We start from the raw sequence: 110,261 nt of genomic DNA on the forward strand, positions 1-110,261 counted from the left end.
GGCGTCCTCGAACGCCTCCATCACCTTCGCCCGCAGTGCCCGCTGCACGGCCCACTGCCGGCCGGGCCGGGTCTTGACGGTCAGGCGCATCGTGATGCCCTCCGCCGCGCTGACCCGCTCCACCCCGAGCACCTCCGGCGGCTCGAGCATGTCCTCGGAGATCTCGCTCTCGATCGCCTGGGCGACCCGGCCGAGGATCTCGGTGGCCTGCCCGACGTCGGCGCCGTAGCCGATCGGCACGTCCACCACGGCCACCGCGAAGCCCTGGCTGGAGTTGCCGACCCGCAGGATCTCCCCGTTGCGGACGTACCAGACCGTGCCGTTGACATCGCGCAGCGTGGTGATCCGCAGGCCGACCGCCTCGACCGTGCCGCTGGCCTCGCCGACGTCGACGACGTCGCCGACGCCGTACTGGTCCTCGAGCATCATGAACACGCCCGACAGGAAGTCCCGGACCAGGTTCTGCGCGCCGAACCCGATCGCCACTCCGAAGATACCCGCGGAGGCGAGCACCGGAGCCAGGTCAACACCCAGCTCGCCGAGGACCATCATGAAGGCGAGCCCGAACACGATCACCGAGACGATCGACTTGAACACCGAGCCGATCGTCTTCGCCCGCTGCGCCCGCCGCTCCGAGAGCAGTTGGCCGAGCGCCTGGGGCGCGCGCTCGCGCAGCGGCCGCAGCAGGGCCGGGATCTTGCCGCCGTCGTTGTCCCTGGTGAGCCTGTTGATCAACCGGTGGATCAGCGTCCGGATGACGAACGCGACCACCAGGATCAGCAGGATGGTCAGTGGAGTGGCGAGCAACCAGTGTGCCGAGGAGGCCAGCCACTGGTTGTCGGTGACATTGAGGACTGCTCTGCACCAGCTGTCGCCTTCCGCGCATTCCCCTGGCTGCAGGGAGAGCGGCTCGCCGTCAATCACGGGGACGACGATAGTGCTGTTGTGAGGGAGGATGTTCATCAGATCTTTGTGAGGTGAAGCCGGACACGTTATGCAACACACGTGCGTTACAGGGGTGATCTGTGGTCTGCTAAGACCGCCGAACTGGTGGAGGTGGTCGCGTGCCAGGCCGACATCCGACCCCGATCGGCGCAGCCAGAGGGCTGACGCCGCGGACCCAGGCGCGTCCGAATTCGTCCGCGTCAGCGTCGGATATCGGTGCCCACGAGCAGTCCCACGGCCCGCCGGCCTGGGGACGTCGCCGGGTGCTCCTGCTCAACGCCACCTTCGAGCCGCTCACCGCGCTCCCGTTGAGACGCGCGGTCGTGCTGGTCGTCTGCGGCAAGGCCGAGGTCGTCCACGGCGATCCGAGCGGGTTGGTGCTGCACTCGGCCGCCGACGCCGTGCTGGTGCCGTCAGTGATCCGGTTGAGCACCTTCGTCCGGGTGCCCTACCGCGCGCGCGTCCCGCTCACCAGAGCCGGCCTCATGCATCGTGACCGGTACCGGTGTGCCTACTGCGGTGCGCGGGCGGAGACGATCGACCATGTCATCCCGCGCAGCCGGGGTGGCGAGCACACCTGGCAGAACTGCGTCGCGTGCTGCGTGAAGTGCAACCACCACAAGGCGGACAAGTTGCTGGCCGAACTCGGCTGGCGGCTGCGGATGGTGCCAAGAGCCCCGCGCGGGGTGCACTGGCGCCTGTTGGCCGGCGTCGTCGACGCCGACCCGCAGTGGTTGCCCTACCTCGGCGAGCCAGCGGCCTGAAGGCTACTCAGACGGTGACGCGAGTGCCTCGGGTCACTCGGGTGCCCCTGGTCACCCTGGTTCCGGCGGTGACCCGCGTACCGCGAGTGACGCGAGTGCCCCGCGTGACCCTGGTGCCGAGGGCGTCAACCGACTCGTGCTGGTCCGAAAGGGTGAACGTGGACGCGGAAGCGCTCATGGTGCACGTGGTCATTACGGGTACTCCTCGGCTGGTGGCGCACGGAGCGTGCGGATGAGGGGTGCGCAAGGGCCGGACAGGTGAAAACTAGGAGCTGTCACTGTAACCGACAAGACCGGGACGGTGACGATGCCCGCACAATTCGGCACATAGGCCGTTCGCAACGCGGAGTTGGCCCTTCTGCCAGACGCCGGCGGCCCTCCAGTGGCCCAGACCGGTTGCCGACGCTGTCGTAACGGTCACCGAACGCGCCGGTCATTCCTGGTGAGACCTTGCCCGATGCCGGGCTGTCAGCGGAGATCGGTAGGCTGTCGCGCGTGAACGTCGTGGAGACCCTTCTCGTCTACGCGGTGATCCCGCTCGCCATTTACGGCGTGGTCGCCCTCCTGACGCTGCGCGACAAGCGCGTGCGTAACCCGAGGTACCGGCCTGGGCAGCCATGGGACTACCCACCGGTGTGGTGGACCGCGAACCCGGCAGGGGTCGACGGGCAGTCCGCCGCCGTGCCGTCGGGCGGCGGCAAGGCGAAGCGCACGGCCAAGGGAGGCGCTCGTGGCAGCTGGTGATGTGGTCCTGTCCTCCGGGGCACCCGGCGAGATCCTCGCCGAGGACCCCGAGCACGGCTATGGCGCGGTGGTCACGGCCAGCGGCCGGGTCTCGGTGGCGCGCGAGTTCGCGCCGGTGGCCTCCGAGGTGCCGTTCAACTCCATGCAGCTGGCCCGCCTCGACGAGGCGCTGACGCTCTCGGCGCGCACCACGGGCCTCGGCTTCAGTGTCTACCTCGGCGACCTCGGCGACGACTCCCGCGAGACGGCCGAGGGCCTGCACGCCCAGTCCGGCGAGAACGCCGCGGCCGCGGTGCTGCTGGCGGTGTCCCCGGCCCAGCGCCGGGTCGAGATCGTCACCGGCGCCGACTCCACCCGCAGACTGCCCGACCGCGGCTGCAACCTGGCCGTGATGAGCATGGTCGCCTCCTTCAAGGAGGGCGACCTGGTCGGCGGCCTGGTGTCCGGCCTACGCATGCTGTGCGACCAGGCAGGCCCAGCCCCCAAACGCTGACCCCAAACCGCACTCCCGAAACGCCGCGAGCCCCAGGCCCGCGGCGTTTCGCCGTCCGCGAGCCCAACACTCGAAACACGCGAGTCTGACGCTCCGAACACGCGAGTCCAACGCTCAGGACATGTCGGGAGCGTTGGACTCGCGTGTCGGGAAGGTTGGACTCGCGAGTTCAGGTGCGGTCGGTGGCGCGGGCGGCGAGGGCGCGCAGGATGCCGGCGCGGCCTTCGGAGACCAGGCGGCGTAGCGCAGGCGGGTCGGTGTGCTCGGCCAGCCAGGCGTCGGCCGCGTCGACGGTGTCCTGGGTGATCGCCCAGGACGGGAACAGGCCGGTCGCCACCGGCTGGGCGCGCTCGCTGGACCGGCGCCGCCACACGTCCGCCACGTCGGCGAAATACCTCGGCACGTACGACGTGAGCAGCGCGCGCTGCGCGGGGTGTGCGAAGCCGGCGATGATCGACTCGTTGATCGCGTTCGGCAGCTCGTCGTCGTGTACCGCCCGTCGCCAGGCCTCCGCCTTGGCCTCCTCGGTCGGCCGCAGCGCACGGGCCCGCTCCGCGTGCCGGTTGCCGGTGGCCGTGGAGTCCGCGGTCAGCGCGTCCTCGACCTCCTGCTCGGTCGCCGCGCCGTGGGCCACCAGCGCGTGCAGCAGCCGCCACCGCAGGTCCGTGTCGACGACCAGACCGGCCAGCGGCGCCGACCCGTCCAGCCAGCCGCGCACCACGGCCACCTTGGCGTCGTCGAGCACCGACCCGGCCAGCGCGTTGACCAGCGCCAGCTGGTGGTCGGACCCCGGCGGCACGGACGAGGCCAGCGACAGCAGCCGGTCGGTGAGCAGCTGCCAGCCCTGCGCCGTCCACGACGGGTCGGCGTAGGCGGCGATCGCGGTCTGGGCCTGCAGCAGCAACCGCTGCACCACGCCGACCTCGGTCTCGGCCGGCAGCCCGTGGCACACCAGGCGCACGAAGTCGCGGGCCTTCAGCTCGGCCTCGCGGGTCATCTCCCAGGCCGCCGACCAGCACAGCGTGCGCGGCAGCGGCTCGCTGATGTCGCCGATCCGCTCGACCAGCGTGGCCAGCGAGTCCGGGTCCAGCCGCATCGTGCAGTAGCTCAGGTCGTCGTCGTTGATCAGCAGCAGCTTGCCGCGCTGGACGCCGATCAGGTCGGACACCTCGGTGCGCTCCCCGGCGACGTCGATCTCCGCCCGGTGGGTGCGCACCAGCTTGCCGTCCGCGTCGTCGTACACCCCGACGGCCACCCGGTGGGTACGCAGCTCACCGGCGCCCGGCCGGGCCCCGCTCTGGGTGATCGTGAAGGAGGTGAACGCGCCGCTGTCGTCGACCTCGAACTCCGGTCGCAGCGTGTTCAGACCGGTGGTCTCCAGCCACTGCGCGCTCCACCACGACAGGTCGCGCCCGGAGGCCTCCTCCAGCGCGGCCAGCAGGTCGGCCAGCGTCGCGTTGCCCCAGGCGTGCTTGGCGAAGTACACCCGCAGACCGGACAGGAAGTTGTCCAGACCGACGTAGGCGACCAGCTGCTTGAGCACGCTGGCGCCCTTGGCGTAGGTGATGCCGTCGAAGTTGACCTCGACCGCCTGCAGGTCGGGGATGTCCGCGGCCACCGGGTGGGTCGACGGCAGCTGGTCCTGGCGGTAGGCCCAGGACTTCTCGATGTTGGCGAAGCTGGTCCACGCGTGCACGTACTCGGTGGCCCCGGCCTGGGCCAGCACGCTCGCGAAGGTGGCGAACGACTCGTTCAGCCACAGGTCGTCCCACCAGCGCATGGTCACCAGGTCGCCGAACCACATGTGCGCCATCTCGTGCAGCACGGTCTCGCAGCGCCGCTCGTAGGCGTAGCGGGTGACCCGGCTGCGGAACACGTAGTCCTCGAGGAAGGTCACGCAGCCCGCGTTCTCCATCGCCCCCGCGTTGAACTCCGGCACGAAGCACTGGTCGTACTTGCCGAACGGGTAGGGCACGCCGAAGCTGCGGTGGTAGAAGGCGAAACCCTGCTTGGTCTCGGTGAACAGCCGGTCGGCGTCCATGTGCTCGGCCAGCGAGGCACGGCAGTAGAGGCCGAGCGGGATGGTGGCCAGGTCGTCGCGGTACTCGTCGCGCCACTCCGCGTACGGGCCGGCGACCAGTGCCACCACATAGGTCGACATCCGTTTGGTGGTCTCGAACACGTGCCGCACGGCCCCGGTGGACCCGACCGGCTCGCTGGACTCGACCGGCGCGCAGGAGATCACCTTCCACGACCTGGGCGCGATCACCGTCAGCCGGTAGGTCGCCTTCAGGTCGGGCTGGTCGAAGCAGGTGAACATCCGCTTCGCGTCCGCGGTCTCGAACTGGGTGTAGAGGTACACGCTCTTGTCCACCGGGTCGACGAACCGGTGCAGGCCCTCGCCGGTGTTGGTGTACTCGCAGGTCGCCTGGACGGTCACGGTGTTGGTCTCGGCGAGGCCGGGCAGCGCGATGCCCTCCTCCTCGCGGTAGCCGGACAGGTCCAGCGGGGCGCCGTTGAGCTCGGCGGCGTGCACCGCGCCGGCGACCAGGTCGATCCAGGTGTCCGTGCCGGCCTCTCGGCTGTTGAAGGACACCGTGGTGGTCGAGGAGAAGGTGCCCTCGCCCGGTTGGCCGTGACCGTCGGTGAGGTCCAGCTCGATGTCATAGGTCTGCACATCGAGTAGCGACGCGCGCCGCTGTGCATCGTCACGGGTCAGGTTGGGCGGAGCCACAGGTCACCTCAAAGCCTCTGAATTGGTACTGGTCGGTACTGCAATCGCGTTCGTTCGCATCCAAGCACTCTCGCCAGGTGTGTCGCCCGCCAGACGGGTGAGAACGGGAAGAAAGTTGTCGGGGGCCGTGGTTGACATGGACATGACTTCACCGAGCAAGACATCGGTCGACTTCTACTTCGACCCACTCTGCCCGTTCGCGTGGATCACCTCACGGTGGATTCTGGAAGTGGAACAGCACCGGGACATCGACCTGCGGTTCCGCGTGATGAGTCTCTCAGTGCTCAACGAGGGCCGAGACCTGCCGGAGGACTACCGGCGGATGCTGGACAACGGGTGGGGCCCGGTGCGGGTGGCGATCGCCGCGGCGGCCAAGCACGGCGAGGGTGTGCTGCGCGACCTGTACACCGCGATGGGCACCCGGATCCACAACCGGGGCAACAAGGACTTCGACGTGGTCATCAAGGAGTCGCTCGCCGAGGTCGGCCTGCCCGCTGAGCTGGCGGAAGCGGCGCACTCGACCGAGTGGGACGACGCGTTGCGCACGAGCCACCACGAGGGCATGGACCCGGTCGGGATGGACGTCGGCACGCCGACCATCCACGTCGACGGCGTGGCGTTCTTCGGCCCGGTGCTGAACTCCATCCCCCGTGGACAGGACGCGGTGAAGGTGTTCGACGGGGCGGTCGCCCTGGCGAGCTTCCCGAACTTCTTCGAGATCAAGCGCACCCGGACCGGCGAGCTGTCCTTCGACTGAACCCCGCTGCTGTGACAGGCTTGGGGCCAACAACAGGCCCAAGCGTCACAGCCAGCAGCACAGCCAGCATCACAGTCGATGGAGGATCCATGGCCGCGCCAACCCAGGTCCGAACCGCGCACTACATCGGCGGGACGTTCACGGAGCCGGACGGCGTGGAGCGCATCGACGTGGTGAACCCGGCGACCGAGGAGGTCATCGCGTCGGTGCCGGCAGGCACCCCGGCCGACGCCGACGCGGCGGTGCTGGCCGCGGCCGAGGCGTTCCCGTCGTGGTCGGCGACCCCGCTGGCCGAGCGGGTCGCGGCCGTCGGCCGGATCAACGACGGTCTGCGCGCGCGGGCCGAGGAGCTGGCCGCGACGATCACCGCCGAGGTCGGCACGCCGATCGGCTTCGCCCGCAACGTGCAGGTGACCAACCCGGTCGGCATCACCGCCGGCGTCCTCGACGAGATCGCGAGCGGCGCGCTCGACCCGGTCACGGTCGACAACTCCACGATCGTGCGTGACCCGATCGGTGTGGTCGCGGCGATCACGCCGTGGAACTTCCCACTGCAGCAGATGGTCGCGAAGCTGACTCCGGCGCTGGCGGCCGGCTGCACGGTGGTGCTGAAGCCGAGCGAGGTGGCGCCGCTGACCGCGGGGTTGCTGGCGGCCATCGTCGACGAGGCGGGGTTGCCGGCCGGGGTGTTCAACCTGGTGCACGGCACCGGCCCGGTCGTCGGCGAGGCACTGGCCGCGCACCCGTTGGTGGACATGGTCTCGTTCACCGGGTCCACGCGTGCCGGCAGGCGGGTGGCCGCGGTCGGCGCGGAGACGGTGAAGCGGGTGACCCTGGAGCTGGGCGGGAAGTCGGCCTCGGTGGTGCTCGACGACGCCGACCTGGTGCGCGCGGTGAAGATCACCGTGGGGAACAGCTTCATGAACAACGGGCAGGCCTGCAGTTCGCTGACCAGGCTGCTGGTGCCGGCCGACCGGCACGACGAGGCGGTGGCGGCCGCGGTGGCCGCCGCGTCGAAGTACCAGCCGGGTGACCCGGCGCAGGAGTCCACCCGCATCGGACCGTCGGTGTCGGCGGCCCAACGCGATCGGGTGGTCGACTACATCCGCAAGGGCGTCGCCGAAGGCGCCACGTTGGCCATCGGTGGTCCCGATCCCGTTGACGGGCCGGGGTTCTACGTGCGGCCGACGGTGTTCGGCGGCGTGCGGCCGGACATGACGATCGCCCAGGAGGAGATCTTCGGGCCGGTGCTGTGCGTGCTGCCCTACACCGACGAGGCGGACGCGATCCGGATCGCCAACGACACCCAGTACGGGCTCGCGGCCGCGGTGTTCGGCGGCGACCAGGAGCGGGCGTTCGCGGTGGCCGGCAAGCTGCGGGCCGGTCAGGTGGACGTGAACGGCGGCCGGTTCAACCACAAGGCGCCCTTCGGCGGGTTCAAGCAGTCCGGCAACGGCCGGGAGTTCGGGCGCTACGGCCTGGAGGAGTTCACCGAGGTGAAGTCGATCCAGCGCTGAGGTCAGCGCTGGCAGACCGGGCACCAGTAGAGGTTGCGCCCGGCCAGCTCCCGCGTCGACACCGGCGTGCCGCACACCAGACACGGCTGGTCGGCCCGCCGGTACACGTACACCTCGCCGCCGTGCCGGTCGACCCTGGCCGCCCGGCCCATCGCGCGCGGCATGTGTTCGGGTGCCACGGTGTCGATCCGGCCGGTGCGCACTCCCCTGCGCATCAACGTCACCAGATCGGTCCACAGGTCCGTCCACAGTGCGTGGTCCAGGTCCCGGCCGGGGGTCAGCGGGTTCACCTCATGGCGGAACAGCACCTCCGCCCGGTACACGTTGCCCACACCCGCGAGCACCCGCTGGTCGAGCAGCAGCTGGGCGACCGGCTGCTTCGAGCGCGTCAGCCGGGCCCAGGCCTGCTCCGGATCGGCGTTGCGCCGCAGGGGATCCGGGCCGAGCTCGGCCAGCAGCGCGGTCATCTCCACGGCCGGGATCACCTGGCAGCGGATCGGCCCGGTCAGGTCGGCGACGTGGGTCTGCCCGACCATGCGCATCCGCACCGCGCCGCGCACCGGGGTCTCCGGTAACGGCCGCTCGTGGAAGACCCCGATCAGCCCGAGGTGCACGTGCACCACGGCGTCCCGGTCGTACACGTGGAACAGGTGCTTGCCGTAGGCCTCCGCGCGCCGCAGCACCCGACCGTCCACAAGAGACGCTCCGGCGGTGAACCTGCCCTGCGGGCTGGACACCCGCACCGCCTGCCCGCCGAACAGCTTCTGGTGCCGGCGCGCCAGCCGGTGCAGGGTGTGTCCCTCTGGCATGTCAGCTCGGCAGCGCGGGCGGCTCGCCGGTGCGCTCGTAGTCGGCCACCATGGTGATCCGCCGCGCGTGCCTGGCCTCACCGGAGAACAGCGTGCCGACGAACGTGGACACGATCTCGGCGGCCTCCGCCGGGCTGTGCATGCGCGCGCCGAGCGCGACGACCTGGGCGTCGTTGTGCTGGCGGGCCAGCGACGCGGTCTCGGTGTTGTAGGCGAGCGCGGCGCGGCAGCCGGCGACCTTGTTGGCCGCGATCTGCTCGCCGTTGCCCGAGCCGCCGAGCACCACCCCGAGGCTGCCGGGGTCGGCGACCACCCGGCGCGCGGCCTCGATGCAGAACGGCGGGTAGTCGTCCTCGGCGTCATAGGTGGCGGGGCCGACGTCGACCACCTCGTGGCCCTCGCCGGCGAGGTGCTCGGCCAGCCGGGCCTTCAGCTCGAAGCCCGCGTGGTCAGATCCCAGGTAAACACGCACGGCCTGGCATTCTGCCAGCTCTGGCAGGATCGGCCGGATGACGGTCTATGCCCAGGATGGTTACGACCTCCGGGTCGAGTGGGGTAGTGCGGGCGTGCGCGCCCTCGGCCAGGATTGCGCGGTGCTGGTCGTGGTCGACGTGCTGGTGTTCACCACCTCGGTCGACATCGTGCTCGGCCGGGGCGGGCGGGTGCTGGCGCTGCCCTGGCGCGACGAGCGCGGCGCGCGGCTGGCCGCCGAGGCGGGCGCGACCCTGGTGCCGGCGGGACTGACCGGCCTGGACGGCGCGCGCCTGGCCGCCGACCGCTCGGCCGGCTGGTCGCTGCGGCCATCGTCGCTGGACGAGGTGCCGGCCGGCACGTTCCTTGGCATCGCCTCGCCCAACGGCGCGACGCTGTGCGCGGCGGCGGCGCGGACGGGGGCGACGGTGCTCGCCGGTTGTCTGCGCAACGCGTCTGCGGTGGCCGCCGCGGCGCACACCCTGGCCGCCGGCGGGCCGGTCGGGGTGGTGGCGGCGGGGGAGCGCTGGCGCGACATCGACGACCGGCCGCTGCGGCCCTCGATCGAGGACTGGCTCGGCGCGGGGGCGATCGCGGCCGCGGTTGCGGCGGCGCGTCCGTCGCCGGAGGCCGAGTTGGCGGCGATGACCTTCCGGGCCGCGGGTGAGCGGTTGCCGGCGCTGGTGGCCGGGTCGGTGTCGGGCCGGGAGCTGATCGCGGCCGACCTGCCTGGCGATGTGGCGCTCGCGTCCGATGTGGACGTCAGCGAGGTGGTGCCGGTGTTGGCCGACGGGGTGTTGGTGCGGGCGTGAGTGGTCGCTGGCTGGAGGTCGCCGCCGGGGTGTACGCCAGGCGGTACCGGGAGTTGGACCAGACGCTCGGTCTGGTCGTCGGCGCGACGGGCTGCCTGGTGATCGACACCGGGACCGACGAGACGCACGGGGCGGAGTTCGCGGCGGCGATCCGGGAGGTGACGCCGCTGCCGTGGACGGTGGTCGTCACCCACGCGCACTTCGACCACTTCTTCGGCACCGCGGCGTTCCTGCCCTGCCCGGTGGTGGCCCACGAGCGGTGTGCCGCCGCGATGGCCGACTCGGCCGAGGACCGCCGGGCCTGGGTCGAGCGCTACCGGGCGGAGGGCCGGCCCGAGCTGGCCGGCAGGCTGGCCGCCGCGCGGCTGGTGGCGCCGACGGACCTGCTGACCGACCGGGTCACGATCGACCTGGGTGGGCGGGTGGCGGACCTGGTCCATCCCGGCCTGGCGCACACCGACCACGACGTGCTGGTGCATGTGCCGGACGCCGCGGTGGTGTTCGCCGGCGACCTGGTCGAGCAGGGCGCGCCGCCCTCGGTCGGCCCGGACGCGGTGGTGGCGCACTGGCCGGCGGCGCTGGACATGCTGCTCTCGCTCGACCCGACGGTCGTCGTCCCCGGTCACGGCGAGCCAGTGACCCCCGACTTCGTCCGCGCCCAACGCGCCGACCTGGCCGGCCGCTAGTACGCCAATGACCTGACCCCGCACCCGTTGCCGCGGGGCCAGGTCAACTGCCCTGAATGCCTCATTGGGGACGGTGAGCGTCGTCAATGCCTCATTCAGGGCATCGCACCGGTGCCACGTGGCTCTCGGGCACTAGAACCCGAAGTCGCCGCCGCCGAAATCGCCGCCACCGAAGTCCCCGCCGCCGTAGTCGCCGCCGTAGTCACCGCCCATGTCGCCGCCGGCATCTCCACCATCGCCGCCCTCACCGCCACCGTCGCCGGACTCCATGGCGTCCTGCTGGCCGGCGTCGTAGCCCTGCTCCCACGCGGCCGCGTCCGGGATGCCGGCCATGCCGGCGAACATCGTGCTGAACAGCAGCATCGACCCGAGGCCCCACGCGCCGGCGACCAGCGCCGGCTTCCACCACGGTTCGCTGTACCAGCCCTGCGGCACCGGCCGGCCGGCCACGCGGCCACCCGGGTAGTAGTGCGGGGTCTGGCGGCCCGGCTCCGGGGAGGCCTCGTAGTCGTGGCCTTCCACGCTGACCTGGCGGTTCTCGGTGACCTTGCCCGCGCGTTCCTGGTCGGGGTCGCGCGGCAGCTCCGGGCCGGGGTCGATGCCCATGGCCGTGCGCGCGGCGCGGACGTAGTAGAGGCCCTCCATCGCGGTCTTGGTCACCAGCCGGCACTGCTCGATGGTGGCGGCCTGCTCCATCTGGGAGCCGGCCGCGGTGTAGCGCTCGGCGGCGTCGGCGATGGCCTGGCTGGAGGCCACGTCGGTGCCGGTCAGGTTCATCACCTGACCGCCGAGCCGCTCGACCCAGCGCCGGGCGTCGGCCTTGGCGTCTTCCAGGCGCGCCTCCCTGGCGTTGGCCTGGTTCCTGGCGAAGGTCGTGCCGATCGCGACCACAACCAGAAGTAACGCGATGACCACGATCAGGGTGACCATGGCTCCCCTCCCGATTCACCGGCTTCGTCTGGACCGGTCTACGTGGTCAACGGGCACGCCGCGCCGGGAGTTCCGTCCGGATCCAGGACAAAATTGACTGTGTATACGCATTGACAGGTGGTAACTGACCACCCTCCGGACGTAGGGTGATCGTTCATGAGGGTCGGATCGCCGCTACTGGTGCGTGAGGCCACCGTGGCAGACGCCGAAGCCATCGGCGAGGTACATGCGGAAGCGTGGCGGGCGGGCCACCGGGATCTGTTCGAACGCGACTGGTTGGACCGGCTCGCGGAGCGACGGCGCACGGTGTGGACGTCGGTGCTCGGCGAGTGGCGGTATCGCAAGCACACGATGCTGGTGGCCGAGCGCGGGCCGAGGGTCGCCGGGTTCGTGTACTTCGGGCCGCACAGCGACCGCACGCCGGACGCGGAGGTGCTCGACTGCTACGCGCACCCGTCGGTCTGGGGCCAGCGGGTCGCGGCGACGCTGATGGACACCGCGTTCGAGCGGCTGCGCGACAGTGGGTTCGGCCGGGTGCGCCTGTGGACGATGGCGGGCGCGAACCGGGCGCGGGGCTTCTACACGTCGTTCGGCTTCGAGGAGACCGGCCGGCGGCGCGAGCACGACTTCGGTGACGGCCGGCCGGTGCTGGAGGTCGAGTACGCCGCCGGAACCGGCTAACCGGACAGCGCCGCCCGGATGTGGTCGGGCATCGGGGTCTTGCCCAGCGTGGCCGGGTCGACGAACACATGCCGCACCTCACCGTCGGCGATCAGCCGCTCGCCGACGCGGAACACCGGGTGGATGATCATGCTGGTGGTGCCGAGGTGCTCGATGGGCAGGGTGATGTCCAGCTCGTCGTCGAACTTCGCGCCCTCGACGAACCGGATCCGCGCCTCGGCCACGACGAGATCGTGCCCGCCGTCGACCATCGCCTGGTAGGGCCCGACGCGCTCGCGCCACAGCTCGGTGATGGCGACGTCGTAGAAGAACAGGTACTGCCCGTTGAAGACGACACCCTGCTGGTCGCACTCGCTGTAGCGGACCCGGAGCCGATGGGTGAACGGTGTGGCCACGCTGACCTCCTAAAGAGTGAGCCGATAGCCGAGCAGCCGGTACTGGCCGATCCGCGGGTCGTCCGGCCGGACGTGCCCGTCAGGGTGCCATCCGTGGGCACGGTAGAACGCTCGGGCGCGCTCGTTGAACTCCCACACCCACAGCCGGGCGACGGTCGCCGGCTGGGTCTGGACGGCCGCGGCGTGCAGCCGGGTGCCGATCCCGCGCCGGTGATGGTCCGGGTCGACCTGGAGCTGGTACAGCTCGGTGCCGACCGCCGGATCGGGATCGGGGTGGTAGGGCGGCCCGAACACGATGAACCCCACGAGGTGCCCGCCGATCTCCGCACACCGCACGGTGCGGTCCTGGCGGGTGACCATTCGTTCGTAGTCCGCGACCTCGCGCCGGTTGTCCTCGGCGAGCTCGGCGTCGTCGAGGTGTCCTCGGTAGACCGTCGACCGTGCGCGCACGTGCAGCCGCAGCACCGACGACGCGTCGCCGATGACCGCCGGCCGGACAGTGATGTCAACCATGGGTAGTGGACGTATGGCCCAGGTCAGGCGTTGTCCGTGATTTGCGACCATCATCGCCATGACCGGGCTCAACTCCCTGTTCCTGCACGCACTCCGCCTGCATCAGCGATCTCCGGACGCGCCCCTGCCCCGTGCCGGCGAGCCCTACCCGGACGACGAGGGCCATCGGCGGGGACCGCGGACGGACTCACGGCTGAGCGGCGTGGCGGTCGCCGACCTGCTGAACCGTTATTTCGCCAACCCCGACGCGCGGCCGAGCGAACTCGCGTTCGACGACGTCGACGTCCCGATCCACCACAACGAGCACATCGCCTCGGCGGCACTGCGCGCGGACCGGCAGCGCGTGCGGCACACGGGTCGATGGTTGGTGCGCCACGGCACGGATCGCCGCTCGGCCACCGTCGGGCTGGCACTGCTGGCCACCGACTCCGCCGAGGAGGACATCCCGCTGATCCAGACCATCGGCCTGCTGTCGAACCGGTTCGGACCGTTGGCCGCCGCGGCGTTGACCCGTCGACGCGGCGGCGAGCAGGCCCTGATGTGGCTGGCCGAACGGGTCACCGGCTGGGGCCGGGTGTACGTCATCGAGGCGCTCTGCCAGCGAGGCGCCCGAACGTCCCGCCAGTGGCTGCTGCGCCACGCCTGCGACGGCGACTTCCTCAACGGCTACTTCGCCGGCCAGGTCGCCACCGCGGCGCATCTGCACCAGGCGATCGTCGCCCCTGATATCGATTCTGACATCGATGACGACCTGGTGGACCACACCGCCCGCCTGCTCGCGGCGATGGCGGACTGCGGCGGCATGGGCATGACCCTGGCGCACTACCCGCCGGCGTCCATCGTGCTCGCCGCGCACGCCGCGCACCTGGCTCGACAGCCACCCACGGCGAGCAGGTATTTCCACGCGGCGGTCATCGCCGACCAGTTGGCGTCCGGAATCCCGGAGAAATCCGGCTGTACCGGTGAACAACGGGACCACATCGTGCGGCAGTATCTCGCCGTGCTGAACCAACAGTCGTGGTGTGCCGCGGTCCACGCCGACCTCGACCATTTCACCGACTGGTTCATCGAGAATATCGCGACCCGATTGCGGTTACGCGCGTTCAGCGGCCACTGAAAGCCCGTCGTCGCCGGAACGTAGGATCAGTTCTCCAATGATCACCAACTTCTTGCTGGACCACTCGGCACTCGTGCCGGTGGCGCTGGTCCTGATCGCCGTGGTGTGCGTCGGCGTCGGTTATCTGCTCCTGCGGGTCCGCCGGCATGGACAGCGGATCATGTGGACGCTGGTGGTGTTGTCCCTGGTGCCGGTGGTCGCGCTGACCCTCGTGCCGACCGCCGGCCGGGCCTATGCCGTCTGCACGCTCCAGTTCGCCATGCCCACACTCGGCACGGTGGAGCTGCTGGCCAACGTGGCCCTGTTCATCCCGCCGGTCTTCTTCGCCACCCTGGCCACCCGCCGCCCGCTGCTGACCCTCGCCGTCGGCACAGCGCTGTCCGCCGCGATCGAGGCGGTCCAGGCGCTGGCCCCGGCCATCGGCCGCGCCTGCGACACCAACGACTGGGCGATGAACACCGCGGGCGCGGTCATCGCGGTCCTCCTGGCCGGCGGCACCAGCAAACTCAGCCGATCCGGCGAGGTGGCCAGCAGCTAGGAGGTTCGGTGGCGGGGTGGCATGTGTCGTTCGCGTTCAGCGGCGGTGGAACGTGGCGGTTCTACGAGCTCGACGGCGTCTCGGTGCCGCTGGCCGAGATCAAGCAGGCCGCCGCGTGGGTGGCCGAGGAGGAGGGCGCCATCGCCAGGGCGCTGTTCGTCGAGGCGATCCGGGCCAAGCTGAAGGCCGCCGAGCGCGGGGCGCTGACGCCGCCGGACGACGTGAAGACGGATCTGGTCAGAGCCACCGGCCTGCACGAGCTCCGGTGGCAGATCGAGGACCGGCAGTGGCGGATGTACTACTGCGAGCCGCTGCGCCGTCATCAGCAGCGGATCATGCTCAGCCTGCTGTTCAACGAGAAAACCACCGCTGACCTGCAGGACAGGGACATCGACGGCGCGGTGACCCGGTACACGTGGTGGGCTGAGGACCACCCCAGCTAATATCGGTAATAACCGATACCGAGGAGGTGGCGTCGATGGACGAGTTCGACGCGGCACTGGGGATGACCGAGCCGGACCCCCAACAGCTCCTCGCGCGCGGCCTGACGGAGGCCGACCACCGGTGGGTGCGTCAGCTGGTGGAACTGCGCAAGCGGCATGGCCTGAGCCAGACCGACCTCGGCCGGCTCATGGGCCGCACGCAGAGCGTGGTCTCCGACATCGAGTCCATGTCCAGCGATCCCCGGCTCTCGACCCTGCGCCGGTACGCGATGGCCGTGGGCGCGCAGGTGACACACCAGGTGACCGACGCCGCCGCGGGGGCCGCGATCGAGGTACCGCGACGGGTGCACCGGGTGACCGCGACGGAAGCGTCCCGTCACCACAGGGTGCGGGCCGAGTCGTCGCCGGCGGGCTGGCGCAAGGTCAACGCCCACGCGGACGGCCGAATCCTCCGCGTACCGGCGGCGGCCGGTGGCTAAGGCGAGCCCCAGGTATGTCCGCTGCACGTATTACCAGGCGACAGTTGAACCGGTGGAACGTGCGTCGGATGACCCGTTCCGCATGGACTTCCATTTTCGCGCCGAGGACGACGCGGTCGTCTTCCTGATCACCACGCAGCTCTATGACGACAAGTTGAGCATTTCCCAAACTCACGTAGCGGGCTTCGAAAGCGGCGTCCTGGAGGTCGACGCCACCGACGACGACGTCGCCGCCTTTCTGGAGGAAAACGTGCTGCCCGCCGTGTTTCCCTATATCCAGGAGGGCGCGAGCGCGGCCGCGTCCCGCGTCCGCCCCGGCAAGCCGATCAACATCGGCTGGAACTTCCAGGAACCACTGGATCTGAAGCAGGACTGAGGTCCAGCGTGACCGTGGACAGCGGGCAGCCGACGCACGCCAGCACGTAGCCGTCGGCTTTCTGTCGCGGCGTCAGGCAGTTCGGCTCGTTCATCGCGACCTCGCCGTCGCGGAGCCGCACCATGCAGTCCCGGCAGTTGCCGACCGTGCACGAGTACGGCATCGGCAGCCCCGCCGCGAGCCCGGCGTCGAGCAGCGTCTGGCCGGGCTCGACCACCACGGACCCGACCGCGCGCGCCCCGTCCCGGACCACCATCTCCTGCGGCCCGGCGGCCGTGGTGGTGATGTCCGCCCCGCTGGTGTAGCGCTCGCGGTGCACGCGGTCGTCCGGCACCCCGAGCTCGGCCAGCACACCCTGCACGGTGTCCATCAGCGCCTCGGGTCCGCACAGGTAGTACCGGGCGTCCGCCGACCGCCGCGGCTCGGTCAGCCAGCGGCGCACGCCCTCGGCATCGAGCCGGCCGTGCACCTCGGTCAGGACGTGGGTGACCGACAACCGTTCCGGATGCTCCTGCTCCAGCCGAAGGAGCTCGTCGGCGAAGATGACCTCCTGCGCACCGCGGTTGCTGCAGAGCAACGAGATCCGACCGGCCGCCGGTGTGCCGAGCAGGGTGGCGATCACGCTCATCATCGGGGTGACCCCACTGCCGGCGGCGATCAGGACGACCTCGTGCGCCGCGGCCGGATCGACGTGGAACGCCCCGGACGGACCGCGCACCGACAGCCGGTCGCCGGCGCGCAGGCCGCGGTGGACGTGGGTGGAGAACCGGCCGCCGGTCACGTGCTTGACCGTGACCGCCAGCCGCGACGCTCCCGGAACCGACGACGCGGAGTAGGCCCGGCGCACCGGTCGGCCATCGATGTCGGTGACCAGCGTGAAGAACTGCCCTGGCCGGAAGTGGAACGGCTCGGCGTCGGCCAGCACGAGGGTGACCGCGCTGGGCGTCTCCCGCCGGATCTCGGCGATCCGTACCTCCCGCGACGGGCGCTCGACCACGGGCGCGACGGCCGAACGCCTCGGCCGCTGCACCTCGTACCCTTCCTTGCGCAGCCCGGACCGGTAGGCGCGGTTCATCACCAGCCGCAACACGCGGCCGATCCCGGGGATCCGCGCGACGACCGTGAGCACGCGCGCGAGCACGCCCTTCTCGGCGTCGGCCAGGTTCGCGGCGAGGTGATCGCCGGCCAGGACCATCAGGTCCGGCACGGTGCCGCGTTCGAGGTGTGCGGTCCAGACGCGAGAGCGGGCCACGGCGTCGTTGCCGGTCACTTCGGCGTGTTCGACATCGATGAGCAGCGCCGCGTGCGGCGGCGTCCCGCGCAACGACATCGTCTCCAGCAACGCGGGGTCGTCAGTGATCGAGCCCCGGCCGCGCACATGCAGCACCCCGGTCCGACCAGGAACGAGGGCGGCGAAGGCGAGCCGATCGTCCTGGAGCAGGTTGCGGAGACTGTCGGTGCGTTTGTTGCCCCTGCGGTCCGGGATGACGAGCGTGCGGCCGTCCAGGATCCGCGCCACGGTCGGCCAGTCCCCACGCGGGCTGGTGTCCCCACCCCCCGACCTGTCCCAAGTGGACAAAGCGAGAAACGGCGCGGCGGCAAGGAAGTTCGCGACACCAGGCCCGCACAACGGCCCATCACCGTCCACCCCGGACGCCGGCTCGGCGGGAGTGGGCGGCTGCCACAGCCGCGAGCGGATAACGGCCTGCGCGCAGTGCACATAGGCCTCCGCGACATCGACGAACGTCTCAGCGCCCCTCGTCCTCGCCACGGAACCGTTGACCCGCAACGTCTCGCCGACACCCGGCAGGAGGAAGAGGAACGACACCGGCCCGTGCGCCCGGCCATCGGGCAGGGTGAACGACAGTCGCGTCGGCGAGTGCACCCGCACGAACCCCAGCACGCCGCCGATGAACGTCGTGCGGCTGACACCGTCGGCATCGCGGTAGCCGAAACCCGCGAGGGGGCAGTGCGCCAGGAGGGTCCGGCAGCCCTCGTCAAGAGCGCTGATCTGCTTCAGCATGATCATCGGCGGCGGTTGTCCCACGGTCGCCTCGATCTCGTCGACCGTCGTCATGCGGTGAAGCCGCATCGGAATCCCCCTTCAGCCAGGTGCACGGCACCCATGTCCGCCGCGTCAGGAGTCTTGTTCTCGCAGCTCAAGACACTATTATGAGCATAAGCTCAGTTATTTGCTACTCGCTTTCGCCGCCATCGGAGAGGATCAGGATGCCATCGTCGGACCGCCGCTTAGAGCCACGTCGGATGCCCCGCCAGGTGCGCGCCGAGCTGACCCGCGACCGCATCCTCACCGCGGCTGCTCACGTTTTCGCCGAGCATGGCTACGCCGCCGGCACCACCAACCGCATCGCCGAACGCGCCCACGTCTCCATCGGCTCGCTGTACCAGTACTTCCCGAACAAGGACGCCATCCTCGCCGAACTGCTGATCCAGCACATCGACCGCGGCACCTGGACCGGCGCCGAACAACTCGATCTCTCACCAGGAACCCTGGAACAGGCGGTCCGCGCCCTGATCCGCGACGCGATCGACAACCACCGCGACGACCCCCGCCTGCTGCGAGTGATGATCGAGGAGGCACCGGTCTCCCAGGAACTGCTGGACACGATCGACCGCCACGGAAAGCTGCGCACCGCCCAGGTCCGCGACGTCATCGTCCGCCACCCCGACATCCGCGTCGGCGACCCGGATGTCGCCGCGGAGCTCATCCTGTTCACCGTGGAGATGAACACGCACAAGTTCATGGCCGCCCCGCGCACCATCCCCGTCGAGACCTTCGAGAACGAGTTGGTCGCCATGATGACCAGATATCTACGCGGCGACCAGTAGCGACGACCTGGATGACATCAGGGAGGCGCTGGGCCGTCACAGACTGACCTGACTCGGGCCATCGCCGCAGAAAACCGGGGCACCGTCCTGGTGAGTGTGCTGAGGAGTTGATCGACGGTGATGGCGGGATTTCGGCAAGCGGCGACGTGCTCGCGGACACAGCGGTTGGTCTGGGCGGGGTACAGGTCGAGTTGGTCGAGGAGAAAGTCGTCGGGGTGGACGGCGTCGATGTCGTAGGGCTTCAGCGCCGCTGGCGGGAAGTCCCTGAGGTTGGCGGTGACGATCACGGCAGCGTCAGCGCGCACAGCCGCGGCCAGTACGTGCCGGTCCTTCTGGTCGGTCAACATCGCCGGGATGAGCGCTTCGTAGCCGGTCACGAGGGCGTCCGGGAAGGTGTCGCGCATCTGCTGCACTCGTTTGCGAGCATTGGTCGAGGTAACTCCGACCTTGGGAAGGTTGCGCTCAACCTCGTCGAGCACGTCTTGGGACCACAGCGGTCGGTAGGTGTTGGCCTCGGCCAGCCTCAGCAGGATGTCGGTCAACTTGATCGGTATGAGCACGCAGGCGTCGAGGAGGGCAGCGAAGGCCATTGAGCAATTCTGGTGGAGGCGTCAGCGAGTGTGGATGAACCCATCGGCCGTGTCGTCAGTGCCATCATCGAAGGCGGTACGGGTCATCTCGTCGAGGTTGGCACGTCGCCGCGCGCGAGCCTGTTCTTGGTAGGCGACAACGTCGACGAGCATGACTCGACGATGCCGGCCGCGACGCCCGAACGGGATCTCGCCGTCTTCGAGCAGGCGAACGAGGGTCGGCCGAGATATACCCAGCAGGTCAGCGGCTTCCTGGGTGGTCAACTGTGTGTTGTGGGGCGCGATCGTGATGGCCAGCCCCTGTGACATGGCGTCGACGACGTTCCGGAGCACCAGGTAGACCTCTTCGGGCAACGGCGTCGGCGCCCCGTCCGGGCCGACAAGTGCGGCTGAGGGCATCTGCAGCGCTGTCGCCAGGCTTGCCAGCTCAGGGGCATCCTTGGTCGGCGGCAGCACGGTGTGCGATTCCAAGACCGCGGTCATCGTCGTCCTTCCCGAAGCTCCTTCGTAAGATCAGTCTATCCGAAAAAAACGAAAGCGCTAGCTGTGGATGGCGACGACGGCCGGACAGCTCTTGGGCCGTCGAAGGCTGAGTTGGCCCGTGCGGTCAGTGCGGAGCCGGCCGTGATCCGTCGTCTGCTGCCGCCTGGGCGCCGGAACCCCCACGATCGGCACGGTCGCCGAGGTCGCGGCAGTGCTCGGCCTGCGGGTGGCGCTGGTTCCGATGGCTGGTCGGCCAGCGCGAGCGGACTCGACGTGCACAAGTCGACACATGTGCACTCATGAGTGCACATGTTGACTCAGGAGGCACCTATACTTGGCTGCGTGAGCGCTGAGCGTGACGAACTGCTGCGCCTGGTCCAGGACCTGCCTGAGGATCAGGTGCCCCAAGCGTTGGCCGAGGTCCGTCGCCACCTTCGCTTGGTGAAAGACCACCCGTGGCCCCCGGCTTTCTTCGCCAGCGCCCCCGGCGACGGCACGCGAATCGCTGACCGTGCGGATGACCTGCTCCGTGATGGATTCGGTCGCTAAGGTGATGTGTGATCGTTTGCGACACGGCTCCGCTCGTAGCCGCAGCTCTCTTCCGCGATCCTGACCACCGCCGCTGCGTCGACCTGTTCACGGGCCTGCGGCTGGCCAACCGGGAGATGTTGCTCCCCGCCCCCATCATCGCCGAGGTCGGATACCTGTTGGCGCGAGAGGCCGGCGCCCATGTCGAGGCGACGTTCCTCCACTCGCTGGCCGAAGGCGACTTCATCCCGGTGGAGCTGATCGCCGCTGACTACGAGCGCATGGCGGTCCTGGTGAGGCAGTACGCCGACCTCCCGTTGGGAACCTCTGACGCGTCAGTGATCGCGCTGGCGGAACGCCTGGATATCACTGAGGTGGCGACACTCGATCTGCGCCACTTCACGGTAGTTCGCCCGCGCCATGTGCAGGCACTCACGTTGCTGCCGGAATAAGAGTCACCGACCAACTTGGATCGTCTCTCTGCTTCGCGAACTCCATGACTGCACCCTGGTCGACCTCGACGAACTGGCGGAGCCATGCCGAAGTTGAACCGTGAGGTGATCCGTGCGTGGCTGGTCGAGCACAACTGGACTGTGCGGCGACTGACTGAGGAGTGCAGTGCGCTCGGGCAGGACACCTTCAACGAAGGGACCATGCGCAACGCTGTCAATGGCATCGACCCGATGCGGCCGGGCCGGATCATGGTGATCTGCAAGGTGATGGTGATCTGCAAGGTGACTGCCAAGTATGGCGACGGCATCACCTATCGGCGCCTGGTGGTCGGTCCCGTGGACGGTGGCGGCCACTGACCCTGCCTGGCTGATCTGGCACGAATCTGGCACGGCCGGGGTTGTCCGGTCCGTGACGCAAGATGCCCAGGCTCACAGCGCACACTGTGTGACCTGGGCTTCTGTGTGGAGCGGGTGACGGGAATCGAACCCGCATGACCAGCTTGGAAGGCTGGGGCTCTGCCATTGAGCTACACCCGCGCGGACGTTGGGGGCGTCCTCGCGAAACAGCCTAGCGTGCCGCGATACGCTGTGACCGCATCCCCCGCGAGGGGCTGCGGTCGACGGGCTGTGGCGCAGCTTGGTAGCGCATCCGCTTTGGGAGCGGAGGGTCGCAGGTTCAAATCCTGTCAGCCCGACCGGTGTCATGTCGGCTCGTCAACCCCGGCGAGCCCATTACCTCACGAGTTCCATAGACTCGGGCCGACCCCGTGGCTCAGGTCGCCCCGGGTGTGTCAGGTCAAACCAGCCCGAGGAGATCACGTTGAAGAGCACCGTCGAGCACCTGAGCCCGACACGGGTCCGGATCAACGTCGAGGTGCCTTTCGACGAGCTCAAGCCGAACTTCGACCGCGCCTACCGCAAGATCGCCAACCAGGTCCGCATTCCCGGCTTCCGGCCGGGCAAGGCCCCGGCTCGCGTCATCGAGCAGCGGATCGGGCGCGCGCCGATTCTGGACGAGGTCGTCAACGAGGCGATCCCCGCCAAGTACATGGAAGCCCTCGACTCCGAGGAGGTCCGCGCGCTGGGCCGCCCCGACTTCGAGGTCACCAAGATCGAGGACGGCGACCACCTCGCCTTCACGGCCGAGGTCGACATCCGGCCCGAGATCACCGTGCCGGCTTTTGGTGAGTTGTCAGTCACCGTCGATGACATCGAGCTGTCCGATGACGAGGTCGACGAGCAGCTCAACGAGCTGCGTGCGCGGTTCGGCACCCTGGCGGGTGTCGATCGGCCCGCCGAGAGCGGGGACTTCGTCTCCATCGACCTCTCGGCCACCGTGGACGGTGAGGAGGTCGAGGAGGCCAAGACCTCCGGGCTGTCCTACGAGGTCGGCTCCGGCGAGATGATCGAGGGCATCGACGAGGCCATCATCGGCGTCGCCGCCGGCGACTCCAAGGTGTTCACCACCAAGCTCGTCGCCGGCGAGCACGCTGGGCGCGATGCCGAGGTCACCGTCACCGTCAACTCGGTGAAGGTCCGCGACCTGCCCGAGCCCGACGACGACTTCGCCTCGCTCGCCTCCGAGTTCGACACCATCGACGAGCTGCGCGGCGACCTCCGCGAGCGCCTCACCCGCGTCAAGCGCATGCAGCAGGGCGTTCAGGCCCGGGACAAGGTCCTCGAGGCCCTGCTCGAGGTCACCGAGGTCCCGCTGCCCGACGGCGTGGTCACCTCCGAGGTCGAGGTGCGCCAGCACGACGCGGTGCACACCTTCGACCACGACGAGGACCGCTTCGCCGAGTTCCTCACCGAGCAGGGCAAGTCCCGCGAGGAGTTCGACGCCGACCTGCGGGTCGAGGCCGAGAAGGCGGTCAAGACCCAGCTGGTCCTCGACCAGATCGCCGATGCCGAGAACCTCACGGTCGACGACAACGAGCTCACCGAGCGCATCATCTACCAGGCCCAGCGCTTCGGTGTCAGCCCGGACGAGTACGTCCAGCGCGCCCAGCAGTCCGGCCAGCTCGGCGCCATCTTCGCCGACGTCCGCCGGGGCAAGGCGCTGGCCTCCGTGGTGCGCCTCGCCACGGTCACCGACGCCTCCGGCGGCAGTGTCGACCTCGAGGAGCTGTTCGGCCCCCGGGAGCAGGCAACCCCCGAGGAACCGGCCACCGCGGACCAGTGACGCTCTGAGCGAACTTGAGCATTCCTGGGCATGCCACCCTGCCCAGCTTCGTTAGTGTCGGACATGAGACAGAACAAGGTCATTTCCAGCACCCGCCCGGTGCTGGCGTGAGCGGAGAAAGCAGGCAGACGTGACGCAACCACTGCGGATTCGGTCGGCGACCGTCTTCCTCGGCTCCGCGCTCACCCGCGCCAGCCAGACCCCCAACGGCAGCGGCAGCTGACCAGACCTGAGGAGACCTGAAAAGTGAGCGACCTTCACCTCCCGCAGTCCCGGTACGTGTTGCCCTCCTTCGTGGAGCGCACCAGCTACGGGGTCAAGGAGTCCAACCCGTACAACAAGCTGTTCGAAGAGCGCATCATCTTCGTCGGCGTGCAGATCGACGACGCCTCGGCCAACGACGTGATGGCCCAGCTGCTGTACCTGGAGTCCGTCGACCCCGACCGCGACATCATCATGTACATCAACTCGCCGGGTGGCTCCTTCACCTCGCTGATGGCGATCTACGACACCATGCAGTTCGCCCGTCCCGACGTGCAGACCTACTGCCTCGGCCAGGCAGCGTCGGCCGCGGCCGTGCTGCTCGCGGCCGGCACCCCCGGCAAGCGTTTCGCGCTGCCCAACGCCCGCGTGCTGATTCACCAGCCCGCTATGGAAGGCGTCTACGGGCAGGTCTCTGACCTGGAGATCCAGGCCAACGAGATCCAGCGCGTCCGGCGGCTGATGGAGTCCACGCTCTCCCGGCACACCGACCGCTCGGCGGAGCAGATCCGCAAGGACATCGAGCGCGACAAGATCCTGACCGCCGACGAGGCCAAGGACTACGGGATCGTCGACGAGGTGTTGTCCTACCGGAAGCTCTCCGCTACCAAGTCGTGAGGCACTGTGCCAACCCCGCACGTCGAGCGGCCGTCGGCCCCGCTACCAGGGCCACCTGATAGGCCGAATCCGACAACTCGGCGAGTAGGTTCTCGTATTGAGTGGGGGTTGGCAGGTACCGTCGAAGACAACAGGCACTCGACCGGGCCTGGAGCGCAGTGCGTAACACTTGCACTCGAGGCCCGGTCCAGAAGCCAAACATCCAGACGTGCTCACGGGTACGTCGGAGGGGACAGAGGTCAGCGGTCATGGCGCGTATCGGTGACGGCGGAGACCTGCTGAAGTGCTCTTTCTGCGGAAAGAGCCAGAAGCAGGTGAAGAAACTGATCGCCGGTCCTGGCGTTTACATCTGCGACGAATGTATCGACCTCTGTAACGAGATCATCGAGGAAGAGCTCGCCGAGGCGGGTGACGTCAAGCTCGACGAGCTGCCCAAGCCGGCCGAGATCGACGAGTTCCTCGACCAGTACGTGATCGGCCAGGACGAGGCCAAGCGCACCCTCGCGGTCGCGGTGTACAACCACTACAAACGCATCCAGGCAGGGGACCGTTCCCGCCCGGAGACCCGTGAGGGCCGCGAAAGCCGCGACGAGGCCGTTGAGCTGGCCAAATCCAACATCCTGCTGCTCGGCCCGACCGGCTGTGGCAAGACCTACCTCGCGCAGACCCTCGCCAAGATGCTCAACGTCCCGTTCGCGATCGCCGACGCCACGGCGCTCACCGAGGCCGGCTACGTCGGCGAGGACGTCGAGAACATCCTGCTCAAGCTGATCCAGGCCGCCGACTACGACGTCAAGCGCGCTGAGACGGGCATCATCTACATCGACGAGGTCGACAAGATCGCCCGCAAGTCGGAGAACCCCTCGATCACCCGTGACGTGTCCGGCGAGGGCGTGCAGCAGGCGTTGCTGAAGATTCTCGAGGGCACCACCGCGTCGGTGCCGCCGCAGGGCGGCCGCAAGCACCCGCACCAGGAGTTCATCCAGATCGACACGACGAACGTGCTGTTCATCGTGGCCGGCGCGTTCGCCGGGCTGGAGCGGATCATCCAGGACCGGATCGGCAAGCGCGGCCTCGGCTTCGGCGCCGAGATCCGCTCCAAGGCCGAGATCGACACCGCCGACTTCTTCGCCGACACCATGCCCGAGGACCTGATCAAGTTCGGCCTGATCCCGGAGTTCATCGGCCGCCTGCCCGTCGTGGCGAGCGTGACGAACCTGGACAAGCCGTCGCTGGTGCAGATCCTCACCGCGCCGCGCAACGCCCTGGTCAAGCAGTACCAGAAGCTCTTCGAGATGGACGGCGTCGAGCTGGAGTTCACCGAGACCGCCCTCGAAGCCGTCGCCGACCAGGCGATCCTGCGGGGCACCGGTGCCCGTGGCCTGCGGGCGATCATGGAAGAGGTCCTGCAGCCGGTGATGTACGACATCCCGAGCCGCACCGACGTCGCCAAGGTCGTCATCACCGAGCAGACCGTCCGCGAGAACGTGAACCCGACGATCGTGGCCAGGCAGCCATCGCGTCGGGAGCGTCGCGAGAAGTCCGCCTGACCTGCCGGTAACGCCGATGTCGCGCTACGTGCTGCTACTGCACGGGCACACCGGCTCCGGCCCGCAACACTGGCAGAGCTGGCTGGCCGGCGAGCTCGCCAACACCGGTGTGGCCGTGGACATCCCACAGCTCACCGATCCCGATCGGCCCGACCTGGAGGTCTGGCTCGGCGAGTTGCGCCATCATCTCGAGGTCGCACCGCCTGCCGATGAGCGGATTCTGCTCGCGCACTCCTGTGGTGCGCTGCTGTGGCTGCATCACGCCGCCCGGCTGGTCGAGAACCACACCGAGCTGCGTTTCGACCGGGTCCTGTTGGTGGCTCCGCCGGGGCCGGGCTGGACTCATCCGGACGTGTCGGGGTTCGCGCCGGCGCCGCTGGACGCGGGTGGGGTGCGCCGGGCCGCTGGCTGGACCCAACTGGTGGTCGGCGACGACGACGGGACCTGTGCGGTGGCCGACGCCGTGACGATGGCCGCCCAGCTCAAGATCGACCTCGACGTGATCCCCGGTGGGGCCCACCTGAACACCGATGCCGGCTACGGCCCGTGGCCGGCAGTACACGAGTGGGTCGCCGACAAACACGCCCGCCTGGTCACCAACCAGTGACCCCGGCCGCCAGGCCCCGCCACACCGCAGCGAAGGGTCCCTTCACTGCACCAGACGCAGCGAAGGGACCCTTCGCTGCGTTCGGAGCGGACCGGTGGCCAACTCGCGGCTGTGCGTGGCTCCTGGTCAGTGGGTGGCGAGTAGTTGGTGCCAGGCGGTGACGGGGACGGTGAGCCGGGGGCCGGTGGGGTGCTTGGAGTCGCGAACCAGGACTCCGTCACTCGTAGATGGCGGTCGACTCGACCACGCCACTTCCACGCAGCTCGATCCCGATGCGCCGCTGTAGCTGCTCTTGCGCCAGGTTGTCTGCGACACCCCGTTGACTCCCTCGGTCGTATTCGTCGGCCAGATCAGCCGCGAACTTCCGAGATTGTCCCTCATCCAGGGCGATGTCATCGAGTGTCGGCGTGAGTTCGCGGTAACTGCGCACGTGGCTGCTGTCGTCCAGGATCAGGCCACTGCCACCGAGATGGTCCAGATACACGACTGGGCGGTGGCCGTCGAACTCCATCAGGTGGAACGCCCCGCTCACCACGGACCGCTCGCCGGCCGCGCTGGGCACGATTCGCAGGGAGACGTTGTCCAGCGCGGCTGTGAGCACGATGTGCAGCAGTTGCTCATGCATGGTCTCGTCGGCGCCGACTCGCAGCCGGAGGGCGGTCTCGTGGAGGTAGAAGGTGAACCGTGCCGCATTCGGTAGGGACAGGATCCGGCGTCGCTCCATTCGGGTATGGACAGCGCCTTCCAGAACTTCGTCGGTGAAGCCCTGGTTGCCGGTGAAGATGAGCGTGCGGGCGTAGTCGGGCGTCTGCATCAGCCCATGGATCACCTGTGGCTCGTAGATGATCGAGCGTTCGGCTGACGACTCGTAGAAGATCAGTGACTGGAGTGAGCCGCCGATCCGTTCGTCGGACAGGTAGTAGCCCTGGTTCAGTTCGGCGACCTTGGTGAACTCGATGAGCCGGTCCAACTCCGGGGACGCCTTCAGGCCGCACATGACCGCGAACTGGATCACGTCGGTGATGGACGAGGTCCGGCCGCCGTTCTCCATGCGCGAGATCGTGGTCAGCGGCCAGCCCNAGTAACGCTTCTGCATGCGGACACGCTAGGCCCAGATCCCGCAGAGTTCCGCACTCGTCAACCCAACTCCACCCGATCGGCGCACGTCAACGCCAGCCTTTCCGCTCCAGAAAGCTTAACAAGAACCCTTGCTAAGGATTCCTTGCTAAAGGTATGTTGTTAAGCATGGCCGACGTCGCACCCCGGATCACCGACCCGAAGGCGCTCCGCGCGCTCGCACATCCGCTGCGCTGGCAGCTGCTGGAGATCGTGGGCCGCGAAGGCACCGCGACCGCCACCCAGTGCGCCAACGAAACCGGCGAGAGCGTCGCCAACTGCTCCTACCACCTCAACATGCTCGCGAAATACCACTACGTCGAGCAGGCAGAAGGCGGCCAGGGCCGCGAGAAACCATGGCGGGTGACCGACACCCGCATGTCCGTCGACGAGCTGGGCATGGACACCGACGGCCTGCTCGCCGCCAGGGCCGCGACCGGAGCCTTCCTCGACTACGAGCTCGGCCAGATCCGCGAACGCCATCACTCCCTGCACCTTGAGCCGGCGCGGTGGCGCACCGCGGTCGGCATCGACAACTCCCACGACTACCTCACCGCCGAGGAGGTCGAGGAGCTGCGGGCGACCCTGCGGGACCTGACCGACAAGTTCCGCGAGCGCCGAACGAACCCGGAGCTACGCCCCGACGGCGCCCGCTCGGTGACCATCTTCCTGTCCACGACGGTCGCCCCCACCACCGACTGACCCGAAAGCCAACCCCAGCCAGGCCGTCCGCCGACGGCCCGGTTCCGCCTGCCCGCAGAAAGGCCCCGCCATGGACCCGTACAGCGCCCACATCATCGCCACCAGTCGCGGCGCCGACTTCCGGCGCGACGCCGAGGAGGAAAGGATCGCCAAGCACGCCCGTGAGTCCCGCGCCGACGAGCAGCCAGCGCCGGCCATCCGACGGCCGGCACGGGCCCGCAGGCCGGGCCTGGTCCAGTAGCGTGCGGGACGTGACCCGACGCTACGACGTGGTGGTGGTCGGTGGCGGCCACAACGGCCTGGTCGCCGCCGCCTATCTGGCCAGAGCCGGCAAGTCCGTGCTGGTGCTCGAACGCCTCGACAAGGTCGGCGGCGCGGCCGTCAGCGAGACCCCGTTCCCCGGCATCGCCGCCCGGCTGTCCCGCTACTCCTACCTGGTGAGCCTGCTGCCGTCGGCGATCGTCGCCGACCTCGGGCTGCGGGTGTCGCTGCGCTCGCGCCCGGTGTCGTCCTACACACCGACCCTGCGCGCCGGCGAGCCGACCGGGCTGCTGGTGGAACGCGAACCCGGGCCGGCCACCGCGGCCTCGTTCCGCGCGCTCACCGGCGCGGACACCGAGTTCGCGAACTGGTCCGCCTGGTACACCGACCTCGCCGCGATGGCCAAGGCGGTCGCGCCGACCATGCTCGGCCCGCTGCCCACGCGCGCCGAACTGCGCGCGCTGGTGGTCGCCGCGGCCGGGGAACGCTTGTGGCAGCAGGTGTTCGAGCAGCCGATCGGCGAGGCGATCGAGGAGACCTTCGCCGACGACCTGGTGCGCGGCGTGGTCGCCACCGACGCGCTGATCGGCACGCACACCTCGACCAGGTCGACCTCCCTGCTGGCCAACCGCTGCTTCCTCTACCACCTGATCGGCGACGGCACCGGCGAGTGGCGGGTACCGGTCGGCGGCATGGGCGCGGTGACCGGGGAACTGGCCAGGGTGGCCGCCGAGTCCGGCGCGCACATCACCACCGGCGCGACCGTGACGGCCGTGGACGCTGACGGTGTGGACGCCGAAGTCCGTTACGTGTCAGGCGATGCCGAGCACACCGTGGCCGCGGCTACGGTGCTCGGCGGGGTGGCGCCCTCGGTGCTCGACCGGCTGCGCGGCCGCCAGGCGCAGTCCCCGAGCGGGGCGCAGCTGAAGATCAACGTGTTGCTGTCCCGGCTGCCGAGGCTGCGTTCGGGTGCTGACCCGAGACAGGCCTTCGCCGGCACCTTCCATCTCGACGAGTCCTATGTGGAGCTGGAGAACGCCTATCAGGCAAGCGTCTCCGGGAAGATCCCGGATCCGTTGCCGGGGGAGACGTACTGCCACACGCTCACCGACGAGTCCATCGTGGACGGCGAGCTGCACACGCTGACCCTGTTCGGCCTGCACCTGCCGGCGGACCTGTTCGTCGAGGACAACGACGGCCTGCGGGACACGCTCGTGCGCCGCTACCTCGCCGGCCTCGACCGCCACCTGCTCGACCCGATCGCCGACTGCGTGGCCACCGACGCCGATGGCCGCCCGTGCATTGAGGCGCGCACCCCGCTGGATCTGGAGCGCGAGCTGGCCATGCCGGGCGGCCACATCTTCCACGGCGACCTCGCGTGGCCCTACGCCGACACCGACGACCGGTGGGGCGTGGCGACCGACGTGCCGAACCTGCTGCTCTGCGGCAGCGGCGCGCGCCGGGGCGGCGGGGTCAGCGGCATCGGCGGGCACAACGCCGCGATGGCCGTGCTCAGGCCGCCAACTGCTTCTTGACCTGGGCCAGGGTCGGGTTGGTGAGCGCGGCGCCGCTGGGGAAGTGCACCGTCGGCACGGTCTGGTTGCCGCCGTTCACCTTCATCACGAAGCTCGCCGCGTCCGGGTCGTGCTCGATGTCGACCTCGCGGTAGGCGATGCCCTCGCGGTCCAGCTGCGCCTTCAACCGGCGGCAGTAACCACACCACGTGGTCGAGTACATCGTCAGCGTGTCGGGCGCCTGGCTCATCTCACACTCCCCTGCAAAGGAACATCAACCGGTGCAACGCGTGGCCATGCCGGAAAATGCCCTTCGAGAATGCGCTATCCGCTCGGGCAGCTCGGCGGGGGCGCCGGGCTCCTCGGGTCGAAGTAGCTCGAGCGCGTCTGCTCCGGCTGGGTGGTCACCGCGCGCTCGGCCGAGGCCGGCGCCAGGTAGCCGCGCAGGTAGGCCTCGCAGCCGATCGAGTACGCGTAGCCGGTGGCCTCGCCGTACCAGAGGCCCTTGCTGCCCTCGGCCCACCGGTCGCTGGCCCGCAGTACGTAGTCGACGTCCGCGCGCACGACCACGATCGCGTTCATCGCGTCGACCAGCCGCAGCGGCTCCTCGGGCTCGAAGGCGTACACGAAGACGTAGTTCGTGCTGATCACGAGCTCGCCGGCGTCGCCGGCGGAGACGGTCATCTCGCCCTGGACCTTGGGCTCGGCCGACAACAGCCGCGAGTCGGCCGAGGTCATGCTGACCAGCGACTGCACCAGCGGCTCGCCGCCGGAGAACAGCGGCTCGAGCTGGCGGCGGGCATCGGGCGCGAGCAGGGAGAGGAAGCGCCGCGGGTTGTGGTCGACCAGCAGGTCGCGGTCCAGCCGGCTCGCCACCAGGATCTCCCGCACCCTGGCCAGCGCCAGGGTCACCTGTTCCTGGCTGAACTCGCCGACCCGCCTGGCGGGTGGGGTGACGATGCCCGACGTGCCGCCGGCCCAGTCCGCGGCCGGGGTGGAGGTGAACGGCCGGTTCTCGTCGAACATCGGGCTGGCGACCGTCGGCGCGGGTGCGATCCGGCTCACCGACGGGGTGCCGGCGGTGTCCTCGGCGAACAACTCGGTGAAGGTGCCGGTGCGCACCAGCACGATGCCGAGCACGGCGACCACGACCACCGTCAGGCCGCCGGCCAGCCAACGCGCCTGTCGGCGGCGGCGCGCGGCGCGCGCCAGCTGACGCGCGTCGGCGTCGGCCGCCGCACGCAGACGGCCCGCCCACTCTGCGTCTTCTGCCGCGGGGTTCGCGGCCGGCTGACGAGGGTTCACCGGCTCCCCAAATGTGTGCCGTTGCTGAATGGTCAACCAACCAGGATCTGAAAATTCTCCGGTGCTGAAGTCATCGATCCGGCCGTTCGGCGTGTTAACAACCCGCGTCGGGGGAACTCGGATGCACGCCGGTCAGCGCGGTTCGTAGACTCTTCGAGCGTGACTGACACCGCATCGCAGCCGACCACCGAGCTGCCGTCGGCCTGGGAGCCGGGGACGGCGGAGGCGGAGCTGTACGAGCGGTGGATGGCCGCCGGCTACTTCACCGCCGAGGCCACCAGCGACCGGCCGCCGTTCTGCATCGTGCTACCGCCACCCAACGTCACCGGCAGCCTCCACATGGGACACGCGCTGGACCACACCCTGATGGACGCGTTGACCCGCCGGCGCCGGATGCAGGGCTACGCGGCGCTGTGGCAGCCGGGCATGGACCACGCCGGCATCGCCACCCAGAACGTGGTCGAGCGCGAGCTGGCGAACGAGGGCCTGACCAGGCACGATCTCGGCCGCGACCGGTTCGTCGAGCGGGTGTGGGAGTGGAAGGCCGAGTACGGCGGCCGGATCCTCGGCCAGATGCGCCGCCTCGGCGACAGCGTCGACTGGTCGCGCGACCGGTTCACCATGGACGAGGGGCTGTCCACAGCGGTCCAGACCATCTTCAAGAAGCTCCACGACGACGGCCTGATCTACCGGGCCGAGCGGATCATCAACTGGTGTCCCCGCTGCCTGACCGCGCTGTCGGACATCGAGGTGGAGCACGCCGACGACGACGGCGAGCTGGTCTCGATCCGCTACGGGGACGGCGACGGCGCCATCGTGGTGGCCACCACCCGCGCGGAGACCATGCTCGGGGACACCGCGGTGGCCGTGCACCCCGACGACCAGCGCTACGCCCACCTGGTCGGCACCGAGGTCGCGCTGCCGCTGACCGGCCGGCTGATCCCGATCGTGGCCGACGAGCACGTCGACCCGGAGTTCGGCACCGGTGCGGTGAAGGTCACTCCGGCACACGACCCGAACGACTTCGAGATCGGCCGGCGCGGGCGGCTGCCGACGATCACGATCATGGACGAGCGGGGCGTGATCACCGCGCACGGCCCGTTCGAGGGGCTGGACCGGTTCGAGGCGCGTCCCGCGGTGGTCGCCGCGCTGCGGGCGCAGGGCCGCATCGTCGCCGAGAAGCGGCCCTACACGCACTCGGTCGGGCACTGCTCCCGGTGTGACACGGTGGTCGAGCCCCGGCTGTCGCTGCAGTGGTTCGTCCGGGTCGCGCCGCTGGCCGAGGCCGCCGGCGACGCGGTGCGCGACGGGCGCACCACGATCCACCCGCCGGAGCTGGCCAAGCGGTACTTCGACTGGGTCGACAACATGCACGACTGGTGCATCTCGCGCCAGCTGTGGTGGGGCCACCGGATCCCGGTCTGGTACGGCCCGGACGGCGAGGTCGTGTGCGTCGGCCCGGACGAGGAAGCACCCACCGGCGATGGCTGGACCCAGGACCCGGACGTGCTGGACACCTGGTTCTCCTCGGCGCTGTGGCCCTTCTCCACGCTCGGCTGGCCGGAGAAGACCCCGCAGCTGGCCGCGTTCTATCCCAACACCGTGCTGGTCACCGGCTACGACATCCTGTTCTTCTGGGTCGTGCGGATGATGATGTTCGGGCTGTACGCGATGGACGGCGTCCAGCCGTTCGACCAGGTGTACCTGCACGGGCTGATCCGCGACGCGGCCGGCAAGAAGATGTCCAAGTCGCGTGGCAACGTGATCGACCCGCTGGACTGGCTCGACCGCTTCGGCGCGGACGCGACCAGGTTCACCCTGGCCAGGGGCGCCAACCCGGGCAGCGACATGGCGATCGCCGAGGACTGGGCGGCCGGCTCGCGCAACTTCGGCAACAAACTGTGGAACGCCACCAGGTTCGCGCTGATGAACGGCGCGACCACGGCCAGCGAGGTGCCCGCGCGGGACACGCTGACCGAGGCCGACCGGTGGATCCTCGACCTGGCCGACACCTTGGTGTCCGATGTGGATGGACTGTACGAGGACTACCAGTTCGCCAAGCTGTGCGACGCGCTCTACCACTTCACCTGGGACGAGCTGTGCGACTGGTACCTGGAGCTGGCCAAGGTCCAGCTGGCCGCCGGCGGTGAGCGTGCGGCGGCCACCAGGGCGGTCCTCGGACACGTGTTCGACGTGGTGCTGCGGCTGCTGCACCCGTTGATCCCGTTCGTCACCGAGCGGCTGTGGACCACGCTGACCGGTGGCGAGTCGGTGGTGGTCGCGCCGTGGCCGACCGCGTCGGGCAGCGCGCCGGACGAGCGCGCGGCCGAGCACGTGGTGGCCGTGCAGAAGCTGGTCACCGAGATCCGCCGGTTCCGCTCCGATCAGGGAGTCAAGCCAGGGCAACGAGTGCCGGCCCGGCTGTCCGGTGTGGACGGTGCGGGACTGTCCGCGCTGCGCCCGGCGGTCGCCGCGCTCGCCCGGCTCGACGAGCCGGGCGACGGGTTCACCGCCGGCGCGTCGATCGAGGTCGCGCTGGCCGGCGGGACGGTGTCGGTCGAGCTGGACCTGTCCGGCACGGTCGACCTGGACGCGGAACGCAAGCGGCTGGCCAAGGACCTCGCCGCGGCGGAGAAGGAGTTGGCCGGCTGTGACGGCAAGCTCGCCAACCCCGCCTTCACCGACAAGGCCCCGGCACCGGTGGTCGCCAAGATCACGGCGCGGCGCGCGGTCGCCGCGGCCGACATCGAGCGGATCACCGCCAGGCTGGCCGCGATGGCCCATGTCTGAGCCGGGTAGCCACGAGTCCACTTGGGACGATCTGCTCCAGGTCGAGGCGGAGCTGAACACCCGCTGGCCGGAGACGAAGATCGAGCCGACACTGCGGCGGATCGCCGCGCTGGTCGACCTGCTCGGCGACCCGCACACGTCCTACCCGGCGGTGCATGTCGCCGGCACCAACGGCAAGACGTCGGTGGCGCGGATGATCGACGCGCTGGTGACCAGGATCGGCCTGCGGGTCGGCCGGTTCTCCAGCCCACACCTGCAGCTGGTGACCGAGCGGATCGCCGTGGACGGCGCGCCGATCACGCCCGCGCGGTATGTCGAGGTATATCGGGACATCGAACCGTACGTGGCGATGGTCGACCGCGACGCCGAGATCGCGATGAGCAAGTTCGAGGTGCTCACCGGGATGGCCTTCGCCGCGTTCGCCGACGCCCCGGTGGACGTGGCGGTGCTCGAGGTCGGCCTCGGCGGCACCTGGGACTCGACCAACGTGGTCGACGCGCGGGTGGCCGCGATCGGCCCGATCGGCGTGGACCACGTCGAGTACCTCGGGTCGGACCTGGCCGGCATCGCGGCGGAGAAGGCCGGGGTTATCAAGGAGGGCGCGGTCGCGCTGCTGGCCGAGCAGACCCCCGAGGTGGCCCAGGTCCTGCTGACCCGGTGTGCCGAGGTCGGCGCGTCGGTGGCGCGCTCCGGCATGGAGTTCGGGGTGCTGCGCCGCGATGTCGCGGTCGGCGGGCAACTGTTGAAGCTGCAGGGGCTCGGCGGCGCCTACGAGGACATCTTCCTGCCGCTGCACGGACCTCATCAGGCGGCGAACGCGGCGATCGCGCTGGCGGCGGTCGAGGCGTTCTTCGGCGCTGGCGCTCAGCGCGGACTGGACGTCGAGGCGATCCGGGAGGGCTTCGCCTCGGTGGTGGTGCCCGGGCGGCTGGAGCGGGTCCGCTCCGCGCCGACGGTGTTCGTCGACGCCGCGCACAACCCGCACGGGGCCACCGCGCTGGCCGCGGCGCTGGAGGCGGACTTCGCCTTCACCAAGCTGGTCGGCGTGGTCGGCATGATGGCCGACAAGGACGCCCGGGGGATCCTGAGCGCGCTGGAGCCGGTGCTGCACGAGGTGGTGATCACCACCAACTCCTCGGAACGCGCGATGTCCGCCGAGGAGTTGGGCGACGTGGCGACCGACGTGTTCGGGGTTGACCGGGTGAGCGTGCGCGCCCGCCTGGACGACGCGCTGGAGGCCGCGATCGAGCTGGCCGAGTCCGACGCCGACGCGCAGCTGTCCGGCGTCGGCGTGGTGGTCACCGGCTCGGTGGTCACCGCGGGCGAGGCCCGCGCCCTGTTCGGCAAGGACCCGGCATGAGCAGGCCCACCGATCCGATGAAGTCCTTCGCCGCGGTGGCGGCCGCGACGTTGCTGCTCGAGGTCCTGGTGATGCTGCTGGCGATCCCGGTGCTGGCCAACCTCGGGTCCGAGCTGGCCGCCTGGCAGGGCGTGCTGGTCGGCGCGCTCGCGGTGGCGATGCTGGTGACGTGTGCCTTCCTGCGCCGGCCGTGGGGCCTGTGGGTCGCGGCCGTGTTGCAGGTCGGGCTGATCGCCTGCTGGACCATCTCGACCGCGCTCGGCGTGATGGGCATCGTGTTCGGTCTGGTGTGGACGATGCTGCTGTGGATGCGGTGGGACGTCGCGCGTCGCATGGCCATGGGCACGCTGCCCAGCCAGGCGTCCACAGAGGACTAAGGGCTTCTCTCGACGGCGGCGCGCACCGCGTCCAGCGCCTCGGCCGCGTCGATGCCCAGCGCCCGCGCGGTGGCCGCGTAGTCGGCCGCGGCCACCTGCAGCTCGGCTCGGCTGGTGTCGCCAAGCGCGCTGACGAACGTGCCGGACCGGCCGCGGGTCTCGACCATGCCCGCCATCTCCAGCTCCCGGTAGGCCTTGGCCACGGTGTTCGCCGCGAGGCCGAGGTCGGTGGCCAGCGCGCGGACAGTGGGCAGCCGGGTGCCGACGGCGAGCGTGCGGTCGCTGATCTGCCTGGCCAGCTGGGAACGCACCTGCTCGAACGGGGGCTGCCGGGAGTCGGCGTCGATCGTGATCAGATCCGCTGGCACGGCGTTCACCGTAGTCGTCCCCGGGTGGGACGCTAGGCTGCGGCCACAAACTTCCCGTGTTAACAAAGGAGAGTCGTGAGCGAGCGGACGTTGGTCCTGGTGAAGCCGGACGGTGTACAGCGTGGGCTGGTCGGCGAGGTCGTCTCCCGGATCGAGCGCAAGGGCCTGCGCCTGGTGGCGTTGGAGCTGAAGAACGCCGAGCGCTCGGTGGCCGAGGCGCACTACGCCGAGCACGCGAGCAAGCCGTTCTACGAGTCGCTGCTGGAGTTCATCACCGGCGGGCCGCTGGTGGCCATGGTCGTCGAGGGCGAGCGCGCGATCGACGCGTTCCGCCAACTGGCCGGCGCGACCGACCCGGTGAAGTCGGCCACCGGCAGCATCCGGGGCGACTTCGCGGTCGAGGTGCAGTTCAACATCGTGCACGGCTCGGACTCCCCGGAGTCGGCCAAGCGGGAGATCGACCTGTGGTTCCCCGGCGTGTGAGGAACGTTTTTCCCGGTTGATCCGCCGGCGGGTGCGTCCGGTTCCCGGTTCGCACCCGCGCGGATACCCGCCTCCCCGCCAGCAATGACCGCACGGACTTCGCCGACACCGGCGTGTTCACCCACGACCCGTGGACCTAGTCTGCGCACGTGGATGACAACGGATCACTGGTCCACGCCCGGGGCCTGGTCAAGCACTTCGGCGAGTTCGCCGCCGTGCGCGGGATCGACGTCGACGTGCGCCGGGGGGAGGCGTTCGGGTTCCTCGGGCCCAACGGCGCCGGCAAGTCCTCCACCATGCGGATGGTGGGCTGCGTGTCCCCGCGAACCGGCGGTGAGCTGCGGGTTCTCGGCCTGGACCCGGACCGGGACGGTCCCCGGATCCGCGCCCGGCTCGGCGTGGTGCCCCAGCAGGACAACCTCGACACCGAGCTGACCGTCCGGCAGAACCTGCACGTCTACGGCCGCTTCTTCGGCCTGTCCAAGGCACACCTGCGGGACAGGGCCACCGAGCTGCTCGACTTCGCCCAGCTCACCGAGCGCGCCGACGACGAGGTCGAGCCGCTGTCCGGCGGCATGAAACGGCGGCTGACCATCGCCCGGTCGCTGATCAACGACCCGGAGCTGCTGCTGCTCGACGAGCCGACCACCGGCCTGGACCCGCAGGCCCGCCACCTGCTGTGGGACCGGCTGTTCCGGCTCAAGCAGAACGGCGTCACGCTCATCATCACCACCCACTACATGGACGAGGCCGAGCAGCTGTGCGACCGGCTCGTGGTGATGGACGGCGGCCTGATCGTCGCCGAGGGCAGCCCGGCCGCGCTGATCGCCAAGTACGCCACCCGCGAGGTCGTCGAGCTGCGCTTTCCCCCGACCGACGACGCCGAGGGCCTCGAGGCACGGCTGGACGGCCTCGCCGAGCGGGTCGAGGTGCTGCCCGACCGGGTGCTGCTCTACGCCACCGACGGTGAGTCGGCGCTGGCCGCCGTGCACGCCAGGGGCATCGACCCGATCTCCAGCCTGGTCCGGCGCAGCTCGCTGGAGGACGTGTTCCTCCGCCTCACCGGCCGCACCCTGGTGGACTAGCGGGCCGAGTCAACTGCCCTGAATGCCTCATTCGGGACGTTGAACGTCGCCAATGCCCCATTCAGGGCGTCGCGGCCGGTGCGACGTGGGCGCTGGGCTAGCAGCAGCCTGCGGTTGGGGTGACGGGTGCGGCACGGGCGGCGGCCTCGATGTCGGCGAGCAGGCGCTGCCGGGCCGCGGGATCGAGGTACCGGCCGCCGGCGAGCACGGAGTGGATCCGCAGGGTGTTGTGGATGTCGGTGAGGGGGTTGGCGTCGAGCACCACGAGGTCGGCAAGGTGGCCGGGGCGGATGGTGCCGAGCGCGTCCGCTTGGCCGACGAACTTGGCTGGCTCGCGGGTGGCCGCTTGCAGCGCCGCCATCGGTGAGAGCCCGGCGCGTACGAGTAGGGCCAGTTCGTCATGCAGGCCGAATCCGGGGTAGCCGAACGGGATGCCGGCCGCGTCCGTGCCGGCCAGGACCGGTACGCCGGCGGCGTGTAGGTCGCCGAGCATGCGCAGCCGGTGTTCGAGGACCACGCGGTGCTGGGCGACGTCCTCCGGTGTCCGGCCGGCGGTGAAGGTCGCCGCCAGCTGTGTCCGCCAATTCTCCAGCGTGCCTGGCGGCAGGTAGCGGAGCCGGTCGGGGTCGATGTTGACCTGCTCCGGCCGGTCGGTGACGTGGTGGACGAGCAGGGTGGGGGTGATCGCGGTCCGGGTAGCACCGAGTTGGGCGTAGACGTCGGCGGCGCGGTGGGCGTCGTGGGTGGTGGTGGCCAGCCAGTCGATCGGGTGGATCGCGCGGAACCATTCCCTTGACCCGTCGCCGGTGCCGGTGAGCCGGATGTCGGCGAGCAGCCGGCGGACCATCGCCTCCTGGCTGGACGCGCCGAGCAGCGCCGGGAAGAAGTGTTCGACGCTGCGCTGGCCCGCCTGGGCGGCGTCGAGCAGCGGAACCGCGTCGGCGGCGTGTCCGGCGAAGGGTATGCCCTGCCGGTCCGCCTCGCCGGCGATGGCGAGCAGGCTGTCGCGGTCCAGCCGGCTGTAGACCTTGACGAAGTCAGCCCCTTCTCGTTTGGCCTGGCGCACCGCGGTACGAGCCTGCGCGGGAGTGGTGACCTCGAGGTGTACGCCGAGTTCGTTGCCGGTCCAGATCGACGGGCTGCCGTCGAGGATCCGGCTGCCGAGGATCCAGCGGGGACCGAGCAGCGTGCCCGCGGTCACCCGGTCGCGCCAGTCGCGCACCCACGGGAACTCGGTCATCTCGCGGACCGTGGTGATACCCATGGCGACATACAGCTGCGGCAGCACTCCCTCGGGGTGGACCGAGTGGACGTGCATGTCGCACAGCCCGGGAATGAGGTACTTCCCGGAGAGGTCCACGACTCGCGCGTGCCTCGGGACCGGCACCGAGTGGCCGAGCGCGGTGATCCGCTCACCGGCGACGAGCACGGTCTGGTCCGGGCGCGGCGGGGCACCGGTCATGTCGATGACGGTGACGTGGGTGAGCGCGAGGACCGGCTCGTCGCGCCCGGCGGCCAGGGCCGACCAGCCGAGGCCGGCTACCCCGCCAACCGCTGCCAGGCCGGCGACTCCCAGCACGCGCCGCCGTGAGTGGTGGGCCAACTTTATTGTGTCCATGGGACACAGTTTTATGCTGGACGCAGTTTTGAGTCAAGGAGCTGCGGGTGGCACGGATCGTCGAGTTGTTGTGGGGGCCGGCCGACCGGCCGACGCGCGGTCCCAAACCGGCGCTGAGCACGCGGCGGATCGCGGAGACCGCCATCGCCATCGCCGACGAGGAGGGCCTCGCGGCGGTCGCCATGCAGCGGGTCGCCACCGAGCTGGCCTTCACGAAGATGGCGCTGTACCGGTACTTCCCCGGCAAGGCAGAACTCGTCGCCGTCATGATCGACACAGCACTCGGTGACCCACCGGCCGACCTGGTGGGCGGTTGGCGGGCGCGACTGACCGAGTGGGCCCACCGGCTGTGGTCACGCTACGAGCGCCACCCGTGGCTGCTGCAGGTCACCATGGGCCCCCGCCCGCTCGGCCCGAACGAACTGGGCTGGACGGAGGCCGCGGTAGCCGCCATCGCCGGGACAGGCCTCACCGGCAGAGAGCAACTCGACGCGGTGTTCGTGGTGAGCGGGCACATACGCAACCTGGCGCAGCAAACCCTCGCCCAGGCGACGCACCCGAGCCACAGCGAGCGGCAGCTCGGCGCGACCATCGCCGATCTCCTGACCGGGCGGGAGAGTCACTACCCGGCACTCACCGCCGCCATCGCCGACAACACCATGCCGGACAACGCCATGGACAACGCCATGGACTTCGGCCTGGCCCGCATCCTTGACGGCATCGAGCCGCTCATCGCGGACCGGACACGTGAGTCCAAGCAGTTCAAGAAGTCCTGGTAGCACGCCGCGGCGATGTCAGGGTCGGGATCTAGTCTGCTGGGGTGGTCGAAGTCGCGCCGATCGGCGCAGGTCGGGTCCTCGGTCCGGTGCGTGCCGCACTGATCGTGGTCGAGGCCATGTGGACCTGGTACCGCCGCAACTGGCGGTCAACGGTCGTGTCCAGTGTCGTGCAGCCGGTGCTGTTCCTGCTGGCGCTCGGCTTCGGCCTCGGCTCCCAGGTCCAGCCGAGCGAGGCGACCGATGGCCTGCGCTACGTCGTCTACCTGGCCCCCGCGCTGCTGGTGGCCACCGCCGCGCAGATCGCCGCGTTCGAGTGCACCTACCCGATCCTGTCCGGGTTCAAGTGGCAGCGGACCTACCTGGCCATCGCGGCGTCGCCGGTCAGCCCGGCACAGATCCTCGGCGGGCACCTCACCTGGGTCGCGATCCGCCTGACCAGCTCCGGCGCGGCCTACCTCGTGGTGGCCGCCGTGCTCGGCACGCTCACCGGGCCCGGCGTGCTGGTGACGCTGCTGGTCGCGGTACTCACCGGGATGGCCATGGCCGGCCCGATCGCCGCCTTCTCGGCCACCGTCGAGTCCGAGGGCCAGCAGTTCAACGCCCTGTTCCGGTTCGTGGTGATGCCGATGACGTTGTTCGCCGGCGCGTTCTTCCCGGTCGAGCAGCTGCCGGCCTGGCTGCGGCCGATCGCCTGGATCACCCCGGTCTGGCACGGCACCGAGGTCGGCCGCGACGCCGCCTTCGGCACGCTGGAGTGGTTACCCACGCTCGGCCACGTCGCGTTCCTGGTGGCCATGTTCCTCGGCGGCGCCGCGCTCGCGGCCCGCAACTACCGACGGCGGTTGAGCGCATGACCGGCACCCTGGAGAGGCAGGCGCCCGCGCGCCCCGGCGGACTGCTGCTGCGCGTCCTGCCGCCCGGCCTGTACGCCGGCCGCGCTCGAGTCCTGGTCGAACGCGCGCTGCTGGCCAACCGGCGATCGTGGCTGGTGATCGTGTCCGGGTTCTGCGAGCCGCTGTTCTACCTGTTCGCCATGGGCGTCGGGTTCGGCAAGCTGGTCGGCGAGGTGGTCGGGCCGACCGGCGAGCCGATGAGCTACGTCGCCTACGTCGCCCCCGCGCTGCTGGCCGCCTCGGCCATGAACGGCGCGGTCTACGACGCCACGTTCAACATCTTCTTCAAGTTCAAGTACGCCAAGCTCTACGACGCGATGCTGGCCACCCCGCTCGGCCCGGTGGACATCGCGGTCGGCGAGATCGGGTGGGCGCTGCTGCGTGGCGGGCTGTACGCGCTCGGGTTCCTCGCGGTGATGCTGGGCATGGGGCTGATCGCCTCGCCGTGGGCGCTACTCGCCCTGCCGGCGGCGCTGTTCATCGCGTTCGCCTTCGCCGCGATCGGCATGGCGGCGACCACCTACATGCGGTCCTGGCAGGACTTCGACCTGGTGCAGCTCGCGCTGATGCCGATGTTCCTGTTCTCCACCACGTTCTTCCCGCTCAGCGTCTACCCGGAGCCGGTGCAGATCGGCGTGCAGTGCCTGCCGCTCTACCACGCGATCGAGATCATGCGGGCGCTGACCAGCGGGTTCGTCGACCTGTCGGTGCTGGGTCACCTGGCGTACTTCGTGGTGATGGCGGCACTGGGCGTGACCGTCGCCGCCCGCAGGCTGGGCACCCTGCTGCTGCGTTGATCGGGAGCTAGGCTTGGCGCATTATGGAGTCCGTCTTTCCTCGGCTCGAGCCGTTGCTGCCCAGGGTGTCCAAGCCGGTCCAATACGTCGGCGGGGAGCTCAACTCGACCGTCAAGGACTGGGACGCCACCACCGTCCGCTGGGCACTGATGTACCCGGACGCCTATGAGGTCGGGCTGCCCAACCAGGGCGTCATGATCCTCTACGAGGTGCTCAACGAGCAGCCCGACGTGCTGGCCGAGCGCACCTACGCGGTCTGGCCGGACCTCGAGAAGCTGATGCGCGAACACGGCGTGCCGCAGTTCACCGTCGACGCGCACCGCCCGGTCGCCGCGTTCGACCTGCTCGGCGTCAGCTTCGCCACCGAGCTCGGCTACACCAACCTGCTCTCCGCCCTCGACCTCGCCGGCATCCCGCTGCACGCCGCCGACCGCACCGACGAGCACCCGATCGTGCTCGCCGGCGGGCACGCCGCGTTCAACCCGGAGCCGATCGCCGACTTCGTCGACGCCGCCGTGCTCGGCGACGGCGAGGAGGCGGTGCTGGAGATCACCGACCTGGTGCGCACGTGGAAGAACGCGGGCTCACCCGGCGGCCGGGACGAGATCCTGACCCGTCTCGCGGAGACCGGCGCGGTGTACGTGCCGCGCTTCTACGACGTCGGCTACCTCGACGACGGCGGCCTCGCGCACGTGCGGCCCAACCGGGCGCGAGTGCCCGAGCGGGTCGCCAAGCGCACCACCATGGACCTCGACGCGTGGCCCTACCCGAAGCAGCCGCTGGTGCCGCTCGCGGAGAGCGTGCACGAGCGGATGAGCGTGGAGATCTTCCGCGGCTGCACCCGGGGCTGCCGGTTCTGCCAGGCCGGCATGATCACCCGCCCGGTGCGCGAGCGGTCCATCGAGGGCGTCGGCGAGATGGTCAAGCGCGGCCTGGACGCCACCGGCTTCGAGGAGGTCGGGCTGCTGTCGCTGTCCAGCGCGGACCACTCCGAGATCGGCGAGATCACCCGTGGCCTCGCCGACCGCTACGAGGGCACCAACACCGGCCTGTCGCTGCCATCGACCAGGGTCGACGCGTTCAACATCGACCTGGCCAACGAGCTGTCGCGCGGCGGCCGCCGCTCCGGGCTGACGTTCGCGCCGGAGGGCGGCAGCGAGCGGATCCGCCGGGTGATCAACAAGATGGTGTCCGAGGAGGACCTGATCCGGACGGTCAGCGCCGCCTTCGCCAACGGCTGGCGGCAGGTCAAGCTGTACTTCATGTGCGGGCTGCCGACCGAGACCGACGACGACGTGCTGCAGATCGCCGCGATGGCCAAGGAGGTCATCCGCGCGGGCCGGGCCGCCAGCGGCCGCAAGGACATCCGCTGCACGGTGTCGATCGGCGGGTTCGTGCCCAAGCCGCACACGCCGTTCCAGTGGGCCGCCCAGTGCGACCCGGACACCGTGGACGACCGGCTGCGCAAGCTGCGCGCCGCGGTGAACTCCGACCGCAACCTCGGGCGCAACATCGGCATGCGCTACCACGACGGCAAACCGAGCCTGATCGAAGGCCTGCTGTCCCGGGGCGACCGTCGCGTCGGGCGGGTCATCGAGCGGGTGTGGCGCAACGGCGGCCGGTTCGACGGCTGGAGCGAGCACTTCTCCTACGACCGCTGGGTCGACGCCGCCGCCGAGGAACTGCCGCCACTCGGCGTGGACCTGGCGTGGTTCACCACCCGTGAGCGCACCGAGGACGAGGTGCTGCCCTGGGACCACCTGGACTCCGGCCTGGACAAGGACTGGCTGTGGGAGGACTGGCAGGACGCACTGGACGAGCGGGAGTTGGAGGACTGCCGCTGGACCCCGTGCTTCGACTGCGGCGTCTGCCCGGCCATGGGCACCGACATCGAGGTCGGCCCGACCGGCCGCACGCTGCTGCCGTTGACCCCGGTGACCCAGGGCGGATAGCTCAGCGGCCGGGCAGCCGCAGCGCGTCGCGCAGCGCGTTGTCCGGCGCGACCGCGGCCGTCGCGTCGACCAGGCCGTGGCCGTAGAAGCCGTTGTAGGGCGCGTAGCCCTCGCAGTAGGCGTCCTGCGCGCCGGTGTCGTCCAGGTCGTAGTCGGCCGGGCAGGGGATGGCGTCGGCCTGCTCGGTCAGCAGCTGGGTCAGTTTCTGCGGCGAGGCCTCCGGATGCTCGCTGGCCAGCAGCGCGGCCACCCCCGACACGTGCGGGGTGGCCATCGACGTGCCGCAGTACCGGTCGTAGCCGCCGGGCACGGTCGACAGCACGCAGCTGTCGGCCTGCTCACCCTCGGGCTTGGTGGCGGCCGGCTTCGGCTCACCGCCGGGCGCGGCCACGTCGATCACCCCGAGCCCGTAGGAGCTGTAGCTGGACTTGACCTCGTCCGGGCCGACGGCCGACACCGCCACCACGCCACGCAGGCCGGCGGGCAGCACCTTGCAGCTCGCGTCCATCGTGCGCGCGCCCTCGGTGCGGCCGGTCGGGTCGGCGAGGTCGGTCGCCTCGTTGGTGGCCGCGGCGACGGTCAGCACGCCGTGGGTGGTCGCGTGGTCCACCGCGCGCCGGACCGCCTCGAACACCACCCGCTCACTGTCCCGGTTGCAGGTCAGCAGCCACGGGTCGACGAAGTAGCTGTTGTTGGTGACCGCCATCCCGTTGGCGCTGGCCCACATCAGCCCGCACACCGCGTACTCGGGGAAGATGAAGCCCTCGTCGTCGACCACCTTGACCGCCGCGACCCGCACGCCGGGGGCGACGCCCGTGGTGCCGCGCGCGTCGTCGGCGGCCGCGATCGTGCCGGCGACATGCGTGCCGTGCGCGGACGCGGTCGGCACCCAGGCGTCGGGCGCGGTGTCCGGCACCCCGGACAGACAACCGGCCGAAAGCGACGGTGCGAGCGCTTTGCGCAGGTCGGGGTGCCCGGGGTCCACACCGGAGTCAAGCACGCCGACCACGACGTCCTTGCTGCCCGGGTTGGTCCGCCGGGCCTCGGGGGCGCCGACGAGGTCCATGTCCCACTGTTCGTCCGAACGGTCCACCGTGGACACCGCGGCGGGGTGGGTGGTGACCAGTGCCTGGGTGCTGTCGGTGCCGTCGTCCTTGCGCGGTCCCTGCTGGGCGTCGACCACCCGCTGCGCGCTGAACGCCCGGTCGTGGCCGAGCCGCTCGTCGAACTCGGGGTCGGGCGAGGTGGCGACCGCGACCGCGATCTCGGGGTAGTAGCCGGTCAGCGTCCCGCACGCGGCGGTGATCTCGCCGGCCGCGCCCGTGCGCGCCGTGCCGCCGTCGAACAGCACGAGGTAGCGCAGGTCGGGCAGGGAGGTCGAGCACGCTGGCGGCTTGCCGAGTGGTTGCGCGCCGGCCACGACACCGGTCGTGACCAGGTACGTCGCGAGCATCACGGCGCTTACCGCTGCCACCGTAATTCGGCGCAGCAGAGGCACAGGTGACCTCCAGTGGTTGGGGCGGCCGGTCGGGGGCTCCGGCTGTCCAATGCCCGGACGGTAACCACTCGGGTGACAGCCAGACAAGCTCATCGGTCGAATTCGACCTGGGGGTACCGTGCCAGCAGGCACCGGTGGGCACCACCGGAGTAGGCAGATCCCACCAGAAGGAGTAACGCTGACCAGGCAGGATCGACCGAATCCATCGGCCGCGGCGGTGCAGCGCCTACGGCTGCGGTACGCCAAACGTGGGCGGTTGCGGTTCACGTCCCATCGTGATATCGCACGCGCGTTCGAGCGAGCGCTCCGGCGGGCGCACGTGCCCATGGCCTACTCCCAGGGGTTCAACCCGCATCCGAAGATCTCCTGGATCGGCGCCGCGCCGACCGGGGTGGCCAGCGAGGCGGAGTACGTCGAGATCCAGCTGGTCACCGAGGTCGAGCCGGCACGCCTGGTGGCCATGCTCGACGAGGCCATGCCGGCCGGCCTGGACGTGCTCGAGGTGGTCGTGGCGAACCCGGGCGCCACGGCGCTGGCCGACCGGGTCGAGGCGGGCCGGTGGCGGATCGAGCTGCCCGGGGTGCCGGCCGGGGAACTGGCGGCGGCGGTGGCCAGGATGCTGGCCGAACCGGTGGTCGAGGTCGAGCGGCTGACCAAGCAGGGAATGCGCACGATTGACGCACGTGCGGCGATTGTCACCGCCACAGTCGTATCCGACTCACCACCCCCCGACGTCACGTGTGGGATACTCGAGGTGGTCGTGCGGCAGACAAGTCCTGCCGTTCGACCGGACGACGTGTTGAGTGCGCTTCGAGTCGTCGCTGATCTGGAACCGCCGGTGCCCGCGAAGGCGACCCGGATGGCCCAGGGTCGGCTCGACGACGGCGGAGGTCTGGCGGACCCGTTGGCCCAGGACAGGGCTGTAACCCAGGGCTGACATCCAGCCCGACGCTCGGGGAGCCGGCTCGGCGTGACGTAGTGACAGACCTGCCGTGATCGGCCGGCGAGCTTGCTCGGCGGCCCCATGGCTACAGGCGAGGATTCCCGCCGCGGAGCGGCGGAACTGACCAACGCCTCACCGTTGGAGCACGGTGAGGCCGGACGACGAGGTCCCTGTGCGGCCGCGTCCAGGAGCGACGGTGCTGAGACACCGACGGCTCACGGACGCGCCCGGGGGCGAAGGAGCTACATGTCGGATACGACGACACCTGCCGGCGACGCCGGCGGGGATACGACCACATCCATCTCCGCCGCGTTGGCGGACCTGCCGGCACGGATTCGCGTGCACGCGCTGGCCAAGCTGCTCGGGCGCAGCAGCCGCGACGTGCTCGCGGCGGTCACCGACCTCGGGGGCGACGGGCGCAGCCCGCAGTCGAGCATCGACCGGGACACCGCACTGCGGGTCGCCGAGACGTTCGGGCTGATCGAGCAGCCTGTGGCGGAGGACACCTCCACCGCTGAGCCCGAGCCGGCGGAAGCGCCGGCCGAGCCGGTGCGCCGGGTGCCGCCGACCCCGGTGTTCGCCTCAGCGTCGCCGCTGTTCCTGCCACCGGAACCGCCGGCTGCCCGACCTGCGGCGGCCGCCGCCGCACCGCCGGCGCCACCGGTCCGCAAGCCGGAGCCGGTCGACGAGGTCGACGAGGACGAGACCGTCGAGGACAGCCAGGACGACGACGAGAACGACGACTCGCGGCCGCGTAGGCGGCGGGGACGCCGTGGTCGCGGCCGGGGCAAGGGCGGCCAGGATGACGGCGAGGACACCGCCGACGACGAGCCGGTGGCCCAGGAGAAGCCGGACAAGCCGGAGAAGTCGGACAAGCCGGAGAGCAAGCGCCGGAGCAAGCCCAAGGCCGAGGAGCCAGAGGCCGACAGCGCCGAGGACGACCAGCCGGACGGCGACGAGTCCGACGCCGCGAGCCGGCGCCGGCGCCGGCGCAGGAGGCGCAAGGGCGGCACGGACGACGAGGGCGGCCCGACCGAGGACGACCCGCCGAACACGGTCGTGCACGTGCGCGAGGCGCGCGACGACAAGGACAAGGGCGGCGGCGGCGACTCCGACGGCCGCGACGAGGTCCGCAGCGTGCGGGGGTCGACCCGGCTGGAGGCCAAGCGGCAGCGCAGGCGGGACGGCCGGGAGGCCGGTCGCCGGCGGGCGCCGATCCTGTCCGAGGCGGAGTTCCTGGCCCGGCGCGAGGCCGTCGACCGCGCGATGGTCGTGCGGGAGCGCGGGGACCGGATCCAGATCGGCGTGCTCGAGGACGGGGTGCTGGTCGAGCACTTCGTGACGTCATCGGGCAGCGGTTCGCTGGTCGGCAACGTCTATCTGGGCCGAGTGCAGAACGTGTTGCCGTCGATGGAGGCCGCGTTCGTCGACATCGGCCGGGGGCGCAACGCGGTCCTGTACGCCGGCGAGGTCGACTGGGACGCCGCCGGGCTCGAGGGCAAGGCGCGCAAGATCGAGCAGGCGCTCTCGACCGGTGACAGTGTGCTGGTGCAGGTCACCAAGGACCCGGTCGGGCACAAGGGCGCGCGGCTGACCACGCAGATCTCGCTGCCGGGCCGGTTCCTGGTGTACGTGCCGGGCGGCGGGGCGACGGGGATCTCCAGGAAGCTGCCGGAGAACGAGCGGCGCCGGCTGAAGGACGTGCTGAAGCGGGTCGTGCCCGAGGACGCCGGCGTGATCATCCGCACGGCGTCGGAGGGCATCAGCGAAGAGGAGCTGGCCCGGGACGTGCGGCGGCTGCAGGCGCAGTGGCAGGTGATCCAGGACAAGACCAAGGGCGCGAACGGCGCGCGGCGGGCGAACTCGCCCGCGCTCGTCTACGAGGAGCCAGACCTGCTGGTGAAGGTCGTGCGCGACCTGTTCACCGAGGACTTCTCCGCGCTGGTGATCGAGGGTGCCGGTGCGTGGGAGACGGTGGACTCGTATGTCCGGCACGTCGCGCCGGAACTGGCCGACCGGGTGCGCAAGCACGTCGGGCCGAACGACGTCTTCGCCGAGTACCGCATCGACGAGCAGTTGCTGAAGGCGCTGGACCGCAAGGTGTGGTTGCCGTCGGGCGGTTACCTGGTGATCGACCGCACCGAGGCGATGACGGTCATCGACGTCAACACAGGCAAGTTCACCGGGTCCGGTGGCAACCTCGAGGAGACGGTGACCAGGAACAACCTCGAGTCGGCCGAGGAGATCGTGCGCCAGCTGAGGCTGCGCGACATCGGCGGCATCATCGTGATCGACTTCATCGACATGGTGCTCGAGTCCAACCGCGACCTGGTGCTGAGGCGGTTGACGGAGTGTCTCGGCCGGGACCGGACCCGGCACCAGGTGGCCGAGGTGACCTCGCTCGGGCTGGTCCAGATGACCAGGAAGCGGGTGGGCACCGGCCTGCTGGAGGCGTTCGGCACGACCTGTGAGCACTGCAAGGGCCGTGGGGTGTTGATCTCCATCGACCCGGTCGGCAAGTCCGGCGGTGGCGGTGGCAACGGTCACGGCGGCGGTTCGGCCGGCGGCGGTCGCCGCAACCGGGGCAACCGGGGCGACGACGGCCATAAGGATGGCCAGAAGGACGGCCAGAAGGACACGGCCGCCAAGGAGACCAAGGACTCGGCCGCGAAGGAGGCCGCCAAGGCCGTCCGCGACATCGCCGCCGCGACGACGAAGACCAACGGCGTCGATGGAGAGCCGGAGCCCGAGGTGGCGGTGGCGTCGGCGGAGCCGTCGGTGGCTGTTGACTCGGGGTCTCGGTCCGGTGGGTCCCGGTCGTCTCGGTCGGGGTCCAGGTCCGCTGGTCCCAGCGGTGCCGCCGATTCCTCGCGTGGCGCTGGCTCGTCAGGCGCCGAGTCTGGTTCGGCGCGCGGTGATGCCAGGTCCTCGGGCGCTGGTTCGGTTGGCGCTGAGTCTGGTTCGGCGCGCGGTGACGGCCGGTTCTCCGGCGTTGGTTCGTCCGGTGCTGAGTCTGAGTCGCCGCGCGGCGATGCCCGGTTCTCCGGTGCTGGTTCCTCGGCTGGCGCCGAGTCCAGGGCTGCTGGTTCGTCTGGTGCGGAGTCCGGGTCGGCTGGTCGCCGTGGCGAGTTCGCGGGTGCGGGTTCGTCGGGTGGTCGCGCCGGGTCGGCTGATGGTGACGCGGCGTTCGCGACCGCCGGTCAGTCGGATGGCGCGCGTACCGGCGACACGCCAGGGATCGATGTCGCTTTCGCGCCTTCCGCGAACTCGGTCGGATCGTCCGCCGACTCGGCGGACGGCACTCCTGGTGACGACGACGCACCGTTGTCGGCCGACCAGCAGCCGAGCCGGACACGTCGTCGCTCTCGGCGCAGCACCGCGCCGCCGAGCGTCACCGCCGAGCAGGCCGGCGTCGCCCCTGGCGTGACGCAGACGGTTCCGGCAGGGGAGCCGGGGGCCTCCACGGTCATCGACTCGTCGACCGTCGTCGGTGACGCGCCGGAGCGCACCCACGGTGACCTGGACACGTCCTCGGCGCTGTCCGCGCCGGGTGCGCGCAACGGGTCGCACGAGCAGGCCAACGGGCACGCACAGGAAGCCGAGGCCGACCACACGTCGTCGCCGTCCGAGGCGGCGGATGTGCCAACGGTCACACCGCCGGCACGGCGCCCGGTTCGCCGTGGCGCGTCCCGTCCCGCCGGGCCGCCAGTGAACGCGACGCACGATGGCTGACCTGGAACGTCCGTTGGTCGACCCCGGTTCGACCCGCGTTTTGGCAGCCACGTAATCTGTGGGTCGGCCCACCGTTTGGGTGGGTCGACTCGTGCGCGGGACTGGCGTATGGCTCGGCGAAAGCCACCACAGGAGCCGACCGCGTAGCCCTAGTCGAGAAACATCGAGCAGCAGGAGAGTTCCGTCCCGATGTACGCGATTGTCAAGACCGGCGGCAAGCAGTACAAGGTCGCCGTCGGCGACATCGTCGAGGTCGAGAAGCTCGACGGTGAGCCCGGTGCCGAGTTCACGTTCCCCGCGCTGCTCGTCGTCGACGGCGAGGAGGTCACCATCGACGCCGCCAAGCTGGCGAACGTGTCGGTGACCGGCAAGGTCGTCGAGCAGACCAAGGGCCCGAAGATCCGCATCCACAAGTTCAAGAACAAGACTGGCTACCACAAGCGTCAGGGTCACCGGCAGAAGCTGACCCGCGTCGAGGTCACCGGCATCAAGACCAAGTAGGAGCTGAACAGCAATGGCACACAAGAAGGGTGCGTCCAGCTCCCGCAACGGGCGCGACTCGAACGCTCAGCGTCTCGGCGTGAAGCGGTTCGGCGGCCAGGTGGTCAACGCTGGCGAGATCCTGATCCGCCAGCGAGGCACCAAGTTCCACCCCGGCGTCAACGTCGGCCGTGGCGGCGACGACACGCTGTTCGCGCTGTCCGCGGGTGCGGTCCAGTTCGGCGAGAAGCGCGGTCGAAAGACCGTGAACATCGTCCCGGTCGAGGGCTGACGCCCGACGACTGGAGCAATACCCCAAGAGGGGCGGGCCGGCGATAGCGGGCCCGCCCCTCGTTTGCATTCTTTGGAAGGTTCTCAGTGTCTCGATTCGTCGACCGCGTGGTCATCCATGTCTCCGCGGGCAGCGGCGGCAACGGGTGCGCCTCGGTGCACCGCGAGAAGTTCAAGCCGCTCGGTGGCCCTGACGGTGGCAACGGCGGCAACGGCGGCGATGTCGTGCTCATCGTCGAGTCCGGCGTGCACACCCTGCTCGACTTCCACTTCCGCCCACACGCCAGGGCGACCCACGGCAAGCAGGGTCAGGGCAGCGACCGCGACGGCGCCGCCGGCGAGACGCTAGAGCTGCGGGTGCCGGACGGCACGGTCGTGCTCACCGAGGACGGCGAGGTGCTCGCCGACCTGATCGGCAACGGGACGCGGTTCGTCGCCGCCAGAGGTGGGCGTGGCGGGCTGGGCAACGCCTCGCTCGCGTCCAAGGCCCGTAAGGCGCCCGGCTTCGCGCTGCTCGGCGAGCCGGGTGATTCCCGTGACCTGGTGCTGGAGCTACGGTCGGTGGCCGATGTCGGCCTGGTCGGGTTCCCGTCGGCCGGCAAGTCGTCGCTGATCTCGGTGCTGTCCTCGGCGCGGCCGAAGATCGCCGACTACCCGTTCACCACGCTGGTACCCAACCTGGGCGTGGTCACCGCGGGCGACGCGACGTACACGATCGCCGACGTTCCCGGCCTGATCCCCGGAGCCAGCCAGGGCAAGGGGCTGGGCCTGGACTTCCTGCGGCACATCGAGCGGTGTGCCGTGCTGGTGCACGTCGTCGACTGCGCGACCTACGAGACCGACCGCGACCCGGTGTCCGATGTGGACGCGCTCGAGGCGGAGTTGGCCAGGTACACGCCCGCGTTGGGCGGCAGCCTCGCCAACCGTCCACGTGTCGTCGTGCTCAACAAGATCGACGTGCCGGACGCGCGCGAGCTGGCGGAGATGATCACCCCCGAACTGGAGGCCCGAGGGCTCCCGGTGTTCAGCGTGTCGACCGCCAGCCACGAGGGACTGCGCGACCTGTCGTTCGCCCTGGCCAAGATCGTGGCCGAGGACCGGGCGAGCCGCCCGTCGATGGAGGCGAGCCGGATCGTGCTCCGCCCCCAGGCCGTCGACGACGCCGGGTTCACGGTGGTGGCGGACCCGGAGGAGCCGGGCGGTTTCATCGTGCGCGGCGATCGGCCCGAACGCTGGGTGCGCCAGACGGCGTTCGACAACAACGAGGCCGTGGGCTATCTGGCGGACCGGCTGGCCCGCTTGGGCGTCGAGCAGACGCTGGCCGGGCTAGGCGCCAAGCCGGGCTGCCCGGTGACCATCGGCGACGTCACGTTCGACTGGGAGCCGTCGACCCCCGCCGGCGCGAACATCCTGCTGTACGAGCGCGGCGAGGACCCACGACTGGACCGCAACGACCGAGTGGGCGCGGCGGAACGCAAGGCAGCCAAACGCGCACGGCGCGGCATGGCAACCCCCGGCTTCCCCGACGCGGCCAGCACCCCCGCCGCCCCCGACACGGCCTTCGACGAAGACACCGACGACGACCTCGACGACGACCTCGACGACGACGACAACCTCGACGGCGACGACCTCGGTGGCGACAACGTCGGCGAAGACAACCTCGTCGGCGAGGACAACCTCGACATCGCCGCGGACACCGACCGCGCACCCGCGCACGATCCGGACCCCGACTCGACACCCGACGCCGACTCCGGAGTCGAGCCCGACACCGACTCGAGTGTCGACTCCGACCTCGGCTCCGATGCCGAATCCGATATCGGTGCCGGTGCCGGTGCCGGTGCCGACTCCGGCCCCGACTTCGACACCGCCTCGGCCACCGGCCGCGACGCCGAACCACAGGCTGGTCGCGCCAGCGCGACCTCGCGGTCCGTCCACACCCCGGCGGCCACCGACCCGACCGAGGAGTCCGGAGACCGCACGTCGGAGCAGCGGTGACCGATACCGGCGCGGTCGTGTCCGACACCCGGTCGCGTATCGCCGCCGCCAAGCGGGTGGTGGTCAAGGTCGGGTCATCGTCCCTGACCACCGCGGCGGGTGGTCTGGACCCGGCACGGCTGGACGCGTTGGTGGATGCCCTGGCCACCCGTCGGGCCGCCGGCGGTCAGATCGTCCTGGTCTCGTCCGGTGCGATCGCGTCGGGCTTGGCACCGCTGGGTCTGGGCCGCCGCCCACGCGACCTGGCCACCCAGCAGGCGTCGGCCAGCGTCGGCCAACTGGTGCTCGGCCATGCCTACGTGTCGTCGTTCGCCCGCTACCAACTACGGGTCGGCCAGGTCCTCCTCACCTCGGACGACGTGGTGCGACGGGCCCACTACCGCAACGCGCAGCGCACCCTGTCCCGCCTTCTGGCCCTGGACGTCGTGCCCGTGGTGAACGAGAACGACACCGTGGCCACCGAGGAGATCCGGTTCGGCGACAACGATCGACTGGCCGCCCTGGTCGCCTACCTGGTCGGTGCGGACGCCCTGGTCCTCCTTTCCGATGTGGATGGTCTGTACGACGGTGACCCTCGCCACGGCGGCGCCCACCGCATCGACGAGGTGGCCGGCGAGGCCGACGTGGAGCACGTCCGCGCCGACGAGCCGATCACCGACCTCGGCACCGGCGGCATGGCGTCCAAGCTCGCGTCGGCCCGGTTGGCCTCGACCGCCGGCGTACCCGTCCTGATCGCCGCCGCGACCGATGCCGCCCGCGCCCTGGACACCGCCGATGTGGGCACCGCGTTCGCCGCCAGTCCACGCCGCCTGACACCGAGACGGTTCTGGCTCGCGTACGCGGCCAACCCCAAGGGCAGGCTGCACCTGGACGATGGCGCCGTGGCCGCGGTGGTGGATCGGCGTCGCTCACTGCTCGCCGCCGGCATCACCGCCGTGGACGGTGACTTCGAGGCCGGTGACGTCGTCGAGTTGACCGACGCGCACGCCCACACGGTGGCGAGAGGCGTGGTCGCCTACGACGCCGCCGAACTGCCGACCCTCATCGGCCGCAAGACCAACGACCTCGCCCCCGAACACCGCCGCGAGATCGTCCACGCCGACGACCTGGTCCCACTCCGCCACTGATCTCCGCCACTCGGCCCGGCCGCTGGTCGGCCGGCTGACCGCCGAAGTGGCACTCGGCACTACGCGCCATGGTCGCCACGACACCTCGAGCAAACCGTGTCACTGCTACCGATTCGTACCTCCGTGCCGATCGAACAGTGGCAGACAACGAACATCACCGTGCTCGGCGACGCGATGCACAGCTGATCCCGTTCCGCGGCATCGGCGCCAACACCACCCTGCGCGACGCACAACTGTTGGCGCGCAACCTGATCGCCGCCGACCGAGGCGAGCTGGACCTCGTAGCCGGGATCCGCGACTACGAGACCAAGATGATCGACTACGGGTTCACGGCGGGCCGATCGTCGTTGCGCACCGCTGAGCAGACGGTCTCCACCAACCAGGTCGGGCGGTCCGCGTTCAGGACGATGTCGCGGGTGTTCTCGGCTGTCCCTCCTTTCAAGCGCACGCTGTTCAGCGATCTGGGCAGTGACTGAATCCGTACGGTGGACAGTCAGGTCGTGGTGGCCAGGGCGAACGGGAGCACCGCCGGGGCACCGGCGTCGCGCAGGAGTTTGGCCGCCACGGTCATGGTCCAACCCGTGTCCACACGGTCGTCGACGAGCAGGACCGGACCGTCCACCTCGGCTAACCGCGCACCCAGCTCGGGTCCGACATGGAGTGATCGCCACACCTGGGCCAGCCGGCGGGCGCTGTTGGCCTGCCGGGTGTCCGCCGGCGCGACGCTCACCTCACCCAGCAGCGGCAGCCGGCCGATGGTCGAGATCCGCTCGCCGATGCTGGACACCAGTTTGGGTCGGCTGACCGAACCCATGGTGACGACGGCGACCGGACGGGCGGCCCACTCCCAGGACGCCAGCACCTGCACGCATCCATCGACCAGGTCGTCGGGCACCGGATCGTCGGCGTGGGCGGCTGCCGGCCCGAACAGGTCGCGCAAACGGTTGCCCCAACCGATGTCGGTGAGCCGGCCGAGCGCCCGTCCCGGCTCGGCGCCCTCACCGGCGCCCACCTTTCCGGAAAGTGGAACATCGAGCGCGGCCATGCCGCTTGGCCACATCCGACGGGCACCGACCTCGACACCAGGTCGCGCCAGGAGTTGGCGCGCGGCGGTCACGTGCGCCTCGGACACCTCGGCACTCCAGCCGGCGCCGGCACAGTTGTCGCACCGCCCGCATGGCGCCGCCTGCGGCGCGTCGAGTTGGCGTAGCAGGAACTCCATCCGGCACTGGTCGGTCCGCTGGTACTCCAGCATCGCCTGTTGTTCGGATTTCCGGGCGCCGGCGATGCCGAGGTAGCGGTCCTCGTCGTAGTCCCAGCCGCGTCCGGTCGCGAGCCAGCCGCCCTTGACCCGCCGCACCGCGCCGTCCACATCCAGCACCTTGAGCACCATGTCCAGCCGGCTGCGGGACAGGTCGCACGCCGGTTCGATCGCCGCGGTGGACAGCGGCCGGTCGGCCGAGCCGAGCACGTCCAGCACCCGGCGCACCACTCGTTCGGCCGGGAACGCCAGCGACGCGAAGTAGGCCCAGATGTCCTGGTCCTCCGTGCCGGGCAGCATCAGCACCTCGGCGCGGTCAACGCCCCGGCCGGCACGACCGATCTGCTGGTAGTAGGCGATCGGCGACGGCGGCGCGCCGAGATGGATCACGAAGCCGAGGTCCGGTTTGTCGAAGCCCATGCCCAGCGCGGAGGTCGCGGCCACCGCCTTGATCCGGTTGCCGAGCAGATCCTGTTCGATGCGCTCGCGCTCGGCCGGCTCGGTCTTGCCCGAATAGGCCGACACCGCGTACCCACGGTCACGCAGGAACGACGCGACCTCCTGTGCCGCCGCGACGGTGAGCGCGTAGATGATCCCCGAGCCGGGTAGTTGGTCGAGGTGTTCGGCCAGCCAGGCGAACCTGGCCTGCGCGGTCGGCAGCCGCAGGACCCCGAGGCGAAGGCTCTCCCGGTCGAGCTCACCGCGCAGCACCAACGTGTCCCGCGCGCCGAGGTCGAGTTGTTCGGCGACGTCGCGGACCACCCGGTCGTTGGCGGTGGCCGTGGTGGCCAGTACCGGTACCCCGGCCGGCAGTTCGCCCAGAAGCGTGCGCAGCCTGCGGTAGTCGGGGCGGAAGTCGTGGCCCCAGTCCGAGATGCAGTGCGCCTCGTCCACCACGAGCATGCCGGCGGCCGCGGTCAGCTCCGGCAGCACGGTGTCGCGGAACTCGGGGTTGTTGAGCCGCTCCGGGCTGACCAGCAGCACGTCGATCCGCCCGGCGAGCACGTCGTCCTGCACCTCGTGCCACTGGTCGAGGTTGGCCGAGTTGATCGTCGCCGCGCGCACCCCGGCCCGCCCCGCCGCCTCGATCTGGTTGCGCATCAGGGCGAGCAGTGGGGACACGATCACCGTCGGGCCGTGGCCCAGCTGCCTTAACAGCGCGGTGGCGACGAAGTAGACGGCGGACTTGCCCCAGCCCGTCCGCTGTACGACGAGCGCCCGCCTGCGGTCCATGACCAGTGCCTTGATGGCGGTCCACTGGTCCTCGCGCAGGGAGGCCCCGTCGCCGGCGAGGGCACGGAGACGTTCTTCGGCTGATGTTCGGAGGGCTTGCTGATCCACGTCCTCCACACTGGCGCATGACACCGACAACTGCCAGGAGAAGACCGAGCGAATGGACCATTCGCTCGGAAAAGTTCCGGGTGTCGCAGGTCAGAGGGTAGGTTTCTGATCCATGTCAGGTCGGCGGATCGGGATCATGGGCGGCACCTTCGACCCCGTGCACCACGGACACCTCGTCGCGGCCAGTGAGGTCCAGGCCAGGTTCGAGCTGGACGAGGTGATCTTCGTACCGACGGGGCAGCCGTGGCAGAAGACCCACCGCGCGGTCAGCGCGGCCGAGGACCGGTACCTGATGACCGTCATCGCCACCGCGTCCAATCCCCGGTTCTCGGTGAGCCGGGTTGACATCGACCGCACCGGCATCACGTACACGATCGACACGCTGCGTGACCTGCACGCCGCTCACCCCGACGCGGACCTGTTCTTCATCACCGGCGCCGACGCCCTTGAGCAGATCCTGTCGTGGCGCCAGGCGGCGGAGCTGTTCGCGCTGGCCCACTTCGTCGGCGTGACCCGCCCCGGGTACACCCTCGGCGACGACCACCTGCCGACCGGTTCGGTGACCCTGGTCGACGTTCCGGCGATGGCGATCTCGTCGACCGACTGCCGCGCGCGGGTGGTCGCCGGGCAACCCGTCTGGTACCTGGTGCCGGACGGCGTTGTGCAGTACATCTCCAAGCGTGACCTGTACGGGCACGGCGGTTCCTAGCACCGGTACGCTCTTATGTTCATGGTCTGGTAAAAGCAGGCTCGACGATCGAGGAGTGACGTGGCCGCAACGCACCATGCACGCGAGTTGGCACTGGTCGCGGCCAACGCCGCGGCCGACAAGAAGGCCAGCGACGTGATCGCGCTCGATGTCTCCGAGCAACTGGTGATCACCGACTGTTTCGTCATCGCCTCCGCGGCCAACGAGCGGATGGTGGGCGCGATCGTCGACAACGTCGAGGAGAAGATGCGCGAGGCCGGCACGAAGCCGGTCCGGCGCGAGGGCGCGCGCGAGGGCCGGTGGGTGCTGCTCGACTTCGTGGACGTCGTGGTGCATGTCCAGCACGCCGAGGAGCGGGCGTTCTACGGCCTGGAGCGGCTGTGGAAGGACTGCCCGCGCATCGAGTTCGACCCGGAGCAGGCGGTGGTCGACTCCGGTGGCGTAGAGGGCGGTCAGACGTGACCCTGAGCCGGCTCGTGATGTGGCGGCATGGCGAGACCGACTACAACGCGACCGGCCGGATGCAGGGGCATCTGGACTCCCGGCTCACCGATGTCGGGCGCAATCAGGCGCGGTTCGCGGTCCCGGTGCTCGCCCGGTTCTCCCCGGACATCGTGGTGACCTCCGACCTGCGCAGGGCGATGGACACGGCGACCACGTTCACCGAGGTCACCGGCGTTCCGCTGCGGGTGGACAAGCGGTTGCGGGAGACCAACCTCGGGTTGTGGCAGGGGATGACCGGCGTCGAGGTCGACGAGCAGTGGCCCGGCGCCCGCCAGGTCTGGCAGACCGACCCGACCTGGACCCCGCCCGGTGGCGAGTCCCGGCTCGAGGTCGCCGCGCGCGCCGCCGAAGTGGTCGGTGACCTGGACGAGTCGACCGAGGAGACGGCCATCCTGTGCGCGCACGGCGGCATGATCGCCGCGCTCGTCGGGCACCTGCTCGAGCTGCCGATCGCCGCCTGGGCCAAGCTCGGTGGCATCGGCAACTGCCACTGGATCGTGCTGGCCAGACGCGATACCAGCGGTTTGGCCTGGCGGTTGCGCGTGTACAACGCGGGGATCACCGGCTGAGTCGATGCCCGCGCCAACCTTGTTGATGTTCGGCGACTCGTTGAGCTTCCACGGCCCGGACGGACCGTGTCCGGCTGACGACGAACGGTTGTGGCCCAACCTCGCGGCGGCCGCGCTGGGCGCCAGAACCGAGCTGTTCGCCGGCTTCGGCTGGACCGCCCGCGACGCGTTCTGGGCGCTGGCCGGCGATCCTCGGGTGTGGTCGATGCTGCCCAGGGCCGACGTGCTGGTGCTCGCGGTGGGCAGCATGGACACCCTGCCGTCGCCGTTGCCGACGTATCTGCGTGAAGGCCTGCGCTACCTGCGTCCGGATCCCGTGCGCCGGTTCGTCCGGGCGCGTTATCTCGCCGCCCAACCCTGGCTGGCCAGGGTGACGCGCGGTCGACCGGTCGCGCTGCCGCCCGCACTGACCGTCCGCTACCTGGACCAGATCCTGGGCTCGATCCGAGCGCTGCGTCCCGACCTACCGGCGGTCGGCGTACTGCCGCCGATGCACCGGTCCGCGTCGCACGGGCTGGTACACACCGGCCGGCCGGCGGCGGTTCGCGAGATCAGGGCGTGGGGTGCGCGGGCCGGTGTGCCGTTGCTCGACCTCGGCGCGCTCACCGGTGAGCACGTGCTCACCGGGCGTGGCAACCCCGATGGCATCCACTGGGGCTGGGAGGCGCACGCGCGGGCCGGTGACGCGCTGGCCGACATGGTCGCACCGCTGGTAGCGCGGAAGGCTGACGAACACCACGTAGGCTGACCGACCGTGCCGCTCGCCGTGGTCACCGATTCCAGTGCGTACCTGCCGGACGGTTTCGCCGCCAGGCACGCGGTGCATGTCGTGCCGCTGCATGTGCTGATCGACGGCCGGTCCGGTCTGGACGGTGTGGACATCGGTCCGGCGGAGGTCGCCCGGGCGCTCGCCGCGCGGCACCGGGTCACGACCTCGCGGCCCAACCCGGAGGAGTTCGTCGAGGTCTACCGGAAGCTGCTCGACGACGGTGCGGACGGCATCGTCTCCGTGCACCTGTCCCGGGAGCTGTCCGGCACGTGGGAGTCGGCGCGGCTGGCCGCCCGGGAGGTCGGCGAGGACCTGGTTCGGGTGGTCGACTCGCGGACCACGGTGATGGGGCTCGGGTTCGCGGTGCTGCGGGCGGCGGGCGCGGCGATCGACGGGGCCGACGGCGCGAAGGTGGCGGACGTCGCGGTCTCGGCGGCGGCTCGGACCACGACGTTCTTCGTCGTGGAGACGCTCGAGTACCTGCGGCGTGGTGGTCGGATCGGGCCGGCGGCGGCGTTCCTCGGCACGGCGCTCGCGGTGCGGCCGGTGTTGCACGTGGCGGAGGGGCGGATCGAGCCGCTGGAGAAGGTGCGCACGACCCATCGGGCGATGTTGCGGCTGGTCGACCTCGCCGAGCGGGCCGCGGTGGTCACCGGCGCGAGCGCGGTCGAACTCGCCGTGCACCATCTCGCCGCGCACGACCGGGCGGTGGAACTCGCCACCCGGCTCGACGAGCGGATCTCGCCGGCCTCGGGCTGTGTCGTGTCCGAACTCGGCGCCGCCATCGGTGCGCACACCGGGCCCGGCATGCTCGGGGTTGTGGTCTGCCCGGTCGAACCCTGAACCCTCCAGGCTTGCACACCGGTCCGACAATCGACGCCGGCTGACCGGCGAATCGGCCCAGTTGTCCACAACACCCCCACTTGTCCACAGCAACGCCCTCACCGCCCCCACTCCCGGAATTTCCGTCCTAGCGTCGACGGCGTGATCGACACGACCGCCCGGCGCGACCGCCGCACCAGCACCCGCCTCGACCAAGTGATCAATCAGGCCGGTCCCGACCTACCGTGGCGGGAGCCGACCTCGGACGACTCGGTACTCCTGCCCGCACCTGAGCCATGGCCGCCAGATCCGCCCCCGGCGCGCGAGGGCCCACCAGCCGAGACGTGCCCGCCGAGCACTCGCCTGTCCAACGCGTCACCGGACGACGGCCCGCTCCTGGCGCACGGGTGGCCGACCGCCACACCGTGGTGGCGTCGTCTGCTGCGCTGGTTGCCCGAACGGTGGCTACCCGCGCGCACCGCCGACCCACCTCGGTGGCGGCTGGCCATGCTCGCGGCCGCCGGGGTGCTGATCGGCATCGCCGTGGCGGTCGGATTCGCGCTGTCCGGCTCACCCGCCGAACCCGAGGTGCCGCCCGCGCTGCCGGCCGCCTCGGTCAGCGAGGTGCGCACGCCGGCCGGCGCGACGGCACCGGCCGCCGACAGCTCGATCGTGATCAGCGTGGTCGGCCGGGTCACCACACCGGGCCTGGTCACCCTTCCTGGCGGGTCGCGCGTGGCGGACGCGCTCGAAGCGGCCGGTGGCCCCGTCCCCGGAGCGAACCTGGGCAACCTCAACCTCGCGCGCCGCCTCGGCGACGGCGAGCAGATCTATGTCGGTGTGCCCGCACCGCCCGGCGCCGAAGTCGCCGCGGCCGCGCCGGCCGACGGCCAGCCGGGCGCCGCCGCGCGCGTCGACCTGAACACCGCGACCCTGGCCACGTTGGACACGCTGCCCGGCGTCGGGCCCGTCACTGCCCAGCGGATCCTCGACTGGCGCACCCAGCACGGCCGGTTCGCCTCGGTCGAGCAACTGCGGGAGATCGAGGGCATCGGACCGACTCGCTTCAGCAGGCTCAAGGACCTGGTGGTGGCGGGATGAGCCTGACCAGAGTGTGGGGCGGTCCGACCGGCGCACCGGACTGGCGGTTGGTGCCGGCCGCGTTGGCGGTCTGGCTCGCCACGATGCTCGGGCTGCTGCTCGGGTGGTGGTGGGCCACGGTCGGCGGCGTCCTGGCCGTGGGCGCCGGAGGCATGGTCGTGGTCTCGGCCCGGCGACAGGCACCGCTGACGCGCTGGTGGCGGCTGGGCGTCGGGTGGTCGTTGCTGGTCAGCGGACTGCTGGTGGGCGTCCTCAGCACCGGACGGCTCCGCGCGGCCGAGGACGACCCGCTGCGGGCATCGGCGAGTGCCGGTGCCGAGGGGGTGTTCCGGGTGACGGTCAGCGAACGTCCCCGGCCGGTCTTCTCCGCCGGCTTCGGTGGCCAGCCCGGCGGGGTGCGGACGGTCGTGGTGCCGGGGCGGGTGCGGGCGGCGGTGGTCGAGGGCATTCAGGTCATCTCCACCGGCCGGGTGGTGCTGCTCGCCCCGGCCGACCGTTGGTCGACCCTGCTGCCGGGGCAGGACGTGACGACCGCCGCGCAGCTGGTCCCGGCACGCACCGGTGAGCTGACCGTGGCCGTGCTGCGGGTCCGCGGACCGCCGGGGGAGGTCTCCGAGGCCGACGTGTGGCAGCGCGTCGCGCAGTCGCTGAGAGCGGGGCTGCGGGATGCCGCCTCGGTCCTGGACCCGGAGCCGGCCGGATTGCTGCCCGGGTTGGTCGTCGGCGACACCGACCGGCTGTCCCGGCAGGTCGAGGACGAGTTCACGGCGGCCGGAATGGCGCACTTGCTGGCCGTGAGTGGCGCGAACTTGGCGATCGTGTGCGTGGCGGTGCTGTTCCTGCTGCGTGCGATGCGGGTCGGGCCGCGTGGTGCGGCCGTCGGTGCGATGGGCGCGCTCGTCGGGTTCGTGGTGCTCGCCGGGCCGGAACCCAGCGTGCTGCGCGCCGGTGTCATGGGCACCGTCGGTCTGCTGGCGCTGGCGATGGGTCGGGAACGTGCGGCGCTGCCGGCGCTGGGCACCGCGGTGATCGTGTTGGTGCTGTGGGACCCGGCCATGGCGGTGAGTTTCGCGTTCGCGTTGTCCGTGCTGGCCACGGCCGGACTGGTGTTGCTCGCGCCGCGGTGGGCCGACCGGCTCGCCGCGCGCGGGGTGCCCCGTGGTTTCGCGGACGCGCTCGCGGTTCCGGCGGCGGCGCATCTGGTGACCGCGCCGGTGGTGGCCGGGATGGCGGGCGAGGTCAGCCTGGTCGCGGTACTGGCGAACCTGCTGACCGCCCCGGTGGTCGCGCCGGCGACGGTGCTGGGCGTGCTGGCGGCGCTCACCGCACCGGCGTCCACATGGCTGGCCGAGATGCTGGTTCGGCTCGCAGGGCCGGCGGCCGACTGGCTGATCCTGGTCGCCCGGCATGCCGCTCGGGTGCCCGGCGCCACGATCGGCTGGCCTACCGGGTGGTGGGGTGGGCTGCTGCTGGTGGCGTGCGTGCTGCTGCTGGTCGCGGCGCTGCGGCGTCGGCGCCTCCGGGTGCTGGTGGGTGCCCTGCTCACTGGGCTGTTGGTGGTGGCCGTCCCGGTCAGGGTGATCTCGCCGGGTTGGCCTCCGCCGGGGTGGGCGATGGTCGCCTGCGACGTCGGTCAGGGCGACGCGCTGGTGCTGGCCACCGGGGACGCGGGCCGGGCGGTCGTGGTGGACACCGGCCCGGAGCCAGGGCCGCTGGCTGGGTGCCTGGACCGGCTGGATGTGTCGAGAGTGCCGCTGGTGGTGCTCAGCCATCTGCACGCCGATCACGTCGGCGGGTTGGCCGCGGTGCTGGGCGAACGGACGGTCGGTGCGGTGGGCGTGAGTCCCGCCAGGGAACCGGCCTGGGCATGGGAGGAGGTGCGGGCCGCAGCGGCCGCGGCCGGGGTGCCGATCGTGGAGCTCGACGCGGGGCGACAGCTGGCCTGGCCTGATCTGACGATTGAGGTGTTGGCCCCGATGGCGAAGGAGGTGATGCCCGCGGCGGAGGCCGAGGGTACGGAGATCAACAACGCGTCACTGGTGCTGCGCGCGGCGACGCCGGCTGGGCGGATCCTGCTCAGCGGGGACGTGGAGCTGGCGGCTCAGGCGAGCCTGCTTGGTTCGCGGATAGACCTGTCCGCCGAGGTGCTCAAGGTTCCGCATCACGGCAGCCGGTACACCTCGCCGGAGCTGTTCGCGGCGATCCGGGCACGGGTCGCGGTGGTGAGCGTCGGCGCCGACAACCAGTACGGCCACCCCAACCCGACCACGATGAGCGCGCTCAGCGGCACCGGTGCGCTCGTGATCCGCACCGACACCGACGGAGACGCGGCGATCGTCCCCGACGACGGTGGCCCCCGGGCGGTGACCCGAGGGGCGGCCAGGGGGCCACCGTTCGTTGGGGACGGGCTGGGTCGGGCGGCTGCTCGTCGTCGCGCGCTGGCGTTGAGCGGTGGTTGACGCCACGCAGCGGGTCACCGGTGACCCGCTGACGGCCCTGGCGTGGGATGTCCGGCGCACGACTGGGCAGCGGATTCCTGTGTCCACATAGGACGGCTGGGTCCTGGTGGAGTTTGCGGGTGTTCGGCGGTGGTGGTGTGGTGCGCCACTGTCCTATGAGGACTCCAGGGCTGCGCGGACGGCGGCGGTCGACGGTGGCACGGTGGCGCGCGGGCCGATCTTGTCCTGCACCGCGTCCAGGGTCTTGAGGCCGTCGCCGGTGATGAGCAGGACCGTATCGGCCTCCGGATCGAGCTGGCCGGTGTCGATCAGCTTCTTCGCCGTCGCGACGGTCACGCCGCCGGCTGTCTCGGCGAAGATGCCCTCGGTCCTGGCCAGCAGGCGGATGCCCTCGACGATCTCCTCGTCGGTCACGTCCTCGACCGCGCCGTTCGTCCTGCGCACGGCGTCGAGCACGTACGGGCCGTCGGCGGGAGCGCCGATCGCGAGCGAGCGGGCGATGGTGTCCGGCTTCACCGGGCTCACCACGTCCAGGCCCGCCTTGAACGCGGCGGACACCGGCGAACACCCGGTGGCCTGGGCGCCGAACACCCGATACGGCCTGGCCTCGACCAGACCGAGGTCGGTGAACTCGCGGAAACCCTTGTCCACCTTGGTCAACTGGGCACCGGAGGCCACCGGCACGACGATCTGGTCGGGGAGTCGCCAGCCGAGTTGTTCGGCGACCTCGTAGCCGAGCGTCTTGGAGCCCTCCGCGTAGTACGGGCGGACGTTGACATTGACGAACGCCCAGTCGTCGTGTTCCGCGGCGAGTTCGGTGGCCAGCCGGTTCACGTCGTCATAGTTACCGTCGACCGCGATCAGGGCGCCGTCGTACACGGCGGTGGTGAGGATCTTCGCGCGCTCCAGCGACGACGGGATCAGCACCACCGACTCCCAGCCGGCGCGCGCGGCCGCGGCGGCGACCGCGTTGGCCAGGTTGCCGGTGGACGGGCAGGCCAGCACGGTGAACCCCAGCTGGCGTGCGGCCGCGAGCGCGACGGCGACCACCCGATCCTTGAACGAGTGGGTCGGGTTGCCCGTGTCGTCCTTGACCCACAACGACTTCACGCCGAGCGCGGCGGCGAGCCGGTCGGCCTTCACCAGGCGGGTGAGACCCGGCTCGGTGTTCGGCTGAGTGTCCACATCGGACGGGACGGGCAGCAGGTTGCGGTAGCGCCAGATCGACTTGGGGCCCGACTCGATGTCGGCCCTCGAGATGTCACTGAACTCGTAGGAGACTTCCAGGGGGCCAAAACACTCGATACAGGCGAACTCCGCGGCAAGCGGTACCTGGTGGCCGCACTCCCGGCAGCTGAGCCCGCGCGCGGGCCCGAGGTCGAACGTGGTGGTGGCGTGGGCAGTGACTGTCATCGCGAGGTATCTCCTCATCTGTCCCGCGTACGGGTCGGAATTGGCACCGTGTTCATCACCATTCCTCGCGGTAGCGAATGGCTGACGCCGGTTGCCGGGGCTTCTTCGGGCCGATCCCTCTGCCCCTCTGGATGAGCGGTATTCAGTTGTTCTTCGAACACGTTACGGCACGACCCTCTTTCCAGGCCAATGTGAGGTCCATCATTCGAGAGAGGCACCAGCGGCACTGGCCGCGAATCCGATCCGATCCGGCCCGACCGGGTCGGACGAGGCCGACGTGGGAGCTGTTCGGGACGGGTACTGGGGCGGGGCAGGTCAGGGGACGGGGTGACGGGACGTCGGCACCTCGTCGCGCTGCGCGCTGCCTTGGCCCGGCCGACGGACCCCGCCCGCCACCGGGGTGACCGAGGTGGTGCGAGGATGGCGGGGTGAAGTCACCCGCCGTGACCCCGCCTGCCCTCGAACTCGTCCTCGGCGAGGAGGAGTTGCTGGTGGAACGCGCGGTCCGGGCCGCGGTCGACACCGCCAAGCTCGCCGACCCGTCCGCCGAGCTCACCCGCGTGAAGGTGGCCGACATCAGCCCGCCGGAGCTGGCCGAGCTGGTCAGCCCGTCGCTGTTCGCCGAGCGGCGGGTCATCGTCCTGGAGAGCGCGAACGACGCCAACAAGGACATCGCCGCCGCCATCACCGCCTACCTCAAGGCGCCGGCGGAGAGCGTGCAGCTGGTCGTGCTGCACACCGGCGGCGGTCGTAAGCCGGCGAAGGACCTGGTCGCCGCGTTGCGCTCGGCTGGGGCGAACGTGGTGGACTGCCCGAAGATCACCAAGCCGGGTGACCGGGAAGCCTTTGTGCGCAACGAAATCCGGCGCGCGGGCGGCAAGACCGACGCGGACGCGGTCAGCGCGCTGATCGACTCGGTCGGCTCGGATCTGCGCGAGTTGGCGTCGGCGGCGGCCCAGCTCGTGGCGGACACCGGCGGGCAGGTCACCGCCGAGGAGGTGCGCCGCTACCACCGCGGCCGGGCGGACGTCACCGGGTTCGCGGTGGCGGAGAAGGCGGTCACCGGCGACGTGCCGGGCGCGCTGGAGATGCTGCGCTGGACGATGCAGCTCGGCGTGCCGCACGTGCTGGTCGCCGACGCTCTCGCGGACGCGGTGCGCACCGTCGCGCGGGTCGCCGGCGCGGGCCGGGCGGACCCGTTTCGCTTGTCATCGGAGCTGGGTATGCCGGCGTGGAAGGTGCGCAAGGCACTGTCCCAGTCCCGAGGGTGGCATCCGGCGGGGCTGGTCGCGGCGATGCAGGTGGTCGCGGAGGTGAACGCGGACGTCAAGGGGGTGGCGGCGGACGCGGACTACGCACTCCAGCGCGCCGTCCTCCGCCTTGCCGAAGCCCGCCGACGCACCTAGGCCGCGCTGGCCGCCGCGGCTGGACCCGGATCGCGCTGGCCTGGCCCAGCCGAACGGACACGTGGGCCGTATGGGCTTACGCGGCTGACCAGGCGCTCAGCTGCGCTGGTCGACGCAGCCAGGCAGACACCTGGGCTGTGCTGGTCGACATCTCACAACAAAAACAGCGCTGGCCGCCGAGGCGGCCAGCGCTGTTATCGCTGAGGGCTCAGAGCTGGTTGGCGCGCTTGGCCATGGCGGACTTCTTGTTGGCCGCCTGGTTGGCGTGGATCACGCCCTTGCTCGCCGCCTTGTCCAGCTGGCGGCTGGCGTCGTGGAGCAGCGCTACGGCCTTCTCCTTGTCGCCCGCTTCCGCCGCCTCGCGGAACTTGCGGATCGCGGTCTTCACCGAGGACTTGACGGACTTGTTGCGCAGTCGCGCCTTCTCGTTCGTCTGGATGCGCTTGATCTGGGACTTGATGTTTGCCACGGGTTACTGCTCCTCAGCGTCGATCACGGAAGGTGCGCCGCGTGTTAGTGGCCTCGCCTGAACACGACGGCGAGCTTCCTCCTGGACGGAACGCCACACGGCACGACGGGCAATGTTAACAGGCCCCGATCACCGAGCTCCCAGCATGCTCCTGGTCAGCGCCTGCTGCTGGGACAGCAACTCCGTCAGCGTCGACCGCAGCACCTTCTCGTCCAGCGCCCCACCGGCCAGCACCGACCGCCGGACCCACTCCTTGATGAACGACGCGGTCACCCCCTCCGCGGCCGCCACCAGCGGGCCCGCGTCCGGCAGGTCCAGGGCCCGGCCGGCGTATAGACGCAACAACCGGTCCCGGCATTCCGCGTCCGGCCTGGGGATCTCCACCGAGAAGTCCACCCGGCCCGGTCGCTGGGCCAGCGCCGCCGCCGTGCGCAGCCACCGCAGCATCGCCATCCCGGCCAGCACGATCACCGTGCACTCCGACAGCCGGGACAGCAGGTACCGCACGGTGTGCGTCTTGCCTGTTCCTGGTGGTCCGTAGAGCAGCAGACCCCGCTTGAGGTGCTGGTCGTGCGCCCGCAACCGCTCGGTCTGCGCCGGCGTGCGCAGCATGTGCCGCTCGATCGTGGTCGGTGATCCGCTCGATCAACTGTGAGCCGGCCATCCGCAGGGTCTGCTGGCCCGCGTTGAACAGCTCGATGAGGGCGTGGGCGAGATCACGGGGCATCCGCTGTGGGTAACGTCACTCCTCCACGGTGCCATTCTCCGGTTCCTGCTCGCTGTCGGCTTTCGGCGGCCGGCCGCGTCGCGGCAGGCCGCCCGCGTTGTCCGGCAGCCGGCCTGCCTGGGACAACGACCGCCGCAGCAGGAACTCGATCTGCGCGTTGGCGCTGCGCAACTCGTCGGCGGCCCACCTGGCTATCGCGTCGTGCACGGCCGGGTCCAGGCGCAGCAGCACCTTCTTGCGTTCGGCCACGAGGACGTCAGTTGTAGAGCGAGCCGGTGTTGACCACCGGCTGAGTGTCGCGGTCGGCGCACAGGACCACCAGCAGGTTGCTGACCATGGCGGCCTTGCGCTCCTCGTCGAGGTCCACCACCTGCTGCTCGGCCAGCTGGTCCAGCGCCGACTGCACCATGCCGACGGCGCCCTCGACGATCCGCTGCCGCGCGGCCACCACCGCCCCGGCCTGCTGGCGGCGCAGCATCGCGCCCGCGATCTCCTGCGCGTAGGCCAGGTGCGTGATCCGCGACTCGATCACCTGCACCCCGGCCGCCTCGACCCGAGCGCCGATCTCGGCCGACAGCTGGTCGGTGATCTCGCTGGTGTTCTGCCGCAGCGACAACTGGTCGTCGCCGTGGGCGTCGTACTGGTAGCTGGTCGCGATGTGGCGCACCGCCGTCTCGGTCTGGATGGTGACGAACTCGATGTAGTCGTCCACCTCGAACACCGCCCGCGCGGTGTCGGTGACCCGCCAGACCACCACCGCGGCGATCTCGATCGGGCTGCCGTCCGCGTCGTTGACCTTGGTCACCGCGGTCTCGTGGTTGCGGATCCGGGTGGAGATCCTGCGCCGGACGGTGATCGGGTTGATCCAGCGCAGTCCGTCCAGCCGCACGGTGCCCGCGTACCGCCCGAGGTACTGCAGCACCCTGGCCTCGCCGGGCGCCACCATGATCAGTCCCGCGCCGACCAGCGCGCCGACCACGAACACCAGGCCGCCGATCACCACCAGCGCGACCCCGCCGTCCCCCTGGGCCAGGTTGATCACGCCGACCAGGGTCAGCCCGAGCCCACCCAACGTCAGCACCGTGCTGAGGCCGAACATCGGCATGCCCGGGGTGTTGAACGCCGACCGCTCCCGGATGTGTGGCGGGGGCATCGGCGTCTCGGGGATGGTGGCGGCCTGGCTCATGGCGTCTCCTCGTTCGATCATCGCGGTCACTATCAAAGTGATATCACATTATGTAGACTCACGCGAATGACGGAGGCACTGGGGCTCACTCGACTCTTCAAGCGGTTCGACCGGACCATCGCGGTCGATCACATCGACCTGACCGTGCCGGCGGGCTCGTTCTTCGGCCTGGTCGGCCCGAACGGCGCCGGCAAGACCACCTCCCTGTCGATGGCCGTCGGGCTGCTGCGCCCCGACGGCGGCACAGCACGGGTACTTGGCGTTGACGTGTGGCAGGACCCGGTGCGCGCCAAGGAACTCATCGGCGTCCTGCCGGACGGCCTTTCCCTGCCAGAACGGCTGACCGGCGCGGAACTGCTCCGCTACATGGGCCTGTTACGCGGGCTGCTGCCCACGACCGTGGCCCAGCGCGCCGACGAACTGCTCGCCGTGCTGGAACTCGACGACGCCCGCAACCGGCTGGTGATCGACTACTCGGCCGGCATGCGCAAGAAGATCGGCCTGGCGATCGCCCTGCTGCACGCGCCGAAACTGCTCGTGCTGGACGAGCCGTTCGAGGCGGTCGACCCGGTGTCGGCCACCACGATCCGGACGATCCTGCGCCGCTTCGTCGCTTCCGGCGGCGCGGTCGTGCTCTCCAGCCACGTCATGGCGCTGGTCGAACAACTCTGCACACACGTCGCGGTGATCACCCGCGGCCGGGTGGTCGCCGCGGGCCCGGTCGCCGAGGTGCGCGGCGACACCACGCTGGAGGCGGCGTTCATGCACATCGTCGGCGGACGCACCGGGGGCGAGGAGGGCCTGTCGTGGTTGGCATCCTGATCCAGATGAAGTGGCGGGTGCTGCGGCACTCGATGCGCGGCAACGTGGCCGTGCTGACCCTCGGCGGTGCGGTGTTCGGCCTGGCCGCCGCGGTGATCACGATCATCGCGGCCGGGGCGAACTTCGACGACCCGGCCGTCGGGGTCGACCTGCTCGCCGCGGTCTACCTGGTGTGGACCGTCGGCTGGCTGCTCGGGCCGCTGTTCACCGGCGGCGGCGACGAGACGCTGCGCCCGGAGCACTTCGCCCTGCTGCCGATCGCGCCGCGACGGCTGGCCGGCGGGCTGCTCGGCGCGGCGTTCCTCGGCGTGCCGGCGATCGTCACCTTCCTGGCGTGCTGCGGGCTGTTGGTGCACGCGTCCGGTTCGGAGGGGCTGGCGGTGGCGGTACTGGCCGTGCCGCTGCAGTTGGTGTTCGTCGTGCTGCTCTCGCGGGTGACGATGGCCGCCCTCGGCGGGGTGCTCCAGTCGCGCCGGGGCCGTGACCTCGGGGTTCTGCTCGCGGGACTGCTCGGGTTCTCCGCGTTCCTGGTGCAGGGCGTGCTGCGCGGACTCGGGCCGGTGCTGCTCGGCGGCGACTCCCCGGTGCTGTCGGCGGTGCTGCGGTGGTCGCCGTCGGGCTGGGGGACCGTCGCGGTCTACGCAGCCGGCAGGTCGGACTGGCCGCTGGCGATGGGCGCGCTCGCGGGGCTGACGCTGCTGTGCGCCGGACTGCTCGGCGCGTGGGCGCTGCTGTTGCGCAGGCGGATCTCCCGCCCGGCGGTGAACGCCGGGCCGTCGGCACGCCCCGGCCGCGTGCCGCTCGCCAGCCGGCTGCCCGCGACGCCGGTCGGCGCGGTGGTCGGCAAGGAACTGCGGACCTGGCTGCGGGACGCGCGGCGGCGGTTGGCGCTGCTCTCGACGGTGGTGCTGGCGGTGATCGTCGTGGTCTTCCCGGCTTTCCAGGACGGGGCGAGTGCGGCGGTTCCCTTCGTCGGGCTCGCGGTGGTGCCGATGGCCTGCCTGCTCGCCGGCAATCTGTACGGGATGGACGGCAGCGCGCTGTGGCACACGCTGGTCACCCCGGGGGCGGAGGCGGCCGATGTGCGCGGCCGGCAGGTGGCCTGGTTGCTGTTGATCGGGCCGGTGGTCGTGGTGTTGGCGATCGTGTTGCCCTGGCTGGTCGATCCGGGGACGTATCCGTGGGTGCTGGGGCTCACGCCGGCGGTGCTTGGCGGGGGCGCCGGGCTGGTCATGTTGTTGGCGGTGTTCACCGCCTACCCGATGCCCGACCAGCGGTCGAACCCGTTCGCCGCGGGGAACAGCCCTGGGATGCTGCGGCTGTTGCTCCAGCTGGCGATTCTCCTGCTGCTGGCGGTCGCCGCGTTGCCGGTGGTCGGGGTGGTGCTGGTGGGCTGGGAGGCGCCGGGCCTGCGGTGGCTCGGGGTGCCGGTGGGGATCGGGATCGGCGTGCTGTGCGGGTGGTGGTGGGGTCGGGTGGCGACCAACCGGCTGGTGACGCGCGGGCCGGAGCTGCTGGCGGTCGTGGGCAAGCCGGTGTGAGTGTCCGGCAGCGTGGGCTGGAGCAGCTGGTGCGCTTGGGCGAACTGGTGTGTTCCGCGGCGCGGGTCGGAGTTGCTGACGGAGTTGGCCGGCCGGTGTGCGTGCCTGGGGGTGCGTGCCGGTGGGTACGCCGGTTTGACAGGGTGCGGGGGTGCATTCCGCGGCGATCGTGCTCGTGCTCGGCGCCGCGGTGGCTCATGCCGGGTGGAACCTGTGTGCCAAGGCGGTTCCGGCGGGTGGGGCACTGTTCGTCTGGTTGACCGCGGTGTGCTCCGCGATGTTCCAGCTGCCGGTGGCGATCGTGGTGATCGTGGCCGCCGGTGGGGTGCCCGGCCAGTGGTGGCTCGCCATGCTGGTCAGCGGGATCGTGCACACCGGGTACTTCGTGCTGTTGCAGCGCGGTTACGCGGTCGGCGACCTGTCGGTGGTCTATCCGCTCGCCCGGGGCACCGGGCCGATGCTCTCGGTCGCGGCGGCGATCCTGCTGTTCGGTGAGCGGCCGGGGCTCGCGGTACTGCTCGGCACCGCCGGCGTGGTGATCGGGGTGTGGGTCATCGGCGGGCTCGGGTCGGCCACCGGCAGGTCGTGGGCCACCGGTGTCGGGTACGGGCTGGCGTGCGGGGCGATGATCGCCGCCTACACCGTGTGGGACGCGCACGCGGTGACCGCGCTCGCCGTCTCGCCACTGGTGCTGATGGCGGGCTCCTCGCTCGTCGAGACCGTCCTGTTGGGACCCTACGCGTACGCGCGGCGGGCCGAGGTCGCGCGGATCTGGTTGCGGCACAAGGGACCCGTCCTCGCGGTCGCGGTGCTCTCGCCGGTCGCCTACGTGCTCGTGCTGTTCGCGTTGCGGTACGCGCCGGTCAGTGTGGTCGCGCCGGCCCGCGAGCTGTCGATCGTGCTCGGCAGTGTCGGCGCCTGGTTGTGGTTCGGGGAGCCGGATCCGGTTCGGCGGCTCAGTGGCGCGGTGATCGTGCTCGCCGGGGTCGCGGTCATCGCCGCGAGCTGACCGGCCGGGCTGCGTCGCCGGGCTGAGTCGCCGGGCTACGTCGCCGGGCGTAGGCCGGGCGTCTGCGCTACCACCCTGTCGGTAGGCGAGGTCTCGCCTGCCAGGCGACGTAATCCCGCCGGTCACGACCGATCATGGAGAGCACCGGAGAACCCGCGGCGAGCGACACGAGGGAGCGACACAGGATGAGTGCACAGACCAAGCGCCTCGGCTGGCGCATCGGTCTCGGGGTGGCGGTGGTCGGCGTGGTCAGTGTCGGCGCGTTCGGCATCGCCGCGGCCGCGGCCAACGAGCAGGAGAGCGCCGCGCCGGCGCCGACCGAGGAGCACGACGGGCCACCGTGGGCCGGGCACGACGGTGACGGCGGCTGGGGCGGTGGCGACTGGAACGGGTTCGGGCTGTTCCAGACCCTGGAGGACCTCAACGTCGAGGACCTGTCGCACGCCGAGGTGGTGCTGGCGACCGAGGGCGGCGGATCGACCACCATGCTGGTGCAGAAGGGCACGGTGACCGCCGTCGACGGCGACTCGATCGCGGTGCGCAGCGCCGACGGCTTCGCCACCACCTACACCGTCAACGCCGAGACCACGGTCAACGGCGACGCGAAGATCGACTCGGTGGCCAAGGACGAGCAGGTCGTGGTGATCGCCCCGAAGCAGGGGCAGACCCCGACCGCGGACACCGTCCTGGACCTGAACGACCTCGGCTGGAAGTGACCCTCAGCTCTCACCCGGCGCCTTTCCGAAGCCCTGAGCATCGGAAAGGCGCCGTCCCATCGACCGCGGTGGTTGCCTTGGACGAGCGGCTCTACGACGTGGGCCGTGCGCTGGCGTCCCGGGAACGGCTCGCGGTGCTGCAGGCACTCGCCGAGGGCAACGCCTCGGCCGGCCAGCTGGTCGCCAGGACCGGCGAGGCCGAGATGTTCCACCACCTCGAGGTGCTCGGCGCCGCCGGCCTGGTCACCACGGGCATCGACGGCTGCTACGGGCTGGCCTCCCACGATGTGCTGGTCCTGATCTACGCGCTGGAGGCGGTCGCGCGGGGCCGGACCTGACCGGGGACGTCCTCGGCACGGCATGATGCGGGGAACGCGACCCCGAGGAGGCCCCCGAGATGACCCGCCGGTTCCCGGTGTTGATCGCCGTGCTGCTCGGGCTGACCCTCACCGGCTGCGGCACGGAAGGCGAGCCGGCGCCGAACGCCTCCGGGCAGCCGAAACCCGCGAGCCAGGCGCCGGACGACCTGTCCGAGCGGCCGGCGCCGTCGGCGGAGGTCCCCGAGCAGTTGCGGTTCACGGCCAAGACCATCGACGGTGAGGTGTTCGACGGCGCGAGCCTGCACGGCACGCCCGCGCTGCTGTGGTTCTGGGCGCCGTGGTGCCCGACCTGCCAGGCCGAGGCGCCCACGATCGCGGAGGTCGCCAGGACCGACGGCGTGCGGTTCGTCGGGGTGGCCGCGCAGGACGAGGTGCCGGCGATGCGCGCGTTCGTCGACCGGTTCGGGCTCGGCACGTTCCCGCATCTCGCCGACCGGGACGCGGCCATCTGGCAGCGGTTCGGCGTCGACTACCAGCCGGCCTACGCGTTCGTCAGCGCGGATGGCACGGTCGAGGTGGTGACGGACCTGCTCGAACCGGCGGAGCTGCGCGACCGCGTGCGCGCGCTGCGGTGAGCGACCTGGCGTTCGCGCTCGGCGCCGGCATGCTCGCGACCGTCAACCCGTGCGGGTTCGCGATGCTGCCCGGCTACCTGACGCTGGCGGTCGCCGACGGTGCGCGGGGCGCCCGAGTTGGCCGGGCACTGGTGGCCAGCGGGCTGATGACGCTGGGGTTCGTCGCCGTGTTCGGGGTGTTCGGGCTGCTCAGCGCGTCGCTCGCGGGGTGGCTGCAACGGTGGCTGCCGGTGGTGACGATCCTCGTGGGGGTCGTCCTGGTGGTGCTGGGCGTGCTGTTGCTCGCCGGGCGGGAGCTCGGCCTGCTGGTGCCAAGACCGGTGCGGGGCGCGCCGGGCACCGCGCTGGTGTCGATGTTCGGCTATGGGGTGGCGTTCGCGGTGGCGTCGCTGTCCTGCTCGATCGGGCCGTTCCTGGCCGCGGCCGGGGTGGCGTTGCGCACCGGCGCGCTGCCCGCGTTCGGCGCGTACGCGCTGGGCATGGGCCTGGTGGTCGCGGTGCTCGCGGTCGCCGCCGCGCTGGCCAGCACGGCGCTCACCCACGGTCTTCGCCGGGCGCTGCCGTACGTGACCAGGGCGGGTGGGGCGCTGCTGGTGCTCACCGGCGCCTATGTCGGCTACTACGGGTACTACGAGCTGCGGCTGTTCCACCTCGGCGGGTCGGCGGGCGACCCGGTGGTGCGGGCGGCCGGGTCGGTGCAGGCCGCGCTGGTCTCCTGGCTGGACCGGATCGGGCCGGTGCCGCTGGTGGTCGCGGTGGTCGTGTTGGGTGGCGTGGCCGTGGTCCTGCGCCGGCGATGGTCGGGTGACCACCGCCGGCGCGTGCGCTCAGGCCAGGACCGGCCGGCGGCGCACCAGCAGTAGCGAGCCGCCGAGCAGGACCAGGACCCCGCCGCCGAGGACCATGGGCCAGACGTCGGCACCGGTGTAGGCCAGGTTCGCCGGCGCGGTGAGCGCGGGCGGGTCCTGGGTCCCGCCACCCGGCGGCGGGGTCACCGGTGGCAGGGCCGCGCCGTCCAGGGCGACCGCGAAGGTGACCGGGTCGAGCGCGGCGCCCTCCTCGTAGAAGCCGGCGAAGCCCTCCGCCCCCTGCGCGGAGAGCGTCGCCGGCACCGCCGGGTAGGTGATCACTCCGTTGGTCACCGCCGGGGTCACCGACGACAGGTCGAGGCTGGCGAACACCACGTCGTCCAGCTCGACGAAGCCGGGCGTCTCCAGGCCCTTGCTGCGCACGTCGAGCAGCAGGTCCGCGGTGCCCCCGGTCACCCGGACCTGCGGCTGGGAGATCGTCAGGTCCAGCAGTGGACCCGTGCCCTGGTCGTGCCCGGTGAAGCGCACCGAGCCGGCGAAGTCGAGCAGCCCATCGGGGGCGTCCGCGTCGAAGGTGCCGGCGGTCAGGTTCTCCCAGTAGAACGGGCCGTCGCCGGTCACGCCGTCGAGCGTCCAGCCGCCGTTGGCGATCGGGCCGCGCACGTACTGGCGGAACGACTCCTTCAGGCCCCACTCCAGCCGGGCGTCGGTGACCGCGCCCGAGTCCGGCGGTGTGCCGGGGTCGGTCGGGTCCGTCGGGTCAGTGGGATCGGTGGGGTCGGTCGGGTCGGCGAAGGCCAGCGGGATGAACAACTCGTGCGCGGCGTTGACCGGGCCGCCCGCCGCGTAGGTGATCACGCCGCAGGTGTCGACCGCGCAGTCCGCGGTGCCCTCGGTCGTCGCGAGCACGTCCAGGGTCGCGGTGAACGTGCCGTCGGCGCCGAGCACCGCGTAGTCGTCGTTGGTCCCCTCCGGGTCGAGCACCGCGCGGGACTCGGCGGGCAGTACCCACTTCTGGTCGAGCACCGTGCGCGCCGAGGACGGCGCGCCCTCGGATGGCCGCCACGGGTCGGCGAGCTTGGCGAACACCAGGTACACGCCGGTCGGCCGGCCAGCGAGTGGCGGGCGGGTGCCGACGTTGGCCGCGGGGTCGAAACCGCTGCCGGACACGGTGATCGGCTCGCCCGCCGGGTCGATGCCGGTGGACTTGCTGGCCGTGACCGCCGGCTCCCACGACGGCGCGGGCGCGGTGGTGACGGCGAACGAGAGCGGGTCGAGTGCCGTGCCGGCGGCATAGAAGTCGGCGAACGCGGGTGCGCCGGGCTCGGTGAGGGTGGTGGCGACCGGGCCGGCGGTGACGGTGTCGGTGCCGGTGAAGTCGGCCGCGGCGATGCTGGCGAACGCCACGTCGTCGTAGGTCACGTCCTGGCCGGAGGACAGGGACTTGGACACCACGTCGGCGACCAGCGTGCCGCCGGACCCGGTGAACTCGACGCGGATGTCCTCGATGGTCATCGACAGCAGCGGCCCCGAGCCGCTGTCGTGCCCGGCGAAGGCGACCTTGCCGCCGAAGGCCAGTTCGGCGGTGTTCGCGTCGGCGTCCACCGTGCCCTCGGCGGCCGGGAACCGGAAGGTGCCGTCGGCGTTGCGCGTCGCGCCCTCGCTCAGGGTGATGCTGCCGTGGGCGATCGGCCCGCTGATGTAGTTGCGGAAGGATTCCTTCACGCCCCAGTCCAGCGTGCCGCCGGCGACGGTCGCCGGGGCCGCCTGCGCGCCGGTCGCCAACCCGACGAGGGTGCCGAGCGTCCCGAGCGCGATGGCCAGGGTGGCGGCGAGCGGTCTCGCATGTCTCTTGATAGTCATTGTCGGCTGTCTGCTCCTTGTAGTGGGTGAGGGCCGCTCGCGTGGTGGGTCTGGGTCAGCTCGGGTCCGTCGGGGTGGCGCGGGCGCGGCGCACCCGGAGGAACACCAGGACGAGCACGGCCGCCAGGACCGCGCCCGCGCCGCCGAACCACCAGCCGGTGCGGTCGGGTTCGGCCGGTCGCGCCGCCGTCTCGGCGATGTCGGCCGAGGCGGTCGTGCTCGACGACGGCGGTGCCGACGTGGTTGTCGTGGTTGTCGTGGTCGTGGTGGGCGCCGGGGTTGTGGTCGTGACGGGTGGCGGCGGCGGCGCGGCGGTGGTCGGCTTCGGGGCCGGCGCGGGCTTGGGTTTCGGCGCGGGTGCGGCGAACGACAGCGCCACCCTGGTGTCCTGGCCGCGGTCGGCGGTGCGGGTGTGGTCGGCCCGGGTGACCGCGGCACAGGCCACCGCCCGGCAGTCGGTCCCGGTAACCGGGTCGACGGCGACCACGGACAGGGTCACCGAGAACGACCCGCCCTGGCCGTAGGGAGTGGCCAGCCCCGCGCCGTAGCTCGGCGGGTTGGACGAGATCCACGCCGAGCCGCCGCCGGCACCGCCGGTGTCCACGCCGCCGAGACAGGGCGTTGGCACCTGGCCGGGGCCGTTGTCCACGCACACGGCGACATAGATGCCCTTGTGCACGTCGAAACCGGAGCCGGTGACGGTGATCGTGTCGCCGCTCGGGTTGAGCCCGGTGTTCTTGGACACGGTGATCGCCGGCGCCAGTGCCCCGTGCGCGGCACCGCTGAACAGGGCGGCGAACAGGACAGTAAGGACGATCGTGACGGCCGGTGCCCGTGCGGTTCGTCTTCTGGGGGTTGGATCCTCGACCACGCGCACCATATCCTTAGGCCAGCCTCAGTTAAGTGAGGTGAGCCTAACTTAAAGAACGCGGGTGGGGTATGACGAATGTTGTGACACACGCCGGTGGCTCCTTGTCCGCACAACTGAAGGCGGCGACCAGGGTCGAGCACGAGCGGACCGAGTCCTCGCCGTTCATCACCGCTTTGCTGGACGGCACCCTGGATCGCGGCGCGTACGCGGCGTTACTCGGCCAGAGCTACCTCTTCTACGCGGTACTGGAAGAGGCCGGCGAGTCCTGGCGCGGCGACCAGGTGGTCGGATCATTCGTCTCCGACGCGTTGGTCCGCGCGGCGGCGCTGGAGGCCGACCTCGCCTGGTTACTCGGCGCGGACTGGCGCGCGTCCGTGCTGGCCCTGCCGGCGACCGAGCGCTACGTCGACCGGTTGCGCCAGGTCTGCTTCGACTCCCCGAGCGCCTTCGTCGCCCACCACTACACCCGCTACCTCGGCGACCTGTCCGGCGGCCAGATCATCCGCCACCGGCTGCGCACCAACTTCGGCCTGGTCGACGACGGGGTGCGGTTCTTCATCTTCGACGGCGTGCCCAAACCCAAGCTGTTCAAGGACGACTACCGCGCCCGGCTGGACACCATGCCGTGGGACGCGGGCGAGCAGTCGAACCTGGTGGCCGAGGCCAACGAGGCCTTTCGGCTCAACCGTGGGGTTTTCGACGACCTCGGCGAGGCGCACGGCGTCGGCCGGTCCGGCTCGTGATCCACAGACTCGTCCCGGTGGCGGCGCTGTTGCTGGTCGCCGGCTGTGGGGGTGTCGCGAGCACGGCTGCGACCACCGAACCGGCCACCCTCACCCTCGATGGCCCGGCGACCGCGCGGATCGCCAACGACGACGTCCGGCCGGTCGACCGGGTGGCCCCCGAACTCCCGGTGACCGTCGAGTCCCACGACGGCGAGTCGGTCACGGTGTCGGCGGTGGACCGGATCGTGGCCGTCGACCTGTACGGCACGCTCGGGGAGATCGTGTTCAGCCTCGGGCTCGGCGACAACGTGGTCGGCAGGGACTCCTCGACCGGCTTCCCCAGCGCGGCCGACGTGCCGGTGGTCACCGCCGGCGGGCACGACCTCAACGCCGAGGCGATCCTCGACCTCGACCCGACCCTGGTGCTGACCGACACCAGCATCGGCCCACCCGAGGTACCCCGGCAGCTGCGCGCGGCCGGCATCCCGGTGGTGTTCTTCGACCCGACGCGCACCCTCGACGGCGTACCGGGCCAGATCCGCGCGGTGGCCGCCGCGCTCGGCGTGCCGGCCGCGGGGGAGGCCCTGGTCGAGCGGGTCGACCAGGAGATCGCGTCGGCCAGGGAGCTGGCGCCGACCGGCGCCGACGCGCCGCGGATCACCTTCCTCTACGTGCGCGGCTCGGCCGGGGTGTACCTGATGGCCGGGCCGGGCTCGGGCGCGGACTCGATGATCACCTCGGTGGGCGGGGTCGACGTCGGCACCGACATCGGCCTGGACAAGCCGTTCGTGCCGATCACCAGCGAGGCGTTGCTGATCGCGCAGCCGGAGGTGATCATCGTGCTCACCAACGGGCTGGACTCGGTCGGCGGCGTGGACGGGCTGCTGAAGATCCCCGGCGTGGCGCAGACCCCGGCCGGCGAGCACCGGCGGATCGTCGACGTGGACGACACGGACCTGCTGAGCTTCGGCCCCCGGGTCGGCGAGACGATCACGGCGCTGGCGTCCGTGCTGTACCGGTGACGACCACGGTGACCACGACGACCACCCGGCGGCGGCTGGCCGGCTGGCCGATGCTGCTGGTGCTGGCGTGCGCGCTGGTGGCGATGACGGTGCTGGCGGCCGGGTCCGGTCAGCTCGCGGTGCCCCCGGACGAGGTGCTCGGCTCGTTCCTGCACGGGATCGGGCTCGACCTCGGGCCGATGCCCAGCCATCCGCAGGGGGACAACGCGCTGTGGGCGGTGCGGTTCCCCCGGGTGGCGCTGGCCGTGGTGGTCGGCGCGTGCCTGGCCGTGGCGGGGGCGATGCTGCAGGGCGTGTTCGGCAACCCGCTGGCCGAACCCGCGGTCGTCGGCGTGTCCTCCGGCGCGGCGGTCGGCGCGTGCTCGGTGATCGTCGCCGGGGTGACGGTGTTCGGGAACTTCACCATCGCGGTCGCGGCCTTCCTCGGCGGGCTCGCCGCGACCATGGTGGTCTACCTGCTGGCCCGCTCCGGCGGCCGCACCGAGGTGGTCACGCTGGTGCTGACCGGCATCGCGGTGAACGCGTTCGCCTTCGGGGTGATCGCGTTCCTGACCTTCGCCGCGGACCCGCAGGCGCGCGAGCAGATCGTGTTCTGGCAGTTGGGGAGCCTGAACGGGGCGACAGGGCAAGCGGTCGGCGCGGTGTTGCCGCTCGCGGTCACCGGCCTGCTGATCGCGGTCTTCGTGGCGCGCCGGCTCGACCTGCTGGCGTTGGGGGAGGGCCCGGCGCGCCATCTCGGGGTCAACGTCGAGCGGCTGCGGCTGGTGGTGGTGCTCGCGGTGGCCATGCTGGTCGGCTCCGGGGTGGCGTTCGCGGGGATCGTGGGGTTCGTCGGGCTGGTGGTGCCGCACCTGATCCGGATGGTCGCCGGGCCGGCGCACGGGCCGCTGCTCGCGGCCAGCGCGCTGGGCGGCGCGCTGGTGCTGGTGAGCGCGGACGTGCTGGCCAGGACCGCGATCGAGAACGCCGAGCTGCCGCTTGGCATGCTGACCTCGCTGGTCGGCGGGCCGTTCTTCTTCTGGCTGCTGCGCCGCACCCGCTCGCGACAGGGAGGGTGGGCGTGAACATCCTGCGTCGTCCCCGGCTGCCAGAGCCGGTGGACCCCGGTGTGGTGCTGGCCGCGGCCGACGGCGCGGACGTGGTCCGCGGTGGCCGGCAGGTGCTGCACGGGGTGGACCTGACGGTGGCCGCCGGTGAGGTGGTCGCCGTGGTCGGGCCCAACGGCGCCGGCAAGTCGACCACGGTCGGGCTGCTGTCGGGCGACCTGAGCGCCGGTGCCGGGTCGGTCACCGTGTTCGGCCGGCCGGTGCGCAGTTGGCGGCACGCGGAGCTGGCGTTGCGCCGGGCGGTGTTGCCCCAGCACACGACGGTCGCGTTCCCGTTCACCGTGGCCGAGGTGGTCGCGATGGGACGCGCGCCGTGGGCGGGCACCCCGCTGGCCGACGACGACGAGGCCGCCGTGGCCGAGGCGATGGCCGCGACCGAGGTGACCGCGTTCGCCGGCCGCACGTTCGGCACGCTGTCCGGGGGCGAGCGGGCGCGGGTGGCGCTGGCCAGGGTGCTGGCCCAGCGGACGCCGCTGCTGCTGCTCGACGAGCCGACCGCGGCCCTGGACCTGCGGCATCAGGATCTGGTGATGCGGGTGGCCGGCGCGCACGCCCGCGCGGGCGGCGCGGTGCTCGCCGTGCTGCACGACCTGAACCTGGCCGCCGCGCACGCCGGCCGGGTGGCGGTGATCGCGCAGGGCCGGGTGGCCGCGTGCGGCACCCCGGCCGAGGTGCTCACCCCCGACCTGCTGAGCGAGGTCTACCACCGCGACATCGAGGTCATCGACCACCCCCGCACCGGCGCGCCCCTGGTCCTGCCGTGACCGAAACGCAGTGAAGGGTCCCTTCGCTGCGGTGGACGCGGTGAAGGGACCCTTCACTGCGGTCGGCCAGCGCTACCGCCGACGTGGGACGATGTGGGCGTTGCCGCATGACACGACGAAGGACCTGAGTGACTACGTTCGCCGACACCACGTTCACAGATCCTGAGCTGATCAGGAACTTCTGCATCATCGCGCACATCGACCACGGCAAGTCCACCCTGGCCGATCGGATGCTGCAGCTCACCGGCGTGGTCGAGGAGCGGGCGATGCGCGCGCAGTACCTCGACCGGATGGACATCGAGCGTGAGCGCGGGATCACGATCAAGGCGCAGAACGTGCGGCTGCCCTGGCAGGTCAGCGGCCAGGACCACGTCCTGCACATGATCGACACCCCCGGCCACGTCGACTTCACCTACGAGGTCTCGCGCGCGCTGGAGGCCTGCGAGGGCGCGGTGCTGCTGGTCGACGCCGCGCAGGGGATCGAAGCGCAGACGCTGGCCAACCTCTACCTGGCCATGGAGAACGACCTCACGATCATCCCGGTGCTCAACAAGATCGACCTGCCGGCGGCCGATCCGGACAAGTACGCCGCCGAGCTCGCGCACATCGTCGGCTGCGAGCCCTCGGACGTGATGCGGGTGTCGGCCAAGACCGGCAAGGGCGTGCGCGAGCTGCTCAACGAGATCGTCCGCCTGATGCCCGCACCGAAGAGCAGCGCCGAGGACGCGCCCGCGCGCGCGATGATCTTCGACTCGGTCTACGACACCTACCGTGGTGTGGTCACCTACATCCGGGTCGTCGACGGCAAGATCACCCCGCGCCAGCGCATCCGGATGATGTCCACCGGCGCCACTCACGAGTTGCTCGAGGTCGGCATCATCTCCCCGGAGCCCAAGCCGAGCACGGGCCTTGGCGCGGGCGAGGTCGGCTACCTGATCACCGGGGTGAAGGACGTCCGTCAGTCCAAGGTCGGCGACACGGTGACCAGTGAGCGGCGCGGCGCGACCGAACCCCTTGCCGGCTACCGCGAACCGCGGCCGATGGTCTACTCAGGACTGTATCCGGTGGACGGCTCGGACTACGCCGACCTGCGCGAGGCGCTGGACAAGCTGCGGCTCAACGACGCCGCGCTGAGCTACGAGCCGGAGACCTCCGCGGCGCTCGGGTTCGGTTTCCGGTGCGGCTTCCTCGGTCTGCTGCACCTGGAGATCGTGCGCGAGCGCCTGGAACGCGAGGCGGGTCTCGACCTGATCTCCACCGCGCCCAACGTGGTCTACCGGGTGGAGTTGGACGACGGCGGCGAGACCACGGTGACCAACCCGTCGGACTGGCCGGAGGGCAAGGTCGGCGCGGTCTTCGAGCCGGTGGTGAAGTGCACGGTGATCGCGCCCAGCGACTACATCGGCGCGATCATGGAGCTGTGCCAGAGCAGACGCGGCGTGCTCGGCGGGATGGACTACCTGTCGACCGACCGGGTGGAACTGCGCTACACGATGCCGCTCGGCGAGATCATCTTCGACTTCTTCGACGCGCTGAAGTCCCGCACCCGCGGCTACGCCTCGCTGGACTACGAGCCGGCCGGTGAGCAGCGGGCGGACCTGGTGAAGGTCGACATCCTGTTGCAGGGTGAGCCGGTCGACGCGTTCTCGGCGATCGTGCACCGCGAGTCGGCCTACGGCTACGGCACGAAGATGGCGGCCAAGCTGCGCGAGCTGATTCCCCGACAGCAGTTCGAGGTGCCGATCCAGGCGGCGATCGGGTCCAGGGTGATCGCGCGGGAGACCGTGCGGGCGATCCGCAAGGACGTGCTGGCCAAGTGCTACGGCGGTGACATCACCCGCAAGCGCAAGCTGCTGGAGAAGCAGAAGGAGGGCAAGAAGCGGATGAAGATGGTCGGCCGGGTGGAGGTCCCCCAGGAGGCCTTCGTCGCCGCACTGTCCACAGAGGACTCCACGGACAAGAAGGCGAAGAAATAAGTCAGCGCTCGGCCACCAGTTCCCGCAGTGCCGCGCTGGCCTGTGCGCCGCTCGGCAGCGTCTCGGGCGCGATCAGCGACTGCATCGCGAAGCCGACCACCAGTGAGTGGACCACCGCGCCGACGGTGTCCGCGGTCTCCTGGTCGATGTCGGTGACGTCCCGGCCGAGTGACATGGCGGCCAGTTCGGCCCTGGCGATCCGGGTGGCGTCGCGCAGCGCGTCGCGGATCTCGCCGGTGAACTCGGCCTGGGCGTAGGCCTGCACGCTGGCCAGCAGGAGTTCGCGGTGCCGGGGCAGTGACGTGAAGAGCTCGTCGAGGGCGATCCGCAGCCGCTGGGCCGGATCGGCCCGGTCCGCGGCCCGGACCGCGGCGACGATCAGGTCGCCCCACTCGTCCTGCGCCTGCAGCGCGGCGAGGTTCATCAACGCGTCCTTGGACCCGAAGTGGTAGCCGATCGAGGCCAGATGGGATTCGGCCGCCGCGGCGATGTCGCGGGCGGTCGTGCGGTGGTAGCCCTTCTCGACCAGGCATTTCCGGGCACCGGCCAGCAGGGCGTCGCGTTGGCTCACGCTGGCGAGCCTAGCATTTTGACGTACGTACGTATTGCGCCCGAATTTTGACGTACGTACGATCCAGATCATGACGAATGACCGGATCACGGTCCGCCGGCCGGAGCGGGCCGAGCTGACGGCGGTGGCGACGGCCTACCTGACGGCCAACCTGCACGACTCCGTACTGAGCTGGGTGATCGACGACGAGGACGCGCGGCGGCGGCTCACCGTCGGCGCCGGGCCGGAGCCGACGGTGGCCTACCTGGAGAGCGTGCTGCACTCCGGAGAACTGCTGATCGCCGAGTCCGGCGCGGTGCTGGGGATCTCGCTCTGGGAGCGGATCGACCGCGCCCAGGGCACGCCGGGCCTGCAGGACCCGCAGGGCGCCCAGTTCATCGAGCACACCTACGGCGAGTACGCCGACCGGATGAAGCTGCTGATCGCCCTCACCGGCGAGCGACTGCCGGCGGGCGCCTACTGGTACCTGCTGAACATCGTGGTCGACCAGGACCGGCGCGGGCAGGGCATCGGAGGCACGCTGCTTGGCGAGCAGCTGCGGCGGCTGGACGAGGACGGCATGCCGGCCTACCTGGAGGCCAGCTCGCCCCGGAACCGGAAGCTGTACCAGCGAGTCGGGTTCGCCGACCTCGGCGACCCGATCCAGCTGCCCGACGGTCCACGGCTGCAACCGATGTGGCGCCCCGCGGCCGGCTAGCGGCGATCCCGGTTGTCCGGCTGGCAACGATTCGTGTGCTGTCGGTGACCCATGGTTGGGTTGGCGCTGGACAGAAAGGGGGGCACGGTGGGAACCATGACAGCGGAATCCGGTTCGGTTCAGCTCGCCCACGGACGCCCGTTCACCGTGGACGATCTGGCGGCGATGCCGGATGACGGCAACCGGTACGAGCTCATCGACGGGATGCTGTTCGTGAGTCCGGTACCAGGCAGGCGCCACCAGCGTGCCGTACTCAGGCTCGCGATGACGTTGGCTCAGGCGTGTCCGGTCGACCTGGAGGTCCTGACCGCGCCGTTCGCGGTGCGTGCATCGCCGAACACGGAGCTGCAGCCCGACGTCCTGGTCGGGCGGGACGAGGACTTCACCGACAAGTTGCTGCCGGTCGCGCCCGTGTTGGCCGTCGAGGTGTTCTCACCGAGCAGCGTGCTCAACGACCTGAACAACAAGCGGGCCGCCTACCAGCGCCTCGGCGTGCCGAGCTACTGGATGCTCGACCCCAAGGACCCGACACTGGTCGTGTACGAGCTCAACGAGAACGGCATCTACCGGAAGACGGCCGTGGTCAAGGGTGCCAACGTGTTCGAGGCGCGGCAACCGTTCCCGGTGCGGATCGTGCCCGCCGAGCTGCTTGGCCGGCTGGCGACCTAGGTTCTGCGGTATGGCCGACCCGCTGTCCCGACTGCGTGCGCTGTGCCTCGCGCTGCCCGAGGCCACCGAGAGGCTCAGCCATGGCGAGCCGACCTGGTTCGTGCGCCGGGCCTTCGTCAGCTACGCCAACCACCATCACGACGACCGGCTCGCGTTCTGGTGCGCGGCGCCGCCGGGCGTCCAGGAGGAGATGGTCGCCACCGACCAGGAGCGGTTCTTCCGCCCGCCCTACGTCGGGCATCGCGGCTGGCTCGGGGTGTACCTCGACGTCGCGGTCGACTGGGTCGAGATCGGCGAGATCGTCACCGAGGCCTACCGCACGGTGGCGCCGCGCACACTCGTCGCCCGGCTGGATGCTCAGGCCGGCTGAGCCAGCTCGCGCAACGCCGCCTCGTACTTGGTGCGCAGCCGTTCCTGGGTGCCGACGTCCAGTCTGCTCATCCGGTCCGGCGACATGTTGTCCGCGATGTCCGCGCGTTTGACCGCCAACGCGATCGGGTTGGCCTTCACTCTCGCCAGATAGTCCGCCGCCTGCTCGCCCGGCTGTTTGCTGACGGCCGCGACCGCCGCCACCACCTCGACCGGGCAGCCGGCCGCGGTCAGGTCGGCCAGCGTCACCCCGGTGTCCTCGACCACGTCGTGCAGCACGGCCGCCATCCGTTCGTGGTCGCCGGACACCGAGCCCATCACCCGCAGCGTGTGGGCGATGTAGGGCCGTCCCGACTTGTCCAGCTGCCCCTCGTGGGCACGACGGGCGAGCTGGATGGCGTCATCCAGCGTGAATGTGCGCATGCGACCTCACCGTGTGAAGACGATCTTCCCGGCGGTGTCGCCGGCAAGCATCTGGCTGAACCCCTTGGCCGCGTCCGCCATGGGCAGCTCGGTGCCGATCTGCGGCCGGATCCCGGTCAGCTGACAGAACTCGAGCAGCCCGGCCAACTCGTCGCGAGTGCCCATCATCGAACCGACCACCCGGATCTGCATGAAGAACAACCGCTGCAGGTCCGCGCTCGGGTCGGGGCCGCTGGTGGAGCCGGAGACCACGATCGTGCCGCCCGGCTTCACCGAGCGCATCGAGTGCGCCCAGGTCGCCTTGCCGACGGTCTCGAACACGGCGTCCACGCGCGCCGGCAGCCGCGCGCCCGACTCGAACGTCTCGTGCGCGCCGAGCCGCTGTGCCAACGCGCGTTTCTCCTCGGTGCGCCCGGTGACCAACACCCGCATGCCGGCGGCCTTGCCCAGCGTCACCAACGCGGTGGCCACGCCACCGGAGGCGCCCTGCACGAGCATCGTCTGCCCCGGCCGCAGTCCCGACCTGGTGAACAGCATCCGGTACGCGGTGAGCCACGCGGTGCCCATGCATGCCGCCTCGCTGAACGACAGCCCGTCCGGCTTGGGCAGCACGTTGCGGGCCGGCACGACAACGGTGTCGGCGAAGGTGCCCTGGTACTTCTCGGTGAGCAGGGTGCGCTTCGGGTCGAGGGTCTCGTCGCCGTGGACCGACGCGTCGCCGAGCACCCCGTGCACCACCACCGGCTCGCCGCCGGCCAGCACCCCGGCGCCGTCGCAGCCGAGGATCATCGGGAACTGGTCGGGTTTGATGCCCACACCGCGCAGCGTCCACAGGTCGTGCATGTTCAGGCTGGCCGCCCGCACCGTGACGGCGACCCAGCCGTCGGCGACCTCGGGCTCCGGTCGCTCGCCGACGCGCAGGGCGTCCAGCGGCTGGTCCGGGCTCGGCTCGGCGGCATACACAGCGAACATGCTCTGCAACCTACCGACTTTCACCGGCCTGGGGACCGGTGGAGTGGCCTAGGTCTACTCTTGAAGGCATGCTGTCGGACTGGTGGAACGGGGTCGAGCTGTGGATGGCCGGCCTGGCATTCCCGTTCCAGTTCGCCATCGTGCTGGCCGTGGTATTGCCGGTGGTGCTGGTGGTGGCCTGGCTGATCGACCGGATCGTCGACCACGCCGCCGCCCTGTTCGGCCCGTCCCGGGCCGAGGATCCGCCGATCGGCACGACTCAGCCGGTGGTCGAGCCGGACGCGACCGACTCCGGTGCCGAGGACGAGAACAGCGCCGAGTCAGGCCAGGACACGACACACCGGCGGGTGCCCGCCGCATAGGCGCACCGGCGACTCCCTAGGCTGGTCGCGTGGGGTCCTCACGCCGCATCACCTACGCCCTGATCGGGCTGGTCGTCCTGGTTCTCGGTGGCTGGTTCGTCCAGGACACCCTCACCGACGACGCGCCCACCACCCAGGATCTGCCCGTGCGGGCGCTGTCCGAACTCCCGGACGAGGCCGGCGGCACCTGGCGGCTGATCGAGCGGGGTGGCCCGTTCCCGCACGAGGAGGATGGCACGGTGTTCGGCAACCGCGAGCGACTCCTCCCCGAAGCGGAGTCGGCCTACTACCGTGAGTACACCGTGGACACCCCCGGCCAGCGGGACCGCGGCGCGCGCCGGCTGGTGACCGGCGGCGACGGCGAGCTGTACTACACCGGCGACCACTACCAGTCCTTCGTCAGCGTGGACCCTCGGCGATGACCGACCACCACCTCGACGGCACCCGGATCCGGTCCAAGGCCGAGTTCATGACCGCGGTGGCCGCCGCGCTGTCGTTCCCGGACTGGTTCGGCCACAACCTCGACGCGCTCGCCGACTGCCTCAGTGATCTGTCCTGGCTGCCCGACGGCGAGCACGTGCTGGTGTGGTCGGCCCCCGAGGTGCTCGCCGCGGCCGACCCGAAGGCCGACCGCGCGATCCGGGACGTGTTGCTGGCGGCGAGCAGGCCGGGCCGGTTCCTGGTGGAGCTGGTGGCGGCCTGAGCTACTCGGTCGGCACCCAGGACGCCGCCCGCTTCTGCGCGAACGCCGCGATGCCCTCCTGGCCTTCCGCGCCGGCGAAGAAACCCGAGGACAGGTCGAGCATGTCGGCGAAGTCGGTGGCCAGGTCGGCGGCGCGGGTCCGGCGCAACAGCTGTTTGGTCGCCGCCAACGCGGTCGGGCCACCGAGGGTGAGCATGCCGGTGTAGCGGGTCACCTCGTCGTCCAGCCGGTCGGCCGGGACCGCGGCGTTCAGCAGCCCGATCTGGGTCGCGCGGGTGGCGTCGATGGTCTCCCCGGTCAGGAACAGCTCGTGCGCGGCGCGTGGCAGCAGCCGAGGCAGCACGGTCACCGAGATCACCGCCGGCACCAGGCCCAGCCGGACCTCGGTGAAGGCGAAGGTGGCGGTGTCCGCGGCGATCGCGATGTCGGCGGCCGCGACCATACCGACTCCACCGGCGCGCGCCGGCCCGGCGAGCTTGGCCACCACCGGTTTCGCGCTGGTCCACAGCTGGGTCAGGATCTCTGGGAACTCGTTGACCCCATCGGTGGCCGAACCGGTCGTGCCGGCCTCCTTGAGGTCCATGCCGGCGCAGAACACCGGCCCGGTGTGGTCGAGCACGATCACCCGCACCGCGTTGTCGGCGGCCGCGGTGGTCAGGTGGTCGCGTAGCTCGCGACGCAGCCGCGCGGACAGCGCGTTGCGGTTGTGCGGGGAGTCGAGCGTGATCGTCGCGACGCCCCGGCCCGTCGTGTAGTGCACCAGCTCAGCCATGCCGGCGACCCTAACGCGTCGCTTGACCTGGAGTCCGCTCCAGCACCTACGTTCCCCGCATGCGCTATCGAACTCTGGGTGGAACCGGCATCGAGGTCAGCGTCCACTGTCTTGGCACCATGATGTTCGGCTCGGTCGGCAACCCCGACCACGATGACTGCGTCAAGATCGTGCACACCGCGCTGGACGCGGGGATCAACTTCGTGGACACCGCCGACATGTACTCGACCGGCGAGTCGGAGGTGATCGTCGGCAAGGCACTCAAGGGCAGGCGCGACGACGTCGTGCTCGCCACGAAGGGGCACTTCCCGCTCAGCGAGGGGCCCAACCGCGGCGGCAACTCGCGGCGCTGGATCACGCGCGCGGTCGAGGACAGCCTGCGCCGGTTGGACACCGACTGGATCGACCTGTACCAGATCCACCGGCCGGACCACACCACCGACATCGAGGAAACCCTTGGCGCGCTGACGGATCTGGTCCGGCAGGGCAAGATCCGCGCGTTCGGCAGCTCCACGTTCCCGGCGTCGGATCTCGTCGAGGCCCACCACGTCGCCCGCGACCGCGGCCTCTACCGGTTCCGTACCGAGCAGCCGCCGTACTCGTTGCTGGCCAGGGGAATCGAGCGAGAGGTGCTGCCGGCCTGTCAGCGGTTGGGGACCGGGGTGCTGGTGTGGAGCCCGCTGGCGGCGGGGTTCCTGTCCGGCAGGGTCCGTCGGGGGCAGCCGGTCGACCTCACCAGCGGCCGCGCGCGACTGCTGCCGGAGCGGTTCGACGAGTCGTTGCCGCACAACGCGGCCAAGTTCGTCGCGTTGGCGCGGCTCACGGAGCTGGCTGACGAACTCGGCGCGCCGCTGCCCGAGCTGGCGGTCGCGTTCAGCGCGGCGCATCCCGGCGTGACCTCGGTCATCATCGGCCCGCGCACGCTCGAGCAGCTGACCTCGGCGCTGGGCGGCGCCGAGCGCCTCCTCGACGACGCCACGCTGGATCGAATCGACGAGATCGTCCCGCCGGGCACCGATCTCTACCGCGCCGACGGCGCGTGGCAGCCACCATCCATTGTGGACGCGACGCGCCGACGGCGGCCGCTGGCCGACCGCGCGGCGGCCTAGCCGCGATGCCCTGAATGAGGCATTGGCGACGTTCAACGTCCTGAATGAGTCATTCAGGACGGTTGGCCAGGCGCGGCGCCGGCCGGGTGACCGGCGCCGCGCTGGTCAGGTCACGCGATCGCGGTCGAGGTCAGTGTCGGGTTCGGGTTGGGGAAACAGGACGTCGGTGCGGAGATGTCACCGATGAAGGTGGACACCACCGCGGTGAAGTTCAGCCCGGCGTCGTCGTAGCTGGTGCCGTACAACGACGAGTCGATCGTGCCGGAGGCGCCCGCGGTCAGGTGCGCGGTCACCGTCGGCAGTTCGAAGGACGCACCACCGGCGATCGGGCCGGCGAAGGCCACGGTGACAACGCCGGCGTCCTCCGACCACGTCGGCGGGTTCGGGCCGAGGCCGGCGCCGCCGGTCAGCTCGACGCTGTCCAGCGTCGCGTTGGATGGCACCGGCACCTTCAACGTGAAGCTGTGGACCTCCTTGATCTCATAGCCGGCGGCCTCGGACGGCACTTGGTTGGGGCCGGGGTCGACCACGACGTCCAGCGGCTGGCCGGCCGCCACGGTGGCCGGGGCGGTCGCGTCCACCGCCTGGTTCAACGTGAGGTTCTCCGCGCCGAGCGGAGTGTCGGCTTGGCAGTCGTAGACGATGTCGAACGCTGCGGCGGATGCTGGTTGGGCAAGCGCCAGAACTGCGGCCGCGGTGGCGAACACACCGATCGCGGCCCTCGACAGGGCAGACTTCATTGTCCTCACCTCAGGAGTTGCGTTGCAGGGCAAGAGGTTCCGGAACCACTTCCCTGCCTACTCCCGAGTAGCGATCACCGTCAAGCATTCCCGTTTGCCGATCGGACACGACCGTCAGGCGTAACGGAGATCCGCCCGAACGGCGGCGGCCTCCTGGTACCGGTCAAGGACGAGGTCAGCCAGGGTCGGGTCCGGACCGAGGGGTGCCGCGAGCACGGCGCGCGGGTCGGTTTCCCTGGCGAGATTCGTTACCCGGTCCGGCAGTCTGCCCGGCGCCAGGAACCAGGACGCCACCGCGATCCGCCGGGCGCCGGCCGCCCGCAGGATCGCCGCGGCGGTCGGCACGTCCGGCCGGGCGGCACTGGCGAACGCGGCGACCACGCCGGCCCAGCCGTGCTGGCCCGCCCACTCCCGCGCCACCCTGGCCACTGCGGCGTTGGCCGGGGCGTGCGACGAGCCGGCACCGGCCAGGATCACGCCGAGCCCGTCGTCGCCAACCTCGGCGCCGGCGTCGAGCAGGCGGCGGTGGGCCAGCGCGGGCAGCCGGTGGTCGGGACCGAGCACGCCGGACACCGACACCGACAGCCGGGGCAGCCGCGCGGTCGTCTCGGCGATCATCGACGGCAGATCGACCCTGGCGTGGAAGGCCGTGCCGAGCAACAGGGGCACGACCACCACGTCGCGGTGGCCGGCGCCGTACAGCGCGGCCAGCACGTCGGGCAGGCGCGGCGCGGACAGGTCGAGGAACGCGGTCCGCACCTCCACCCCCGGCTGCCGCGCGCGCACCAGGTCGACCAGCGCGGACACGGTCGCCGCGCTGCGTGGGTCCCGACTGCCGTGGGCGACCGCGACCAGTGGCGGAGCCATCTACACCCCGCCGAGCAACGGCAGCGGCGCGCCGACCAGTCCGGCGGCCAGCGTGTTGCCCTCCGCCGGGTCGATCACCAGGAACGCGCCCGTGCTGCCGTGGGTGCGGTAGTCGTCGACCGGGACCGGCTCCGCCGTGCGCAGCGTCACCTGGCCGATCTCGTTGAGCGACAACGACTCCGGGTCGTCGGTTGTGGACAGTCGTTGCTCGTCGAAGCGGGTGCGCAGTACCTCGACGATGGCCGCCACCGTGCGGGCGCCGTGTTTCACCAGCACCCGCGCGCCCGGCCGCAGCGGCTTGTCGGCCAGCCACGCCAGCGTCGCGGCGATCTCGTCGGTGACCACCGGCGGCGCCGCCGCGCCGGCCACCAGGTCGCCGCGGGCGATGTCGAGGTCGTCGGCGAGCAGCAGCGTCACCGACATGCCGGCGGTCGCCTCGTCGAGCGCGCCGTCCGCGGTGTCGATGCGGCTGACCGTGGTGCGCGCCCCGGCCGGCAGGACGACGACCTCGTCGCCGGGGCGGACGCTGCCCGCCGCGACCTGGCCGGCATAGCCGCGGTAGTCCGGGTGCTCGGACGTGCGCGGGCGGATCACGTACTGCACCGGGAACCGGAACGGCGCCTCGTGCGGGTCCAGTTCGACCGGCACCGTCTCCAGGTGGTCGAGCAGCGTCTGGCCGGTGTACCAGGGGGTGTGTGGCGACGGATCCACCACGTTGTCGCCGACCAGCGCGGACACCGGGATCGTGGTCACACTGCCGGCGGCGTAGCCGAGCGCGGCGGCGTGCGTGCCGAACTCCTTGGCGATCACGTCGAACGTGGCCTGGTCGTAGTCCACCAGGTCGATCTTGTTCACCGCGAGCACCAGCCGGGGCACCCCGAGCAGGGCGAGCACCGCGGCGTGCCGGCGGGTCTGCTCGACCACGCCCTTGCGCGCGTCGACCAGCAGGATCGCCAGTTGTGCGGTGGACGCGCCGGTCACCGTGTTGCGGGTGTACTGCACGTGTCCCGGGGTGTCGGCCAGCACGAAGGTCCGCTTCGGGGTGGCGAAGTACCGGTAGGCGACGTCGATCGTGATGCCCTGCTCGCGTTCCGAGCGCAGCCCGTCCACCAGCAGCGACAGGTCCGGAGTGGACAGTCCTTTGTCGACGCTGGCGCGGTGGACCGCGTCCAGCTGGTCGGCGAGCACGGACTTGGTGTCGTAGAGCAGTCTGCCGACCAGCGTCGACTTGCCGTCATCGACCGAACCGGCGGTCGCCAGCCGGAGCAGATCGCCCGGCATCAGAAGTAACCCTCGCGCTTGCGGTCCTCCATGGCGGCCTCGGACAGCCGGTCGTCGGCCCGGGTGGCCCCGCGCTCGGTGAGCCTGCTCGCGCCGACCTCGTCGATCACCTCGTCCAGCGTGGTCGCCAGGGACTCGACCGCGCCGGTGCACGACCCGTCGCCGACCGTGCGGTAGCGGATCGTCTTGCGTACCACGGTCTCGCTGGCGCGTGGACCACCCCACGGGCCCTCGGTCAGCCACATGCCGTCGCGGGAGTACACGTCGCGCTCGTGCGCATAGTAGATCGACGGCAGCTCGATGCCCTCGCGCCGGATGTAGCGCCACACGTCCAGCTCGGTCCAGTTGGACAGCGGGAACACCCGCACGTGCTCGCCGGGGCGGTGCCGGCCGTTGTACAGGTTCCACAGCTCCGGCCGCTGCCGGCGCGGCTCCCACTGGCCGAACGCGTTGCGCAGGCTGAAGATCCGCTCCTTGGCCCGCGCGCGCTCCTCGTCGCGCCGGCCGCCGCCGAACACCGCGTCGAACCGGTTGGCGGTGATGGTGTCCAGCAGCGGCACGGTCTGCAGCGGGTTGCGGGTGCCGTCCGGGCGGTCGGCCAGCCGGCCGTCGTCGATCCAGTCCTGCACGTGCGCGACCACCAGCCGCAGCCCGTGGGCGGCGACCACGCGGTCGCGGAACTCGATCACCTCGTCGAAGTTGTGCCCGGTGTCCACATGCAACAGTGGGAACGGTACCGGCGCCGGCCAGAACGCCTTCACCGCGAGGTGCAGCAGCAGGGTCGAGTCCTTGCCGCCGGAGAACAGGATCACCGGCCGGTCGAACTCCCCGGCGACCTCGCGCATGATGTGCAGCGCCTCGGACTCCAGGCGCCCCAGGGCATCCAGGGTTCCCGGCGGCGCCTTGTCGACTGTCGCGGTCATCCGTGCAACCCACATTCGGTCTTGGCCTGGCCGGCCCAGCGGCCGCTGCGGGCATCGCTGCCCGGTAACGGTTTCGCGGTGCACGGCGCGCAGCCGATCGACAGGTAACCCGCACCGACCAACGGGTTCTCCAGGATCCCGTTGGCCTGGATGTAGGCCGAGAACTCCTCGTCCGACCACGGCGCGATCGGGTTGACCTTCACCAGCCCGTTGCGCTCGTCCCACTGCACGACCGGCGTGTTCGCCCTGGTCGGCGCGTCGACCCGGCGGACGCCGGTGACCCACGCGTCGTAGTTGGTCAGCGTCGCGCGCAGCGGCACGACCTTGCGCAGGAAACAGCACTTGCTCGGGTCGGTCTGGTTCAGCAGGCCGAACTCGGCCTCCTGGTCGGCGACCGACTGCTCGGCCGCGGCGTTCACGATCCGGATGTCCGGGTAGGTCAGCGCGACCGCGTCCCGGGTGCCGATGGTCTCGGCGAAGTGGTAGCCGGTCTCCAGGAACAGCACGTCGATCCCGGGCCGGGCGCGCACCGCGAGGTCGATCAGCACCGCGTCCTGCATGTTCGACGCGACGATCCAGTTCGCGCCGAACTCCTCGGCGGTCCAGGCGAGTGCCTCGGCCGCGGTGGCGTCGGCCAGGTCCACGGCCGCGCGCTCGGCGACCGCGCGCAGTTCCTCGCTGGTTCTGGTGGTGGTTCTCATGTGGTGCTCGCCTCCACGGGCTCCGTGCCGAGTTTCAGGCCGACGAACTTCACGGTGAACACCCGGCGGCAGCCGGTGCACAGCCAGGCGGCGTGCGGCTCCTCCTCCGGCCGCAGGTCCTCGTCGCCGCAGTAGGGGCAGTAGAACGGGGTCGCGCGCTCGGTCATGTCAGGTCCGCCTCGTCGGCCCGGCCCGCCCACTGGGCGAACCGCTCGTCTGGCTCGCGGCCGGCGACGAAGTTGCGCACCACCCGCTCGACGTAGCCGGACAGGTCCGCGCTGGTGACCTTGTGGCCGCGCACCTTGCGGCCGAACCCCGCGTCCAGGCCGAGCCCGCCGCCAAGGTGCACCTGGAAACCCTCGACCTGCTCGCCGTCGGCGTTGGTGACGATCTGGCCCTTGAGCCCGATGTCGGCGGTCTGGATGCGCGCGCACGAGTTGGGGCAGCCGTTGATGTGCACGGTGACCGGCGCGGTCACCTCGCCGGTGATGTCGGCGAGCCGCTCCTCCAGCTCGGTGACCAGCTCCACCGCCTTGGCCTTGGTCTCGACGATCGCGAGCTTGCAGAACTCGATGCCGGTGCAGGCCATCACCCCGCGCCGCCACGGCGAGGGGTCGGTCCGCAGGCCGAGCCGCGCCAACTCGGTGCTCAGCCCGCCGATCTCGGCCGCCGGCACGTCCAGCACGACCAGCTTCTGCTGCGGGGTGAACCGGACACGGTTCGAGCCGACCCGCTCGGCCGCCTTGGCCACCGCGACCAGCGTCGACCCGGAGACCCGGCCGGCGATCGGCGCGGCGCCGACGTAGTAGCGGCCGTCGCGCTGCTGGTGCACGCCGACGTGGTCGATCGGCTGCTCGGGCACCTCGGGCGCCGGGCCGTCGACGAGCGTGCGCTTGAGGTACTCGGTCTCCAACACCTCGCGGAACCGCGCCGCGCCCCAGTCCTTCACCAGGAACTTCAGCCGGGCGCGGCTGCGCAGCCTGCGGTAGCCGTAATCGCGGAAGACGCTGATCACGCCCGCCCACACGTCGGCGACCTCGTCGCGCGGCACCCAGGCGCCGAGACGCTGGCCGATCATCGGGTTGGTGGACAGCCCGCCGCCGACCCAGACGTCGAAACCCGGCCCGTGCTCGGGGTGGTGCACGCCGACGAACGCGACGTCATGCACCTCGTGGGCCACGTCCGGCTGGCCGGAGACCGCGGTCTTGAACTTGCGCGGCAGGTTCGAGAACGACGGGTCACCGATGTAGCGGCGCTTGATCTCGTCGATGGCCGGGGTGGCGTCGAGGACCTCGTCCCTGGCGATGCCGGCGACCGGTGAGCCAAGGATCACCCTCGGGCTGTCGCCGCAGGCCTCCATGGTGGTCAGGTCGACGGCCTCGAGCTTGGCCCACACCGCGGGCATGTCCTCGACGCGGATCCAGTGGTACTGGATGTTCTGCCGGTCGGTGATGTCGGCGGTGTCGCGGGCGTAGGTCTGGGACACCTCGCCGAGCACCGCGAGCTGTTCGGTGGTGACCGCGCCGCCGTCGATGCGCACCCGCAGCATGAAGTACTCGTCGTCGAGGTCCTCCGGCTCGAGCGTGGCGGTGCGGCCGCCGTCGATGCCGGGCTTGCGCTGGGTGTACAGGCCGTACCACCGGAAGCGGCCGCGCAGGTCGGCCGGGTCGATGCCGGCGAACCCGGTGTGCGCGTAGATGTTCTCGATCCGCTCCCGCACGTTGAGCGGGTTGTCGTCCTTCTTGCTGCGCTCGTTGGGGTTGAGGGGCTCGCGGTAGCCAAGCGCCCACTGCCCCTCGCCGCGCCGGGGGCGTTTGGCCGGGGCTTTGCGCGGTGTGGTGGGAGATGACACCCGTCCGTCCTCCGATGATTCTTGGCGGTCGGGCACTCCGGCGAAACCCGTGAAAGCGCGGGAGTCAGTCTCGGCGCACCCGGCGCCGGCTGAGACGACAAATGGCGACGCGGGCTATCCGACGCGTCGGCACATCGCGCTGGAGACACGAACGAAGTCCACGTGGCGCCTGGCCACAAGGAGAACTTCGGTCGCTGCTGACATGTCAGTCAGCGTGCCACGAGTCCACCTGTTGGTCCACAGGCATCCGCATCGTGAGAAATAGTGACCGACGTCACTCGCAGCTCGTCGAGGTTGACCAGGCCGTCCTGGATGGCCCTGGCGACCAGCGCGGCCTTCGTGGACGCCGGGCGGCCCGCGTTGGCGTACCGGATGCGGACCCGGTCGATCTCCTTGGACTCGCAGGCGAACCAGCTCGACCAGCCAGGGCTCGGTGCCGTCGACCATCCGGGTGCCGACCTCGAACAGGGTGGCGGCCGCGGTGTCGTGCAGGACCGCGAGATGTTCGCGCTCGTCGGCCCGGCGGGCGACCGCGATCGCGGCCGAGCGCCGGGCCCGTTCACTGGCGGCGAGCGCGTCGTCCGCACGCGCGGCGGCGGCGTGCAGGTAGTACCAGAGCAGCCGGGCGCGGCCGCACCGAACAGCCACAGTCCCAGCGGCGCCGAACTGGCCAGAATGTCCGGTGCGGCAAGGAAGTTACCGCCAAGATGCGCCGCGACGAGGACCCGACGACGTACCGGCGGCTCAGCAGGCGTAACTGGACAGCGGTCGCGCCGCCCGATGTCTCCATGCCGGCGCCAACTTCCCCGTCTGGGCAAGGAGTTTGGAGTCCGTGCGAACGCCCCCGAGTACGCGGCCCCACTTGCTACTCTGCGGTACGTGTCGTAGCGAACACGTTCGGGTACGAGTGGGGGAGTGAACATCATGGCAGCAGGATTCGCTGTACAGCCCGACAAACTCACGGAGTTCCAGACCAAGGTGGCGGAGATCGCGGACAACTACGCGACGATCGTCAGCCAACTGAACGAGGTGCAGCTGAGGGAAAACCAGGACCTACTCGGCTTGCCGAAGGAACTGGGCGCAGTCGGTCCCCCCGTTGATTTCACGAACGCGAGCGGGGCGATGCTCGGCAATCTCGCCACGGCGTTCGAGTCTCTGCACAGACTGCACGTGGCAGTCGGCGCGCAGTTCACCCACATGAAAACGGCCTTCGGCGAGACGCGCGACCTTTATTTACAGGTAGACGGCGAGCGAGCCGGCGTGTTCGACGACCTGCTCGACGACCGTACTCCGGACGGGCGATGACGTGGCGCCGCCGGACAGGAGCGATACGCCAAGAGACAGTGCATTTCTCGACAAAGCGAAGATCAGCGAGGATTCGAGGCTGCGCGGCAATGCCGAGCGTCTCACGTCCTGGGTCGAGTGGTTGTTGCACCCGGAGGAGCACGGGTACGACAGGACGGTTTTCCACCCGGGCGGCCGGAAGCAGGAGGAACCGGGCCCGGTCGCCCAGATCAACGACCAGCCCGGCACTTTACCGCCGGACGCTCAGTTACCGTTCGAGTCGGTGATCGCCGGGTACCAGCCCTGGCAGTTCCTGCATGGTATGGCCGCGGTCGCCAACCCACAGGTCGAGAGAGCAGGCAGTCCGCTGGCCCTTGCCGCCACGGTGCTGGACAACATCTGGTGGATCGGCGACAGCGGAATCCAGATGTTGGTCGACTTGTTTCCCACCATCGGTTGGACCGGTGAGGCGGCGGACGCCGCGTTCATGTTTCTTCTCCGGCTGAAGGCGGTCGCGGACCAGGTCAACAAACTGGTCAAGGAACTGCACGCGGTCGTTCCCAAGTACGCCGTGATCGTCAAGGGTGTTCGAGACAGTCTTGACGAGGCCGCGGCGGGTCTGGTGAAGGCGTTTGAGGACAAGTTCAGCTCGAAACCGGAGAGTGAGTTCTCGATCGACTTCGACGCGGCCATACTCGCCGGCATCGCGACGGCCGCGGTCACGTTCGGGACGGCCGGCGGATTGGTCCTCACCGCGGCAGCGGCTTCGGTCTGGTCGGGGCTCTTCACCGACGCCGCCGGTGATTTGCTGGAAATGAGAAAGGATTCCGTCGGTGGCTACTGGTGGCGGGATCTGGTGGAGTCGTACATGCACCAGCAGGCGCAGATCCTCACCGCTGGGACAGACGAGATCGCCCAGTTGGATCGGGCGATCACCGGTCTGCTGCAACGTTTCCGCGATGATCGGGAAATCAGGTCGTTCCTGGAGGTCTACGGATGATCGCGCGAATGATCACGCTCGTCGTCGTGGTCGCCGCGGTGGGTCTTGCCGGATGCACGTCTCCGTCGAACGATCCGGGTGACCCGCCCACATCGTCCAGTTCGCCACGCCCACCGGAACCGCAACGGCCTCAGGATCGGGACCGTGAGGCGGTCATGGAGGCGTTGCGCCGGGTCGATCTGTGTGCGGTGCTTGAGGCGGCGATGTCCGCGACACCGGCCTTCCCCGCGGCGGAGCCAGGCGCGTCGGAACCGTTGATGTGCACGTTGTATGGGACGCCAGACCTGCTCACCGCGAAGATTCTCATCTTCGGCCACCTGGAACGGGTGAACCTGCCGATTCGAGCCATCGGCGGCGCGAAGGCCTACGTTCGCGAAGACCACGACAGCTGCACGGTGTACCTGCCGGTCAGTTTTGGCTGGGCGATCCAGTTCTCCCAGTCGACGCCCTGCCGAACTGTCACCGAGTTGGTGGCCGCCGCCGTCGCGGTGCTCAACGACCAGCGAGCGGCACGGGTTGACCCGCGGTGGGACGGGTGCGCCGCCCTCGCCGAGGTGCTCGAACCCGATCCGGACCAGTCCAAGCTGGTGGGCGGGGAGTTGGCCGACTGCATGTACCTGGCCGAGGAAAAGAAGCAGCGGGCGACCCTCTCGTTCTCCAGCTCCCTGCCTCCCCCAGGAGAACCCCGGGTCGTCACCGTCGCGGGCACCGAAATAGCGGTCTACGAGGACGACGACGGCTGCGATGCCTACTGGCGTCAGCGGCCATTTCCCTCGCGCTTCGCGCAGACGCCGGACTACCCGGTGCGAGTGTTCTCGATGAGCTGTGACTACTCGACCGAGCTTGCCGAGTCAGTCATCGGCGTTCTCGCGCAGCCGCCACCGTCTGGTGGGACACCGCAGCACCCGCTGCTGTACGCCCCGGACGAACCGGACAGTCCATACCCTGGCGACTGTGCCTACCTCGGGAGCGAGTCCAACGCGGGAGACTGCGCGCCCTACCGCGAGGTTCCCGTCCCTGAGGACCTGGCGAATGCCTACAATGCCCAGGTCATGTGCGCCGCGTCTGCCGACATCGTGCGCAAGCACTTCGGCGAACGTCTGCGGCCGGTAGCAGTGTCGGACGCTGACCGCGACTGTCATTTCGTCGAGCCCGAGCGCACGATCGTGGTCACGTTCAGCGCGCGCGGTGGTCTGGTTGGTGGCGACCCCGGCGACCGGGAGGTCACCGTCGCCGACCACCCCGGCCTCCTCGCGACCAGTGAGCCCAACTCCCTTGCCTACACGGTGTCGACTTCGGACACCGTCGACGGCGATGGCGCGGTGGAACTCACCGTCAGCACCGGGCCGTTGATCGAGTCCGGCACTCCACTGCCGCCAGGCACCGACAAGAAGGCCGAGGCCGCACTCGCCGACGTGCTCACGACCTACTTCCCCTGAATCAACGACCCGGGTCGCGGACCGCGCCCTGCGAAGCGTCGGTGGCCAGCCGCGCGTACGCGCGCAGCGCGGCGGTCACCGGCCGCTGTCGGTCCCTTGGCTGCCACGGCCGCTCACTGGACTCCATCTTCGCCCGCCGGTCGGCAAGTACCTCCGGCGCGACCAACAGCTCGAGCCGCCGCTCGTGTACGTCGATCAGGATGCGGTCGCCGTTCTCCACCAACCCGATCGTGCCGCCGCCCGCCGCCTCCGGCGAGATGTGGCCGATCGACAACCCCGACGTGCCACCGGAGAACCGGCCGTCGGTGATCAGTGCGCACTTCTGGCCGAGGCCCGCTCCCTTCAGGAACGCCGTCGGGTGCAGCATCTCCTGCATGCCGGGGCCGCCAGCCGGACCCTCGTAGCGCACCACGAGCACCTCGCCCGGCTGGATCTCCTTGCCCAGGATCGCCGACACCGCCTGCTCCTGGCTCTCCACCACCCTGGCCGGTCCCTCGAAGTGGAACAGCTCCTCCTCGATCCCCGCCGCCTTGATCACCGAGCCGTTCTCGGCCAGGTTGCCGTGCAGCACGGCCAACCCGCCCTCCGCGGTGTAGGCGTGCCGCGCGTCCCGAATGCAGCCGTCCGTCGCGTCGGTGTCCAACGTGGACCAACGGTTGGCCGTGGAGAACGCCTTCGTGGTCCGCACCCCGCCCGGCGCGGCGTGGAACAGCTCCACCGCCTCCGGTGCCGGCGACTCGGCGCGGATGTCCCATGTGGACAGCCAGCTCGCCAGCGACGGGCTGTGGATGCTGCCGACCTCCTCGTTCAGCAACCCCGCGCGCCACAGTTCACCGAGCAGCGCCGGGATGCCACCGGCCCGGTGCACGTCCTCCATGTGGTAGTTCGAGTTGGGGGAGACCTTCGACAGGCACGGCACCCGCCTGCTGATCGCGTCGATCTCGGCCAGGTCGAAGTCCACCTCGCCCTCGCGGGCCGCGGCCAGGATGTGTAGCACGGTGTTCGTCGACCCGCCCATCGCCATGTCCAGCGCCATCGCGTTGACGAACGCGTCCCTGGTGGCGATCGAGCGGGGCAGCACCGAGGCGTCGTCCTCGGCGTACCAGCGGCGCGCCAGCTCCATCACCGTGGTGCCGGCCCTGGCGAACAGGTCCCGCCGGAACTCGTGGGTCGCCAGCGTGGAGCCGTTGCCCGGCAGCGCCAGGCCCAGCGCCTCGGTCAGGCAGTTCATCGAGTTCGCGGTGAACATGCCCGAACACGAGCCGCAGGTCGGGCAGGCAGACTGCTCCACCGCCGACAGCCCGAGCTCGTCGACCTTGTCGTTGGCGGACGCGGCGATCGCGGTGATCAGGTCCGACGACGGGTGCGTCACGCCGTCGACCACCACCGCCTTGCCGGCCTCCATCGGCCCGCCGGAGACGAACACCGTCGGGATGTTGAGCCGCATCGCGGCGTTGAGCATCCCCGGGGTGATCTTGTCGCAGTTGGAGATGCACACCAGCGCGTCCGCGGCGTGCCCGTTGACCATGTACTCGACGCTGTCGGCGATGATCTCCCGCGAGGGCAGCGAGTACAGCATCCCGCCGTGGCCCATCGCGATCCCGTCGTCGACCGCGATGGTGTGGAACTCCCGTGCCGTGCCGCCGGCCGCCTTCACCGCGTCGGCCACGATGTCGCCGAGGTCACGCAGGTGTACGTGCCCGGGCACGAACTGGGTGTAGGAGTTGGCGATCGCCACGATCGGCTTGCCGAAGTCGCCGTCGGTCATGCCGGTGGCCCGCCACAGCGCCCTGGCGCCTGCGGCGTTGCGGCCGTGGGTGGTGATGCGGGAACGGAGCTCTGGCACGGCTCCTCCAAGTCAGGTCTCGTCTGCGGGGGCGGCCTTCTCGGCCGGTGGCTCAGCGGCGGGCTCGGGCTCGGCCGCGGGTTCTGGTGCGGTCGCCGCGCTGGGGTCGTCCAGCCGGCCGCCGCTGATCAGGGAGATCACGGGCAGGTGCCGGGTCCGTACGGTCGGCAGCGTCTGCTCCTTCCCGCTCACCAGCACCGCGCGCACCCAGGACCGCTCGGACACCCGCAGCGCGCGGATGTCCGACCAGGCCAGCTCGTGGCGGGCGAAGACGGTGCGCGCGACCAGGCCGTCGGCCGTGGCCGTCGTGCGCAGCCGCAGCACGACGACGATGGCGGCGACGGGCACCAGGTACACCAGCGCGAGCCACGGCGCGGCGGCCGCGAACGGGGTCGCGGTCACGATGAACAGCAGCGCGCCGAGCACCGCGGTCGCCGGTGTACGAAACACGAGGCGGGACGGTGTCTGCGGCTCTGTGGTGGTCACGTGCCCCATCTTGCCACTGCCCATCAGGTGGGAACACATTCCCACAGGGTTGACGGGCTACTGCGAAAGCACTAACGTTCCCGGCGTGCCCCAGCAGACCAGTCTCGTACTTCCCACGCGCGTTCGACGCTGAGGAAGCCAGGCTGCGTCGAACGCGCGACCCTCGTACGACCTGATCGGTCGGCGGGGGTTTTTTCATGCGTGAGAGTCTGAACCAGCGAGTCTGCGACAACACCGACACACCAGAGGCAGAAGCCGATGACCAGTGCGACACAGCGGCCCACTCCGGTCGCCGCGACCCCGGGGCCGGTGCGGTCCCCAGGTGCCAGACCAAAGCCAGCGCCGCCGACGGGCACGCCCGTCCGGGTAACCGGCGCCCAGTCGCTCGTCCGGTCGCTCGAGGCGGTAGGCGTCGAGGTCGTCTTCGGTATCCCGGGCGGCACCATCCTGCCCGCCTACGACCCACTGCTCGACTCCACCAAGGTCCGCCACGTCCTGGTCCGCCACGAGCAGGGCGCCGGCCACGCGGCCACCGGCTACGCGCAGGCCACCGGCAAGGTCGGCGTCTGCATGGCGACCTCCGGCCCCGGCGCGACCAACCTGGTCACGCCGCTGGCCGACGCCAACATGGACTCGGTGCCGGTGGTCGCGATCACCGGTCAGCAGACCCGCGCGCTGATCGGCACCGACGCCTTCCAGGAAGCCGACATCTGCGGCATCACGCTGCCGATCACCAAGCACAACTTCCTGGTCACCGATGCCGTCGACATCCCGAGGACGATCGCCGAGGCCTTCCACCTCGCGGCCACCGGCCGGCCGGGCCCGGTGCTCGTGGACATCCCGAAGGACGTGCTGCAGGAGGCCACCTCGTTCTCCTGGCCGCCGGAGCTGCGCCTGCCCGGCTACAAGCCGACCACCCGGCCACACGGCAAGCAGGTCCGCGAGGCGGCCAAGCTGATCGTGAACGCCCGCCGGCCGGTGCTCTACGTCGGCGGCGGCGTGCTCAAGGCGGCGGCCTCCGACGAGCTGCGGGTGCTGGCGGAGCTGACCGGCATCCCCGTGGTCACCACGCTGATGGCCCGCGGCGCGTTCCCCGACTCCCACCCCCAGCACTGCGGCATGCCGGGCATGCACGGCTCGGTGGCCGCGGTCGCCGCGATGCAGAAGTCCGACCTGCTGATCGCGCTGGGTGCCCGGTTCGACGACCGGGTGACCGGCCAGCTGTCCTCCTTCGCCCAGGACGCGCAGGTGGTGCACGCCGACATCGACCCGGCCGAGATCTCCAAGAACCGGCGCGCGGACGTGCCGATCGTCGGTGACTGCAAGGAGATCATCAACGAGCTGATCGCCGCGGTGCGCGCCGAGTACACCGCCGGCAACCAGCAGACCGAACTGGCGCCGTGGTGGTCCCAGCTCGACGACCTGCGCGAACGGTTCCCGCTCGGCTACGAGTGGCCGGGCGACGGCGCGCTGTCCCCGCAGTACGTGATCGAGCGGATCGGCAAGATCGCCGGCCCGGACGCGATCTACACCGCGGGCGTCGGCCAGCACCAGATGTGGGCCGCCCAGTTCGTCTCCTACGAGAAGCCGGCAACCTGGATCAACTCCGGCGGCCTCGGCACGATGGGCTTCGCGGTGCCCGCCGCGATGGGCGCCAAGTTCGGCCACCCGGACAAGGTGGTGTGGGCGATCGACGGCGACGGCTGCTTCCAGATGACCAACCAGGAGCTGGCCACCTGTGCGATCGAGGGCGCGCCGATCAAGGTCGCGGTGATCAACAACGGCAACCTCGGCATGGTCCGGCAGTGGCAGAACCTCTTCTACTCCGAGCGCTACTCACAGACCGATCTTGGCACCCACAAGCATCGGATCCCGGACTTCACCCTGCTCGCGGAGGCGCTCGGCTGCGCGGGGCTACGCTGTGAGTCCAAAGAGGACGTCGACCGGGTGATCAACCGGGCGATGGAGATCAACGACCGACCGGTCGTGATCGACTTCGTGGTCGGCAAGGACGCGCAGGTGTGGCCCATGGTCGCGGCCGGCACCGGCAACGACGAGATCATGGCCGCGCACGGCATCCGGCCACTGTTCGACGAGGACTGAAACAGATGAGCACCCACACCCTCTCGGTTCTTGTCGAGGACAAGCCCGGTGTCCTGGCCAGGGTCGCCGGCCTGTTCTCCCGCAGGGGCTTCAACATCGAGTCCCTCGCCGTCGGCCCGACCGAACATGCCGACGTGTCCAGGATGACGATCGTGGTCGCGGTCGACGAGCTACCGCTCGAACAGGTGACCAAGCAGCTCAACAAGCTCGTGAACGTCATCAAGATCGTGGAGTTGGACCCGGGGGTCTCGGTCCAGCGGGAACTGCTGCTGGTGAAGGTCCGGGCCGACGCGACCGTGCGGACCCAGGTACTGGAGACCGTGCAGTTGTTCCGCGCCAAGGTGGTCGACGTGTCGCCGGAGGCGGTGACCGTGGAGGCCACCGGCACCGTGGACAAGCTGGAGGCGTTGCTGCGGATGCTGGAGCCCTACGGCGTGCGCGAGAGCGTGCAGTCCGGCATGGTCGCCATCGGCCGCGGCCCACGCTCCATCACCGCGACGGGCGTGCGGTAGCCGGACCGCCCCCCGGTTTTGAGAGTCTTAGTTCACAGGGAAGGAAGTTATGGCAGTCGAGATCTTCTATGACGACGATGCGGACCTCTCGATCATCCAGGGCCGCAAAGTCGCGGTGATCGGCTACGGCAGCCAGGGGCACGCGCACGCGCTCTCGCTGCGCGACTCCGGTGTGGACGTTCGGATCGGACTGCTCGAGACGTCGAAGTCGCGTGCCAAGGCCGAGGAGGAGGGGCTGACCGTCGGCACGCCGGCTGAGGTCTCCGCCTGGGCCGACGTGATCATGGTGTTGGCGCCGGACACGACGCAGCGCAAGATCTACGCCGAGGACATCGCGCCGAACCTCAACGACGGCGACGCGCTGTTCTTCGGGCACGGCTTCAACATCCGTTACGGCCTGATCACCCCACCGTCCAATGTGGACGTAGCGATGGTCGCACCGAAGGGCCCCGGCCACCTGGTACGCCGCCAGTTCGTCGACGGCAAGGGCGTGCCCTGCCTGATCGCGGTGGAGCAGGACCCGACCGGCGGCGGGCAGGCGCTCGCGCTGTCCTACGCCAAGGGCATCGGCGGCTCCCGGGCCGGCGTGATCAAGACGACCTTCAAGGAGGAGACCGAGACCGATCTCTTCGGCGAGCAGGTCGTGCTCTGTGGCGGCACCACCGCGTTGGTACAGGCGGGCTTCGAGACGCTGGTGAACGCCGGCTACACGCCCGAGGTCGCCTACTTCGAGTGCCTGCACGAGCTGAAGCTGATCGTCGACCTGATGTACGAGGGCGGCATCGCGCGGATGCGCTACTCGATCTCCGACACCGCGGAGTACGGCGATGTCACCCGCGGTCCCCGGGTGATCACCGACTCGGTGCGCGCGGAGATGGGCAAGATTCTCGCGGAGATCCAGAACGGCGACTTCGCCAAGGAATGGATCGCCGAGGACGACGCCGACCGGCCGAACTTCGGCAAGCTGGTGGCAGCCGGCGAACAGCACCCGATCGAGGAGGTCGGCCGCAAGCTGCGCGGCCTGATGTCCTGGGTCGACCGGCCGATCACCGAGACGGCCTGAGCCGACACTCCCCGGCGTCGGCACGTCGTTTCGCACCGACTCGACGCCGGGGAGTAGGTTTGTCGCTGTGAGTGATGAGGGGACTCGGGCCAGCGCGCCCATCTACGACGACAAGGCCCACGTCCGCGGCAAGCTGGACCTGACCAACGCGGAATGGCAGCGGGCCGCCGAGCCGGACGCCGACCCCGACGGCGAGTACGTCGAGATCGCGTTCGTGCCGCACAGCGACGGCAAGACCTATATCGCCATGCGTAACTCGAAACACACCGGTCCGGAGGACACCGTGCTGGTGTTCACCGAATCCGAGTGGGACGCCTTCGTGGAAGGCGCCAAGGCGGGCGAGTTCGACGAGCCCTGGTAATTCCCGGGCCCATTGTCGGTTCGCTCACCACATGGTTGAACGGTTCAGCTGACCTCCTAGACTCGGCGCCGGTGCGACGTTACAGCGCTGTAACCGCGCCTCCAACAACCGGCAATCCCATGGAGTTCGCGCCGTGACCCAGTCAACCCGCCCCGTTGTTCTGATCGCCGAGAAGCTCGCCCCGTCGACGGTGTCCGTGTTCGGTGACGAGGCCGAGGTACGCCACGTCGACGGCACCGACCGCGGCGCTCTGCTGTCCGCCGTCGCGGACGCGGACGCACTGTTGGTGCGCTCGGCCACGAAGGTCGACGCCGAGGTGTTCGCCGCGACCAACCGACTCAAGGTCGTCGCGCGGGCGGGGGTCGGCCTGGACAACGTCGAGGTGCCCGCGGCCACCGCGCGCGGCGTGCTCGTGGTCAACGCGCCGACGTCCAACATCGTCTCCGCGGCCGAGCACGCGGTCGCCCTGCTGCTCTCCCTCGCGCGCCGGGTGCCCGCGGCCGACGCCAGCCTGCGCGCAGGCGAGTGGAAGCGCAGTGCCTTCTCCGGGGTGGAGATCCAGGGCAAGACCGTCGGGGTCGTCGGCCTCGGCAAGATCGGTCAGCTCTTCGCCCAGCGCCTCGCCGGGTTCGGCACCGAGCTGATCGCCTATGACCCGTACGTGTCCGCCGCCCGCGCCGCGCAGCTCGGTATCGAACTGGTCGAACTGGACGAACTGCTCACCCGGGCCGACATCATCTCCATTCACCTGCCGAAAACCCCGGAGACCAAGGGTCTGATCGGCGCCGAGCAACTCGCCAGGGTCAAGGAGGGTGTGCTGATCGTCAACGCCGCCCGCGGTGGCCTGATCGACGAGGACGCGTTGGCCGACGCGTTGCGTGCCGGCCGGGTCGGCGGTGCCGGTGTGGACGTGTTCGTCACCGAGCCGACCACCTCCAGCCCGCTGTTCGAACTGCCCAACGTGGTCGTCACCCCGCACCTCGGCGCGTCGACCGCCGAGGCGCAGGACCGCGCCGGCACCGACGTCGCCCGGTCGGTGCTCGCCGCGCTGCGCGGCGACTTCGTGCCCGACGCGGTGAACGTGGCCGGCGGCTCGGTCGGCGAGGAGGTGCGGCCTTACCTGCCGCTCACCCAGAAACTCGGCGCCGTGCTCTCCGCGCTCAGCTCGACGCCGCCGACCTCGATCAATGTCGAGGTTCGCGGCGAACTGTCCACTGAGGACGTTCAGGTGCTGCCGCTCGCCGCGATGCGCGGGGTGTTCACCGGCGTGGTCGCCGATCCGGTCACGTTCGTCAACGCGCCAAGGCTGGCCGAGGAGCTCGGCGTGGAGGTGACGCTGCAGAAGGAGTCGGAGAGCGCCAACTACCGCAGCCTGGTCACCCTGCGCGCCGGCTACCCGGACGGCACGATCCTGAGCGTCTCCGGCACGCTGACCGGTCTCAACCAGATCGAGAAGATCGTCGAGGTGAACCAGCGCGGTTTCGACCTGCGGGCCGAGGGCGTGCTGCTGTTGCTCGAGTACTCCGACCGTCCCGGTGTCATGGGCTCCGTCGGCACCCTGCTCGGTGGCGCCGGGATCAACGTCGAGGCGGCCCAGATCAGCCAGCTGACCGACGGCGAGGACGCGGTGATGTTGCTGCGCATCGACCGGCCGGTCGACCAGTCGGTGCTCGAGTCGATCGGCACCGGGGTGCGCGCGACGTTCATCCGAGCGGTCGACTTCGGCTGACGACACCACCTAGTCGGGTGGCCAGCAACCGTGTTCGGCCACTATCCCGGTAACCTTCGCCTGAACTACTGAGCCCGTTATTCCCGGAGGTGTGCATGCGGCTCGCGGTGATCCCCGGTGACGGGATCGGGCCTGAAGTGATCGCCGAGGCGCTCAAGGTGCTCAATGAGGTGGTACCGGACGTCGAGATCACGAAATACGACCTCGGCGCCACCCGGTGGCATTCGACCGGGGAGCTGCTGCCCGAGTCGGTGCTCGGAGAACTGCGCCATCACGACGCGATTCTGCTCGGCGCGGTCGGTGACCCGTCGGTGCCGAGCGGCATTCTCGAGCGCGGTCTGCTGCTGCGGCTGCGGTTCGAGCTCGACCACCACGTCAACCTGCGCCCGGCAAGGCTTTACCCGGGGGTGGCCAGCCCGCTGGCCAACCCCGGTGAGATCGACATGCTGGTGATCCGTGAGGGCACCGAGGGCCTGTACGCGGGCAACGGTGGCCTGCTGCGCAAGGACACCCCGCACGAGATCGCCACGGAGGTCAGCGTCAACACCTCCTACGGCGTGGAGCGCGTCGTGCGGGACGCGTTCGCGCGGGCGGTGACCCGCTCGCGCAAGCACCTCACGTTGGTGCACAAGACCAACGTGCTCACCCACGCCGGCTCGTTGTGGTCGCGCGTGGTGGAGGAGGTGTCGTTGCAGCATCCCGATGTGACGGTGGCCTACCAGCACATCGACGCGGCGACCATCCACATGGTGACCGACCCCGGCCGCTTCGACGTGATCGTCACCGACAACCTGTTCGGCGACATCCTCACCGACCTGGTGGCCGCGGTGACCGGCGGCATCGGGCTGGCGGCGAGCGGCAACATCGACATCACCCGGCGTAACCCGTCGATGTTCGAGCCGGTGCACGGCAGTGCGCCGGACATCGCGGGGCAGGGTGTCGCGGACCCGACGGCCGCGGTGCTGTCGGTCGCGTTGCTGCTCGACCATCTCGGCGAGCACGAGGCGGCACGGCGGATCGAGGCGTCGGTGGCGTTCGATCTGGCCACAAGGGACCATCCGTCGCCGGGCAGCACCTTCGCCATCGGTGACCGGCTGGCGGCCCTGGTGTCGTCCAACAATCCCACTACCGGCGTCGAGATCTGAACCAGGACGCCGACTTACCGCGGGCACCAGGGAGACTCTCCCCGGTGCCCGCGGTCGTTTTCGGCCAGGGTCGGTTCCCGGTATGTGGGAGCCGGTGCCCGGGGGCTGGTACCGGCGCGCGGCGGTGTGGCAGTATGCCTCCCGTGACCAATGCTGTTGTCATCATTATCGACGGGCGCGCCGGGTAGCCGAGCTACACACCCGACGCGCTGACCTCTCGCATTCCGCGGGAGGTTTTTTTGTTGCCCTGCCAAGCCATGAAGGGATCAGTCGTGACTCGCACGACCCCCGCCGAGACCCCGCTCGGCGATTCGTTCCACGTGTTCGACACGACCTTGCGGGACGGCGCGCAGCGGGAGGGCATTACCTATTCGTTGGCCGACAAGCTGGCCGTCGCGCGGTTGCTCGACGAGGTCGGCGTCGGCTTCATCGAGGGTGGCTGGCCGGGCGCGCTGCCGACCGACACCGAGTTCTTCGCCCGCGCCGCCGCCGGTGAACTGCCGCTGCGCCACGCCGCGCTGGTCGCCTTCGGCGCCACCCGCAGGCCCAACACCAGGGTCGAGGACGACCAGCAGGTCCGGGCGCTGCTGGACGCGCGGGCGCCGGTGGTCACCCTGGTCGCCAAGTCCGATGTGCGCCACATCGAGCGCGCGCTGCGCACCGATGTCACCGAGGCGTGCGCGATGGTGCGTGACACCGTCGCCTTCCTGGTCGGCGAGGGCCGGCGGGTGTTCCTGGACGCCGAGCACTTCTTCGACGGGTTCGCCCACGATCCCGACTGCGCGCTGCGGGTGCTGGCCGCCGCCATGGAGTCCGGCGCGGATCTGGTCGTGCTCTGCGACACCAACGGCGGCCAACTCCCGTTGCGGCTGGCCGACACCGTCGGCGAGGTGGTCGCGCGCACCGGCTACCGCGTCGGCATCCACTGCCAGGACGACACCGGCTGCGCGGTGGCCAACTCGGTCGCCGCGGTGCAGGCGGGGGCGACCCATGTGCAGTGCACCGCCAACGGTTACGGCGAGCGCGCCGGCAACGCGGACCTGTTCGCGGTCGTCGGCAACCTGGTCACCAAGCTCGGCATGCCGGTGATACCCACCGCGAGCGTGCCCGAGCTGTCCAGGATCTCGCGGGCCATGGCCGAGATCGCCAACCTCGCACCCGACACCCACCAGGCCTATGTCGGGTCGTCGGCCTTCGCTCACAAGGCGGGGCTGCACGCGAGCGCGATCAAGGTGGATCCGTTGTTGTACAACCACATCGATCCCGAGGTGGTCGGCAACGACATGCGGGTCCTGGTCACCGAGATGGCCGGCCGGGCCAGCCTGGAGCTCAAAGGACGTGAGCTCGGGGTCGACCTGGCCGGCCAGCCGGCGGTGCTGACCAGCGCGGTACGCAAGGTCAAGGAGCTCGAGTCCCGCGGCTGGTCGTTCGAGGCGGCGGACGCCTCGCTGGAACTGTTGCTGCGCAAGGAACTCGCCGATACCGGTGAGTCCGATGTGGACAGTGCGCCGTTCGCTCTTGAGTCCTACCGGGTGATCCTCGACCACCGCCTCGACGGCGTGATCGTCTCCGAGGC

The 110,261-nt window shown here is 70.5% G+C and carries 117 protein-coding genes, 2 tRNA genes and 1 riboswitch (2 of these 120 cut by a window edge); of the genes, 79 read left to right on the forward strand and 40 right to left on the reverse strand.

The annotated features are described in order from the left end of the window. Positions 1 to 963, reverse strand: the 5' portion of a protein-coding gene (locus ACYVIP_RS07125) for a mechanosensitive ion channel family protein (protein WP_460393320.1). 48 nt of this gene lie to the left of the window's left edge; 963 of the gene's 1,011 nt are visible here — the first part of the coding sequence; its start codon is at positions 961 to 963; its stop codon lies beyond the left edge, outside the window. A gap of 194 nt (positions 964 to 1,157) precedes the next feature. On the opposite strand from ACYVIP_RS07125, the gene ACYVIP_RS07130 reads away from it, so the two are divergent. The 3 genes from ACYVIP_RS07130 (at position 1,158) to ACYVIP_RS07140 (ending at position 2,946) form a co-directional block, all read left to right on the forward strand. Further along, the gene (locus ACYVIP_RS07130) at positions 1,158 to 1,709 is read left to right on the forward strand and encodes an HNH endonuclease (RefSeq protein ID WP_460393576.1); all 552 of its coding nucleotides are present in this window, start codon (positions 1,158 to 1,160) and stop codon (positions 1,707 to 1,709) included. A gap of 495 nt (positions 1,710 to 2,204) precedes the next feature. Further along, positions 2,205 to 2,453: an aa3-type cytochrome oxidase subunit CtaJ gene (gene ctaJ / locus ACYVIP_RS07135; RefSeq protein WP_460393322.1), complete on the forward strand. Its 249-nt coding sequence runs from the start codon at positions 2,205 to 2,207 to the stop codon at positions 2,451 to 2,453. After that, positions 2,440 to 2,946 carry a DUF5130 family protein gene (locus tag ACYVIP_RS07140; protein ID WP_460393324.1) on the forward strand — a complete coding sequence of 169 codons (507 nt, stop codon included), beginning with the start codon at positions 2,440 to 2,442 and terminating at the stop codon, positions 2,944 to 2,946. Before ctaJ ends, ACYVIP_RS07140 begins: the two co-directional genes overlap by 14 nt. Before the next feature lie 169 nt (positions 2,947 to 3,115). Here ACYVIP_RS07140 and pepN read toward each other — a convergent pair whose 3' ends face one another. Then, complete coding sequence (gene pepN / locus ACYVIP_RS07145; protein ID WP_460393326.1) at positions 3,116 to 5,680, reverse strand: aminopeptidase N; 2,565 nt, start codon at positions 5,678 to 5,680, stop codon at positions 3,116 to 3,118. Between the two features lie 142 nt (positions 5,681 to 5,822). Between pepN and ACYVIP_RS07150 the strand changes: the two genes are divergently transcribed. Then, entirely contained in the window at positions 5,823 to 6,437 is a 615-nt protein-coding gene (locus ACYVIP_RS07150) for a mycothiol-dependent nitroreductase Rv2466c family protein (RefSeq protein WP_460393578.1), read from the forward strand. A gap of 89 nt (positions 6,438 to 6,526) precedes the next feature. Then, on the forward strand, positions 6,527 to 7,954 hold the full coding sequence (locus tag ACYVIP_RS07155; protein ID WP_460393328.1) for an aldehyde dehydrogenase family protein: 1,428 nt from the start codon (positions 6,527 to 6,529) through the stop codon (positions 7,952 to 7,954). Between the two features lie 2 nt (positions 7,955 to 7,956). Here ACYVIP_RS07155 and ACYVIP_RS07160 read toward each other — a convergent pair whose 3' ends face one another. Together ACYVIP_RS07160 and ACYVIP_RS07165 are read right to left on the reverse strand one after the other, a co-directional pair. Continuing rightward, a complete protein-coding gene (locus ACYVIP_RS07160) occupies positions 7,957 to 8,763 on the reverse strand; it encodes an Fpg/Nei family DNA glycosylase (RefSeq protein ID WP_460393330.1) in 807 nt (268 codons plus the stop codon). A 1-nt stretch (position 8,764) separates the two neighbouring features. Continuing rightward, positions 8,765 to 9,235: a ribose-5-phosphate isomerase gene (locus ACYVIP_RS07165; protein WP_460393332.1), complete on the reverse strand. Its 471-nt coding sequence runs from the start codon at positions 9,233 to 9,235 to the stop codon at positions 8,765 to 8,767. A gap of 37 nt (positions 9,236 to 9,272) precedes the next feature. Here ACYVIP_RS07165 and ACYVIP_RS07170 point away from each other — a divergent pair, with 37 nt between their 5' ends. Together ACYVIP_RS07170 and ACYVIP_RS07175 are read left to right on the forward strand one after the other, a co-directional pair. Continuing rightward, positions 9,273 to 10,046: a 2-phosphosulfolactate phosphatase gene (locus ACYVIP_RS07170; RefSeq protein WP_460393334.1), complete on the forward strand. Its 774-nt coding sequence runs from the start codon at positions 9,273 to 9,275 to the stop codon at positions 10,044 to 10,046. Beyond that, the gene (locus ACYVIP_RS07175) at positions 10,043 to 10,732 is read left to right on the forward strand and encodes an MBL fold metallo-hydrolase (RefSeq protein WP_460393336.1); all 690 of its coding nucleotides are present in this window, start codon (positions 10,043 to 10,045) and stop codon (positions 10,730 to 10,732) included. Before ACYVIP_RS07170 ends, ACYVIP_RS07175 begins: the two co-directional genes overlap by 4 nt. Before the next feature lie 132 nt (positions 10,733 to 10,864). On the opposite strand, the gene ACYVIP_RS07180 is transcribed toward ACYVIP_RS07175, so the two are convergent. Further along, positions 10,865 to 11,662 carry a hypothetical protein gene (locus ACYVIP_RS07180; RefSeq protein ID WP_460393338.1) on the reverse strand — a complete coding sequence of 266 codons (798 nt, stop codon included), beginning with the start codon at positions 11,660 to 11,662 and terminating at the stop codon, positions 10,865 to 10,867. Between the two features lie 156 nt (positions 11,663 to 11,818). On the opposite strand from ACYVIP_RS07180, the gene ACYVIP_RS07185 reads away from it, so the two are divergent. Further along, entirely contained in the window at positions 11,819 to 12,343 is a 525-nt protein-coding gene (locus ACYVIP_RS07185) for a GNAT family N-acetyltransferase (protein WP_460393340.1), read from the forward strand. Here the strand turns inward: ACYVIP_RS07185 and ACYVIP_RS07190 are convergent. Then, on the reverse strand, positions 12,340 to 12,738 hold the full coding sequence (locus ACYVIP_RS07190) for an acyl-CoA thioesterase (RefSeq protein ID WP_460393342.1): 399 nt from the start codon (positions 12,736 to 12,738) through the stop codon (positions 12,340 to 12,342). The two genes, ACYVIP_RS07185 and ACYVIP_RS07190, sit on opposite strands and share 4 nt — an antisense overlap. Positions 12,739 to 12,747: 9 nt before the next feature. Continuing rightward, the gene (locus ACYVIP_RS07195; RefSeq protein WP_460393344.1) at positions 12,748 to 13,251 is read right to left on the reverse strand and encodes a GNAT family N-acetyltransferase; all 504 of its coding nucleotides are present in this window, start codon (positions 13,249 to 13,251) and stop codon (positions 12,748 to 12,750) included. Between the two features lie 58 nt (positions 13,252 to 13,309). On the opposite strand from ACYVIP_RS07195, the gene ACYVIP_RS07200 reads away from it, so the two are divergent. Genes ACYVIP_RS07200 through ACYVIP_RS07220 form a run of 5 tightly spaced genes read left to right on the forward strand, consistent with a single transcriptional unit; the run spans position 13,310 to position 16,204 of the window. Further along, entirely contained in the window at positions 13,310 to 14,368 is a 1,059-nt protein-coding gene (locus ACYVIP_RS07200; RefSeq protein ID WP_460393346.1) for a hypothetical protein, read from the forward strand. A 37-nt stretch (positions 14,369 to 14,405) separates the two neighbouring features. Beyond that, positions 14,406 to 14,906 carry a VanZ family protein gene (locus tag ACYVIP_RS07205; protein ID WP_460393348.1) on the forward strand — a complete coding sequence of 167 codons (501 nt, stop codon included), beginning with the start codon at positions 14,406 to 14,408 and terminating at the stop codon, positions 14,904 to 14,906. Between the two features lie 8 nt (positions 14,907 to 14,914). Next, positions 14,915 to 15,349: a hypothetical protein gene (locus ACYVIP_RS07210; RefSeq protein WP_460393350.1), complete on the forward strand. Its 435-nt coding sequence runs from the start codon at positions 14,915 to 14,917 to the stop codon at positions 15,347 to 15,349. Between the two features lie 35 nt (positions 15,350 to 15,384). After that, positions 15,385 to 15,828, forward strand: a complete 444-nt coding sequence (locus ACYVIP_RS07215; protein ID WP_460393352.1) for a helix-turn-helix domain-containing protein — start codon at positions 15,385 to 15,387, stop codon at positions 15,826 to 15,828. A 52-nt stretch (positions 15,829 to 15,880) separates the two neighbouring features. Then, the gene (locus tag ACYVIP_RS07220; protein WP_460393354.1) at positions 15,881 to 16,204 is read left to right on the forward strand and encodes a hypothetical protein; all 324 of its coding nucleotides are present in this window, start codon (positions 15,881 to 15,883) and stop codon (positions 16,202 to 16,204) included. Here ACYVIP_RS07220 and ACYVIP_RS07225 read toward each other — a convergent pair. After that, positions 16,155 to 18,281: a 2Fe-2S iron-sulfur cluster-binding protein gene (locus tag ACYVIP_RS07225; protein WP_460393356.1), complete on the reverse strand. Its 2,127-nt coding sequence runs from the start codon at positions 18,279 to 18,281 to the stop codon at positions 16,155 to 16,157. The two genes, ACYVIP_RS07220 and ACYVIP_RS07225, sit on opposite strands and share 50 nt — an antisense overlap. Positions 18,282 to 18,433: 152 nt before the next feature. Here ACYVIP_RS07225 and ACYVIP_RS07230 point away from each other — a divergent pair, with 152 nt between their 5' ends. Further along, positions 18,434 to 19,054, forward strand: coding sequence for a TetR/AcrR family transcriptional regulator (locus tag ACYVIP_RS07230; RefSeq protein ID WP_460393358.1), 621 nt, complete (start codon positions 18,434 to 18,436; stop codon positions 19,052 to 19,054). Between the two features lie 17 nt (positions 19,055 to 19,071). On the opposite strand, the gene ACYVIP_RS07235 is transcribed toward ACYVIP_RS07230, so the two are convergent. Beyond that, on the reverse strand, positions 19,072 to 19,644 hold the full coding sequence (locus ACYVIP_RS07235; protein WP_460393360.1) for a PIN domain-containing protein: 573 nt from the start codon (positions 19,642 to 19,644) through the stop codon (positions 19,072 to 19,074). 21 nt (positions 19,645 to 19,665) lie between these two features. Further along, the gene (locus ACYVIP_RS07240; protein WP_460393362.1) at positions 19,666 to 20,127 is read right to left on the reverse strand and encodes a helix-turn-helix domain-containing protein; all 462 of its coding nucleotides are present in this window, start codon (positions 20,125 to 20,127) and stop codon (positions 19,666 to 19,668) included. A gap of 342 nt (positions 20,128 to 20,469) precedes the next feature. Between ACYVIP_RS07240 and ACYVIP_RS07245 the strand changes: the two genes are divergently transcribed. From ACYVIP_RS07245 to ACYVIP_RS07255, 3 genes are all read left to right on the forward strand, one after another. Beyond that, a complete protein-coding gene (locus tag ACYVIP_RS07245; protein WP_460393364.1) occupies positions 20,470 to 20,676 on the forward strand; it encodes a hypothetical protein in 207 nt (68 codons plus the stop codon). A gap of 8 nt (positions 20,677 to 20,684) precedes the next feature. Further along, positions 20,685 to 21,107, forward strand: a complete 423-nt coding sequence (locus tag ACYVIP_RS07250) for a type II toxin-antitoxin system VapC family toxin (RefSeq protein WP_460393366.1) — start codon at positions 20,685 to 20,687, stop codon at positions 21,105 to 21,107. Between the two features lie 84 nt (positions 21,108 to 21,191). Then, entirely contained in the window at positions 21,192 to 21,464 is a 273-nt protein-coding gene (locus ACYVIP_RS07255) for a hypothetical protein (protein WP_460393368.1), read from the forward strand. A 106-nt stretch (positions 21,465 to 21,570) separates the two neighbouring features. On the opposite strand, the gene ACYVIP_RS07260 is transcribed toward ACYVIP_RS07255, so the two are convergent. Next, positions 21,571 to 21,644: transfer RNA gene (locus ACYVIP_RS07260), tRNA-Gly, on the reverse strand. A gap of 84 nt (positions 21,645 to 21,728) precedes the next feature. Between ACYVIP_RS07260 and ACYVIP_RS07265 the strand changes: the two genes are divergently transcribed. The 5 genes from ACYVIP_RS07265 to ACYVIP_RS07285 all read left to right on the forward strand — a co-directional run bounded on the left by ACYVIP_RS07265 (position 21,729) and on the right by ACYVIP_RS07285 (position 26,325). Continuing rightward, positions 21,729 to 21,802: transfer RNA gene (locus ACYVIP_RS07265), tRNA-Pro, on the forward strand. A 125-nt stretch (positions 21,803 to 21,927) separates the two neighbouring features. Further along, complete coding sequence (tig, locus tag ACYVIP_RS07270) at positions 21,928 to 23,289, forward strand: trigger factor (protein ID WP_460393370.1); 1,362 nt, start codon at positions 21,928 to 21,930, stop codon at positions 23,287 to 23,289. Between the two features lie 246 nt (positions 23,290 to 23,535). Further along, positions 23,536 to 24,168, forward strand: coding sequence for an ATP-dependent Clp protease proteolytic subunit (locus ACYVIP_RS07275; protein WP_460393372.1), 633 nt, complete (start codon positions 23,536 to 23,538; stop codon positions 24,166 to 24,168). 248 nt (positions 24,169 to 24,416) lie between these two features. Next, the gene (gene clpX, locus ACYVIP_RS07280; RefSeq protein WP_460393374.1) at positions 24,417 to 25,718 is read left to right on the forward strand and encodes an ATP-dependent Clp protease ATP-binding subunit ClpX; all 1,302 of its coding nucleotides are present in this window, start codon (positions 24,417 to 24,419) and stop codon (positions 25,716 to 25,718) included. 16 nt (positions 25,719 to 25,734) lie between these two features. Continuing rightward, positions 25,735 to 26,325: an RBBP9/YdeN family alpha/beta hydrolase gene (locus ACYVIP_RS07285; RefSeq protein ID WP_460393376.1), complete on the forward strand. Its 591-nt coding sequence runs from the start codon at positions 25,735 to 25,737 to the stop codon at positions 26,323 to 26,325. Between the two features lie 126 nt (positions 26,326 to 26,451). Here the strand turns inward: ACYVIP_RS07285 and ACYVIP_RS07290 are convergent, their stop codons facing one another. Together ACYVIP_RS07290 and ACYVIP_RS07295 are read right to left on the reverse strand one after the other, a co-directional pair. Further along, positions 26,452 to 26,583 (reverse strand): DUF397 domain-containing protein, encoded by a 132-nt coding sequence (locus ACYVIP_RS07290; RefSeq protein WP_460393378.1) that lies wholly within the window; start codon positions 26,581 to 26,583, stop codon positions 26,452 to 26,454. Then, positions 26,543 to 27,295 carry a DUF5753 domain-containing protein gene (locus tag ACYVIP_RS07295; protein ID WP_460393380.1) on the reverse strand — a complete coding sequence of 251 codons (753 nt, stop codon included), beginning with the start codon at positions 27,293 to 27,295 and terminating at the stop codon, positions 26,543 to 26,545. Before ACYVIP_RS07295 ends, ACYVIP_RS07290 begins: the two co-directional genes overlap by 41 nt. Positions 27,296 to 27,570: 275 nt before the next feature. Here ACYVIP_RS07295 and ACYVIP_RS07300 point away from each other — a divergent pair, with 275 nt between their 5' ends. From ACYVIP_RS07300 to ACYVIP_RS07310, 3 genes are all read left to right on the forward strand, one after another. After that, the gene (locus ACYVIP_RS07300) at positions 27,571 to 28,143 is read left to right on the forward strand and encodes an ArsR/SmtB family transcription factor (RefSeq protein ID WP_460393382.1); all 573 of its coding nucleotides are present in this window, start codon (positions 27,571 to 27,573) and stop codon (positions 28,141 to 28,143) included. Between the two features lie 70 nt (positions 28,144 to 28,213). Beyond that, a complete protein-coding gene (locus ACYVIP_RS07305; protein WP_460393384.1) occupies positions 28,214 to 28,384 on the forward strand; it encodes a hypothetical protein in 171 nt (56 codons plus the stop codon). 10 nt (positions 28,385 to 28,394) lie between these two features. Then, positions 28,395 to 29,939, forward strand: a complete 1,545-nt coding sequence (locus ACYVIP_RS07310; protein ID WP_460393386.1) for a phytoene desaturase family protein — start codon at positions 28,395 to 28,397, stop codon at positions 29,937 to 29,939. On the opposite strand, the gene ACYVIP_RS07315 is transcribed toward ACYVIP_RS07310, so the two are convergent. Continuing rightward, a complete protein-coding gene (locus ACYVIP_RS07315) occupies positions 29,917 to 30,168 on the reverse strand; it encodes a mycoredoxin (protein ID WP_460393388.1) in 252 nt (83 codons plus the stop codon). The two genes, ACYVIP_RS07310 and ACYVIP_RS07315, sit on opposite strands and share 23 nt — an antisense overlap. Before the next feature lie 74 nt (positions 30,169 to 30,242). Beyond that, positions 30,243 to 31,223, reverse strand: a complete 981-nt coding sequence (locus ACYVIP_RS07320; protein ID WP_460393390.1) for a hypothetical protein — start codon at positions 31,221 to 31,223, stop codon at positions 30,243 to 30,245. 159 nt (positions 31,224 to 31,382) lie between these two features. Here ACYVIP_RS07320 and ACYVIP_RS07325 point away from each other — a divergent pair, with 159 nt between their 5' ends. The 3 genes from ACYVIP_RS07325 to ACYVIP_RS07335 are packed head-to-tail and all read left to right on the forward strand — an operon-like array spanning position 31,383 to position 35,750. Beyond that, positions 31,383 to 34,013: a valine--tRNA ligase gene (locus tag ACYVIP_RS07325; protein ID WP_460393392.1), complete on the forward strand. Its 2,631-nt coding sequence runs from the start codon at positions 31,383 to 31,385 to the stop codon at positions 34,011 to 34,013. Continuing rightward, positions 34,006 to 35,373, forward strand: a complete 1,368-nt coding sequence (gene folC / locus ACYVIP_RS07330; RefSeq protein ID WP_460393394.1) for a bifunctional tetrahydrofolate synthase/dihydrofolate synthase — start codon at positions 34,006 to 34,008, stop codon at positions 35,371 to 35,373. The genes ACYVIP_RS07325 and folC overlap by 8 nt, the downstream gene beginning before the upstream one ends. Then, positions 35,370 to 35,750 carry a DUF4233 domain-containing protein gene (locus tag ACYVIP_RS07335; RefSeq protein WP_460393396.1) on the forward strand — a complete coding sequence of 127 codons (381 nt, stop codon included), beginning with the start codon at positions 35,370 to 35,372 and terminating at the stop codon, positions 35,748 to 35,750. The genes folC and ACYVIP_RS07335 overlap by 4 nt, the downstream gene beginning before the upstream one ends. Here ACYVIP_RS07335 and ACYVIP_RS07340 read toward each other — a convergent pair. Beyond that, positions 35,747 to 36,118: a GntR family transcriptional regulator gene (locus ACYVIP_RS07340; RefSeq protein ID WP_460393398.1), complete on the reverse strand. Its 372-nt coding sequence runs from the start codon at positions 36,116 to 36,118 to the stop codon at positions 35,747 to 35,749. The genes ACYVIP_RS07335 and ACYVIP_RS07340 overlap by 4 nt on opposite strands. A 75-nt stretch (positions 36,119 to 36,193) precedes the next feature. On the opposite strand from ACYVIP_RS07340, the gene ndk reads away from it, so the two are divergent. Together ndk and ACYVIP_RS07350 are read left to right on the forward strand one after the other, a co-directional pair. Beyond that, positions 36,194 to 36,601 carry a nucleoside-diphosphate kinase gene (ndk, locus tag ACYVIP_RS07345; protein ID WP_460393400.1) on the forward strand — a complete coding sequence of 136 codons (408 nt, stop codon included), beginning with the start codon at positions 36,194 to 36,196 and terminating at the stop codon, positions 36,599 to 36,601. A gap of 149 nt (positions 36,602 to 36,750) precedes the next feature. Then, positions 36,751 to 37,686, forward strand: coding sequence for an ABC transporter ATP-binding protein (locus ACYVIP_RS07350; RefSeq protein ID WP_460393402.1), 936 nt, complete (start codon positions 36,751 to 36,753; stop codon positions 37,684 to 37,686). A gap of 97 nt (positions 37,687 to 37,783) precedes the next feature. Here ACYVIP_RS07350 and ACYVIP_RS07355 read toward each other — a convergent pair whose 3' ends face one another. Then, complete coding sequence (locus ACYVIP_RS07355) at positions 37,784 to 39,304, reverse strand: amidohydrolase family protein (protein ID WP_460393404.1); 1,521 nt, start codon at positions 39,302 to 39,304, stop codon at positions 37,784 to 37,786. Between the two features lie 47 nt (positions 39,305 to 39,351). Here ACYVIP_RS07355 and ACYVIP_RS07360 point away from each other — a divergent pair, with 47 nt between their 5' ends. Genes ACYVIP_RS07360 through ACYVIP_RS07375 form a run of 4 tightly spaced genes read left to right on the forward strand, consistent with a single transcriptional unit; the run spans position 39,352 to position 43,725 of the window. After that, complete coding sequence (locus ACYVIP_RS07360; protein WP_460393406.1) at positions 39,352 to 40,083, forward strand: TetR/AcrR family transcriptional regulator; 732 nt, start codon at positions 39,352 to 39,354, stop codon at positions 40,081 to 40,083. A 41-nt stretch (positions 40,084 to 40,124) separates the two neighbouring features. Further along, a complete protein-coding gene (locus tag ACYVIP_RS07365; RefSeq protein ID WP_460393408.1) occupies positions 40,125 to 40,937 on the forward strand; it encodes an ABC transporter permease in 813 nt (270 codons plus the stop codon). After that, positions 40,934 to 41,773, forward strand: coding sequence for an ABC transporter permease (locus ACYVIP_RS07370; RefSeq protein WP_460393410.1), 840 nt, complete (start codon positions 40,934 to 40,936; stop codon positions 41,771 to 41,773). The genes ACYVIP_RS07365 and ACYVIP_RS07370 overlap by 4 nt, the downstream gene beginning before the upstream one ends. Positions 41,774 to 41,796: 23 nt before the next feature. Further along, positions 41,797 to 43,725, forward strand: coding sequence for a TIGR03960 family B12-binding radical SAM protein (locus tag ACYVIP_RS07375; RefSeq protein ID WP_460393412.1), 1,929 nt, complete (start codon positions 41,797 to 41,799; stop codon positions 43,723 to 43,725). Between the two features lies 1 nt (position 43,726). On the opposite strand, the gene ACYVIP_RS07380 is transcribed toward ACYVIP_RS07375, so the two are convergent. Further along, complete coding sequence (locus ACYVIP_RS07380) at positions 43,727 to 45,178, reverse strand: S8 family peptidase (protein WP_460393580.1); 1,452 nt, start codon at positions 45,176 to 45,178, stop codon at positions 43,727 to 43,729. 262 nt (positions 45,179 to 45,440) lie between these two features. Between ACYVIP_RS07380 and ACYVIP_RS07385 the strand changes: the two genes are divergently transcribed. From ACYVIP_RS07385 to ACYVIP_RS07415, 7 genes are all read left to right on the forward strand, one after another. Further along, complete coding sequence (locus ACYVIP_RS07385; RefSeq protein WP_460393414.1) at positions 45,441 to 46,160, forward strand: TIGR03936 family radical SAM-associated protein; 720 nt, start codon at positions 45,441 to 45,443, stop codon at positions 46,158 to 46,160. A gap of 252 nt (positions 46,161 to 46,412) precedes the next feature. Next, positions 46,413 to 49,898, forward strand: a complete 3,486-nt coding sequence (locus ACYVIP_RS07390) for an Rne/Rng family ribonuclease (protein WP_460393416.1) — start codon at positions 46,413 to 46,415, stop codon at positions 49,896 to 49,898. 189 nt (positions 49,899 to 50,087) lie between these two features. After that, positions 50,088 to 50,399 carry a 50S ribosomal protein L21 gene (rplU, locus tag ACYVIP_RS07395; protein WP_460393418.1) on the forward strand — a complete coding sequence of 104 codons (312 nt, stop codon included), beginning with the start codon at positions 50,088 to 50,090 and terminating at the stop codon, positions 50,397 to 50,399. A gap of 13 nt (positions 50,400 to 50,412) precedes the next feature. Continuing rightward, positions 50,413 to 50,670, forward strand: a complete 258-nt coding sequence (rpmA, locus tag ACYVIP_RS07400; RefSeq protein WP_460393420.1) for a 50S ribosomal protein L27 — start codon at positions 50,413 to 50,415, stop codon at positions 50,668 to 50,670. Positions 50,671 to 50,756: 86 nt separating this feature from the next. Then, positions 50,757 to 52,664 (forward strand): GTPase ObgE, encoded by a 1,908-nt coding sequence (gene obgE / locus ACYVIP_RS07405; protein ID WP_460393422.1) that lies wholly within the window; start codon positions 50,757 to 50,759, stop codon positions 52,662 to 52,664. Between the two features lie 17 nt (positions 52,665 to 52,681). Beyond that, on the forward strand, positions 52,682 to 53,791 hold the full coding sequence (gene proB / locus ACYVIP_RS07410; protein WP_460393582.1) for a glutamate 5-kinase: 1,110 nt from the start codon (positions 52,682 to 52,684) through the stop codon (positions 53,789 to 53,791). A gap of 137 nt (positions 53,792 to 53,928) precedes the next feature. After that, on the forward strand, positions 53,929 to 54,267 hold the full coding sequence (locus ACYVIP_RS07415; RefSeq protein WP_460393424.1) for a hypothetical protein: 339 nt from the start codon (positions 53,929 to 53,931) through the stop codon (positions 54,265 to 54,267). Positions 54,268 to 54,284: 17 nt separating this feature from the next. Here ACYVIP_RS07415 and ACYVIP_RS07420 read toward each other — a convergent pair whose 3' ends face one another. Continuing rightward, entirely contained in the window at positions 54,285 to 56,393 is a 2,109-nt protein-coding gene (locus tag ACYVIP_RS07420) for a RecQ family ATP-dependent DNA helicase (protein ID WP_460393426.1), read from the reverse strand. Between the two features lie 112 nt (positions 56,394 to 56,505). Between ACYVIP_RS07420 and nadD the strand changes: the two genes are divergently transcribed. The 7 genes from nadD to ACYVIP_RS07455 all read left to right on the forward strand — a co-directional run bounded on the left by nadD (position 56,506) and on the right by ACYVIP_RS07455 (position 63,326). After that, the gene (gene nadD, locus ACYVIP_RS07425; protein WP_460393428.1) at positions 56,506 to 57,102 is read left to right on the forward strand and encodes a nicotinate-nucleotide adenylyltransferase; all 597 of its coding nucleotides are present in this window, start codon (positions 56,506 to 56,508) and stop codon (positions 57,100 to 57,102) included. A gap of 60 nt (positions 57,103 to 57,162) precedes the next feature. Continuing rightward, on the forward strand, positions 57,163 to 57,564 hold the full coding sequence (gene rsfS / locus ACYVIP_RS07430) for a ribosome silencing factor (protein ID WP_460393430.1): 402 nt from the start codon (positions 57,163 to 57,165) through the stop codon (positions 57,562 to 57,564). Beyond that, positions 57,561 to 58,175, forward strand: coding sequence for a histidine phosphatase family protein (locus ACYVIP_RS07435; RefSeq protein WP_460393432.1), 615 nt, complete (start codon positions 57,561 to 57,563; stop codon positions 58,173 to 58,175). Before rsfS ends, ACYVIP_RS07435 begins: the two co-directional genes overlap by 4 nt. A gap of 4 nt (positions 58,176 to 58,179) precedes the next feature. Continuing rightward, the gene (octT, locus tag ACYVIP_RS07440; protein WP_460393434.1) at positions 58,180 to 58,923 is read left to right on the forward strand and encodes a diglucosylglycerate octanoyltransferase; all 744 of its coding nucleotides are present in this window, start codon (positions 58,180 to 58,182) and stop codon (positions 58,921 to 58,923) included. A 6-nt stretch (positions 58,924 to 58,929) separates the two neighbouring features. Beyond that, positions 58,930 to 59,787 carry a DegV family protein gene (locus ACYVIP_RS07445; protein ID WP_460393436.1) on the forward strand — a complete coding sequence of 286 codons (858 nt, stop codon included), beginning with the start codon at positions 58,930 to 58,932 and terminating at the stop codon, positions 59,785 to 59,787. 141 nt (positions 59,788 to 59,928) lie between these two features. Continuing rightward, positions 59,929 to 60,867: a helix-hairpin-helix domain-containing protein gene (locus ACYVIP_RS07450; RefSeq protein ID WP_460393438.1), complete on the forward strand. Its 939-nt coding sequence runs from the start codon at positions 59,929 to 59,931 to the stop codon at positions 60,865 to 60,867. Continuing rightward, positions 60,864 to 63,326, forward strand: a complete 2,463-nt coding sequence (locus tag ACYVIP_RS07455) for a ComEC/Rec2 family competence protein (RefSeq protein WP_460393440.1) — start codon at positions 60,864 to 60,866, stop codon at positions 63,324 to 63,326. Before ACYVIP_RS07450 ends, ACYVIP_RS07455 begins: the two co-directional genes overlap by 4 nt. A gap of 153 nt (positions 63,327 to 63,479) precedes the next feature. Here the strand turns inward: ACYVIP_RS07455 and thrC are convergent, their stop codons facing one another. Then, entirely contained in the window at positions 63,480 to 64,739 is a 1,260-nt protein-coding gene (gene thrC, locus ACYVIP_RS07460; RefSeq protein ID WP_460393442.1) for a threonine synthase, read from the reverse strand. Positions 64,740 to 64,750: 11 nt separating this feature from the next. Continuing rightward, positions 64,751 to 64,877, reverse strand: a riboswitch (SAM riboswitch). Positions 64,878 to 65,167: 290 nt separating this feature from the next. Between thrC and holA the strand changes: the two genes are divergently transcribed. After that, positions 65,168 to 66,145 (forward strand): DNA polymerase III subunit delta, encoded by a 978-nt coding sequence (gene holA / locus ACYVIP_RS07465; RefSeq protein ID WP_460393444.1) that lies wholly within the window; start codon positions 65,168 to 65,170, stop codon positions 66,143 to 66,145. Positions 66,146 to 66,353: 208 nt separating this feature from the next. On the opposite strand, the gene rpsT is transcribed toward holA, so the two are convergent. The 4 genes from rpsT to ACYVIP_RS07485 form a co-directional block, all read right to left on the reverse strand. Next, a complete protein-coding gene (rpsT, locus tag ACYVIP_RS07470) occupies positions 66,354 to 66,614 on the reverse strand; it encodes a 30S ribosomal protein S20 (protein ID WP_460393446.1) in 261 nt (86 codons plus the stop codon). A 129-nt stretch (positions 66,615 to 66,743) separates the two neighbouring features. Then, entirely contained in the window at positions 66,744 to 67,226 is a 483-nt protein-coding gene (locus tag ACYVIP_RS07475; protein WP_460393448.1) for an AAA family ATPase, read from the reverse strand. A 130-nt stretch (positions 67,227 to 67,356) separates the two neighbouring features. Then, entirely contained in the window at positions 67,357 to 67,590 is a 234-nt protein-coding gene (locus ACYVIP_RS07480; protein ID WP_460393450.1) for a type II toxin-antitoxin system antitoxin, read from the reverse strand. 7 nt (positions 67,591 to 67,597) lie between these two features. Beyond that, positions 67,598 to 68,548 carry an SPFH domain-containing protein gene (locus ACYVIP_RS07485; RefSeq protein ID WP_460393452.1) on the reverse strand — a complete coding sequence of 317 codons (951 nt, stop codon included), beginning with the start codon at positions 68,546 to 68,548 and terminating at the stop codon, positions 67,598 to 67,600. Positions 68,549 to 68,593: 45 nt separating this feature from the next. Here ACYVIP_RS07485 and ACYVIP_RS07490 point away from each other — a divergent pair, with 45 nt between their 5' ends. The 7 genes from ACYVIP_RS07490 to ACYVIP_RS07520 all read left to right on the forward strand — a co-directional run bounded on the left by ACYVIP_RS07490 (position 68,594) and on the right by ACYVIP_RS07520 (position 74,433). After that, positions 68,594 to 69,349 carry an ABC transporter ATP-binding protein gene (locus tag ACYVIP_RS07490; RefSeq protein WP_460393454.1) on the forward strand — a complete coding sequence of 252 codons (756 nt, stop codon included), beginning with the start codon at positions 68,594 to 68,596 and terminating at the stop codon, positions 69,347 to 69,349. Beyond that, on the forward strand, positions 69,334 to 70,890 hold the full coding sequence (locus ACYVIP_RS07495) for a hypothetical protein (RefSeq protein ID WP_460393456.1): 1,557 nt from the start codon (positions 69,334 to 69,336) through the stop codon (positions 70,888 to 70,890). Before ACYVIP_RS07490 ends, ACYVIP_RS07495 begins: the two co-directional genes overlap by 16 nt. Before the next feature lie 151 nt (positions 70,891 to 71,041). Then, the gene (locus ACYVIP_RS07500) at positions 71,042 to 71,899 is read left to right on the forward strand and encodes an EamA family transporter (RefSeq protein ID WP_460393458.1); all 858 of its coding nucleotides are present in this window, start codon (positions 71,042 to 71,044) and stop codon (positions 71,897 to 71,899) included. A 185-nt stretch (positions 71,900 to 72,084) separates the two neighbouring features. Beyond that, positions 72,085 to 72,615 carry a hypothetical protein gene (locus tag ACYVIP_RS07505; protein WP_460393460.1) on the forward strand — a complete coding sequence of 177 codons (531 nt, stop codon included), beginning with the start codon at positions 72,085 to 72,087 and terminating at the stop codon, positions 72,613 to 72,615. A 68-nt stretch (positions 72,616 to 72,683) separates the two neighbouring features. Then, positions 72,684 to 72,953: an ArsR/SmtB family transcription factor gene (locus ACYVIP_RS07510; RefSeq protein WP_460393462.1), complete on the forward strand. Its 270-nt coding sequence runs from the start codon at positions 72,684 to 72,686 to the stop codon at positions 72,951 to 72,953. Between the two features lie 59 nt (positions 72,954 to 73,012). Next, positions 73,013 to 73,570 carry a protein disulfide oxidoreductase gene (locus tag ACYVIP_RS07515; protein ID WP_460393464.1) on the forward strand — a complete coding sequence of 186 codons (558 nt, stop codon included), beginning with the start codon at positions 73,013 to 73,015 and terminating at the stop codon, positions 73,568 to 73,570. Further along, on the forward strand, positions 73,567 to 74,433 hold the full coding sequence (locus tag ACYVIP_RS07520; protein ID WP_460393466.1) for a cytochrome c biogenesis CcdA family protein: 867 nt from the start codon (positions 73,567 to 73,569) through the stop codon (positions 74,431 to 74,433). The genes ACYVIP_RS07515 and ACYVIP_RS07520 overlap by 4 nt, the downstream gene beginning before the upstream one ends. Here the strand turns inward: ACYVIP_RS07520 and ACYVIP_RS07525 are convergent. Together ACYVIP_RS07525 and ACYVIP_RS07530 are read right to left on the reverse strand one after the other, a co-directional pair. After that, entirely contained in the window at positions 74,398 to 76,242 is a 1,845-nt protein-coding gene (locus tag ACYVIP_RS07525; RefSeq protein WP_460393468.1) for an HtaA domain-containing protein, read from the reverse strand. The genes ACYVIP_RS07520 and ACYVIP_RS07525 overlap by 36 nt on opposite strands. A gap of 55 nt (positions 76,243 to 76,297) precedes the next feature. Further along, entirely contained in the window at positions 76,298 to 77,113 is an 816-nt protein-coding gene (locus tag ACYVIP_RS07530; protein ID WP_460393470.1) for a hypothetical protein, read from the reverse strand. Between the two features lie 101 nt (positions 77,114 to 77,214). Between ACYVIP_RS07530 and ACYVIP_RS07535 the strand changes: the two genes are divergently transcribed. The 5 genes from ACYVIP_RS07535 (at position 77,215) to lepA (ending at position 82,706) form a co-directional block, all read left to right on the forward strand. Next, positions 77,215 to 77,856 (forward strand): biliverdin-producing heme oxygenase, encoded by a 642-nt coding sequence (locus ACYVIP_RS07535; RefSeq protein WP_460393472.1) that lies wholly within the window; start codon positions 77,215 to 77,217, stop codon positions 77,854 to 77,856. 17 nt (positions 77,857 to 77,873) lie between these two features. After that, complete coding sequence (locus tag ACYVIP_RS07540) at positions 77,874 to 78,860, forward strand: heme/hemin ABC transporter substrate-binding protein (RefSeq protein ID WP_460393474.1); 987 nt, start codon at positions 77,874 to 77,876, stop codon at positions 78,858 to 78,860. After that, the gene (locus ACYVIP_RS07545) at positions 78,857 to 79,924 is read left to right on the forward strand and encodes a FecCD family ABC transporter permease (protein WP_460393476.1); all 1,068 of its coding nucleotides are present in this window, start codon (positions 78,857 to 78,859) and stop codon (positions 79,922 to 79,924) included. The genes ACYVIP_RS07540 and ACYVIP_RS07545 overlap by 4 nt, the downstream gene beginning before the upstream one ends. Next, positions 79,921 to 80,730 carry a heme ABC transporter ATP-binding protein gene (locus tag ACYVIP_RS07550; protein ID WP_460393478.1) on the forward strand — a complete coding sequence of 270 codons (810 nt, stop codon included), beginning with the start codon at positions 79,921 to 79,923 and terminating at the stop codon, positions 80,728 to 80,730. The genes ACYVIP_RS07545 and ACYVIP_RS07550 overlap by 4 nt, the downstream gene beginning before the upstream one ends. A gap of 128 nt (positions 80,731 to 80,858) precedes the next feature. Next, a complete protein-coding gene (gene lepA, locus ACYVIP_RS07555; protein WP_460393480.1) occupies positions 80,859 to 82,706 on the forward strand; it encodes a translation elongation factor 4 in 1,848 nt (615 codons plus the stop codon). Position 82,707: 1 nt separating this feature from the next. Here lepA and ACYVIP_RS07560 read toward each other — a convergent pair whose 3' ends face one another. Continuing rightward, positions 82,708 to 83,277 (reverse strand): TetR/AcrR family transcriptional regulator, encoded by a 570-nt coding sequence (locus ACYVIP_RS07560; protein WP_460393482.1) that lies wholly within the window; start codon positions 83,275 to 83,277, stop codon positions 82,708 to 82,710. 70 nt (positions 83,278 to 83,347) lie between these two features. Here ACYVIP_RS07560 and ACYVIP_RS07565 point away from each other — a divergent pair, with 70 nt between their 5' ends. From ACYVIP_RS07565 to ACYVIP_RS07575, 3 genes are all read left to right on the forward strand, one after another. Beyond that, positions 83,348 to 83,974: a GNAT family N-acetyltransferase gene (locus tag ACYVIP_RS07565; RefSeq protein WP_460393484.1), complete on the forward strand. Its 627-nt coding sequence runs from the start codon at positions 83,348 to 83,350 to the stop codon at positions 83,972 to 83,974. 96 nt (positions 83,975 to 84,070) lie between these two features. Further along, on the forward strand, positions 84,071 to 84,643 hold the full coding sequence (locus ACYVIP_RS07570) for a Uma2 family endonuclease (RefSeq protein WP_460393486.1): 573 nt from the start codon (positions 84,071 to 84,073) through the stop codon (positions 84,641 to 84,643). Between the two features lie 10 nt (positions 84,644 to 84,653). Then, positions 84,654 to 85,013, forward strand: coding sequence for an MmcQ/YjbR family DNA-binding protein (locus ACYVIP_RS07575; RefSeq protein ID WP_460393488.1), 360 nt, complete (start codon positions 84,654 to 84,656; stop codon positions 85,011 to 85,013). Here ACYVIP_RS07575 and ACYVIP_RS07580 read toward each other — a convergent pair. After that, complete coding sequence (locus ACYVIP_RS07580) at positions 85,001 to 85,435, reverse strand: HD domain-containing protein (RefSeq protein WP_460393490.1); 435 nt, start codon at positions 85,433 to 85,435, stop codon at positions 85,001 to 85,003. The two genes, ACYVIP_RS07575 and ACYVIP_RS07580, sit on opposite strands and share 13 nt — an antisense overlap. 6 nt (positions 85,436 to 85,441) lie before the next feature. Continuing rightward, positions 85,442 to 86,407, reverse strand: coding sequence for a zinc-binding dehydrogenase (locus ACYVIP_RS07585; RefSeq protein WP_460393492.1), 966 nt, complete (start codon positions 86,405 to 86,407; stop codon positions 85,442 to 85,444). A gap of 68 nt (positions 86,408 to 86,475) precedes the next feature. Between ACYVIP_RS07585 and ACYVIP_RS07590 the strand changes: the two genes are divergently transcribed. The 3 genes from ACYVIP_RS07590 to ACYVIP_RS07600 are packed head-to-tail and all read left to right on the forward strand — an operon-like array spanning position 86,476 to position 87,472. Continuing rightward, positions 86,476 to 86,769 (forward strand): hypothetical protein, encoded by a 294-nt coding sequence (locus ACYVIP_RS07590; protein ID WP_460393494.1) that lies wholly within the window; start codon positions 86,476 to 86,478, stop codon positions 86,767 to 86,769. 29 nt (positions 86,770 to 86,798) lie between these two features. After that, a complete protein-coding gene (locus ACYVIP_RS07595; protein WP_460393496.1) occupies positions 86,799 to 87,191 on the forward strand; it encodes a guanyl-specific ribonuclease in 393 nt (130 codons plus the stop codon). Further along, positions 87,188 to 87,472, forward strand: a complete 285-nt coding sequence (locus tag ACYVIP_RS07600; RefSeq protein ID WP_460393498.1) for a barstar family protein — start codon at positions 87,188 to 87,190, stop codon at positions 87,470 to 87,472. Before ACYVIP_RS07595 ends, ACYVIP_RS07600 begins: the two co-directional genes overlap by 4 nt. Position 87,473: 1 nt before the next feature. Here ACYVIP_RS07600 and ACYVIP_RS07605 read toward each other — a convergent pair whose 3' ends face one another. Continuing rightward, positions 87,474 to 88,244, reverse strand: coding sequence for an enoyl-CoA hydratase-related protein (locus tag ACYVIP_RS07605; protein WP_460393500.1), 771 nt, complete (start codon positions 88,242 to 88,244; stop codon positions 87,474 to 87,476). A gap of 59 nt (positions 88,245 to 88,303) precedes the next feature. Between ACYVIP_RS07605 and ACYVIP_RS07610 the strand changes: the two genes are divergently transcribed. Then, a complete protein-coding gene (locus tag ACYVIP_RS07610) occupies positions 88,304 to 89,353 on the forward strand; it encodes an aldo/keto reductase (protein ID WP_460393502.1) in 1,050 nt (349 codons plus the stop codon). A 110-nt stretch (positions 89,354 to 89,463) separates the two neighbouring features. Here ACYVIP_RS07610 and ACYVIP_RS07615 read toward each other — a convergent pair whose 3' ends face one another. From ACYVIP_RS07615 to ACYVIP_RS07650, 8 genes are all read right to left on the reverse strand, one after another. Further along, the gene (locus tag ACYVIP_RS07615) at positions 89,464 to 90,093 is read right to left on the reverse strand and encodes a cyclase (protein ID WP_460393504.1); all 630 of its coding nucleotides are present in this window, start codon (positions 90,091 to 90,093) and stop codon (positions 89,464 to 89,466) included. A gap of 114 nt (positions 90,094 to 90,207) precedes the next feature. Beyond that, complete coding sequence (locus ACYVIP_RS07620) at positions 90,208 to 90,960, reverse strand: sirohydrochlorin chelatase (protein WP_460393506.1); 753 nt, start codon at positions 90,958 to 90,960, stop codon at positions 90,208 to 90,210. Then, a complete protein-coding gene (locus tag ACYVIP_RS07625; RefSeq protein WP_460393508.1) occupies positions 90,961 to 92,241 on the reverse strand; it encodes a sulfate adenylyltransferase subunit 1 in 1,281 nt (426 codons plus the stop codon). It lies immediately after the preceding gene. Continuing rightward, positions 92,241 to 93,164: a sulfate adenylyltransferase subunit CysD gene (gene cysD / locus ACYVIP_RS07630; protein WP_460393510.1), complete on the reverse strand. Its 924-nt coding sequence runs from the start codon at positions 93,162 to 93,164 to the stop codon at positions 92,241 to 92,243. Before cysD ends, ACYVIP_RS07625 begins: the two co-directional genes overlap by 1 nt. Then, complete coding sequence (locus ACYVIP_RS07635; protein WP_460393512.1) at positions 93,161 to 93,865, reverse strand: phosphoadenylyl-sulfate reductase; 705 nt, start codon at positions 93,863 to 93,865, stop codon at positions 93,161 to 93,163. The genes cysD and ACYVIP_RS07635 overlap by 4 nt, the downstream gene beginning before the upstream one ends. Beyond that, positions 93,862 to 94,032, reverse strand: a complete 171-nt coding sequence (locus ACYVIP_RS07640) for an Insertion element protein (protein ID WP_460393514.1) — start codon at positions 94,030 to 94,032, stop codon at positions 93,862 to 93,864. Before ACYVIP_RS07640 ends, ACYVIP_RS07635 begins: the two co-directional genes overlap by 4 nt. Then, the gene (locus ACYVIP_RS07645) at positions 94,029 to 95,717 is read right to left on the reverse strand and encodes a nitrite/sulfite reductase (protein ID WP_460393516.1); all 1,689 of its coding nucleotides are present in this window, start codon (positions 95,715 to 95,717) and stop codon (positions 94,029 to 94,031) included. Before ACYVIP_RS07645 ends, ACYVIP_RS07640 begins: the two co-directional genes overlap by 4 nt. 114 nt (positions 95,718 to 95,831) lie before the next feature. Beyond that, positions 95,832 to 95,921 carry a putative leader peptide gene (locus ACYVIP_RS07650; RefSeq protein WP_460393584.1) on the reverse strand — a complete coding sequence of 30 codons (90 nt, stop codon included), beginning with the start codon at positions 95,919 to 95,921 and terminating at the stop codon, positions 95,832 to 95,834. A 60-nt stretch (positions 95,922 to 95,981) separates the two neighbouring features. On the opposite strand from ACYVIP_RS07650, the gene ACYVIP_RS07655 reads away from it, so the two are divergent. The 4 genes from ACYVIP_RS07655 (at position 95,982) to ACYVIP_RS07670 (ending at position 99,440) form a co-directional block, all read left to right on the forward strand. Continuing rightward, positions 95,982 to 96,605, forward strand: a complete 624-nt coding sequence (locus ACYVIP_RS07655) for a hypothetical protein (protein ID WP_460393588.1) — start codon at positions 95,982 to 95,984, stop codon at positions 96,603 to 96,605. Between the two features lie 36 nt (positions 96,606 to 96,641). Then, entirely contained in the window at positions 96,642 to 97,022 is a 381-nt protein-coding gene (locus ACYVIP_RS07660; protein WP_460393518.1) for a hypothetical protein, read from the forward strand. 1 nt (position 97,023) lies between these two features. Next, positions 97,024 to 98,001 (forward strand): hypothetical protein, encoded by a 978-nt coding sequence (locus tag ACYVIP_RS07665; RefSeq protein ID WP_460393520.1) that lies wholly within the window; start codon positions 97,024 to 97,026, stop codon positions 97,999 to 98,001. A 155-nt stretch (positions 98,002 to 98,156) separates the two neighbouring features. Beyond that, positions 98,157 to 99,440, forward strand: a complete 1,284-nt coding sequence (locus ACYVIP_RS07670; RefSeq protein WP_460393522.1) for a hypothetical protein — start codon at positions 98,157 to 98,159, stop codon at positions 99,438 to 99,440. Between the two features lies 1 nt (position 99,441). Here the strand turns inward: ACYVIP_RS07670 and ilvD are convergent, their stop codons facing one another. Together ilvD and ACYVIP_RS07680 are read right to left on the reverse strand one after the other, a co-directional pair. Beyond that, positions 99,442 to 101,286 carry a dihydroxy-acid dehydratase gene (gene ilvD / locus ACYVIP_RS07675; RefSeq protein WP_460393524.1) on the reverse strand — a complete coding sequence of 615 codons (1,845 nt, stop codon included), beginning with the start codon at positions 101,284 to 101,286 and terminating at the stop codon, positions 99,442 to 99,444. A gap of 12 nt (positions 101,287 to 101,298) precedes the next feature. Beyond that, positions 101,299 to 101,772 (reverse strand): PH domain-containing protein, encoded by a 474-nt coding sequence (locus ACYVIP_RS07680; RefSeq protein ID WP_460393526.1) that lies wholly within the window; start codon positions 101,770 to 101,772, stop codon positions 101,299 to 101,301. Positions 101,773 to 102,030: 258 nt separating this feature from the next. Here ACYVIP_RS07680 and ACYVIP_RS07685 point away from each other — a divergent pair, with 258 nt between their 5' ends. The 7 genes from ACYVIP_RS07685 to cimA form a co-directional block, all read left to right on the forward strand. Beyond that, the gene (locus ACYVIP_RS07685; RefSeq protein WP_460393528.1) at positions 102,031 to 103,875 is read left to right on the forward strand and encodes an acetolactate synthase large subunit; all 1,845 of its coding nucleotides are present in this window, start codon (positions 102,031 to 102,033) and stop codon (positions 103,873 to 103,875) included. A gap of 5 nt (positions 103,876 to 103,880) precedes the next feature. Then, complete coding sequence (gene ilvN / locus ACYVIP_RS07690) at positions 103,881 to 104,387, forward strand: acetolactate synthase small subunit (RefSeq protein ID WP_460393530.1); 507 nt, start codon at positions 103,881 to 103,883, stop codon at positions 104,385 to 104,387. A 49-nt stretch (positions 104,388 to 104,436) separates the two neighbouring features. Then, complete coding sequence (ilvC, locus tag ACYVIP_RS07695) at positions 104,437 to 105,450, forward strand: ketol-acid reductoisomerase (protein WP_460393532.1); 1,014 nt, start codon at positions 104,437 to 104,439, stop codon at positions 105,448 to 105,450. Between the two features lie 67 nt (positions 105,451 to 105,517). Next, entirely contained in the window at positions 105,518 to 105,811 is a 294-nt protein-coding gene (locus tag ACYVIP_RS07700; protein WP_460393534.1) for a DUF397 domain-containing protein, read from the forward strand. 133 nt (positions 105,812 to 105,944) lie between these two features. Further along, on the forward strand, positions 105,945 to 107,540 hold the full coding sequence (gene serA, locus ACYVIP_RS07705) for a phosphoglycerate dehydrogenase (protein ID WP_460393536.1): 1,596 nt from the start codon (positions 105,945 to 105,947) through the stop codon (positions 107,538 to 107,540). 95 nt (positions 107,541 to 107,635) lie between these two features. After that, the gene (locus ACYVIP_RS07710) at positions 107,636 to 108,685 is read left to right on the forward strand and encodes a 3-isopropylmalate dehydrogenase (RefSeq protein ID WP_460393538.1); all 1,050 of its coding nucleotides are present in this window, start codon (positions 107,636 to 107,638) and stop codon (positions 108,683 to 108,685) included. A gap of 272 nt (positions 108,686 to 108,957) precedes the next feature. Beyond that, positions 108,958 to 110,261 carry the 5' portion of a citramalate synthase gene (gene cimA, locus ACYVIP_RS07715; protein ID WP_460393540.1) on the forward strand. Its footprint extends 337 nt past the window's final position, so the window shows 1,304 of its 1,641 coding nt (coding positions 1–1,304); the start codon lies at positions 108,958 to 108,960; its stop codon lies off the right edge, out of view.

The organism is Actinophytocola sediminis, from assembly GCF_054779715.1.

What these genes read in the sequence shown, in the direction of transcription:
- ACYVIP_RS07150 (WP_460393578.1), top strand. Translation starts at nt 5,823, where the DNA reads ATGACTTCACCGAGCAAGACATCGGTCGACTTCTACTTCGACCCACTC.
- ACYVIP_RS07155 (WP_460393328.1), top strand. Translation starts at nt 6,527, where the DNA reads ATGGCCGCGCCAACCCAGGTCCGAACCGCGCACTACATCGGCGGGACG.
- ACYVIP_RS07160 (WP_460393330.1), bottom strand. Translation starts at nt 8,763, where the DNA reads ATGCCAGAGGGACACACCCTGCACCGGCTGGCGCGCCGGCACCAGAAG.
- ACYVIP_RS07170 (WP_460393334.1), top strand. Translation starts at nt 9,273, where the DNA reads ATGACGGTCTATGCCCAGGATGGTTACGACCTCCGGGTCGAGTGGGGT.
- ACYVIP_RS07180 (WP_460393338.1), bottom strand. Translation starts at nt 11,662, where the DNA reads ATGGTCACCCTGATCGTGGTCATCGCGTTACTTCTGGTTGTGGTCGCG.
- ACYVIP_RS07185 (WP_460393340.1), top strand. Translation starts at nt 11,819, where the DNA reads ATGAGGGTCGGATCGCCGCTACTGGTGCGTGAGGCCACCGTGGCAGAC.
- ACYVIP_RS07195 (WP_460393344.1), bottom strand. Translation starts at nt 13,251, where the DNA reads ATGGTTGACATCACTGTCCGGCCGGCGGTCATCGGCGACGCGTCGTCG.
- ACYVIP_RS07200 (WP_460393346.1), top strand. Translation starts at nt 13,310, where the DNA reads ATGACCGGGCTCAACTCCCTGTTCCTGCACGCACTCCGCCTGCATCAG.
- ACYVIP_RS07205 (WP_460393348.1), top strand. Translation starts at nt 14,406, where the DNA reads ATGATCACCAACTTCTTGCTGGACCACTCGGCACTCGTGCCGGTGGCG.
- ACYVIP_RS07215 (WP_460393352.1), top strand. Translation starts at nt 15,385, where the DNA reads ATGGACGAGTTCGACGCGGCACTGGGGATGACCGAGCCGGACCCCCAA.
- ACYVIP_RS07225 (WP_460393356.1), bottom strand. Translation starts at nt 18,281, where the DNA reads ATGACGACGGTCGACGAGATCGAGGCGACCGTGGGACAACCGCCGCCG.
- ACYVIP_RS07230 (WP_460393358.1), top strand. Translation starts at nt 18,434, where the DNA reads ATGCCATCGTCGGACCGCCGCTTAGAGCCACGTCGGATGCCCCGCCAG.
- ACYVIP_RS07235 (WP_460393360.1), bottom strand. Translation starts at nt 19,644, where the DNA reads ATGGCCTTCGCTGCCCTCCTCGACGCCTGCGTGCTCATACCGATCAAG.
- ACYVIP_RS07240 (WP_460393362.1), bottom strand. Translation starts at nt 20,127, where the DNA reads ATGACCGCGGTCTTGGAATCGCACACCGTGCTGCCGCCGACCAAGGAT.
- ACYVIP_RS07255 (WP_460393368.1), top strand. Translation starts at nt 21,192, where the DNA reads ATGCCGAAGTTGAACCGTGAGGTGATCCGTGCGTGGCTGGTCGAGCAC.
- clpX (WP_460393374.1), top strand. Translation starts at nt 24,417, where the DNA reads ATGGCGCGTATCGGTGACGGCGGAGACCTGCTGAAGTGCTCTTTCTGC.
- ACYVIP_RS07285 (WP_460393376.1), top strand. Translation starts at nt 25,735, where the DNA reads ATGTCGCGCTACGTGCTGCTACTGCACGGGCACACCGGCTCCGGCCCG.
- ACYVIP_RS07300 (WP_460393382.1), top strand. Translation starts at nt 27,571, where the DNA reads ATGGCCGACGTCGCACCCCGGATCACCGACCCGAAGGCGCTCCGCGCG.
- ACYVIP_RS07305 (WP_460393384.1), top strand. Translation starts at nt 28,214, where the DNA reads ATGGACCCGTACAGCGCCCACATCATCGCCACCAGTCGCGGCGCCGAC.
- ACYVIP_RS07315 (WP_460393388.1), bottom strand. Translation starts at nt 30,168, where the DNA reads ATGAGCCAGGCGCCCGACACGCTGACGATGTACTCGACCACGTGGTGT.
- folC (WP_460393394.1), top strand. Translation starts at nt 34,006, where the DNA reads ATGTCTGAGCCGGGTAGCCACGAGTCCACTTGGGACGATCTGCTCCAG.
- ACYVIP_RS07335 (WP_460393396.1), top strand. Translation starts at nt 35,370, where the DNA reads ATGAGCAGGCCCACCGATCCGATGAAGTCCTTCGCCGCGGTGGCGGCC.
- ACYVIP_RS07355 (WP_460393404.1), bottom strand. Translation starts at nt 39,304, where the DNA reads ATGGACACAATAAAGTTGGCCCACCACTCACGGCGGCGCGTGCTGGGA.
- ACYVIP_RS07370 (WP_460393410.1), top strand. Translation starts at nt 40,934, where the DNA reads ATGACCGGCACCCTGGAGAGGCAGGCGCCCGCGCGCCCCGGCGGACTG.
- ACYVIP_RS07375 (WP_460393412.1), top strand. Translation starts at nt 41,797, where the DNA reads ATGGAGTCCGTCTTTCCTCGGCTCGAGCCGTTGCTGCCCAGGGTGTCC.
- ACYVIP_RS07380 (WP_460393580.1), bottom strand. Translation starts at nt 45,178, where the DNA reads ATGCTCGCGACGTACCTGGTCACGACCGGTGTCGTGGCCGGCGCGCAA.
- ACYVIP_RS07390 (WP_460393416.1), top strand. Translation starts at nt 46,413, where the DNA reads ATGTCGGATACGACGACACCTGCCGGCGACGCCGGCGGGGATACGACC.
- rplU (WP_460393418.1), top strand. Translation starts at nt 50,088, where the DNA reads ATGTACGCGATTGTCAAGACCGGCGGCAAGCAGTACAAGGTCGCCGTC.
- rpmA (WP_460393420.1), top strand. Translation starts at nt 50,413, where the DNA reads ATGGCACACAAGAAGGGTGCGTCCAGCTCCCGCAACGGGCGCGACTCG.
- nadD (WP_460393428.1), top strand. Translation starts at nt 56,506, where the DNA reads ATGTCAGGTCGGCGGATCGGGATCATGGGCGGCACCTTCGACCCCGTG.
- octT (WP_460393434.1), top strand. Translation starts at nt 58,180, where the DNA reads ATGCCCGCGCCAACCTTGTTGATGTTCGGCGACTCGTTGAGCTTCCAC.
- ACYVIP_RS07455 (WP_460393440.1), top strand. Translation starts at nt 60,864, where the DNA reads ATGAGCCTGACCAGAGTGTGGGGCGGTCCGACCGGCGCACCGGACTGG.
- thrC (WP_460393442.1), bottom strand. Translation starts at nt 64,739, where the DNA reads ATGACAGTCACTGCCCACGCCACCACCACGTTCGACCTCGGGCCCGCG.
- ACYVIP_RS07475 (WP_460393448.1), bottom strand. Translation starts at nt 67,226, where the DNA reads ATGCTGCGCACGCCGGCGCAGACCGAGCGGTTGCGGGCGCACGACCAG.
- ACYVIP_RS07485 (WP_460393452.1), bottom strand. Translation starts at nt 68,548, where the DNA reads ATGATCGAACGAGGAGACGCCATGAGCCAGGCCGCCACCATCCCCGAG.
- ACYVIP_RS07490 (WP_460393454.1), top strand. Translation starts at nt 68,594, where the DNA reads ATGACGGAGGCACTGGGGCTCACTCGACTCTTCAAGCGGTTCGACCGG.
- ACYVIP_RS07505 (WP_460393460.1), top strand. Translation starts at nt 72,085, where the DNA reads ATGAGTGCACAGACCAAGCGCCTCGGCTGGCGCATCGGTCTCGGGGTG.
- ACYVIP_RS07515 (WP_460393464.1), top strand. Translation starts at nt 73,013, where the DNA reads ATGACCCGCCGGTTCCCGGTGTTGATCGCCGTGCTGCTCGGGCTGACC.
- ACYVIP_RS07525 (WP_460393468.1), bottom strand. Translation starts at nt 76,242, where the DNA reads ATGACTATCAAGAGACATGCGAGACCGCTCGCCGCCACCCTGGCCATC.
- ACYVIP_RS07565 (WP_460393484.1), top strand. Translation starts at nt 83,348, where the DNA reads ATGACGAATGACCGGATCACGGTCCGCCGGCCGGAGCGGGCCGAGCTG.
- ACYVIP_RS07570 (WP_460393486.1), top strand. Translation starts at nt 84,071, where the DNA reads ATGACAGCGGAATCCGGTTCGGTTCAGCTCGCCCACGGACGCCCGTTC.
- ACYVIP_RS07575 (WP_460393488.1), top strand. Translation starts at nt 84,654, where the DNA reads ATGGCCGACCCGCTGTCCCGACTGCGTGCGCTGTGCCTCGCGCTGCCC.
- ACYVIP_RS07580 (WP_460393490.1), bottom strand. Translation starts at nt 85,435, where the DNA reads ATGCGCACATTCACGCTGGATGACGCCATCCAGCTCGCCCGTCGTGCC.
- ACYVIP_RS07585 (WP_460393492.1), bottom strand. Translation starts at nt 86,407, where the DNA reads ATGTTCGCTGTGTATGCCGCCGAGCCGAGCCCGGACCAGCCGCTGGAC.
- ACYVIP_RS07590 (WP_460393494.1), top strand. Translation starts at nt 86,476, where the DNA reads ATGCTGTCGGACTGGTGGAACGGGGTCGAGCTGTGGATGGCCGGCCTG.
- ACYVIP_RS07600 (WP_460393498.1), top strand. Translation starts at nt 87,188, where the DNA reads ATGACCGACCACCACCTCGACGGCACCCGGATCCGGTCCAAGGCCGAG.
- ACYVIP_RS07605 (WP_460393500.1), bottom strand. Translation starts at nt 88,244, where the DNA reads ATGGCTGAGCTGGTGCACTACACGACGGGCCGGGGCGTCGCGACGATC.
- ACYVIP_RS07610 (WP_460393502.1), top strand. Translation starts at nt 88,304, where the DNA reads ATGCGCTATCGAACTCTGGGTGGAACCGGCATCGAGGTCAGCGTCCAC.
- ACYVIP_RS07615 (WP_460393504.1), bottom strand. Translation starts at nt 90,093, where the DNA reads ATGAAGTCTGCCCTGTCGAGGGCCGCGATCGGTGTGTTCGCCACCGCG.
- ACYVIP_RS07620 (WP_460393506.1), bottom strand. Translation starts at nt 90,960, where the DNA reads ATGGCTCCGCCACTGGTCGCGGTCGCCCACGGCAGTCGGGACCCACGC.
- ACYVIP_RS07625 (WP_460393508.1), bottom strand. Translation starts at nt 92,241, where the DNA reads ATGCCGGGCGATCTGCTCCGGCTGGCGACCGCCGGTTCGGTCGATGAC.
- cysD (WP_460393510.1), bottom strand. Translation starts at nt 93,164, where the DNA reads ATGACCGCGACAGTCGACAAGGCGCCGCCGGGAACCCTGGATGCCCTG.
- ACYVIP_RS07635 (WP_460393512.1), bottom strand. Translation starts at nt 93,865, where the DNA reads ATGAGAACCACCACCAGAACCAGCGAGGAACTGCGCGCGGTCGCCGAG.
- ACYVIP_RS07640 (WP_460393514.1), bottom strand. Translation starts at nt 94,032, where the DNA reads ATGACCGAGCGCGCGACCCCGTTCTACTGCCCCTACTGCGGCGACGAG.
- ACYVIP_RS07650 (WP_460393584.1), bottom strand. Translation starts at nt 95,921, where the DNA reads ATGTCAGCAGCGACCGAAGTTCTCCTTGTGGCCAGGCGCCACGTGGAC.
- ACYVIP_RS07660 (WP_460393518.1), top strand. Translation starts at nt 96,642, where the DNA reads ATGGCAGCAGGATTCGCTGTACAGCCCGACAAACTCACGGAGTTCCAG.
- ACYVIP_RS07670 (WP_460393522.1), top strand. Translation starts at nt 98,157, where the DNA reads ATGGAGGCGTTGCGCCGGGTCGATCTGTGTGCGGTGCTTGAGGCGGCG.
- ACYVIP_RS07685 (WP_460393528.1), top strand. Translation starts at nt 102,031, where the DNA reads ATGACCAGTGCGACACAGCGGCCCACTCCGGTCGCCGCGACCCCGGGG.
- ilvN (WP_460393530.1), top strand. Translation starts at nt 103,881, where the DNA reads ATGAGCACCCACACCCTCTCGGTTCTTGTCGAGGACAAGCCCGGTGTC.
- ilvC (WP_460393532.1), top strand. Translation starts at nt 104,437, where the DNA reads ATGGCAGTCGAGATCTTCTATGACGACGATGCGGACCTCTCGATCATC.
- ACYVIP_RS07710 (WP_460393538.1), top strand. Translation starts at nt 107,636, where the DNA reads ATGCGGCTCGCGGTGATCCCCGGTGACGGGATCGGGCCTGAAGTGATC.